The following is a 115,343-nucleotide window of genomic DNA, read 5'->3' as shown; positions in this document are numbered from 1 at the left end:
TAGACAGGAAGAAGACGTTGCCGTAGCCGCCGGTAGCGAGGATGACAGCGTCAGCCAGGAAGCTCTCAACTTCGCCAGTAACCATGTCACGAGCGACGATGCCAACTGCTCGCCCCTCGTCCATGATGATGTCCAGCATTTCGTGGCGGCTGTGTTCCGTCACCGTGCCCTTGGTTACCTGGCGCTCTAGCGCTTGGTAGGCACCAATCAGCAGCTGCTGGCCAGTTTGGCCGCGAGCGTAGAACGTGCGCTCGACCTGAACACCACCAAAGGAACGGTTGTCAAGGTATCCGCCGTACTCACGCGCGAACGGAACTCCCTGTGCCACACACTGGTCGATGATGTTTGGTGAGACCTCGGCCAGGCGGTACACATTGTTCTCGCGCGCCCTGTAGTCGCCGCCCTTGACGGTGTCGTAGAACAGTCTGTAGACCGAATCGTTATCGTTCTTGTAGTCCTTAGCGGCGTTGATTCCGCCCTGCGCCGCGATTGAGTGGGCGCGCCGTGCCGAGTCCTGGTAAAAGAACGCGTCGACGTTGTATCCCTGCTCGCCGAGTGACGCGGCGGCGGCACCACCAGCGAGGCCCGTACCAACAACGATTATGCGTAGCTTGCGCCTGTTCGCCGGGTTGACCAGCTTTACCTCGTTCTTACGGGTCTTCCACCGGTCCTTCAGCGGAACGTTCATCGGAGCCTTGTGGTCCTCGATGTCGTCGCCGATGCGGAAGAGGCCGTCCACAAGATCTGTATCTTTATTAGCCATTAGTAATCCCCTATCCGCCCTACTGGATTACACCGAGCAAAATGCAAAGCGGTGTAATCATGAACATCACGAAAATGACAGCGGCCAAAATGCCGGAGAGCCAGAGCATGAAGGTCCGTGTGTTCCCACGAACCCAGCCCAGGGTCTGGAAGGCCGACCAGAAACCGTGCCCTACGTGCGAGGCGACAACTCCAACAAAGATCAGGTACGCCAAGAAGACCCAAGGACTCTGGAAAGAGTTGACCATCTTGTCATAAGGGGTGTCGGCACCAGTGAATCCGGTCTGGATCGTCGCTGTGGTGAAGTGCAGGATGTGGAAGACGATGCCAAAGATCAGCACGACGCCGGTAACGCGCATGGTGCGCGCCGCGTAAGCGTCGACCGCGCTCTTCTTCACCGCGTACTGCGTCTTACGCGCTTTCTTGGACTTCACCCACACGTGCGCGGCCGCGAGGATGTGCACCAGGATAAGCACGATCATTACTAGGCGGAAGACGAGGAGGAATCCACCGTGGGGGAAGATCGGGACAAACGCGTCTTCGTGCAACCAGTGGGCGTAATCGTTGTACGCTTCGGGCCCCAAGAACATCTTGAGGTTCCCGTACGAGTGGAACAGTAGGAAGAAAACGAAGAACAGCCCTGAGACCGCCATGAGCTGTTTTACAAACACGCCCGTGGTCCATGCGCGCCGCTTCTTCGTTGCGACAGTGTTGTTGGCCATGAAGCAACAGTATCTGTGCACCCGCTGTACTTAGTGGGACCTTATTCCAACCTCCCATTCGAACCGAGATATCGGGCTCCTTCACCCATCGGTTCCCGCACAATCACGCCATCTTTAAAGTATCGCTGTGTCCGGCCTCACCAGTAATCGGACAGTGGCAAAAGAGCGCGTATCACGGCCAATGATCCGGGTTTAGGAAACATCATCGTTTTCGTAAATGGTTTCGCGGGAGAAACTGCCCTCATCGTTGACCGCGCGTCCTGCTGCCTTCCCGCGACAGATACGGTGGGGAATAAGCCCCGCGAGATGAAAGACCGGGGATTAGGTTCCCAGTCTTAGGCGCATAGTCACCGCGTCCTCCGTTGGGTGGCGATAGTACGAGGGAATCCTCGCCAACTCCTCAAACCCTTCACTCCCATACAGCTTGCGCGCGACTTCGTTCGAGGCGCGAACTTCTAGGAATAGCGCGTTCATTCCCCGGGTTCGTGCCATCGCGATTAGCGCGCGAAGCAACCAACGCCCGGTCCCTGCACCGCGCTTGTCTGGAAGCACCCCAATGGTCATTATGTCTCCCTCGAGGTCGCCCTTGATCCCGCCGTAGGCGATGAGGCTCTCCCCTTCAAACACTCCAAGGTAGGTGGCCCAAGGCGAGTCGATTTCATCGGCCAGTAGCTCTTTCGACCAAGCATCCGCGTCGAAAATCTGGCGCTCCAACCTCAGAAGAGAGTTAACGTCACCTCTTATAAGGGGTCTTATCTCTCGCTCGACTCGACTGATCCCCCTAGACAATCCGAATACCCTCGTACTCTGCGAACCGCGGATCAACGGTGGCAAAGGCCAGCTCTTCCACCTTTGCTTGCGCTACCAACATCCGGTCGAAAGGGTCTCTGTGGTGCCATGGAAGGTAACGGAGTTCTTCGGCGTGTTCATCGACGAAGCCGAGCGACTCCATGCCGCTTTGGCGAGCGTAATCCGCCATGCCTTCTGGGGCATCAAGTTTCCCAAGAGCCGCCTTGATTGAGATCTCAGCGATCGAAACACTTGAGTAGAAAACCCGAGTTCTAGGGTCAACAATCAAGTCTCGATGGGCTTCAGACAGTCGAGAGTCATCATTCAGCGCCCAAAGCAGGATGTGGGTGTCCAGCAGCAAGTTCATTCGCTATACCAGTCAAGATCGTCCTGCGCTGCGAACTCATCGAAGTCATCGGCGATCCAAATCCTGCCCTTTAGTAGACCCAGTGTCTTAATCCGATCTTCTCGATACGGAACCAGCTTGGCCACCGGTTTCCCGGACTTGGCGATTATTGTTTCGCTCCCCTTTGCGGCGAGATCGAGCAATTTAGACAGGTGTGTCTTCGCCTCATACACGTTCACCATCCTGGACTCCATACCCCCACGCTAAGCCGCTTGACCAACTTGGTCAAGCAATCCTCTCAAGCAAACCCGAGAGATTCACAAGTCGGGTCAAAACTGGGTTCCGGAAGCCCCTCACGCACCCCCGCCGGTCTGGGTCTGTGCATATCCACCGTCTTTAGGTGCAACGGAGAACTCTCGATCAGCGAGGTTCTCCACAGCTATATTTCGAGAGCCAGGCCGTAATAGAGGCTTCCTGGTTCACCCTTGTAATCCGCGAATGGTCCTCGGAGAACGAAGCCGCGTTTCTCATAGAGACGCCTTGCCGGCGCGAAGAAATCCTCAACCCCGGTTTCGAGGTTGAGCTGTTCCATTCCCTTCTCACGCGCCAACTCAATAACGCACTCAAGCAATGCCGACCCGGTTCCGTTACCTCGCACCCTCTGTGCGGCACGCATTGATTTGAGTTCACCTGTGCCATCGTGATGGTCCTTCAGCGCCGCCATCCCGATCAGCTCCCCCTCGTCCGAACGCGCTGTCAAGAAAGTGATATCAGGTGAGTCAAGATCCTCGGTTTCAAGAGCGAACGAGACCTCCGAGGCCTGAGCAGACTCCTGGACGTGGACCTCTATTAGCGCCCGCACGTCCGCGACCCGAGGGCTCTCAGCTTGAATCCGCAACTCATCTCCTCCTGTGTCAACCAAGGATAAAGAATAGCGATGCTTGCGCGGTCCATGTTCTTCGTGTCGCGGGCGCTCCGCTGACGAATACATATCGATACACTTCTAAGAGCGGCTTCAGCCTCCGCGACATATCGGCAGACAGATGGGGTCCCGATGGACAGTAACGCAATTGCTCAGCTGTACGAGGCAGTTAGCGCTACTCTCCCACCGTGGCTTCAAGCTGTGATCGTTGTCGTCCTTGCGATCTTCGGTATCCAGGTTGGACGAAACAATTCGAAGAAGAGCTCCGCCACGGGATCCAAATCCCGCAGGGAAGCTGCAACGGCCGGTCTTGTCAATGCCCCGGGCGGCGACGTAAGTCCCGGCCAGGCGGGGCGTGGAGCTACCCGGGAGATGACCGCCTCGGAGATCCGCAAACTCAACTACAGTTATGAACCGGAAAACGACCACCAGCCCGATCCTGGCGAGGTCGTTTGGACCTGGGTTCCCTACGTCGAGAATGACGGACGAGGGAAGGACCGCCCGGTGCTACTCATTGCACGAATCAACAACTCTTCGCTCGCGGCCTGCTATCTGTCCACGAAGAATCACGACGGATTCGTTCCGATGGGGACCGGCAAGTGGGACTCAAAGGGGCGCCCGAGCTATCTCAACCCTGAGCGCGTTCTCCAAGTAAGCAATGACGGCGTTCGGCGCGAAGGAGCGATAGTCTCTGAGGAACGTTTCAACGCAGCAGTCACTGCGGTCGAGGTCTATCACCACTAATTGGGCGATACCGTCACTGTGGGCATACCCAATGGCAACCGCTATCAGCTGGGAAGACCTACGCCACAAAACCTGGAAACGGTAATTCAAACCAAACCTAGACACGCCAAATGGCAGCTAATGCTTCTGGTTCACTGCACTCCGATCAGGGCACAACCCCTCCACGGTCGGGACAAGTCAGCACTGGCGCGGACGCAGTGGCATTAATCGGAGCGGCGTTAATTGGGAGGCATCAGTATGGTCGGTTGACCATGAATGTCCGGCCTGCGTAGATAGAGCGGGGTGAGGGGAAACTCGTCATCCGCCCTCGTATCAACTATCCGAGGAAACACTGCGGGATTAACGTCCAGTGGAACCAGGACAGTTTCCCCAAGCCTCGCTCCCTCTGCCGAGTTTTCCTCAAGCACTTCTCGCAAAGACTCCAGGGTTGCCCGCGGTCCGGCGATCGCCTTGACTCCTCTATCAATCGCATTCGTAAGCGCCTCAGTTGCCGGACCCACATTCGGTCCTTCAATAGACTGAACGTCGTCTGCGCCCTTGGCACCGTAAATCGCCCAGTAGATTTCGTGACGTTTTGCGTCCGTCACAACCAAGACGCGCAAGTTTTCGCTAGCTGGCAGCGCGACCTGATCGGACTCTGAAAGAGCGGGGGTCTCCGACGAGCCTATGCGCAAGGTCTGCTCTGAAACCTCGACTTCGTCGATCGCCTGACGTGCGAGTGCTTCAAGCGAACCAACGCCCAGGACTGGAACTCCTAAACCCCGGCCCAGAGTCGAGGCAAAAATGATGCCAGCCCGAAGCCCGGTGAACGGTCCGGGACCAACGCCGACACACACCCGATCAATTCCAGCGCCTGGTAGATCCTGCAGGTCGAGGGCTTCCAGGATCTCACCCAGAAGAAGTCCCAGCGACTCGGCGTGCCGTCTCGCATTGGGCTCCACGGCCTCCGCCAAGATCGTCTGTCCATCGACGAGCGAGATCACCGCCGGTCCCGACGTGTCAATACACAGAGTCCTCATCTCGGTTCTCCCTCTACTACAAATCTCACGGGCGTTTCCCTCGGACCACTAGTCAAGCAGGGCATCATCGTTCTTTCTCTGATGCTGCATTTTCGGTCAAATATGATGAGAGGGTTCACGCGATATCGACTTCCTTGAGCCGGGCCACCCAATTCTCACCGATTGGCTTGAGCCTAATGACGCGGGGCTCGTCTATGGCATCGAACGCCTCGTCGGAGCCGCCTTCAAAATCGAACTCGATCTCCAAACGTTCGTCCTGCAGGGCCTCTGCCCGACCTCTGCCCCACTCGACCACCGTTACCGAATCCTCGACTGTGGCGTCAAGGTCAATCGTCTCCAGATCAAGCTCGTCACTTACCCGATAGGCATCGGCGTGGATCAGCGCAGGGCCGTCCCCGCGCGATTCATGAACTCGCGCAATTATGTATGTCGGCGAAGTAACGTTGCCGACAACTCCCAGCCCGCGCGCCAAGCCCTGCACAAACGTGGTCTTTCCGGCCCCAAGGTCTCCGATAAGTAGCAGTACATCCCCGCCACAAAGCAACGATCCGACGCGCTCTCCAAGATCGCGAGTTTGCTCGGCGCTCGCCACCTCAAACTGTATATTTGTCACTCTGCAACTCCCGGGTGATACCTTCGATCAATGTGTTCAGGGAGGCGCGAGATTATTTCGTAATTGATGGTTTCGGCAAGATCGGCCCAGTTATCCGCGCTCGGCTCGCCCCTAACGGGGTCACCGAACAAGATTACAGAATCGCCAACTACGGCAGTCGGCTCCTCGCCCGCGCCCAGGTCAATGACCATCTGGTCCATACAAACCCGCCCAAGGATTCTGGTTGGAATCCGCTCATCTTGTGTCTCAATCAAGAAATCCGCCTGATTTGAGATCTGACGGGGAATCCCATCGGCATATCCGATAGGAAGTAATCCGATCCAGTGTCGATCGGGGGAGGTCCAGGTGGCTCCGTATGAAACCGTATGCCCGGGGTCGACCCGCTTCACCTGAATGATCGGCGTACGCAGAACGCCAACGGGTCGCAGTCCCAGTTCCTTGGACGAGGCAACTTCCACCGATGGGGAGTAACCGTAGAGTCCGATTCCGGGGCGCACCATGTCAAAATGAGCTCCGGGATGCCAAATAGTTCCAGATGTCGCAGCGAGGTGTCGAATTTCAGGTTCGAGACCAAGCAGAGCCAGAACCTCAAGTCCCTGCTGGTACACCTCTATTTGTCGCTGTGTGACCTCAGCTCCGGCTCCCTCCGGATCATCTGCACATGAGAGGTGCGACCAAAAACCAACTAGTTCAACCTCGTTCGCTCGAGTTGCATCGCGGACTGCCCTGGCCAGTTCGGGGAGGTCGTCAAGTGTCGCACCGCCGCGGCCCATTCCCACGTCGATCTTGAGATGGACGCGCGCCGCATCCTGGGAGACGCCACGGGAGCGGAGGGACCTGACCGCGCTGACTACCTGGCCTAGCTGGCGACGATCAGAGACCGAGACGTCAATGTCTGACTCAACCGCATCAACCCAGGCCGTTGTTGGCGTTTCAAGCCATGTCAGTATTCGCGCCTGTTCTGGCGGGATGTCTGAAGAGGTGAAATGCTTGCGCAACGCCAGTGCTTCGGGGAGCTTTGAGACACCAAACCAGTGCACACCCTCGTGCCACAGACGACTCGCGACTTCGTACCTACCGAAGCCGTATCCGTTGGCCTTTACCACTGCCAGTAGTTCGGCCTCTCCCGCATACTCCTTTAGCTTGTGAGCATTGGCTGCGAGCGCGTCCAGGTCTACGTCGAGTTCAGCGGGAAATAGATCAGTACCAGAGGGAATCACTCCCCTATTATCCCCTTACCCACAGAAAACCGTGGGTAACCCCATCACTGAGTCATGCAGTATCTACCTGAAGTACGCGGAACGTTGCAGACTGGCCACTCTCGAGTTCCGAGAATTACCATAAGGCGAAGACCCCTGGCCTGGTAACGCACCATGAGTGGCCTGGTAACGCACCGTGGGTGACACGCGGTAACGCAACATGGCCGTGAATCTTGCGGCATCTCCTCACACTGCTATGACACAGCCGGCAGTTACCACCATCTGCCGATGTTGTCCCAGACTCGGCCTCAGAGTATCTGCCACAGTGGTCACCCTCGCGACCAAATCATGCGATTCCCGAACGGCGAACCGACCACACTGGCAAATACTCGCCTGAGCTACCAACAGCATAAAAACCAGTGCGCCCCACCGGCAGACAAAAGTTCCGTGCTGGCACTTCCGGTATGAAAAACTAACCGGCAGCTTTGTCTCGGGCCGCTTTGAACGCGGCGACGCAGGAACGCACATCCTCTTCCGAGTGTGCCGCAGAAAGCTGAACCCGGATTCGCGCCTTCCCTTTGGGAACCACCGGGAAGCTGAAGGCTGTCACGTAGACGCCGTCTTCCAGCATGAAGCGGGCAACCTCGGTTGCTACGCGCGCTCCGTCCTCGCCTGGGAACATGACCGCGACAATGGGGTGACTCCCCGGAAGTAGTTCGAATCCGGCCTCGTCCATAAGGGAGCGGAAGAGGGACGCCATCGCACTTAGGTGATCTCGCTGTTCGTCGGCGCCCTTAGCGATCCGTATTGCCTCCCGGGTCCCACCCACGATTGAGGGGGCGAGAGTATTTGAAAACAGGTACGGCCTAGCTCGCTGACGCAGAATATCCACGACCTCCTGGTGCGAAGCGACGTAACCACCAGAAGCACCGCCGAGTGCTTTGCCGAAGGTGCCGGTGAGAATGTCAACGCGATCCTCGACCCCCATCACCGCCGGAGTGCCGCGCCCCTCGGGGCCAACGAACCCGGTGGCGTGAGAGTCGTCAACCATAACCATGGCCTCGAACTCATCGGCCAAATCGCATATCTCGGGAAGAGGGGCGTGAGAGCCATCCATCGAGAAAACACCGTCGGTGACAATGACTATCTGCTGCGCTCCTGCCTCGCGCGCCGCGGTCAACTGCTTACGAAGGTCTTCCATGTCCCGATTTGCGTAACGGTAGCGATTGGCTTTGCAGAGTCTGATCCCATCAATGAGCGAGGCGTGATTGAGTGCGTCCGAGACAATCGCGTCGTCCGACCCCAGCAACGCCTCAAAAATACCGCCGTTCGCATCGAAGCAGCTCGAAAAGAGGATGACGTCATCCATATGTAGGTAGTCGCCGAGTTCGCGTTCCAGTTCGCGGTGCTGTTCCTGAGTTCCGCAAATGAAGCGCACAGACGAAAGCCCATAGCCCCACTCGTCCAAGGCTTTGTGCGCTGCCTCGACCAAGCGCGGATCATCGGCGAGCCCCAGGTAGTTATTTGCACAGAAGTTGAGTGCCGCACCAGATGTGGTCTGGACGGTTGGGCCCTGGGGACCCAGTATCTCGCGTTCGTTCTTGTAGAGACCCGCCTCTTCAATAGAGCTCAGTTCTGTCTGTAGTTTCTCGCGGATTGTGTACACGTCACTCCCAGTTGATTATGACTTTGCCGGATTCGCCGGATGCGAGGACATCGAAGGCTTCCTGCCAGTTTTCGGGCTCGAACCTGTTCGTTACTACCAGGTGCAGGGCATCACGCAGTTCGGGTGAGGATTCCACCATGTAGGTTGCCAGGTACCAGGTGTCATACATTTCCCTGCCGTACACGCCCTTGATCGTAAGCATCGACGTAATGACCTTGTTCCAATCGATAGGAAATGGCCTTGCGGGTAGTCCCAAGAGAACCAGTGTCGCACCGTGGGTGCAGTGGTCGATAAGGTCTTGCATTGCCGAGGCTGAGCCAGACATCTCCAGGCCGACGTCGAAGCCCTCGACAATTCCCAATTCGTTCATTGTTGCTTGAAGTGCACCCATCCCGGGCCTAATGGCGGCATCAGCTCCGGCCTTGCGAGCCAGTTCAAGGCGATTTTCGCTCAGGTCCGTGATCACAACGTGACGCGCACCGGCATGCTTTGCGAGAGCTACACACATAACGCCAATTGGTCCGGCACCCGTGATAAGCACATCCTGGCCGGTTAGTTCTGCCTGCTGGCACACGTGGACTGCGTTCCCAAATGGATCAAAGAGCGCGCCCAGTTCAGCATCCACTAGGTCTGGTTGCACCCAGACATTCGAAGCAGGGACAACCACATAGTCAGCAAAGGCGCCATCACGGTTTACGCCTATGCCTTCAGCCCGAACGCACATATGCTTCCGCCCGGCGCGGCAGTTGCGACAGCGACCGCAGACCACATGACCCTCAACCGACACGTGCTGGCCGACCCTAAGATCACCCGGAGCGTCGCCGTGTGGCACTCCTTCCCCAAGCTGGACGATGGTTCCGGAGAACTCGTGTCCCAGAGTCTGGGGTGGGTTGAGGGAACCCGGCGCACCTCCGTCAAATCGGTAGAGATGTAGGTCCGTCCCGCACAGACCGGTCGCGGCCACGCGAATCTTTACTTCGCCGAAAGCCGGTTCGGGCTCGGGGATTTCAACCAGGTCGAGGCCGGGGGCGGCCGTAAGTTTTCGAAGCGCTCGCACACGACAAGGCTACCGTGGGAGAAGGCGCCGTCGTGAAGGCTGCCGTGGAGAAGGTCCCCTCGCGCGATACTCACGCGGAATATCCGCCCCTGCGGGCCGCCCCAAACCGAGACATTGCGGTTCCAGGGGAACAAACCGGCCACATCGGCCGACACTCGCACCAGAAGCGCCCGCAACTGCCTCGCCCAAACTGAATATCCGCCCCTGTGGCCCACCCCAAACCGAGACATCGCGGTTCCAGGGGAACAAACCGGCCACATCGGCCGACACTCGATCAAAGTGCACGGACCAGACAAAGCCCGTAGGCCACACCGGCAGATATCCACATCAATAGCTACCCACGACAGAAGGTACTCAGACTTGTCTGATACACCCAACCAACTGGGATACCCAAGCCAGAAAGCGCTCTTTGGTGGTTGATCACTCGTACGACTGCTTCACCTGCTCTGCGCACTCGCCAACACCATCTAGGACCTTAGACCCATCCCAACCTCTGATCGACTGGGAACTCCCGGCCTTCCGCGCGTAGAATTCTTCGAGTACACCGCCAATCGACGACTCGAAAGATCAGGTGCATGAGCGAACAAGAAAAGGCCCAAATCGGAGTTACCGGACTGGCAGTCATGGGTCGAAATCTGGCACGCAACATCGCCCGCCACGGCTACAAGACCGCAGTTCACAACCGCACCTACGCCCGTACCGAGTCGCTGATTGCGGATCACGGGGACGAGGGCGACTTTGTCCCCTCGAAAACTATGGCCGAGTTCGTTGATTCCCTTCAGGAACCGCGCACTATCATCTCGATGGTTCAGGCCGGACCCGCAACCGATGCAGTAATCGAAGAACTGGTTCCCTTGCTTGCACCCGGCGACATTATTGTCGATGCGGGCAACTCCCACTTCCCGGATACCATTCGCCGCGAGAAGGCATTGGCTGAGAAGGGAATTCACTTTGTTGGCACAGGCGTCTCGGGAGGGGAAGAGGGCGCCCTTCTCGGCCCCTCGATCATGCCTGGCGGAACCAAGCAGTCTTACCAAACGCTCGGACCGATACTCGAAGACATCTCGGCCAAGGTCGACGGCGTGCCGTGTTGCACCTACGTCGGCCCGAACGGCGCTGGCCACTTCGTCAAAATGGTTCACAACGGTATCGAGTATGCCGACATGCAACTGATCGCAGAGGCGTACGACTTACTCAGGCAGGGGTTGGGTGCCAAGGCACCCGAGATTGCCGAAATCTTCGCCGAGTGGAACAAGGGCGACCTTGAGTCCTTTCTCATCGAGATTACCGCGGAGGTACTCGGCCAAGTAGATACCGAAACCGGTAAGCCCCTCGTCGACATGATCCTTGATCAAGCCGAGCAAAAGGGCACCGGCCGGTGGACTGTTCAGAGCGCACTCGACCTCGGGGTTCCCATTACCGGAATCGGAGAAGCCACTTTCGCCCGCGCCCTCTCGGGTTCCATTCCTCAACGCGAAGCGGCTCGTGCCACGCTTCCCGCAGAGGGAGAGCCGTGGCACATCGAGAATCGAGAGGCGTTCATCGAGAACGTCCGCCTGGCGCTCTATGCTTCGAAGATCGTCGCCTATTCGCAAGGCTTTGACCAGATTGCTGCTGCCTCCGAACAGTACGACTGGAACATCGACCGCGGCGCGATGGCACGTATCTGGCGCGGAGGATGCATCATTCGCGCCCGATTCCTGAACCGGATCACTGAAGCGTACGACCGGAATCCCGAATTACCTCTGTTGCTCTCAGATGAGTACTTCGCGGGTGCAGTCGCCGCGGGCCTCAAAGCCTGGCGCTCCATCGTCTCCCAGGCAGCACTTCACGGCGTACCAACACCAGCCTTCTCGTCGTCCCTCGCCTACTACGATGGTGTCCGCGCCGAGCGCCTTCCCGCTAATCTGATCCAGGCACAACGCGACTTATTCGGTGCACATACCTACCGGCGGGTCGACCGTCCCGGTTCCTTCCACACGGAGTGGTCCAGTGATCGATCCGAAACCGCCCTATGAGCCCCGCTGAAGTCACCGCCACCAACAACCCGCTACGGGACAAACGGGATCGACGCCTCGCCCGCATCGCAGGGCCAGCCGGTCTTGTCATCTTCGGTGTCACAGGCGATTTAGCACGCAAGAAGGTACTTCCCGCCGTATACGACCTAACAAACCGCGGCCTGCTCTCTCCCGGCTTTGCTCTGGTCGGCTTTGGTCGTCGCGACTGGGACGACGCGCGCTTCGCAGAAGAGGTCCGCGCCTGCGTCGAACAGCACTCGCGAACTGACTTCAATGAGGCTACATGGAAGCAGCTGGTCGGAGGCATCCGTTTTGTCCAGGGGACCTTCGATGACGACGATGCCTTTGACCGCCTGCGTGAGGTAACGGAGGAACTCGACGCCTCCCGGGGAACGCGCGGCAATTTTGCCTTCTATCTTTCAGTTCCCCCGGCAGCATTCCCGCAAGTTTGTGAGCAACTGGCCCGCTCCGGTCTTTCGAAGTCCGAGGATGACTCGTGGCGGCGCGTCGTCATTGAGAAACCGTTTGGTCACGACCTTGAGTCTGCCAAGGAACTCAACGCCGTTGTCGAGGCCGTTTTCAAGCCGGACTCGGTATTCCGAATCGACCACTACCTCGGCAAAGAAACCGTTCAGAACATATTGGCGCTCCGTTTCTCGAATCAGCTTTTTGAGCCGCTCTGGAAGTCCAAGTACGTCGATCACGTCCAGATCACGATGGCCGAGGACATCGGCGTCGAGGGTCGCGCCGGCTACTACGACGGTATTGGCGCTGCGCGGGACGTCATCCAGAATCACCTGCTGCAGCTACTGGCGCTTACCGCAATGGAAGAGCCGGTCAGCTTTGACGCAGACGACCTCGCTGCTGAGAAGATGAAGATTCTCTCCGCCGCACGCGTCCCTGACGACCTTGACACCTACGCGGTCCGCGGCCAGTACGGCCCAGGATGGCTCGGAGGTGAAGAGGTTGTCGGTTACGTGGACGAGGGTGGGTTCGACTCCGGTTCCACCACCGACACCTATGCCGCGATCCGTGTTGATATCCAGACCAGACGATGGGCCGGGGTCCCCTTCTACCTAAGGACCGGAAAACGACTGGCCCGCCGCGTAACTGAGATCGCGGTGGTCTTCAGGGAGGCTCCCCCTCTCCCCTTCTCTACTACCGGCAGTCGTGAACCTGGGAGGAATGCCCTGGTAATCCGTATCCAGCCGGACGAGGGCGCCAGTCTCCAAGTCAACGCCAAGGTCCCTGGCAGTGCGATGGAAGTGCGTGAGGTGACCATGGACTTTGGATACGGACACGCTTTTACTGAGGCTTCGCCCGAGGCGTACGAACGACTAATCCTGGACGTGCTGCTGGGCGACCCGCCACTATTCCCTCGTCCGCGTGAAGTGGAACTCTCGTGGAAAATACTGGACCCGGTCACGGAACACTGGGCCGAAGGCGGAGCCCCCGAGGTGTATCGCTCCGGGACTTGGGGACCACCATCAGCCGACGCAATGCTGGAGGCTGACGGACGAGCCTGGAGGCGACCTTGATTATCGAACTGCCTGACACCACAGTTTCCCAGATCAACCGCCGCCTGGTTACGGTGCGCGAACAGGGTGGCGCAGTTGCACTTTCGAGGGTGCTTACTCTGGTGATCGATGCCGGTGACTGCGACATTGAGCCTGCTATTGAGGCTGCCAATGCGGCAAGCCACGAGCACCCGTGCCGTGTCATCGTCCTGTCCCATGAGCCCGATACCGACGGAAAGCTGAATGCAGAGCTACGTCTTGGTCGTGATGCGGGTGCTAGTGAGGTCATTGTGCTCCGCCACAGCGAGGAACTCTCGCAGCACCTGGATACCCTTGTGCTACCGCTGCTTCTCCCTGACGCTCCGGTGGTCATCTACTGGCCGCATGAAGCGCCGACTGATCCCTCTGAAGACCCCGTCGGCAAGCTGGGACAGCGCCGTATTACCGACAGTCGGTCAGACCCTCGGGGCATCGACCTACTTCTTACCCTTCGGGACGCCTATGTCCCGGGGGACACCGATCTGGCGTGGACTAGAACAACGCTGTGGCGTAGCCGAATAGCGGCAACACTGGACCAACCCCCGTTCGAACCCGTCCTTCGGGCAACCGTCGCGGGCGAGGAGGGTCATCCGTCGATCGATCTGCTCGCGGGTTGGCTCGCGCTGCGCCTCGAATGTCCGGTTGATATGGAACTGATAAAGGGTGTGCCGGGGCTGACAGAGGTTCGTTTGGAACGCGCGAGTGGAACGATAGTCCTTTCAAGGCCCGACGGAAACGTGGCATCCTTCAATCTGCCCGGGCAGCCCGCACAGCGCATCTCGCTACCAATGCGCTCGTTGGGGGACGCGCTGGCGGAGGACCTGCGCCGATTGGACTCAGACGAGGTCTATGGGGATGTCCTTCGGGAAGGACTCTCGCTTGTCGAGGGCAGATAGGCAGGCAGGGGCAACTCCGTGAGTACAAGAATCGTTATCCACCCGGACGCCGATACCGTCGCAGCGGCAGTAGCAGCGCAGCTGGCGAGCGAGGTGATCGACCGACAGTCGCGAATGGCCCCGGTCCATCTGGTTTTGACCGGCGGCACTGTTGGTATCAAGACATTGGAACAGCTCGCCACCAGCGCGACCGCGAGCGCAATTGACTGGAGCGGGGTCCACCTCTGGTGGGGGGACGAACGTTTCTTGCCTGAGGGCGATCCCGAACGGAACGAGACGCAGGCGCGCGAGGCGCTCATCAATGGACTCGGCGACGCGTTGCCCGCAGTGAACGTGCACTACGTCCCTCGCCCTGGTGAATCAGGAATCGAAACGCCCGAGGACGCCGCCAGAGAGTATGCCACTGAGTTAGCAAAGTTTGCGAACGAGGGTGAGGCAGTCCCCTCGTTCGACATACTTCTGTTGGGGGTCGGCCCAGACGGACATATCGCATCGCTGTTCCCGGGGAACTCTGCGCTTGGTGCCAGCGGGGCGGCCGTGGGGGTGCACGATGCCCCGAAGCCCCCACCCCAGCGGGTCTCGTTGACTTTCGACGCCATCAACAACGCGCGCAACGTTTGGCTAGTGGTGGCAGGAGCCGACAAGGCCGCAGCGGTGGCTTCCGCCTGGTCAGGGTCGCCTGTCGAGCAAACTCCGGCAGGACACGTACACGGGGCAGAAGAGACCCTCTGGGTAGTCGACGAGGCCGCTTCTCAGAAGCTGTGGTAGGGCCGACTCGTAGGGAACGCACTCTTCGCGTGTGCCGACACCGGGACACAACGTGAGCGCTCCATGCCGTCGAACGAGTCACGAGCAAGAGACTGCCGTGACAAGCGCACGGTTGGCTCTGCGGCTAGATCGGGACGTCTAGTGATTTAGCAAGGCCCAGCAGTAGTGCGCCGATCACTAGGCAGACAACGCCGAGTGTTATGACCTGCATTTCTCTCTTCGTCCTTGTTTCCCCGAGTAGCCAAATCCCTCCGAAAGTCGAGATGACAACTCCCATCTGCGACAGTGAAAACCCAATCGCCACGCCAACCGTTGCCTGGGAGAACTGCATGACCACGACACCCAGCGCCCACATGGCCCCTGGGATCATGGCCCGCAGGGTGTACTTACTGAAGCGATCGTCCTTGGCCCCACGGTCCCCTGCAACCAAAGGGAAGGTTACGAGTATTCCCATCACGACCCAGCCGAGGGATTGCGGGAGGAACGTGGTTACCGGATCGACGTCGAAGACCCGGATCGGAAGTGGCGCGGCAATATAGAAGGCGGTGCACAGCAGTGTCTGGATGATCCCCGCTCGGAGTTGGGTCGAAGTTGGTGCCGAACCACTGTCCGTGTCTACCGTTGCGGTTCGGTCGGCTGGAGCATACCCAAGCTCGCCGCTCTCACCCGGTTCGATCACCGGAACAGGAACTGGAGAAACCGTGTCTTGCTTCTCGGTCCAGGCAGTGAGCAAGACCCCGGCCGTAATGGCCACCACCCCCGTGATCCCAACTGGAAGCGCAGGAGTGCCGAGCCATTCTCCAAATCCAAGGACACCAACTAATGCAAAGCCAAGTAGCTGCAAACCGGTCGTTAACGGCATCACCCGCGAGACACCGATGTTGTGGTACGCCTTCATCTGGAACAGGATTCCTGTGGACATGATCAATCCCGAAACGAAAGCGACCATGTTGTCGGTCAGGCTCGGGTTGGTTCCAAAGAACACTGCGAAGAGGACTCCAACAATCAATCCGCCGAGAATCTGTCCCATTGTCTGCTGCCGACTGTTTCCCCCGAACTTCATCAGGAGTATTCCCATGAATCCCCAGAGAATCGATGGTGAGAGCGCGAGAAGAAGGGACAAGGGACCTCGATTTCGTTGTTCTCTTCAGTGGAAGAAGTATGTCAACCGACGAAGATTCAGGATACTGCCTCGAAAGTAGGCCGCGCCTATCCAATCCAGAATGGCTGACTAATTAGGAAACAGCGCGCGTCACAGTGAACCGTGAGCCCGCGAAAGCAGTACGCCGATTGTCACTGGGATTGCTTCGGCGATATCTGTCGCCAGGATTGGATGGCCCTGCGTCCCACTAGAACCAAGTTCCCCGTCCAATACTCCGGAGGCGAAGCCCGCAGCGAGGCCATGGATCCCGACGCCTACCGCCACCGCCTCACCCAAAGCCGAGGAGCGCAGGAGACTGGCGCTACCTTCGGACAGTTGCACTTTTGTCTCTGTCGATTGCTCCAAATCACCCGACCTTGCTGCCAGACATGTAGCGATTACTCCAGCCAAGACATCCCCTGCCCCGGCAACTGCACCCCAACCCGCGGGTGCCGTAAAGACATAAACAGGGCCTCTTGGGTCCGCAACGGCGGTCTTCGCTGCCTTGACAACGACGACTGCTCCCAGCGCTCTAGCAAGGAGCGCTGAGACGTGCGCCGGACTTTCTTCGACCTGTTCTCTGGACAGGACACGATCCGGTATCAGTTGCCTCATTAATGAAACGGCTTCACCGGGATGAGGAGTAGCGACCACCGGGGCACCACCCTCAGCCCACTCTCGAGCCCCCGTGAGCGCCCCGGCATCCACCACCAGAGGTGTCCGATTCTGCCCACAGTCCCTCGCGACCGTGTCCACAATCGAAGCCATCGAAGCATCCCAACCGCTACCGATAACAGCCGCATCGCAGCGACCTCCACCCATCACGGCCTCGGGAAGTCTGGCCAAAACTAGGTCCTCGCACCGAGTTGGTCCAAGGTAACGAACGTACCCGGATCCCGTCTTGGCCGCTCCGAGGCAACCGAGGACCGCGGCTCCCGGATACGTCGGCGAACCGGTGGCGACAAGGACCGCACCCCGCGTGTACTTATTGTCGGCCGAGGTGGGGGTTGTGAGACGTCGCGAAACCCAGTCAGTCGAGATTTGGACTGCCCTGTCAAAGCCAACCTCGGACCTGTGTCCATGGTCCTGGGCCTTCGCCAAGGCTCCGTATCGGGTCCCCTGTGACATTCACTCCCCCTTGATCTGCTCACTTAAGCCTAAGGCTTGATAGATAATCATGGAGTGTTCTCAGTTGAGCCTACAGCTACCGACGTGGGTCCGTTCACTCACTTTTCGCGTGAGCAGTGGTCCGCAGCAGCCCCCCAGACCCCTCTGCCGTTGACCCCGGAAGATGTCGAGAAGCTTGCTTCCTTGGGTGATCCGATCGATCTGGCCGAGGTAGACGCGATCTACCGTCCCTTGTCCGCGCTGCTGCAGCTGTACATGGACTCGACGCGCCGCAATGCGGCCGGCCGTCAAACCCTGCTAGGCGAGCCGTACCAGCGTCCGACTCCCTTCGTCATCGGCATTGCTGGATCCGTCGCGGTCGGCAAGTCGACGGTGGCGAGGTTGCTGCAGTTACTGTTATCGCGCTGGCCTCGTACTCCCCGGGTCGATCTGATCACCACCGATGGGTTCCTGCTGCCAAACGAGGAACTCAAGCGTCGCGGGATCCTTGGGCGTAAAGGTTTCCCTGAGTCGTATGACCGGAGAGCGCTGCTTGAGTTTGTTGCGCGCGTGAAGGCGGGCGAAAGCAACGTTGAGGCGCCCGTATACTCACACGTCATCTACGATATCGTCCCGGGAAAGCACCTCACGGTGAGCCACCCGGATATCCTCATAGTCGAGGGTCTAAACGTCTTGCTTCCCGCACGGACCGGTCCGGGAAGCTTAGGAGTGAGCCTGGCGGACTATTTCGACTTCAGGATCTATGTCGACGCCGACCCGAAAGACATCGAGCGCTGGTACGTTGATCGTTTCCTTCAGCTACGTCAGACTGCGTTTACGAATCCGGCCTCGTACTTCAAGAACTACGCATCGTTGACTGACGCCGAGGCGATCGAGACCGCGAAGGGAATTTGGAGAAGTATCAACCTTCCAAACCTCGTCGAGAACATCGCTCCAACTCGTCCCCGCGCAACCCTCGTCCTGAAGAAGGATTCAGATCACCTGATTGAGGACATCTTCCTCAGAAAGATCTAGTGTTCCGCGTCGTGGATTTGTTTCCTAGATCGCGCGGGGAGTCGGCACATCGCGAGGCAAACGAGCGAAGCTCGCCGGGGCGAAGTCAAGCGAAAGCGCCACCAATAGGCGCTGGTTCAGCGCGCGAGAACGGGAGCGACGTCCCGACACGTCCCACTAGTTCGCTTGATCCCAGAGGGCCTCAAGATCATGAACGGATAGCCCTTCAAGCGTCGTGACGATTTGATCGGCGGACGAGATATCCTGAAAAAACCGTTTGTCCTCTTTACCTAGGACAGTCGCTCCGGAGGCTTTACCAGCCCGGACACCATTATGAGAGTCCTCCACGATGACGCAGGCAGAGGGTGTCACACCGAGCAAATCAGCGGCCTTCAGAAAGATCTGTGGGGAGGGCTTGGATTCAGAGACGTCCCCACCACAGACGACCACATCAAAGAATTCCTCAAGCCCGCACTGGCTCAAAACGCGTTCTGCGTTTGCGCGCCCGCTGGAGGTCGCTAGGGCCAGCCCGTAACCTGCCCTCTTGATCGAGGCGATCAGCGAGGAAACTCCGGGGTTCATAATCTTCGAGTAGTCGGTAAGTCGGGAGTCCATGAACTCGTTATATTCTCTGCGTACAGCACCGGAGTCAACTCCGGGATTGCGAGCTTCAAACGTTCCCCAGAACTTCTCTCCTGTTGCGCCAATCAGAGTTCTGGTGACTTCTGGAGGCATGTCTAGCCTCTTTGATTTGAAGAACTCTTCGCCCAACGTTTCGTGAGCCGCCTCGGTATCGACCAATACGCCATCCATATCGAAGATGACCGCATCCATGCAGATAGTGCCTTTCTAGCGAGCCAAGCGCCAACTACGCGTCCACCGACAGATACTTCCTCACCGCGGTTGCTACCGTCTCGGCCATCCCGTCAGCCTGCTGTTGCGTTGGTGCTTCAACCATCACGCGAACGAGGGGTTCTGTACCCGAGGGCCTCATAAGCACCCTACCCTGATCTCCCAGCAAGTCTTCGACGTACTTCACGGCTTCCTGAACTCCCTCGTGGTCCAGTCCGCCACGGTCAACGCCCTTAACGTTAATCAGAGTCTGGGGAAGTCTGGGAATCTGAGTGGCCAAATCGGCAAGACTCCTACCCGACTCCTTAAGAGTGCGAGCCAAGAGCATGGACGTGAGGACACCATCGCCGGTGGTTGCATAATCGCTAGCAATGACGTGGCCCGATTGTTCCCCACCCAGAGAAAAGCCATCTTCGCGCATCGCCTCTAGCACGTACCGGTCTCCGACCGCGCTTTGGACAACCTCGATTCCGCTCTGGCGCATTGCATTAAGCAGGCCAAGATTGGACATCACAGTGACCACAAGAGTGTCCTTGGCCAGCCGCCCCTCGGCTTTCATCTGTAACGCTAGGACTCCCATAATCTTGTCACCATCAACCAGATCACCCCGATGGTCCACTGCAATGCAGCGGTCGGCATCCCCGTCGTAGGCGACCCCAAAGTTGGCACCAGACGCGACCGTCACGGCCTGAAGCTGACCCGGATGGGTGGAACCGCACTCGTCATTAATGTTCCGACCATCTGGGAAGGCGTTAATGACCACCACGTCAGCGCCGGCCGCGCGTAATGCCTCCGGGCCGAGCACGGAGGCCGCACCGTTCGCGCAGTCGACTGCAATGCGGAGGCCCTTGAGATTCACGCCGCAAGATGCCACAAGGTGCTCGACGTAAGATTTTTCAGCCATGTCATCGTCGTACCAGACCTCGCCGACTGCGTCTGCAATGGGGCGTTCCCACTCTTGTCCTAGGAGTTCGGCGATCTCGTCCTCGATCTGGTCATCGAGTTTGTAACCACCGTGCGCGAAGAATTTGATGCCGTTGTCGGGCATTGGATTGTGGGAGGCGGAGATCATGACTCCAAAGTCCACCTCATCCTCAGTGGCAGTAAGGTGCGCTACTGCAGGAGTCGGGACAACCCCGATGCGGACGGCGTCCACGCCGGAGGCGGCAAGACCTGCGGCGATGGCATGGTCGAGAAACTCTCCCGACACCCTTGTATCGCGGCCGATGACGCAACGAGGCTTACGATCAGGAACCTTTACCGCGGGGCCGATGCGGCGGGCCGCAGCTTCCCCAAGTTGCAGAGCTAAGTCTGCAGTAATGTCGCGATTAGCGAGCCCTCGAACGCCGTCAGTTCCGAACAGTCTTGCCATGGATGTGCCTCCAGGTGGGAAAAGTACTCTGCAATGTTACTCGTAAAAGAGCCAGGCCCGGCGGGACCAGCATTTGTATGAGGAGTCGCGCGTCATCGCCGCGAAACATGGGCCTCGCCGAGCAAGCCCGCACCGAAGTCGACCGCTCGCGCTAATGGAGCCAGGAGCCCCGCCACGCGCACAGTTACATCATGGATGGCTTTGGTTGCGTTGGACGTGTCTTGTCGGCAGAACGGGGCGATTTCGAGACCGTTTTCCCTGACCATCGCTGGCTAACCGTAACTAACGCAACCAAGGCTCCACATGACTAACGCTGGATCCGCGTGGGGTTAAGTGTCAGGTGTTGTTCATGTTGTTGGTTTCCCGCATGGCTCCCAAAAATCGTTAACGCAAGCTCCCCGGTTCGTTTGAACCGGGGAGCCTTTACGTTCTCATTCACGCGCGGATTATCGCAGGTGAATGGCTGAGTGCGTCGCCTAGCGCTTCGAGACTCGCCACTTGAGAGCACTCTCGCGCAACGCTACGCCTAGCGCTTCGAGTACTGCGGCGCCTTACGTGCCTTCTTCAGACCAGCCTTCTTACGCTCAACAGCGCGAGCGTCACGGGTCAAGAAGCCAGCCTTCTTCAGTGCCGGACGGTTGGCCTCACGATCAATCTCGTTGAGTGCGCGAGCCACACCAAGGCGCAATGCCCCGGCCTGTCCTGAAGGACCGCCGCCCTTGATCAGAGCGATAACATCAAAACGTCCCTCAAGGTCAAGCAGAGCGAACGGAGCGTTCACGGCCTGCTGGTGCAACTTGTTCGGGAAGTAGTTCTCGAGGGTACGACCATTAATCGTCCACTCGCCGGTGCCGGGAACCAGTCGGACGCGAGCAATAGCCTGCTTGCGACGACCCAGGCCCGCGCCCGGTGCGGTGATCGAGGCGCCAGCTCCAGGAGCAGCCGTCTCGGTTTCACTGGTGTACGAGCTAGGGACGACTTCCTCGTCCAGCTCCAAAACTTCGGTGGTCTCAGCCACGATTCTCCTAAATGACTTAGGTAGCCCGCGTTACTGGGCGACCTGCTTCAGCTCGTAGACTTCCGGCATTTGTGCCGCGTGCGGATGGTCAGGCCCTGCATATACATGCAGTTTCTTCGCCTGAGCTCGTCCCAGTGAGTTGTGGGGAAGCATTCCCGTAATCGCCTTAGAAACGGCGCGCTCAGGATTCTTCTCCATCAGCTCGCGGTACGGGGTGGCCCTCAGGCCGCCCGGGTAACCAGAGTGGCGGTAAGCCATCTTCTGATCGAGCTTGTTGCCGGTAAGTACGACTTTGTCAGCGTTGATGACGATGACGTTGTCGCCCATGTCCATGTGAGGAGCAAACGTCGCCTTGTGCTTGCCGCGCAAAAGGGCAGCAACCTGGGCCGACAGGCGTCCAAGAACGGCGTCGCTGGCATCAACGACATACCACTTCTTGTCTGCGTCGCCTGGCTTCGGTGAGTAGGTGCGCACTAGATAGCCTTCAATTCTTTTGTTCATGGAATCGCTCCGGGCAGCCTTGCGGGAGGCGCACTTTGCGATTCACGGTAAAAGTCGCTGTTGAGCGGATACCCCTGCGGGTCGCGCTGCTAACGAGTGGGATTGAGTCAACAGAGCTCACGCACAACTCCTTGAGTTTACCGACGAGGCGCCACCAAAACCAAAGTATGGTCACAAAGTGTGCGCGAGTCCTCAAGCGCTCGATCTTTGGTTCCGTCCGCACTCACCCACAAACAAAAACCCTCGCGAACCTCATCCCAAATCCACGCTCACTCATCCACAGCAGGTCTCTGAGATATCACGGACCCTTCGTGCCTGCTGCGAACGCTTCGCCCACTGCTCTTCCGGCGGATAGTCAATGCGAGCCAGGGTGAGTCCCCGAGCCGGCGCTATCGGCACTCCGTGACTCCGACTTGGGTGTTGTATGAGGGAGACCACCCACTCCGGGTCCCGCGTTCCTCGACCTACGTCAACTATGGCTCCGACGAGGGATCTCACCATCGAGTGGCAGAACGCGTCCGCTGAGACTTCGATCCGGATGGCTCCCCCCATCCTGCTCACGTCCAGTTGAGTAAGCGAACGGATGGTGGTCGCACCGTCTCGCGGCTTGCAGAAGGAAAGGAAGTCATGCGTACCCAACAATGTCTCCGCCGCGCCCTGCATCGCGGCGACATCCAGATCCGGATACGGACTCCACCAGGCGTCGGCGCGACCGATCGGGTCCCGCGCTTCGCGCCGATCAACGATCTTATAAACATAGTGTCGTGCCTCGGCAGAGAATCTTGCATCAAAATCGCCAGAGACCGCCATGATCCGGCGGATGACAAGATCGGACATCCCTTTGTCTTCATTGGAACCGGCCGCGATCAGCCGATTCAAGCGGTCGCACAGATGCTCGAGATCGTCCATAGCTGGCGCACCCGAAGGCAGGTCAGCGTGAGCCACCTGATGAGCGGCGTGCACTCCGGCGTCTGTGCGACCCGCGACGGTGAGACGGATAGGTTCGCGGAACACGGTCGCTAAGGCTTCCTCAACCTCCCCCTGAACTGTGCGAAGCCCGTCCTGGGTGGCCCAACCGTGGAATTCACTTCCCTCGTACGAAAGCTCAAAACGAATCCGCTGAGTATCACGTGTGGTCACCGAGACCATTATTTCATCCGTCTCGGTTTCGGGACTATGCGCGGCCCCGGTATCCACGTCCGCCCGGACGCAGTCACGGCCCGAATCGCCGCAGTCGACCTCAACGACGGGAGTTTGCTTTTGGGACGCGGTCGCGCCGCTCATTTCCGGGCCGCCAATTCCCAAGCGCGTACACCGCCCGTCATGCCCGCCTCGTTCCCTACGTACTCCACCCCGGCCGGTATTTTGGAACGCTGGTACTCGGTGATGCAACGGGCGTTACCGCCGCCGATGTACAGCCGGTCCCAACGGTAGACAGGTTCGAATCCCTCAATTACGCGACGAACACGCCGGGACCAGTGAGCGTCGCCAAGGCGAAGGCGTTCGTGCTCTCCGAGGTAGTCATCGTAGGTCAGTCCCCAGCGGACGAGCCCCTGAGAGAGTTCAGCGTGCGGGGAAAGAACTCCGTCGAGGAAGATCGCGTTTCCCAACCCGGTTCCCAGGGTGATGATCATTTCGAGGCCCAAGCCCTCGACTGAGGCTGCTCCCGCTACCTCCGCGTCGTTGAGGACGAGGACGGGCAAACCGAGCGCTCGTGAGGCAGCTTCGCTCATCCTGAACCCAGACCACGCCCGCTCAAGTTGGGGCACAATCTTCGAACGCGGGCCCTGCTTGGTGATGTAGTGAGGAGTTGCAATCACCTCGCCATTTCGGATCATGCCCGGCATGCCAACGGTGACCCGGTCGGCTTTGGGAAGTTGACCGGCGAGATCTACAAAGGTCGAAACCAACAGTTCGGGCGGCAGAGGATACGGCGTGGGAGTCCTATTCGGACCTTCGATGTTCGCTCCGTCAGGTCCCAAAACGGAGGCTTTGATGCCTCCTCCCCCACAGTCAATGCAGAGGGTAAGCGGCGCAGACGAGGACATGCCCCAAATCTACCGGACCCTCTCCGACAAGTCGTGCACCTCAAATGAGGGACACGGAACCAATCCGGACGCGTTGTGTACCCCAGGTAAGGGACGCATTAGGGATGGATGCACGTTCTCAGCGAGCCTTCACCACTTCTAGTGGGCGCAAGCCAGACTGCACCTATTGGGGAAGGTCGGCCACTGTCTAACGCCAGCCTCTCTGCCAGAGAATATGGATATATTCAGCATTTCAGAAGGGGTGATCATGGGAGCCATCAACCTAATCGCAAGGATCGACACATATGAGGACACGACCGACAAAGTCCACGATCTCTTGGTCGAGTACGGAAAGCACGTGCTAGCTATGGTCGGCTCGCAGCGGTTCGAGGTCTACCACGATAGGGACAACGCGCTCCAGATTGTCGTACTGGAGCGCTACCGCGATGACGAAGCATTCACAGAGCATCTCGCCGACCCGGAAAACGCGGTTTTGAATGGCAAGCTGGCGGATCTAACCGACGGCGGCTCGACGCTACAGTTCCTCACAGAGAAATGAAACACCCAGAGAGTTCAAGTAGCTCTCCGTAGAGTGTTTTGCGCTGCACATGGACAAGGTCCGTGCTGGTGTGCCGGGGGTACGGGCCAAAACTAGGGGTGTCGATGAGCAAGCCGTCACCGAGACCCCGAGTTTTGGCCTCACACGACGTGCATGCAGCGTCTTCGAATGAGACGCACAAACTCAACCCCGGGGAGAACCGCAAAGAAAGGGTGGGTCCCGATCCAGAACAAACTGGACTGAGACCCACCCTTTTCGGTGAAATCTGCGCTTGCCGTCAGGACGGCCGAGCGACTAGGAGGAAGTTACTTCGCCTCGTCCTCAGCTACTTCTTCCTCAACTGCGGAAGCATCGCCCTCTTCGACTACAGCCTCAGCGGCCTCTTCAGCCACCTCTTCTGACCCAGCCGCGGACTCAAGATCCTCGGTAACGGTCTCTTCAGCCTGAACCGGAGCTTCTTCGACCTTCTTGGCGCTCTTCTTAGCAGCCTTCTTGGCCGGAGCCTCAGCAGCCTTGACGGTCGCCTTCTTCATCACCGGCTCGGTGATGATCTCGATAACGGCCATAGGAGCATTGTCGCCCTTACGGTTCCCGATGCGGGTGACGCGAGTGTAGCCGCCGTTACGTTCCGAATCGATCTCGGGAACGATCTCATCGAACAACTGGTAGATGGCGTCCTTCGAACGGATCTTACGCGCCACAATACGACGATCGTGGATGGTTCCGCTCTTGGCCTTGGTGACCAGCTTTTCAAAGTAGGGCTGTAGCAGCTTTGCCTTCGCCTCGGTAGTGGTGATCGAGCCGTTCTCGATCAGCTGGGTAGCAAGGTTCGAGAGAATCTTGCGCTGGTGTGCTGCGCTGCCACCCAGACGGGGGCCCTTTTTCGGAGTGGGCATTTGTGCTCCTGTTTAGTGTTTTGAGTCTTAAAGTTTCTACCGGGCGATCTTTCGAAACGCTCAGAATTCCTGGTTGTCGCTGAAGATGGACTCGTCAACCGAGATACCGGTCGGCATCTGCGAATCCTTGAGAGCCATGCCCAGGCCAGCCAGGGCAACCTTGATCTCTTCAATCGACTTGGTGCCGAAGTTACGGATGTCGAGGAGGTCGGCCTCAGAGTGAGCCACCAGTTCGCCAACCGTTAGGATTCCCCGGCGACGCAGAGCGTTGTACGAGCGAGACTGAAGATTCAGGCTCTCGATCGGTAGCGCCAGGTCTGCTGCAAGGGTTTCATCGGTGGTAGTCGTGCCAATCTCGATGCCCTCGGCCTCGACGTTTAGGTCGCGGGCCAGACCGAACAGCTCAACCAGGGTCTTTCCAGCAGACGCAACTGCGTCGCGCGGAAGGATCGAAGGCTTGGTTTCGACATCCAGAATCAGACGGTCAAAGTCGGTACGCTGCTCAACACGAGTCGCTTCGACGCGGTAGGTCACCTTGAGGACCGGCGAATAGATCGAGTCGACCGGAATCGCATCGTAGTCATCGTCCGAGTGCTTGTTCTGGGCAGCGGAGACATAGCCACGGCCACGTTCAACAGTCAGTTCAAGCTCAAGCTTGCCGTGCTCGTTGAGAGTGGCAATCCGAAGTTCAGGATTGTGGATCTCGATGCCCGCCGGGGGAACGATGTCACCCGCAAGCACCTCGCCGGGGCCGGACTTGCGAACGTACATGTCAACGGGCTCGTCATTCTCAGATGAGAGAACCAGTTGCTTCACGTTCAAAATGATCTCAGAGACGTCTTCCTTGACACCCTCGATGGTTTCAAACTCGTGCGGTACACCTTCGATGCGAACCGAGGTGACAGCTGCACCGGGGATCGACGACAGCAGGGTACGACGAAGGGAGTTACCAAGGGTGTACCCGAAGCCCGGCTCAAGGGGCTCAAGGGTGAAACGGGAACGGTTGTCCGAAACGACTTCTTCAGTCAGGATGGGTCGCTGTGCAATCAGCACGTTCGGTTCCTTTCTTCTCGACGCCCGCCATATGACGCCGATTTTAGGACTCCGCCGAGGCGGAAGAGGGAGGATTCCTTGTTGTTACCAGCCCGGCGTAGATGGCCTCCACGCCGGGTCAGTGAAAAGTAATTAACCGCGGCGACGCTTCGGAGGGCGGCAGCCGTTATGCGCCTGAGGGGTGACATCCTGAATGGATCCAACCTCAAGTCCGGCAGCCTGGAGTGCACGAATCGCGGTCTCGCGACCGGAGCCCGGGCCCTTCACGTAGATGTCGACCTTCTTCATGCCCTGATCTTGGGCACGACGAGCAGCTGCTTCAGCAGCAAGCTGCGCCGCAAACGGGGTTGACTTACGTGAACCTTTGAAACCCACCTGGCCGGACGAAGATGACGCGATCACCGCACCGGTCGGGTCCGTGATGGAAACGATTGTGTTATTGAAGGTAGAACGAATGTAAGCGTTCCCCTGAGCGACGTTGCGCTTTTCCTTCCTACGCGGCTTCCGCGCAGAAGATTGAGACTTTACAGCCATCTTTTCTTTCTCTCCTACAAGATTCCTGGGATACCCGGGTTACCGAGTAACTACCTCTACTTGGCCTTCTTCTTACCGGCAACCGTGCGCTTCGGGCCCTTGCGGGTGCGAGCGTTGGTCTTGGTGCGCTGACCACGGACCGGCAATCCGGCGCGGTGGCGGCGCCCCTGGTAGCTACCGATTTCGATCTTGCGGCGAATGTCTGCCTGAACCTCACGGCGCAGGTCACCTTCAACCTTGTAGTTCGAGTCGATGTACTGACGAAGCTTAACCAGGTCCTCTTCTGAGGCATCCTTGACGCGAAGGTCAGGGCTAACACCTGTTGCTTCTAGCGTTTCTTTAGCGCGGGTCTTACCCACACCGAAAATGTAAGTTAGCGCAACTTCCATTCGCTTCTCGCGAGGGAGGTCTACGCCTGCAATACGTGCCATTACTGCTGCTCCATATTTAGTTCCGAAGGTCGTCGCCTATCTACCACTTATGTGGCCCTGGCCTTCGGACCAGGGGTCCGGGCAGTTGATGCCCGGTCGAGAGACGCTTACTTTTGCGTAGAGCTAGCCCTGACGCTGTTTGTGCCTAGGGTTCTCACAAATCACCATGACGTTGCCGTGGCGACGAATCACCTTGCACTTGTCACAGATCTTCTTGACGCTTGGCTTTACTTTCATTGCTGTTCCTGTTTCCACTAGGAGTGGGTCTTGACCACCGCCGGTTTCCCGAGGTAGCCAAGGCGATCACCTGTATCGGTAGACGATCCGTCCGCGAGACAGGTCGTAGGGGCTCAGCTCAACAACCACACGATCTTCGGGAAGAATGCGGATGTAGTGCTGGCGCATCTTGCCCGAGATGTGAGCCAAGACCAGGTGACCGTTCTCAAGTTCGACACGGAACATCGCGTTCGGGAGCGCTTCAACAACGCTTCCCTCGACCTCGATTACGCCGTCCTTTTTCGCCATAAAACTCTGCTAATCCTTCTTCTGGTGCGTGTTAGTGGACGTGAGTATGCCCGACAGATAACCCTAATACAGGCATAACCCGCTACGAAACACCGGAGGCCTAATGGTTAGCGAACTCACGCAAACACGCCGACCCGAATGCGTCACCTGTCCTACATCGCGTGAGTTGCGCTCTCCCGTGGTTTGCCAATCAGATAGGGGAACGACACGCCGCATTTCAAGACCGCGAGACGCCCCAATCTGATTGGAGATTCCCACGAGGGACGAGGGCGACTTCAGAGAGAGGCCCACTACAGAAATACGCTCCGCTACAGAAATACGCCCCACTTCAGAAAGAGGCACGCTACAAAGATAAGCCCACTACAGGAACGAGGCTATTGGCTCTATTCCGTATGGTGCTAGCCCCGCCGCTCCCGCGTCCGGCGCTGTCAGAACAGAGATTCCCTCATTTGTGATCGCGATTGTGTGCTCCCAGTGCGCCGATGCCAGCCCATTAACAGTGACTACCGTCCAGTCGTCAGCAAGAGTTGCAGAGGTCTGGTCCCCCTCCGTCAGCATCGGCTCGATACAAATCGTCGTACCTGACCCGATCTTTGGGCCCCTGTTGCGGGTCCGGTAGTTGTAGACGGTCGGGTCCTCATGCAGATGATTCCCGATTCCGTGCCCCGTGTAGCCCTCCAGTAGTTCAGGAGTCCACCCGTATTCCAATCCCTGTGCCTCGACATCGTCCTCAATCGCAGCCCCAATATCACCGATGCGCCTCGCCGTGGCAGCTCTAGCAATCCCAGCCCACATCGAATGCTCAGTTATGGAAGAGAGTTGACGTCGCTTCTCATTCTGTTCTTCGTTCGGGCCGTCAAGTACCACTGTGAAGGCTGCGTCCCCGTGCCATGGAAGACCGCCTCGTTCGATTACAGCACCGCAATCAAATGAGACAATGTCCCCGGGTTCCAGGACCCGGGACCCGGGAATACCGTGCACGATTTCCTCGTTCACCGAGATACATACTGAGCCCGAAAAGCCGTTGTAGTTAAGGAAGTTTGGCTTGGCGTCGTTGGCAAGGGTCACGGCGTAGACGAGCTGATCCAGTTCCTTGGTGGTCATCCCGGGCTTGACCACCTCGCGCAGAGCCGCGTGAACAGTGGCAACTACCTGTCCAGCCTCGCGCATGTACTCCAACTGCTGCGGACTTTTCCCTCCGGTATGACCAAATGCCACGACTGTTTCCTTCCGTAGAATCCCGCTCCAATCTACTCGGGCGTCAGGCATTACGAACGCGGATGTGACCAACGAGGCGCTCACCCACCTCCGCCAATCTCCAATCACATAGGGAGGCGACACGCCGTATTTCGGGGGCTCCGAGACGCCCTATCTGATTGGAAACCCCGGACGGAAGGAGGGGAAAAGGGTGCTGCTCCAAGACAGGCGCAGAGAGCGGGACGCAATGAAGCCATGCTGAGTCGGGCGCCGCTGGGGCGGGTCCGACTCCAGCTATCGTCCTAGGCGAGGCTCCTTGCCCTTAGCGCCTTCAGCATCTCCTCGGCCACCTCTTGCTTGTTGCCCGAGGCATCTACGACATCCAGCAGATCCTGATCTGCATAGTATGTGGCAAGCGGCTCTGTTCGCTCCGCGTAAATCTCAAGCCGGTGGCGGAAAACGTCCTCGCGGTCATCGCTGCGGTTCTGTTCAGCCGCACGGGTCATTAGGCGCTCGATCAGCTTATCTTCGTCCGCTACGAGTTCCAGGACCGCGTCGATCTCGATTCCCTCTTTGGCCAGGGTGTCTCGAAGCATGTAAGTCTGTTCGAGTGAACGAGGGTATCCGTCAAGGACAAACCCCTTCGCGACATCGGGGGCCGAGAGCCTGGCTTGCACCATCGGATTCGTTACCGAGTCGGGCACCAACTCCCCACGCTCGATGTAGCCTTCCGCTAGCTTCCCCAACTCCGTCTTATCCTCGATGTTTGCCCGGAAGATCTGTCCTGTTGAAATCGCAGGAACTCCCAGAAACTCAGCGAGCCACGCCGCCTGTGTTCCTTTCCCGACTCCGGGAGGGCCAAAGAGGATAATCGCTGTCACTTCAAGAATCCCTCATAATGATGTTGTTGCAACTGGGAGTTGATTTCCTTAACGGTCTGCAGACCGACGCCAACCATAATCAGGAGCGTAGTACCTCCGAATGGCATCTGGTTTGGTGCGAGCCGCATTGGGATCATTATCAGCGACGGAAGAGTTGCAATGACCACCAGATAGATACCACCAGCAAACGTCAGACGGTTTACCACGTAGCTCAGGTATTCCGCGGTGGGCCGTCCCGCTCGATAGCCGGGAATGAATCCACCGTAACGCTTCATGTTGTCAGCGACTTCGTCCGGATTGAACGTGATCGTCGTGTAGAAGTACGCGAACGCGAATATCAGCAAGGCGTTTGTGATCATGTACCACACGCCCTGAGGCCGGAAGTTGTAGTTGATCCACTGGACCCAACCGGAGGTCGGGTCGCCAAAATTTGCGATTAGCGGCGGCAATCCGAGTATCGAAGTCGAGAAGATCACGGGAATGACTCCGGCCATGTTGATCTTCAAAGGAATGTATGTGGTGGTGCCACCGTAAGTGCGACGTCCAACCATGCGCTTGGCGTACTGAACAGGAATACGCCTCTGCGCCTGCTCAACATACACAACAACGACGGTAACCGCGAGAATGATGAGGACAATCAGCAGAACGATTCCCCAACTGCGGGTGCGACCGATGTCAATGAGCGTCATTGGCATCGTCGAGACAATACCGGTGAAGATCAGTAGCGACATACCATTGCCAACGCCGCGTTCGGTGATCAGCTCGCCGAACCACATGATTACTGCCGTACCTGCGGTCATTACCAGGACCATAAACAGGTAGGTCAAGAAACTTGCGTTGGGGATGACGGCTGTGGTGCACCCTGGGAACATCTGTCCCGAAGCCGCCATAGAGATCATTGTCGTTGACTGTAAGACTGCCAGGAAAATAGTCAGGTACCGGGTGTACTGCGTCAGCTTTGACTGGCCCGACTGACCCTCCTTATGCAAATCTTCAAACCTGGGAACCGCGACTCGCAGCACCTGAATGATAATCGATGCGGTGATGTAGGGCATGATGCCGAGCGCGAAGATCGACAGTGATTTCAGCGCCCCACCGGAGAATAGGTTGAACATGTCCAGCAAAGAGGACTGCTCCTGCAGTGCCGAACACTCGCTGATCGCTTGCGCCGAGACCCCCGGCGTCGGGATGAACACCCCGAGCCTGTAGAGCGCCATCATCAATAGCGTAAACAGGATCTTCCCGCGAAGCTCCGGCGTGCGGAAGGCCTGGGCGAATGCGCGTAGCAAGCTTCCTCCTGGACTGTAGACCAGATATGACTCTGGCTATAAAGAATAGCTGTTGTAACGTGACCAAAGGGAGGGCGCCGAAGTGGTGCCCTCCCCTAGGCCTTAGCGATGGGCGGCATATTCCAGGTCTTCAGTACAGAAAATCCGAAACACACCGCTCAAGCTTATCGAACTGACAGGCTGCCGCCCGCGTTCTTGATCTTTTCCTCAGCGGTAGCCGACCACTTGTCAGCAACCACATCGAACTTTGCGGTAACGTCACCGCTACCAAGGACCTTGACCGGCTCGCCCTTACGGACTGCGTTCTTAGCAACCAGATCCTCAACGGTGACCGTTCCACCCTCCGGGAACAGTTCCTGTAGCTTGTCCAGATTAACGACCTGGTACTCAACCCTGAACGGGTTTTTGAAGCCACGTAGCTTCGGCAGGCGCATATGCAACGGCATCTGTCCACCCTCGAAGCCAATACGGACCGTGTTGCGTGCCTTGGTGCCCTTGGTGCCTCGCCCTGCAGTCTTGCCCTTAGAGCCCTCACCGCGACCCACGCGGGTCTTTGCGGTCTTGGCACCGGGAGCAGGAGCTAGGTGGTGAAGCCTTACGACCTCACCTTCGGCGGGGACGCTGACGTTCTTCTTGGTCTGTGCCATTGTCAGTCAACCTCTTCCACGTCAAGCAGGTGCTTAGCCGTGTGAACCTGCCCCAGAACAACCGGGGTGTCCTCACGGACCGTGCTCTGACCGATCTTGCGCAACCCGAGGGAGCGCACAGACTCGGCGATGTTCCTCTTCTGACCGTAAATAGACTTGGTCAGAGTGATCTTCAGCTTTGCCATTACTCGCTCACCCCTGCGGAGGCTTTCGCGGCTTCTTTCTTCTCAGCCTCAGCCTTGCGCTCTGCCTCACCAGCGGCACGCGCTGCGAGCATGGTAGTCGGTGCGACACGCTCCAGAGGGAGTCCGCGGCGTGCTGCCACTTCCTCGGGTTCCTCAAGCTGCTTCAGAGCGTCAACAGTTGCGTGAACAATGTTGATTGCGTTCGACGAACCGAGCGACTTTGTTAGCACATCGTGGATACCGGCGCACTCAAGTACGGCGCGGACCGGACCACCAGCGATAACACCGGTACCAGGTGAAGCCGGACGCAGCAGAACGATGCCTGCCGATGCGCGACCTTCAACCAGGTGCGGGATAGTACGACGGATCATCGGGACACGGAAGAAGTTCTTCTTCGCCTCTTCGACACCCTTCGCAATCGCTGCCGGAACTTCCTTGGCCTTACCGTAGCCAACGCCGACGGTGCCCTCACCGTCACCAACCACGACCAGAGCGGTGAAGCTGAACCTACGTCCACCCTTCACAACCTTGGACACACGGTTGATGGTAACGACGCGCTCCAGGTACTGGTTGCGATCGTCTTGACGACCGCGCCCCTGCTGGCGTCCCTCTCCGCGCTGACCACCACGTCCACGGCGGTCTCCACCTTGGCCCTGGCGCGCGGAGTCCTGATCGGTATTTCCTTGGCTTCTTTCAGCCATCAGATGCTCTCCCTTTCCTTACTCGCGCTCACAGCTTCAGGCCGCCCTCACGGGCGCCTTCCGCTACTGCCGCCACGCGGCCGTGATACTTGTTTCCACCGCGATCGAAAACGACCTCTTCGATGCCGGCTTCCTTCGCACGCTCCGCAATCAGAGCGCCAACCTTGCTGGCCTTCTCCGTCTTGTCACCGGACGAGGCGCGCAGCTCGGGCTCCATTGTGGAAGCCCAGACCAGCGTCTTGCCCTCGTCATCGTTCACAACTTGAGCGAACATGTGACGGTTGCTTCTGGTAACTACCAGACGGGGCCGCGTAGCGGTTCCAGCAATCTTCGCACGCACGCGCTGATGACGGCGCCTACGGGAAACGAACTTTCCTTTGCCCTTGACCGTGTAAGCCATTACTACTTACCAGCCTTTCCGACCTTGCGTCGCACAACTTCGCCTTCATAGCGAATGCCCTTGCCCTTGTAGGGTTCCGGCTTGCGCAGTTTGCGGATGTTTGCGGCGACCTCGCCAACCTTCTGCTTATCAATACCACTCACAACGACCTTGGTCTGTGAGGTGGCGGTGATGTCGATGCCTTCCGGCGGCTCGAAGGTGATGGTGTGAGAGTAACCGAGGGCAAACTCAACAGCCTTGCCCTTCTGGGTCGCACGATAACCAGTACCGACGATCTCAAGGTTCTTCGCGTAGCCGTTCGTTACACCCTCGACCATGTTGGCGATGAGCGTACGGGAAAGGCCGTGCAGCGATCGATTAGTCCGGTCATCATCCGGACGACTCACCAGGATTTCGCTACCCTCCAGCTTGGCGCTGATAGGTGTGGGAACCTCAAGCGAAAGTTCGCCCTTAGGACCCTTCACAGTTACGTCCTGTCCGTCGATCTTAGCTTCGACACCCGCAGGAAGAACGACGGGCTGCTTGCCAATACGTGACATTGCGCGTCCTCCTTCTACCAGACGTAGGCGAGGACTTCCCCACCTACACCTTTGTCGGAAGCCTGACGGTCAGTTAGAAGACCGGACGAGGTCGATAGAATCGCCACGCCCAATCCACCGCGGACCTGAGGCAGTTCAGTTGATTTCGCATACACACGTAGACCTGGCTTAGAAACTCGCTTCAGGCCGGTGATTGCACGCTCACGGCGGTTGCCGTACTTCAGATCAAGGGTCAGCGTCTTGCCGACGCGCGCATCTTCGATGCGGATGTCCTTGATATAGCCCTCGCTCTTCAGGATCTGCGCGATCCCGTCCTTGAGCTTTGAGTAGGGCATTGACACGGACTCGTGATGAGCCGTGTTTGCGTTGCGCAGACGCGTAAGCATGTCTGCGACCGGATCAGTCATTGTCATTTTGGGCCTTGGCCCTTCCTCGGCGTGGTTTCCCTCGGCAATCGCCGCCGGGGACCTGCGTCGTAAGTGTTACCAGCTGCTCTTAGTCACGCCGGGGAGTTCGCCACGCAGGGCCAACTCACGTAGGCAGATACGGCACAAGCCGAACTTGCGGTAGACCGAGTGGGGGCGACCGCAACGGTTGCACCTTGTGTAAGCACGGACCGCATACTTCGGCTTGCGTGCTGCCTTGATCTTCAGAGATGTCTTAGCCATTGTTAGTCCTCTTTGAAGGGGAAGCCGAGCTTACGAAGTAGTGCGCGACCCTGTTCATCGCTGTCAGCAGACGTGACAACGGTGATGTCCATGCCGCGAGCCCGGTCGACATTGTCGACGTTAATTTCGTTGAACATAACCTGTTCGGTCAGTCCAAAGGTGTAGTTGCCATGTCCGTCAAACTGCTTGGCTGACAAGCCGCGGAAGTCGCGGATACGTGGCAGTGCGGTCGACATTAGACGGTCGAGGAACTCCCACATCCGGTCTCCGCGAATCGTCACCGAAGCGCCGATTGGCTGACCCTCACGAAGCTTGAACTGGGCGATTGACTTCTTTGCTCGGTTCACGCGGGGCTTTTGACCGGTAATGGCCTCCAGATCCTTCAGTGCGCCGTCCAGAAGTTTTGAATCACGAGCCGCATCGCCGACACCCATGTTGACGACTACCTTTACAGGCTTAGGTGCCATCATGACGTTCGGCAGTTTGAACTCCTCGATCATCTCAGACCTGATCTGATCGTTGTACTTTTCCTTCAGACGGGGGCTCATGCGTCCAGCTCCTTACCGGGCTCGATGCCACGACGACTACCACCGCGGGCAACGCGAACACGAACGGTGCGCTTACGACCGTCACGCTCGACTACGTCCTCGCGGAAGCCAACGCGTACCGGCTTCTTCGTGTCAGGGTCCACCAGGGCGACCTTTTCGATCGCAATCGGTGCCTCGGCGGTGACAATGCCACCCTCCTGGCCCGATTGTCCCTGACGCACGTGGCGGGTCTTCAGATTTACGCCCTCAACAAGCACCTTGCGCTCTTCAGGGAAAACCTTAATGACGCGCCCCTGCTTGCCTTTGTCGCCGGGAGCCAAGGGCTCGTAGCCCTCTTCCAAACGACGCTGGTTGCGTGCTTCAAGCTTCTTGGGGTCTGAGGAACGACCGCGCACAACCTCTACGATGTCGCCCTTCTTAATCTTGGCGGCCATCAGATCACCTCCGGTGCCAGCGAGACGATGCGCATGAAGCGCTTGTCGCGCAGTTCGCGGCCAACTGGGCCGAAAATACGGGTGCCACGCGGGTCACCATCGTCATTCTTCAAAATGACAGCCGCATTCTCGTCGAATCGAATGTAGGAACCATCGGGCCTACGTGAAGGCTTCTTCGTGCGAACGATGACGGCTTTTACGACCTCACCCTTCTTCACGTTTCCGCCGGGGATGGCGTCCTTCACGGTGGCGACAATAACGTCGCCGATACCCGCGTAACGTCGTTTTGAGCCACCGAGAACACGGATGGTGAGGATTTCCTTCGCCCCCGTGTTGTCAGCGATCTTCAGTCGCGACTCCTGCTGGATCATGTCTTATGACTCCTGTCGTCGTGCCGGTTCTCTTTGGACCTGCGCCCTAGAGCCTGGCCGAACGGATTGTTTGTTTGGAAAGTGCTCGGTAGTTCCTACGGGACTACTTCGCCTTCTCCAGGATCTCTGCCACGCGCCAGTGCTTGGTACGCGAAAGAGGACGGGTTTCCATGATTAGGACGTAGTCACCTACGCCGCACTCATTGTTTTCGTCGTGGGCCTTGACCTTCTTGGTCTTGACCGTGACCTTGCCGTAAAGGGGGTGCTTTACTCGGTCCTCAAGGACAACAACAACTGTCTTGTCCATCTTGTCCGAGGTCACGTATCCACGGCGTACCTTGCGCTGGTTGCGTTCCGTCGCTGCGGCCACTTCAGTCATTCTCAGTCCTCAGTTCCGGGCGCGGTACGGAAGCCAAGCTCCCTCTCACGCGCAATCGTGTAGATACGGGCAATGTTGCGACGCACAGACTTCATCCGTCCGCTGTCCTCAAGGCTACCGACAGCCTGAGAAAAACGAAGGTTGAACAACTCGGCCTTTGCGCGCTCAAGTTCCTTGCGGAGCTGAGCGTCATCCATGGCATCGAGGTCAGCCGTCTTCAAAACGTTATCGGCCATTAGTTCTCAACACCCTCTCGCACTACGAAACGGGTCTTAATCGGGAGCTTGTGGCGTGCGCGGCGCATAGCCTCGCGGGCCAAATCTTCATCAACACCCGACAACTCGAAGATGATCCGGCCGGGCTTGACTGGAGCGACCCACCACTCTGGTGAACCCTTACCTTTACCCATACGGGTTTCGGCAGGCTTCTTGGTCAGGGGACGGTCCGGGAAAACGGTGATCCAAACTTTACCGCCACGCTTGATGTGACGGGTCATGGCGATACGAGCTGCCTCGATCTGACGGTTAGTCAGGTAGGTGGGCTCTAGTGCCTGGATGCCGTAGTCGCCGAACGCAAGTTCGGTGCCACCTTTAGCCATGCCGCCGCGCTTCGGGCGGTGCTGCTTACGGTACTTAACTCGGCGGGGAATGAGCATGGGCTCAGGCCTCCGTTCCGCTGGTCGCAGTTTCTGCGGGTGCTTCTGCCGGCGCCTCGACTACCACCGTTGCATCCTCTGCAACCGGTGCACTCTGTGCGGCTTCGGCATCACGACCGCGCTGGCCACCGCGCGAGTCACGGCGGGATCCGCCACGACGCTCGCCACGACGAGGAGCCCCGCCACGGCCAGACTGCTCGGCCTGCTGACGAGCAAACTCGCGCTCGGTCATGTCACCCTTGTAAATCCAAACCTTCACGCCAATGCGGCCGAAGGTAGTACGAGCTTCGTGGAAGCCGTAGTCAATGTTCGCTCGCAGTGTCTGTAGCGGAACTCGACCTTCACGGTAGAACTCGCTACGCGACATTTCTGCGCCGCCCAGACGACCTGAGCACTGAACGCGAATACCCTTCGCGCCGGCGCGCTGTGCCGACTGGATTGCCTTGCGCATTGCGCGGCGGAATGAAACGCGTGCTGCAAGCTGCTCGGCAACGCCCTGAGCAACAAGCTGAGCGTCAATCTCCGGGTTCTTAACCTCAAGGATGTTCAGCTGAACCTGCTTGCCCGTGAGCTTCTCAAGGTCCTGGCGAAGGCGATCAGCCTCAGCGCCACGGCGGCCAATAACGATGCCCGGACGTGCGGTGTGCAGGTCCACGCGAACACGGTCGCGGGTGCGCTCGATTTCGACGCGGGAAATGCCCGCGCGCTCAAGTCCCTCTTGAAGTACCTCGCGGATCTTCACGTCCTCGGCAACGTAGTCGCGGTAACGCTGGTTCTCAGTCGTCGAATCCGCAAACCAACGCGAGCGATGATCGGTGGTGATCCCCAGGCGGAAACCAGTGGGGTTGACCTTCTGGCCCATCTAGCGATCCCCCTCCTCTTCTTCATCGGTGCCAACAATCACGGTGATGTGGCTTGTGCGCTTCAGGATCTGTCCGGCGCGGCCCTGTGCCCGCGGACGGTAGCGCTTCATTGTCGGTCCCTCGTCGACGTACGTCTCAAGGACCACAAGCTCGGCATCCTGAAGTGATTCGCCCGCGTTATCGGCCAGCACGTGAGCATTCGCAACGGCGCTATTCAGTACCTTGCGGATGTCGTGCGCAACCTTTTGCGGTGCGAACTGCAATAGATCGTCTGCCTCTAGAACGCTCTTGTTACGGATCTCGTTGACGACCCGGCGAGCCTTCTGGGGCGTAACGCGTACGTAACGCGCCTGCGCCTTGGCTTCCATCAGTCTCTCCTATTCCCGGGCGCGCCTAGCGGCGACGTCCCTTACGGTCGTCCTTCACGTGACTGCGGAAAGTACGCGTGGGCGCGAACTCACCGAGCTTGTGACCAACCATCGACTCTGTCACAAAGACCGGCACATGGCGGCGGCCGTCATGAACAGCGAAGGTCAGGCCTAGGAAATCAGGCGTGATCATGGAGCGGCGTGACCAGGTCTTGATGACCTGCTTGTTGCCGGACGCAAGCTGCTCGTCGACCTTCTTCTGCAGGTGGGCGTCGACGAAGGGGCCCTTCTTCAAACTACGTGGCATAATCCAGGCTTCCTATCAGCGCTTCTTGCCAGTGCGGCGACGACGAACAATGTACTGATCGCTCGGCTTGTTCGGGCGACGAGTGCGCCCCTCGGGCTTGCCCCAGGGGCTGACTGGGTGACGACCGCCAGATGTGCGGCCCTCACCACCACCGTGTGGGTGATCCACAGGGTTCATGGCAACACCGCGAACCTTGGGGCGACGTCCCTTCCAGCGAGCGCGGCCAGCTTTGCCCAGGTCAATGTTGCCCTGTTCGGCATTGCCAACCTCGCCGATGGTGGCGCGGCAGTTGATGTCAACGTTGCGGATTTCGCCAGAGGGGAGGCGCAACTGAGCGAAGCGACCCTCCTTAGCGACCAGCTGGACCGAGGTACCAGCAGAGCGAGCCATCTTGGCTCCCTGTCCAGCGTTCAGTTCCACGTTGTGGATGACTGTGCCAAGAGGGATGTTGCGCATCGGGAGGTTGTTACCAACCTTGATGTCAGCCTTCGGCCCGTTCTCAATCTTGGTGCCCTGCTTGATACCAGCCGGTGCGAGGATGTAGCGCTTCTCGCCATCTGCGTAGTGCAGCAGAGCGATGTTCGCGGTACGGTTCGGGTCGTACTCAATGTGAGCAACGGTTGCGGGTACGCCGTCTTTGTCATTGCGCTTGAAGTCAATGACGCGGTAGGCACGCTTGTGTCCGCCACCGCGGCGACGCGAGGTAACACGACCGTACGAGTTACGACCACCGGTCTTGGTGATCGGGCGAACCAGCGACTTCTCAGGAGTCGAACGGGTGATCTCAGAAAAGTCCGAGACGCTCCCGTGACGACGACCTGGTGTCGTCGGCTTGTACTTACGAATAGCCATAGTGTCTTTTACCCCTCCGGCCTAAATCCCAGTTTCGCCGAAAACGTCGATTGCACCCTCACGCAGCGTGACGATTGCACGCTTGGTGTCGGGGCGCTTTCCAACGCCATCGCGGCGACGGTAGGTCTTACCAGGACGGTTCATCGTTGCAACCTTCGAAACCTTGACGCCGAAGATATCCTCAATGGCGTTCTTGATTTCGGTCTTGTTTGCACGAGGATCAACGATGAACGTGTACTTACCCTCGTCCTGCAGACGTGACGTCTTTTCGGTTACTACCGGACGCAGGATGATGTCGCGCGGATTCTTCGAGGCTTCCAGAGTGCTCATTCGGCATCCTCCTTAGCAGCTGCTTTCTTGGCAGGCGCCTTCTTAGCGGGCTTCTTCACTGCCGCCTCGACATCGTGAACGATATCCTCGGCAGCGGTCTCAGCCTTCTTGGCAACCTTCTTAGCGGCGCCCTCGATATCCTCGATGGCTTCTTCAACCTTCTTGGTCGCCTTCTTAGCCGGCGCTTTCTTAGCAGCGGCCTTGGCATCGCCAGCTTCGGCTTTAGCGGCCTTTTTGGCGGGAGCCTTCTTTGCAGGAGCCTCCTCAGCCTTCGCCGCGGACTTCTTGGCAGGAGCGTCGTCAGCCTTCTTCGACTTAGAGGTCTTGTCAGCCTTCTTCTCTTCGAGGGCCTTTACCTTTGAGGCAACCTTCTCTTCGCGAGCAGGGGCTTTGACCGAAGCGCGTTCGATGTAGCTGTTGATCGCATCCTCGGAGAAGATGACTTCAGCGGCATCGACGACGTCGTATGCATTGAGTTGATCAGCCCAGATGGTGTGAGCGGCCGGTGCATTTGAGTAGCTCTTGAGAACTGCGGTAGCTCCGTCCTCGTCCCGATCGATAACAATCAGAACCTTGCCACCACTCGTGACCGTGGCCAGTGTCTTCAGCGCGGCCTTGGTCGAAGGAACGTCCTCGGCAACAAGGTCCTCAAGAATGATGAGCGAACCATTGCGGGCGCGATCAGATAGAGCGGAACGCAGTGCGCCGGCGATCATCTTCTTGGGGGTCCGCTGGCTATAGTCACGCGGCTGCGGGCCGTGAACAACGCCGCCGCCCTTGTAGTGAGGAGCGCGGATTGAACCCTGGCGAGCGTTACCGGTGCCCTTCTGGCGATACGGCTTCTTGCCGCCGCCGGATACCATGCCGCGAGTCTTGGTCGCGTGAGTACCCTGGCGAGCTGCGGCCATCTGAGCCTCAACTACCTGGTGGATCAACGGAATGTTCAGATCAACGTCAAACAGGTTGCCGGGAAGTGTGACCTTGCGGCCAGTCGCCTTGCCCTCAAGGGTCAAGACCTCAACCTGGGAGTCCTTATACATAGCCTTGGTCGCCATCATGCCCCCTTCACAGCGGTGCGAACCATGACAACAGCCTTAGCCGGTCCAGGGATTGCGCCCTTGACCAACAGCAGGCCCTTGTCGGTATCCGCGCCGACGATCTCAAGGTTTTGAATGGTGCGCTTGTCGCCACCCATACGGCCCGCCATCCGCTGACCGCGGAAGATGCGACCCGGAGTAGCACAGGCACCGATAGAGCCCGGCTTACGGTGGATCTTGTGAGCGCCGTGCGAGGCCGGGCCACCCTTAAAGCCGTGACGCTTCATAACGCCTGCGAAGCCCTTGCCCTTGGTAGTGCCGGTCACGTCAACATTCTGACCAACCTCAAAGACCGAAGCCTCAAGTTCCTGGCCGGGTTGATAGTCGGCAGCGTCCGAAGTGCGGAACTCCGCGACGTGGCGCTTGGGGGCAACCCCCGCCTTCTCGAAGTGACCAAGCAGAGGCTTGGTCACGCGGCGAGGATCAATGTCCTCAAAGCCGATCTGGACGGCCGAGTAGCCATCGTTATCCTCGGTGCGCACCTGAGTAACGACGTTCGTGCCGACCTGGACGACCGTGATGGGGACAACGTGGCCGTCCTCGTCCCAAACTTGGGTCATGCCGAGCTTGCGGCCCAGCAGCGCCTTGCGTGGCGCGGTGTCAGTAGTCATTGCAGATGTCCTCAGAGCTTAATCTCGATGTTCACGTCAGCAGGAAGGTCAAGACGCATGAGCGAATCGACGGCCTTAGGCGTGGGATCAATGATGTCGATGAGCCGCTTGTGCGTGCGCATCTCGAACTGCTCGCGGCTGTCCTTGTACTTGTGGGGAGACCGAATAACAACGAAAACGTTCTTCTCGGTCGGCAGCGGCACGGGTCCAACCACGGTCGCGCCTGCGCGCTGAACAGTGTCGACAATCTTGCGCGCCGAGCTGTCGATGACCTCGTGGTCATACGACTTGAGCCGGATGCGGATCTTTTGTCCCGCCATGCCGTTTTACCTCTTCTCGTACCAGATTCGTCACCGGCCCCCGCATTCGGGCGTGTCCCAGTCGGGACACACATTCCTGCGGCTGCCAGATTGGCTCCGGCTTGGCCGTTGTCTTGTCAAAAGAACTTGGGCAGCAAGTGGGTCGCGATCCTTGAAGCAGGAGCGGCACGTTTTTCAAGCACCCAAATCGCCTCACCTTCGTGAGGCAGCTTGAATAGTCTGGCACGCGGTTTTGCATTCGTCCAAGTCCAGAGGGGTTCCTGCGACGAGTCTCACTAGAGGTCGCCCTTCAGAAGCCGAAAAATCCACATCTGACCACCAAGCCCTCCTCGACTTTACTCCGACCGGGATGCTTACCTCGCCCTCGCTGATCCCACACTGGGACATTGGCTCCCACCTTTGATGACCCCGCACTCGGATACTGACCCTCCTTCAGACTAAGCCGGGCCGGGCAGCCCGCCCTCACTCACCCCAGGCTCGGGACATCCGCATCACTCTTGTCAGCCCACGCTCCAACATTGGCCCTCTCTCTTACTAGGCCAAACCGGGCAGCCCGCCATCACATACGCCCAGGCTCGGGACATCCGCATCACTCTTGTGAGCCCTCGTGGACTCCAAACTTGGTCCTTCTTATGCCGCAGCTTAGATAACTTGGAGGAGGACTCTTCGTCCGCGTAGCCCAAGGGCGAATATCTGCCGGAGTGGCCGACTACCCCCTCCGGCGCGTCACAGTCCCCGGACCAGTAATGACCACAGTGGCAGATGTTCCAAGCCAAGTACTTAGGTTGCCTGCCCCCAAGAGAACGAGCATCCGCCAGAGTGGACCATTACCTAACTCGCCTCGATCCTCGTCGCGTATTCTTGGTCCAAGCTGATGGCCGCTATAGGAGGGCACCCATGGAGAACCTTAAGGGCAAAATCGGCGCACGCTGGATCTTCATGATCGTTGTGGCGCTAACCGTATTGGTTGCAAGTTACCTACTACTGGTGCGGACCTACCTTGGCCAGTACCTTGAGAACTCCGCTCTTCTCGGCGCCCAACAGGTCTCGACTGTTGAAGTCGACGACGCCCTCCATAACCTTCACTACATCTCAGTCGGCTCACTAGCTCTGCTAATGGTCGTCTACGCCATCATCGGCATCGTCCGCAAATCCTGGCAAGTCGCCTTCGCGGCCATGGGAGTCTTAGGGGCTTCGACCGTAACTACGGAACTACTAAAAAAGACCATCCTCACTCGACCCGATCTCGCTCCCATCTATGAGAACAATGCGCACAACTCTTTCCCTTCGGGTCACACCACCATCGCAATGGCGATCGTTGTCTCACTGCTACTCATCCTCAGCTTCCGCATACGAGGTTGGATCGTCATTCCCGCCACGCTGTGGGCAGTCGGTATCGGATTCGCGACAGTCACCGCGAGATGGCACCGCTTCTCTGACACTCTCGGCGCGGATGCCGTCGTCCTTGCCATCGGTGCCATCGCGGCCCTCTGGTTACTTTCGAGGAACGAAATGACGAGGGAACCAGGAGGTTCGCCTCGTATCCGCCCGATTATTCTTACTTTCCTTGGCATCTTTGGTGTCGGCACGCTTGCAGTGGGCGTTATTCTCGCAATCGGAACCCTCAACCGCTGGGGCGTTATCGAAGCGCTCTCCCAAGCCAACGCGGCGGGTCAGATTCCCAATCTGCAGTTCCACCTTGATCCGGTTTTCAACGAGAACATGTTCTACGCCGCCCAAACTCTTGCCTACGGCTTTTCTTCCCTTTCAGTCGTGTGGTTCTGGGCGACACTGCATCGGATCGGCACTGTTCGCGCGCCCAGATGAGTTAGTCCAAGACGCGAATGGGGCAATAAGTTACGTCCAACCCGGAGTGAACAACCGTGCTCAACCGACAACCTGAGTTCGAGAGATGCACAAAGAAACCGGTAGCTGGAATCGGGAAGACTTCCCAAACTCATCGTGTATAAACGCCGTGCGTACGAGGATGACTCGACTGGGACGCCGATGGTTCGGTGTGTCCAGACGCAAATGCCAGGCGTAGGAGGATGATTCACTGAGCCGACGGCCGCCGAACGGATGACCCTGACAAAACGCCGTGCGTACGAGGATGACTCGAATGGGACGCCGATGGTTCAGTGTGTCCAGACGCAAACGCCAGGCGTAGGAGGAATTACCAGTCACGCGCGATACTCGCAGCGTGACTAGGAACTATCACCTAAACCTTCAGTAGTCCCACACCCCACAACCAGCCCTAGCCGCTTGATAATCAATATAGGGGCACCCCATGCGGAGACACACTCTCGATGTGCCGGAACTCGGGGTCTCGATGAGTAAAGTCCCGCCGAGACCTCGAGTTTCGGCATGTCAATCCGTCTCACCCAGAAGACCGTCAGTCTTGGCCCAATTTGTGCTCGCACCTAAATGGGCGACAGTGTCCGGAAAAGAGCATGCGATGACTGATAAGACTGGAACAAGAACTCTTCAACTTCCCCGTCCCCTAGTGCCGGAGAATGTGTCGCTGGGTAAAGTCCTCGAAGCCCGGTGCGCGTCTACGCCCTCCTGTCTGCCTCAGCCAAGAACTTCGGGATGTCGAGGCCCATCAGGTAGCCTCCTACCTTCCCATCCCACTCGTCCACCCGAAGCACCCTGAAGCCAAGCCTCTTGTAGAAGCCGACCGCGCCCTCGTTATCAGCCGCTACTCCGATTGCCAGACCATCTACCCCACGATCCGCAAGTGCCCTGGCGAAGCTGGTAATGAGCTTTCGCCCCATTCCACCGCCCTGCGCGGACGGAAGCAGGTCGATGTGTAACTCTCCCGGGTAGTCATCCGTGAACTGGTGCACTCTAGACTCGGGCTGCGCTCCGCGGCGCCTCAGCTCTATATCCTTTTCCGTCCATGAGTCGTCGACCGGCAGCGCCAAGTCATACTCTTTGGCCCAATCGCCGGCTGCCCATTCAGCCATCTTGCCCACGTCCTCCGTCCCGATGACGTATCCGACAACCTCCCCGTCCTCGTCCTCTATGACAAACGCCAACTCCGGGGCATGCGCCAAGTACGGATACGCATACACGTACGGCAAAAGCTCATCCGTCGCGAACTGCCCTGTAGCATCTTTGCCGATGTCCCCGGTTAGGACACAGATTCGTCCCACGGCCGCGCGATCCTCGGGTCGATACTGCCGAATCTTCAGTGCCATCCTCGTCCTCCGCCGTTCTTGCTACGCAGACCAAAACTTCACAACTACTTTATCCGTGACCGCACCGGTCAACCTCTCTCAGCACCGCTTCCAATCATTCAGTACCGTGTGCTCTAACTCATTCCAATATTTCGACGGACCGATACCACTTCCGTACTCTCACTGCTTCTGCCGCGCGTTTCTGTACGAGGAGTCCTCTGTCTCGTCATCCCACAACTCCGCCTCAGTTCGCGGGTCCATTTGATAGTTCGCCAAATACTCCTGGAACGCCGGATCACCCGCGAACGAGGAAACACTCCGAACCCCTATGTCCTCCTCTGATTCCCCGTCTCCGCTTAAGGTCCCGGAGGATCCACTTAGTTGTCTACCCGCGTCAACAGCAACCTCCGTCGTTCCCTCTTCATCCTCCAGAGGACGACCAGACCACCAAACCGCCAGTCCCAAAAGTCCCACGGCCGCCAATACCCCCACCAGCCACCATGGGAAACCTCCCCCGCTAACGGGCGCGGCCAGGGCCTCTAGCTCCTCGTCCATGACCAGAACTCGTTCCGCCGTCACCAGCCGGTGCTGCGCCAGAATGTTTGCTCCGGGCGCCGTTATCAGCGTCACGTGGTCCTCACCCGCGACGGCCTCAACGGGAACCGTCTGGTCCACCTCCACCACTTCTGAACTGATAATCCGGTACGTCAGCGTCTCCCCCATGACCTGTAACGTCAATCTGTCACCAACCTGTACACGTCCCAGATCTGCAAACAGTCCCGCGTCATGACCCACAAGGACGGCGTTCGTCGTTTCACCACCCACCGGGAGTGAGCTAGAGGGAACATGCCCGACCCCATCACTCAGGCTTTCTTCCTCCACCCAGTGATGAACCGGCGTGTCGACTCCGATCCTTGGGATCGTCAACCGCGCCAACACTCCATCGCCCAGGTTCAGGGTCGCGTCATATATAGAGGAGTAGGAAGCCTGTCCTAAGTCATCCGAAAACGCATCCTCGCACTCAGATGGAGGTTCTGCCCACCGTGCCGAAACCTCATGACTAGAACCAGCATCCACCAACTGTTCGTCCAGATCATCGACACTCTCCTGCGGCACCGCGAAGCTCGGAAGCACATACGCCAGCGACTCCATCGCGTCATTGCAGACTCGCGCCTGGCTTAGCAGCGTCTCCAAGTCCGATTGCGGAGTTTGTTCAACGATGTCCGCATGCGCCGTTAGCACCTGTGCCCGTGAGTTTGCCGCAAACCAGTTTCCAACGCTTGGTGCGATCAGCAGTCCCGCAATCACGAGCGAGACCATCGCAGCCCCAAACGGCAACCTGTGCAACTGCCACCCGTTCTTTGACTCCCACAGTGGGCCGGTTGATCTCTCCGCCATTTTCTAGTGCCCGAATCCGTATCCACTGAAACCGCCAGCTGAATCGTGGTCAGGCTCGTGCAGGCTCTGTCCGTCAACGGGCTGCTCGCTGATCACGATACCCTCGGACTCGTACAGGTCGTTATCGAATGCTTCATTGACCGCCGCCACAATTCGGTCGCCGATAGTCTTGCCCGAGTAGCCACCTACAGTTGCGCCTGCCGCGAGCGCCACCCACGTACGAGGATCGTTCGGGAGACCAGCCGATTTGCCCACATACCGCGAGACTCCCTGCAACGCCACCTGACCGGCTGGAAGCATTGCAGAAGCGGTGAGAGCCTGCCGCATCATCTGCTGGACCCTGGGATCATCCATCGGAATTTCGCGCACTCTTGCATGAGCCGTTATGTACAGCGCTGCTGCCGACAGGAGTCCTACCGTCGAGACTCGGTTCAGCGCAGTCGCGGGGAGTTTCATTCCTCGCGGGGAGATCGAGCCGACGCCCTTGGCTAGGCCACTCCCTGAAGTCGCAACGATGAACGCACGATCAAGGCGCCGCAAGGCCTTCTTGCCCCCACCAACCTTGATTCCCATTGCCCCTAAGACGCGATCGACCCTGTTCTCGCTCTTCGCGAGCGCCTTTCCGGCGATTCCAATCAGGTCTGGCTCAATCTTGGCTAACTGATCCTCTTTGCGCTTTGCCATGTCCTGAGACTACAGGCGACGACCGACAAAATGGCGATGTACTTCTTTCTTGATGTCCAACGGTTTTCTGGTCACCCGCGCAGGTTATTCACCACATTCGTAGAAAAGGCGGCGGTACGTGTACCTGGTCAAATCGTCTAGTACCAACTGGGTCCAGTGCAATCAATCGCCGCATCTCCCCACATGAGTTCAGCATCGCGGAGCCGCATGCGACGGCCCAGAATCGAACCGGCCGCTCTGTATCAACGCAGGGCGCGGAAGAAGAAACACAGCACACGGAAACACAACACACGGAAACACAACACACGGAAACACAACACACGGAAACACAACACACGGAAACACAACACACGGAAACACAACACACGGAAGGGTCCCGATCTCATTGATCGGGACCCTTCTTCGGCGTCTCAGCTAGAGACGGGCATCATCTGGGCCTAGATGTCATCCCCTCTCCTCCGACGGCGCGAGACGCCGAATCCCAAACCACCCAGCAGTAGCAGACCCGCACCGACTACCAGCGTCATCGCTCCGTTGGTACCCGTGTCCGGAAGCTGGCCTGAGCGGCCCGGTAGCTTGCCTGAATGATTGGTACTGCACTGATTCTCCAGGCACTCTCCGCCTGGAGTTACAGGCTTCACCACGTTGACCAACGAAATGCTGGTCTTGATGTCATTCACCTTTACCTTGTATGAGACCTTCGCATCCTCACCGGGTTTCAGTGTCGGCAAGTCCCATATCAACTCGGTGCCCTCCAACTTCAGTGAGCCATCCAGCGGCGTCACCAGCGTCGCATTGTTCAGCACCTTCGATAGATCATCAACTGCTTTAGCGCCTTCAACCGTCGCGTTCGAGGTGTTAGTCGCGGTCAGCGTGTAGGTTACAGTCTGTCCAGCGATCACAACCGAACCGGACTTCGGGTCGGAACTCTTCTGCAGGTGCCATGCCGGAGTGTAGTGCTTGGTCTCCCGGCACTTCGCACTTTCGTCGCTACATGGGCTTGGTGGCACCGGCCCTTCGCCCACCACCACGTTCCCGATATCAACACCGTGTGCGTCCGAGCTAACTGTTGCGGCATAGTCGACCGACACAGTCTCGCCTGGCGCCAGGTCCGGAATGGACCATGTGAGAGTGGTGCCGTTCAGGACCAGGCCTTCTGCCAGCGGTTCAGTCAATGCCGCGTTGTTCAGCACCTGGGATAGATCATCTTCCGCTGTTGCACCTTCAAGAACCGCGTTTTCAGAGGTATTAGTTGCGGTCAGCGTGTAGGTAATTGTCTCCCCCGGCGCCACCGTCGATCCGCTAACGGGGTCTGAAGACTTCGTCAGATCCCACGCCGGAGTGAAGTGCCTCGTCTCACGACAACTCTCGTCAGTCGTCGGGCATGGATCCGGTGGAACTGGCCCCTCGCCCGTCGCCACGTTAGCGATGGTGACCCCGTATGCACCGTCATTGATTTTCACGGTGTAAGTCGCCGTTGCAGTCTCCCCCGGCGCCAACTCATCAATGGTCCAGATGAGTTGGGTTGCGATCACCGGGTTGTAGAAGACAACGCCGGCGCTTGCGGTCGGACCGCCAACCTTGGCTGCATTGTTCAACACGTTCGACAAATCGTCCGTCACGGTAAGGCCACGAAGAATCGCCGTGTTAGAAGTGTTCGTCGCCGTCAGCGTGTACGTCACACTGCTCCCTGGATTGACGGTGGAGCCATCCTCCGGGTTCGAGGATTTGACCAACGACCACGAGGGAGTGTGATGCGCGGTCTCGCGACAGTCGGCGTTGGATTCGGGACACGGGCTCGGAGGAATATCGCCCTTGCCAGTCACGACGTTCCCAATGGTCACACCAACAGCATCTTGGTTCACCACCACCTGGTAGCTCACCGTTGCGGTCTTTCCCGGATCAATCGTCCCAAAGTCCCACGTCAGCTTAGTCCCGTTCAACGTTAGCCCGGCCGCGAGCGGCTCGACTAACGTCGCACCGTTCAGCACTTCTGACAGGTCGTCCTCAGCCGTGGCACCCACTAAGCGCGCAACATCCGAGGTGTTCTTGGCCGTCAGCGTATAGGTGATTGTGTCCCCTGGATCGACAGTTGAACCCGAGGCTGGGTTCGAGGACTTCGTCAGATCCCACGCGGGGGTGTAGTGCTCGGTTTCGCCACAGACCCCGTTATCACCGCAATTCGAGGGTGGCGGAACTTCATCGCCGGCAGTAACGACATTGCCGATTGTCACGCCATAAGCGCCCTGGTTCACCGTGACCGTGTAGTTGACGGAAACGTTCGCGCCAGGTGCCAGGGTGGGAACATCCCACGTCAGACTTGTCCCCGCCAGGCTCAGACCCGCGGCAAGAGGCTGGGTCAATACAGCGTTGTTCAAAACGTTCGATAAATCGTCTTCTGCGGTGGCGCCGTTCAGCGTTGCTTTGGTCGAGGTGTTTGTCGCGGTCAACGTGTACGTAATCGTCTGGCCCGGGCTCACACTCGACTCGGTGATTGGGTCGGAGGATTTCGTTAGGGTCCACTCGGGGGCGGACGGAAGTTCGTTGTTGTAGAACTCAACCTCAATATCGTTGCCAACCCCGAGGCCGGTAACCGCGAAACTCGACGCATCGAAGACCACCCACGGCCCGGGGGTGCCCGAGACAACCCTGTAGCGACCGGTCTGGAACGGCAACGAGTCGTCTACGGTCTCACTTATGGTTGCATCGAATGTCGAAGACTCGGTCGGGAGAGTTACGGTCCAACTTGCAGGCTCACCGGCGACGCCTGTCTGCTGCGACGTAGCAGGGCTGATGGTCACGCCGGTCGCAGGATCGTCGAGAATCGCGTTCACAGGCCAGTTGGGTAGCGCGACACTACTCGCATCGTCCGGCCCGTTTCCCTGGAATTTCGTGACCGAGATTCGTGCCGTGCATGCAGTTAGGTCGGCTCCGAGACTGGTAAGGAGGTCGCCAAGGCCCTGAAAATTCGCCACATTGTAGAAGTTGAGCGGATCCGAAACTGCGCGCAGATTGGTCTGAGCTACGCCTGCGCCCAGGCCGATGCCGACACCAATGGAACGTGTTCCGCCCGCTTTGATACCGTTGGCGGCATAGATCGCTTCCTCAAGTGCGCGGACATTGGTGTCTGACATGTTGTCGCTGGTTGGACGGTTAGGGGCTCCGTCTGTCACCAGGAGCATTGCAGTGAAGGGGTCGGTGCTACCCGCCGACTTCACCGCATTGATTCCGGCGGCCCAGTTTGTGTATTGGGTTCCGACAGCGCTGCGTTGCACATTGGTGTCAACCCAGGCTTTGAGGGTGGTAGCGCCCGCCGCGTCGACTAGCAGACGAGGAGAGGGCGCAGTCCCGCTCGCTGGCGAGGTGGTACCAAAAGTGAACAGCTGTAGGCTGGCACCGGTGCCGATTAGTCCGTCGATTCCCTGTTTGATTCCATTCCGATACTGCGTCAGCTGAGCGTCGGTAATCGAGGTTGACACATCGATGAGACCGGCCACCTGCACCGCCACGCAGGTGTTTCGCGCAACGTTGTAGTGGGAGCTCAGTATGTTGCCGAGCGAACGATCCCGAGCGCTACTAGCGCCACCCGTAGCCGTGATGACCGCATCGGCGGGCATCGAGACCTCGTTCGTTGATTGAAGTACCGGGGTCATTCCCGCTGGATAGTTGATCTGTCGGGTCGCGCTCCCCGACGCTCCTGTCTGGCCCTGCACGTAGAGCTGCGGGTTAGGGAACAGGTTTCCCGGGGTTGAGGTTTGAACCACTCGGTACGCCTTGCCCAAGCCGGCGGTAGGAACCTCGATGCTGCACTCGCCCGCATCGGAATCGACTGAACAACTGTAGGACGTGGGTGTGTTGCCGTCGTAGAGCGTGAAGCCGATACCCGTTGTCCCGCTGGCGTCCCCTGTTGCTGCAACACGCGCGGTTACCTTCACCGTCGCCGTTCCCGGAGCGGCAAACGGTTCAACAGTCGGGGTCTGAAGCAGTCGAGCACCTAGCTGATCGCCTTCCGACAGACCGTCCTCGGACTGAGGGAGATCAAGATCGGTGCCGGCCTGCGCCTCGTTCGAATCATCGTCGGTCTGCTGGTCGGACTCATTGCCTGACTGCGCCGGATTGTCAACAAGCGCGCTACTTCCAGAAACCGAGTCCTCATCGATGCTGTTATTTTCTGTCGTAACTTTGAAGCTCTGAGCGACAGTTGCGGAATCGTCAATCCCCTCCTCGGCGCTGATGGCACCCTCGGATGAGGAGTCTAGGTCGGTGGCATATGCCAGTCCCGTCCCGGTAGCAACGAGTGTTACTGATGCAAGAGTGGCCCATACTGCACGCGTGAGGCGATGGCGTCTAGTTTCACCTCTGTTCAATTGCCTGGATGCTCTCATCTTTTATAGCTCCTATTGGTCGATGGGACGGTCTCGGTCGATGGACTAGGTCGGTGACAAGCCAGATGCCCGGAACGCCTTTGACCCACTTGAAACCAGAAGTTGAGCCATCCGTCTAACGTCGTGATGACCGAACACTAGACGTAGGACTTATGTCCTACGCTTGAGGTCCAAATATAGGGGTATAAAAGGGGGATAAGGAAGACCTCGACCAAGGAGCGAAAGGCGCAAACTCTTAGTAAACTTGCGAAAATCTCGCCAGCACTGTCCGACTGAAATCGCTTTTTCGCAGATGAGAAAGGGTTTGTAAACGGTGTCGAGCTTTTTATAGGACTAAAGACCCATTGAACTCTAGAATGTTAAGAAAAAGTCACAGTTTCATAACAAATCTAGTCGAGGTGAGCTCCGCGAGACACCGCTGTGCTTTTGCCAGACCAATGACTGATAGGTCTACAGCTTGACCTTCCAAGAGTCGCGCTGATCGGCGCGAGCACCAGACCAAGTCACTCTTAAGAGGCGGAGTCGACAGATCGCATGTCATCAGACCCATCGACCACATGAACACCCCGCGATCGCACCGGTCTACGCGAGTACCAGACCGCACCTGCGATCACCGTCAGGCCGGTAATGAGTCCAACCAGCCACCACGGAAACTCCGGTAGATTTGAAGGCTCTCCAACAGACTCCTGGGCTTCAACCGGTGTCGGGAAGACCCTCTCCCCAGTCACCAGCATTCGCTCCGTGTTAATCCCTAGGGGATCACAGGTGATCAGGGTGACCAGATCCTTGTTCGGATCAGCCACTAACCAGTCCGTCTCTTCCGGTGCCACAATTCTGACGGTCTGAACTTGGTAGACGAGTGCCTCGCCCAGAATCTCCAGGGTAAAAGTGTCCCCCACATTGACTTTGTCCAGATCCGTAAAAAGCTTTGATTCCACCAACCCTCTGTGGGCGGTAATTGCGGCGTGAGTCGCCAGACCGCCGATTGGCAGAGTTGTTTCGTCCATGTGCCCTGCGCCTTTGCGGAGCACCCTATCTGACGAAGTGTGGTAGATCGGCAAGTCCACCTTGATCTTGTCGATCTTGATTCGCCCCATAGTTCCGTCCCCTATGGGATCAAGTTGCGACACGTAGTCGGAGTTATCGTGACTGGCCAAGAACCTTCGGTTGTAGTCCTCTGCGTCCGCCAGTATCTGTAGGAGGCGCTCTTCGGGACCTACAACCACCGCCTCGCTCAACTCACTCAGCGCTTTAGCGTGTTCCCTGTCGTTCCACCACTGAGCAAATGGAGTATATAGAGCTATGCCCAGTGCCGCCACTGCCATGAGCGCGCCAAGAGCGAGGCGCCAGGAGATTCCTCCCCTGCTCGCCCCGCTCTTAGTCGTATCTGTTGCAGTCAGATTAGTTCCTAACTGCCTTGCGACGTCCGGAAACTACCAGCGCGATCGCACCGCCGCCGAGAAGCACGGCGGCAATCGCTAGAAACGCGCTGACCTGCGCACCGGTCATCGGCAAAGTTGTCGGTGGGACCTGTGCGTTCGGCACGTCCTCCGTGACAGCGTTGGCGATCGTACCGGGCGTAACCACTACGTCATACACGGCGTTCGCGTTGACGTAGCCTGCCGGTGGCACGATTTCCACAACGTAGTAGGTCTTGGACGTTGCAGTGTCCTTACCAATGTACAGACCGGGGATAGTCACGGTCCCGTCAGCGGCCGTTGTGAACTTGTCCTGAGCCGGATTGATCGGATCGCCCGCAGCGTCGCGCGAAACGCTCACTGCGTCAGCACAACCAGCAGGGAGACTACCACTGGCATCAGATACCAACGTCACGCAGGCGTCAGCTTTGGCCTGGGTGTCGAAGACCTGGAAGACCGCGCCCGAAAGCGGGTTCTTGTCAGTGTTGTCCGCGTGCTTGTTGATCTTTAGGCCACCCCATTTGGTCACGGAGGGCGTCGGGGTGCCCTTACCGTCCTCATAGGTGCCATCCGGATCTCGGGTCAGGACTTCTTAGTTCCCCTCGGATACCCGCTCCGCCAAACATACACGACTGCCAACACCACCCCGGCGGGGAGAATCACGGCCCACCATGGAAAGCCTGGGATGTCGGGAGAAGCTTGCGCTGCATCTATATCAATCTGCGGCGTGGGTGTAATCCGCTCCCCGGTCACCAAGTATCTATGCGTATTGATTCCCAGCGGGGTACAGGTAACAAGCGTTACCAGATCATCGCCTGCCCGTAGTCGAATTGCTTCGGTGTCATCTGGCTTTACGACACGGGTTTCGATCACGCGGTATGTGAGTACATCTCCGAACACCTCGACGGTGAAGGTGTCCCCAATCTCAACCTTGTTGAGATTGTTGAACAGTGTCGCTTTGGCAAGACCGGTGTGTGCCGTAAGAACAGAATGCGTATCCGTTCCTCCCACGGGAAGCGACGTTCCCTGTAGGTGTCCAACGCCTTTTTCTAGCGTCTCGTCTGAGGTGCCGTGGAAGATTGGAAGATCAATGTTGATCGACGGCACCTTCAAGCGCGCCATCGTTCCGGATTGAGTCAGTAATAGATGCCAGTAGTCGCGACCGTCTACCTCAATCGAATCGACTCGCTCCGCGTCTGTTGTCGGTTTGCTTGAGTCGGCGCCAATCAGAATGGAACCCGATCGGAGTTCCTCGTTATATTTGCTGGCTAACGACCGTTCGAACTCATTTCCGGGTAGTGGGTCGCTTGCCACCACCTGGGTATACGCCTCGATCAGTTTGGATTGGCTGTACTGCGACAACCAGGACGCGGTCGACGGGTACATCAAAACGCCTAATCCCGAAAGGCCGATCACCGCAATGAGCAACGCAAATGCGGACAGCCGCCACTTGGGTCGTGTGTCGCCGGTCTTGGCAGTAGGGTCCGTTTCGCTCCCGTGTTCGAGGGCCACACGCAAATCGTCGTGGTTGGACCGCGTCGGCCGCCCGTGACCCCTAAGAGCGTGTCTCGGTTGCGTTGCCAAAGCTGTTCCTTTCATACGCAAGCGGCGGAAAACAAACCCTCGAATCGGATCTCCCCGCGCTAAGCACTTGCAATATGCGAGTAGTAAAACAACGGGACGCAGGACGACTGCTCTCGCCACCAGGTCGCCCTCATGCGCAAGCGGCGGAGGAGTTGGCTCCCCCGCCGCTGCGAGTTGCATCGGCTATGAACTAGTAGTCCACATTCGATGCGGGTGTTCGTCTGTTACTGCTGTTCCTGACGGCGACGGGCCAGGAATAGACCACCAGCGATCAGCACGAGGGCGCTACCGCCAATGATCATTAGTCGCGTTCCGTTGGCACCTGTCTCGGGAAGATCCGGAACGTCCTTTTGGGCGTTAGTCACGGTGATCGCGACAGGAGTGGTGCTTCCCGGGGTAATTGTCGCTACCTGGGCGCCAGTGGTGCCGGTGTAACCAGCAGGAACCTTGGTCTCGTAAACGCAGTAGTCCTTGCTTGGGGACACAGGAACGTCGGTCTTCTTGTCCCAGTTACCGATCCACAGGCCGAGAGGAGAAGACGCGGGGTCACTCGCATCCCACTGAACAACGCCGTCAGCGTTTGAGGTGCCCGTGGCGACCGCTCCGGTCGCTGGCGCTTCAGTTGGGCAGGTTGCGGCGGACTTCTCGAATACCTTGAACTCTGCGTCCTTCAGAGGCTTCGCGGGTGTCGAGTTGTCCTGCTTGTTGACCACCAACTGGCCCCACAGTGTCACGGGGGTTTCATCACCCGGCGTGGGAACGTCATTGAAACTTGAACCGTAACCGTTGCCTGGGGTGCCAGGGGCGTTCTCAATCTGCCCATCGCCGATTGTCGCGTTAACCTCGGTGGTTAGTTCGACGGTGATGGTCTTGCCCTGGTTTGCCTTTAGAAGCGCCAGACCAGCCGGATCTACGAACGACCAGGTGAGGGTGCCGGTTGCATTCTCGGCAGGCTTGGTCACTACGCTGGCATCCGTCACCTCGGTGCCGTCCACGTACACCTTCGAAGACTTGAACGTTAGGCGGCTATCCAACTGGTCGTACACCGAACCCTGAGTAAAGGAATCGTCGTCGGCCAGAGTCGGGACCACCGCGTCGATGGTCCAAACAACTGTCGCTCCAACGGCGTACTTAGAAGGAGTATCACTGATCGTCTTCGTTGGGACCTCTGCAGCCTGGTTCTTCGGATAGACATGAACGTCATAGGTCCAAACGCGCTCCGCTGTCGGGCTGGTGCCCGCGTATGAGGGGAACGGAACCGTCACGAAGAATGGAGCGGTCTTCTTAACAATATTGTTTCCACCATTGTCGGCACCCTCGGTAACGTAGTAGAAGCCAAGATCGAGCGGAGTGAAGGTTACAACACCCGATGCGTTGGTCTCCTGGGTGCCCTTATCGGCGGCGACACAATAGTCGCCCTCAGTGGTGCCCGTTACCAGTGGGCTGGTTGCGGCCTGGATAGCATCCCAGTCACCCGCCACAGCCGGGTTCAAGGCAACGCATGTCCCACCAGAGTTGATAACGCCTACCTGCTGCAGCTTAAACTCAACCTTCTCTGCCGGTGGGTTGTCATCGGGATCAAGAGCATCATCAGCCAGTTGAGTTCCGTTGTTGGCTAGATCGGTGGGCAGACCGAGGTGCTTGTGGATTGTCAGCGATCCGGTCTCATCCGGATCAATATTTCCCGGGTCGGCTGCCATTGCCGTCGAAGCAAGTCCAACAACGCCGAGGAGACCCAAGGCTCCCGCCCCCGCACTGGCCAGCAGCTTGCGGCCAAGCGTTCTCTTCCTATTCATCTACTTTTCCTTTCGTCCTTGGGTCTTCTGACACAAGAAATCTGTTTACAAGTTTTTGTCGTAGTTCTTTAGAGGGAATGTCTTGCCTTGGCTGGGCGACGTTTTGAATACGCCGTTCCACCAAGCAATGCCAGACCCAGCGCCGTGAACCCACCAATCAAGAACTGGGTCGAGGACAGCCCGCCGGTACTCGGTAGGTCCGGAGGAGTCGGGGCCACGTTCGTGAATCGGTAGAAGTCGCGTCCACCGATGCTTCCGGCAGTGACTGTGTATTCCTCGTCCGCACCGGAGTCGACTGCGGCCCAGCACGCACTGTTAGCGATCGATTGGGCAGTCGGAGTGGCAGGGCATGTTCCGCTAACCTGATACTTCTCCAGTGCCTTCACCACGTACGGGACCGAGTTGTCAGTTGTTCCCCACTTGGCGGATCGCTCCGAGAGCGTGTACCGCTCCCCCGGCTTTACAGTCACAGTGTTGAAATCCCTGATCGCGTTGATACCTCGTGCGTCCTCAAGTACTGGCAGCGGGGTGGCAGATTCCGGAACCACCGACAGCAGGAAGTCTGCCTCGGTTGTTTCCGCGTGACCCTCTACGCGCTTGAGCAGAGAGATCTCTGCAGCCTGGTTTGTGATTGTGCATCGTACGGCGGCATCTTGCGCAACGGAGTCCTCGTCCGCACCGAAGATCTCCACGATGTCATCCGAACCGAGCGTTTCTGCCGGACCGAAGGAATCCGAACCTACCTTTCGACGTTCACAGGACCATGTGGTCGAAACATCGTAGGCATTGGCAAGCGCAACGTTGGGTCCGCCTGGATCGACGGTCTCGGTGAGCTTGTACTCACCTGATGCCACCTGCCTCGGGCTCCCGCACTTAGCACCGTCGAAACTGGACCCGCCGTTACCGGAGACGCCTTCAGCCGAAAGCAACCAGTCCGTTGAGGCAGCGTCCGGGAGCACGCCACCGGGCACACTCTGAACGGACTTGCACAACTCAAGGGTTGGGACATTGCCGTTTAGGAAGTTGCAGCTCACGGTATCGCCGGGCTTGACATCGGCAATGTCGAGACCACCGACAGCAGTACTGGAGTCAAACTCAACTGTTGAACTGGTTCCATCAGCCTTGGTATGCAAGCAGCTTCCGCTTACGAAGCTGAAGCCTGAGCCCATCACTTCTTTCACGTTAACGCTCGCTGAGGGAGCCGACGTGCCCGGGGCAAAATCGATCGACCAAGAGGCGTTACCATCAGCATCGGTCTGCTGAGTTGCAAGCGGTGTGCCGCCGGACGCCGGGGTGACCGTAATGTCGCTATCACCCGTCTTTGTTGCTACAGCACCTACAGTCCAGTCCGATTTCGGCACGTGGGGTCCAGAACCGCCGTCTTGCGGAAGTACATCCTTATGGATGGTTATCTCGGCAGGAGGGGTTCCTCTGTTGGTAAACGCGCAGACGAGGTGCGTTCCGTCGTGTACCGCATCGGGCTTTCCCGCTCCAGACAGAGGGAAGGAAAGGCTGGCACCACTACCGGAGACAAACGCAGGAACCGGTTCACCATTGGCTTCAGTCAGACGATTTCCGTTGTCATCTGCCTCGTAACACTCATAGCTCTTCTGGTACGAGTCCCAGTTGTTCGGCGTTCCGCTAAAGGACTCAGAAGCGTTGAAGGTACCGTCGAGCAACAGAACGAAGGGACCCATCTTCTGTGCTTGGACTCCCGTAGCTTGCCCCTGCGTCGTCACGTCATCAAATGGGAATGTCTGCCCACTTGTAACTCGGTCCGCGCTCAGTTTGAACTGGTCGGTAGGCGCGACGCGCGCTCCTTCAACGTTCTTGAGAACTGTGATGGTGGCAGGAGCACCGCAACTCGCCAGGTCCACAAGATTTCCACTTAGTGTTCGGCCAGTACCCCTCATCTCGATTGTCGTCGGATCCGCGAAGGAGTTGAAACTGCCGAGCTGGATGATGGCATTGCCCTTTGACGTAAAAGTCACACCGTTGATGGCGTCGTTTGAAGACACACTGAAGCCACCGGCATTAGCAGTACCGTAGATAGTTGGGACATCAGCGAGATTAGTTCGGCCTGGAAGATCCTGGAAAACGCTCGCTGGGACAACGCCCGAAAGCGCCTTGCCTCCGTAACTGCCACCCCAGTTTGATACGACAAACTGAATGTTCTTTTGGGTATCGAACGCGAAGTCTCCGTTGAGACCCTTGGAAAGATCGAATCCTGACCCCTGTGGAATCGGCACATCAACGTGTGCGACCTCGCCTGTTCGACTTCCGTTACCGGCCGAGTAACGGTACAGGTGGAACCGAACAGCCGAGCTTCCCGGCGAATCGGATTTTGAGAAGTAAGCGAAATAGAACTCTTCTGTACCGTTATAGATGGTCGCAGCGCCAGCAACCACGGTGTTCGTCGTCGGCGAGAGTAAGTCCATGGTGTAAATGGGGAAAGGCTGGGAGTCTATGCCCGGCTGAAACCGGTATACGGTAATGGCTCGCGTTGCCGCATTTTGCGTGGTGAAGTAGAAGATTCCGCCCTTAGTTATTCCCAGACCATTTGCTGTCTGGCCCGAGGGCACCTGGATCACTGAGCTAGCAAGGGTGCTCGTGGTCGAATTGATAGCTGTCTGCGCGGCGTTGTAGCTGGCAACGGAAATCGACACTGTGCGTTCATTCGACCCGGTGCGGTTCAGAGCGAAGTACTGGTCGTTCGCCACGGAGGCATCACAAAACGAGATACCAGTTGAGATAATCGGCTTCACCAACAGTGTGCCGTGACCGGCACCCGTGCCGGATGTAAAGTCCCACGGACCGTTACTTGGCCACCCGGTAGGGGTGTTGCCCGAACCGGGGATCTCGATGGCGCTCTGGTCGGTTGTCTGCCACTGGTAGGCGGTTCCCGAACCAACCGGAGAAATCCGGTATCGGTTACTGCTACTCACGTTAGTTATGGTCTTGGTGCCGGAAGTATTGACACCAATAAGCTGCTGAACTGCGAAGTATCCCGGACGAGGATCCTGATCCATCGAGCCGGCCGCACAGGGATCCACGGTGCAGTCGGTGACGTTGTAGGTTGTTCCCCAGTTCGACGGACTACTTCGTGGCCCTTGAACTGCCACCGTCATCCCACCGGCGGGGTTACCTGTTTCGTCCTTGACCTGCCAGACAAGATAGTTGCGTCCGGTCGGCATCGCGAGCGGCGCCACGGCTGCCTCCTGAGGCGCGATCAGTGATTGCTGGTTGCTCTGAACCTCGGAGTCATCCCCGTTTGTCACCTCCGTTGAGGTTCCACCTTCCTCGACGCCAGACTCGTTTGCCCCCGTACCTTCGGGCGACTGAGCATCCTCCACATCGGAGGAATCCGGAATGGTCGGTGTCATCTGTTCGGTAAGCGAACTGTTAGTCGGACTCGGATCGTCCGTGGCCGAACCTTTGTCAGCAACGGTGTCTTCGGACTCTGCGACGGCTAGCGCCACCGAGGTTCCCCCAATAGGAGCAGCAACTCCAATGAACACGCTCAGTGCGAGCGCAACCAGCACAGATATGCGCTTACGAGGCGACTGCATGTAACTCCCTCAAACTCGTCTGTTGCGAGCACCGGATTTTCAGTGCACAAGACAGCGTCAAGAGCGCCGTCTAAGTCTTTTCACAAGTCATTGCAAGCCAGCAAAACTGCTGCTTTCGGAGAGCGGGGCAGATTATATGGTCAATGCAACCTCGTCATTATTACCCATAACGATATTTATCCCCACTTCATACCCCCACATCTTTTACGCTACAAATGACATGGTTTCAGTGAATGTTTCAGTGCCATGCAGACGTTCGCCGCATTTTCGCAGACTAGGACCTGTTTCCCAGAAACAGAAAAATCTGAACAATGCGAGTAAAGGCCCAAAGTCTCATCGGTGGAGATCTGCGTCATATTTACCGACCGCTTGATTTTTGCAAGTCGTTTTGAGATAGCACTTGCTAATTGACGTAGCGTGGTGGAAAATTACGAATTTTGTCTCAGGTCGGTTTACCGAGTAGAGTTTCGCCCGCACTAGCCACCGCGGCAATCTCTGTCCGCCACACGTCGAGTAGTTATCCCTATCCGTTGTGCTCCGCGTCAAATTGCGACACTTGGCAAGTCCTCGATCTGTTCTATTCCAGGCTGAAGACGACACCGACAGAGGTTCACCCCTCAGCGTTCACACCGCCACACTAATGTCTCAGCTAGAGACACGGCCAATAGGTATCTGACCTCAAACACGGCAACCAATGGAAAGATTCCACCCCACCGAAGACAACACCGACAGAGGTTCACCCCTCAGCGTTCACGCCGCCACACTAATGTCTCAGCTAGAGACACGGCCAATAGGTATCTGACCTCAAGCATGGCAACCAACGTCAAGATTCCACCCCACCGAAGACAACACCGACAACGGTCCGAAATTCAGTTCCGAGGGAGTTAACCCGAGTTGGGGTCCCGTCAGAGTGACGCTGGACCTCGAGTTCGGCTCGTCCACAGTCCCCTCGTACGGGGACATTCCACAGATGTGGGCGAACGGTGTTGCACGCCTCTCGCACGTCCGCCAATCTAGGACGAACTTGAACCGAGGAGGGAAAATGGATGCAAGTAGAGTGCTTGAACACGTCGTGTTTTCCGCCGACATCCCTAACCTCCGTAAGCGGCGAAATCTAGTGAAGGTCCGCCGTGGGTGCTACATGGAAGCCGATTATGCCCTTTCGCTGACCAATTCTTGGGACAAGGGACAGGCCATCGCGATCGCGCGGGCAGCTTCATGTGCCCGGTCCTGGAAGGAATCCACCATTGTTGGTCCTGTTGCTGCGCTTCTTCACGGCCTGGATTCGGCCGATACGACCTGGAACATGGACCTCCGTCTATCTGGATCGGGGCGCGGGGGAACGGAGATGCTTCAGCCAGTGATGCTTTGCGATAAGATTCTCGCCCCGGCAACTCGCCTAACCCTTCATCCTGCGACTTCGATGTCCAGGATGGCGCAGGAACAGATATCCGGTATTAACACTCTGGATCTCAAAGACACCATTGTGTCGACGGTTCTGTTAGCTCCGAATGAGTCCAGTTTCGTGACCGCGTGCGAGGGACTACGTCGACTTTCCCGGTTCTCACGTCGGGCGTTAGATGCATCTAGAGCACGGGAAGCAACGGCTCGGATTGCTTTGCTAGAGCGACTGACAACCCAAACTGAGCCGCGTTCCCGCAACCGGAGAAGAGCAGCTTGGATCTTGGAACGCGCCGACGGAGGATGTGATTCGGTGGCGGAGGAGCTGCTGCTCTATCACCTTCATCTGAGCGGGGCAGGGAGTGTGCGTACTCAACACTTGGTGTCACACCCTATGGGGAAATACTATTTGGACGCTGCGGTGCCCGAACTAATGTTATGCATCGAGTTTGACGGGAGAATCAAGTACCAGGGGCATGATCGCGACATCGTGATGCTGGACCAGATCGAAAGGGAGGACTCACTGCGTAGCCTCGGATGGAGAGTGATCCGATTTAGGTGGCGTGATCTTCAGGAACCTGACCGACTAATTGAGAGGATTCAGCACGAGTTAGCCCGGGCTGCGCGGACAGTCTCACAGCCGGCAGAGCGTCTCTAGGTCCGACTTCCAAAAGCCGGGGTCTCCAGGAGCGAATCACCATCGAGACCCCGGATTACGGCGAAACGCAGAATCTCCGTTCACCATTGTGCCGCGAAGCCTTGCGAGATCAGATTGATCAGAGGCGAACCCGGGTTGATAGTACTCAGTCAGGCGGGGTGACCGACGACGGCGCAACCCTTACCTCGACGGACGCCAGGGTGATAGCTCGACCTGTCGCTTGAGTTTCACGGGAATGTGCCTACTTCCACTGACGCCAGGGTGATAGTACTCAGTCAGGCGGGGTGACCGACGACGGCGCAACCCTTACCTCGACGGACGCCGGGGTGATAGCTCGACCTGTCGCTTGAGTTTCACGGGAATGTGCCTACTTCCACTGACGCCGGGGGAATAGTACTCAGTCAGGCGGGGTGACCGACTGGGACCAGTAAATATGGCTTGCCGCTCCCTTGGATGCCAAGGCTGTCTGCTACTTCCGACGCAGAGAATCCTCCCACCGGAACCGCTCCTAGTCCAAGCGCGACCGCCGTCAGCAAGGTGTTCTGGACAGAGAAACCAACCTCGTTGGCAGCAAAAGCCTCGCCTCGATCACCGAACCGTTCGCCGTACTTCTCCGAGGCAGCAAAGACTAAGGTAGCCGGGGCGTCAGCCACTACTTCTTGACCCGAGGTGGCCTTTTGCAGCTGAAAACGCAGGTCACCTGAACTCATGAGATTGAGGCCGTTGGTCTGTGGGTTCCAAGAATAAATCCCCGAATCAATGCGCCTCACTTCTCCAACCACTACGAAAAGTTGGAGTCCGTAAAAGGCAACCGCCGATGGGACCGTTCGCCTCCCATCATCCCGTACGCCGTAGCCGGCCCATAGAAGCGTCGCCAAGTCCTCCTGGCTAAGTGGTTCATCACTGAACTTTCGGATCGAATGTCGGGTTTCAAGGACTTTACCCAGCGACACATTCTCCGGCACTAGGGGATGGGGAAGTTGAAGAGTTCTTGTTCCAGTCTTGTCAGTCATCACACGCTCCTTTCCAGACACTGTCGCCCCATTTAGGCGCGAGCACAAATTGGGCCAAAACTGACGGTCGTCTGGGTGAGACGGATTGACATGCCAAAACTCGGGGCGTCAACGGGACTATAGTCATCGAGACCCCGAGTTCCGGCACATCGAGACTGTGTATCCGCATGGGCAAGTGCGAACCTCATTCTCCCTCGTATTAGGTCGATATCTCCTCTGGGTTGAATGCCAGAATCAGGGGTGTCAACGGGACTTTACTCATCGAGACCCCGAGTTTCGGCCAATGGCGACTGGTCTCGGCGAAAGCCGGCCTGTAGGGCAGAAGGGAGATATATGGCTGGATCTGGGACTAGCGCGGGACCGAAACCAATGCAGGCCTGAAACTAATGAGGGCGCGAAACTAGTGTGGGTCTGAAACTAATGTGGGACCGAAACCAACGGGGACCTGGAACTAGCGTGGGCCCGAGAGCAATGCGGACGCGAAACTAACGAGGACCCGAAACTAGTGTGGGTCTGAAACTAATGTGGGACCGAAACCAACGGGGACCTGGAACTAGCGTGGGCCCGAAACTAAGGCGGGACCGAAACCAACGGGGATCTGGAACTAGCGTGAGTCCTAAACCACCACGGGCCTGAAACCAACGCGGGCCTAGGACTAATGCAGGCCTGAAACCAACGCGGGCCTAGGACTAATGCAGGCCCGAAACCAACGCGGACGCGAGACCAACGTGGGTCTAAAACCAATGCCCGACCCCCAGAGCGATGCAGGAATGCAAAAGTCCGGTCCCTCCCCCTTGCAGGGAGTGGAACCGGACTTTTGAATAGCCTATTGGCCCTGGAACTACTAGCCGAGGATCTCGGTAACCTTACCCGAACCAACGGTGCGGCCACCCTCACGGATAGCGAAACCGAGGCCAACCTCCATTGCGATCGGCTGAATCAGCTCGACCTCAATCTCGGTGGTGTCGCCAGGCATAACCATGTCGCGGCCCTCGGGCAGCGTGATGATGCCGGTAACGTCCGTGGTACGGAAGTAGAACTGAGGACGGTAGTTAGAGAAGAACGGCTTCTCACGGCCACCCTCGTCCTTCTTCAGGATGTAGACCTGAGCCTTGAACTTGGTGTGAGGCTTGATCGAACCGGGAACGGCAACGACCTGGCCACGCTCAACGTCGGTACGCTTGGTGCCGCGAAGAAGCAGACCACAGTTCTCGCCTGCCCACGCCTCGTCCATCTGCTTGTGGAACATCTCGATACCGGTGACCGTGGTCTTCTGTGGCTCGCGCAGGCCGAGGATCTCAACTTCGGAGTTGATCGGCAGCTTGCCACGCTCGACACGGCCGGTAACAACGGTGCCACGACCGGTGATGGTGAAAACGTCCTCGATAGGCATGAGGAACGGCTTATCCATCTCGCGCTCAGGGGTGGGGACGTACTCATCGACCGCGTCCATGAGCTCCTCAACCTTGGCTGCCCACTCCGGATCGCCCTCAAGGGCCTTCAGAGCGGAAACCTGGATGACCGGAGCGTTGTCGCCGTCGAAGCCCTGGCTGGACAGTAGGTCGCGGACCTCTTCCTCAACCAGCTCAAGCATTTCCTCATCATCAACCATGTCGGACTTGTTCAGTGCGACAAGGATGGTGGGGACGCCAACCTGGCGGGCAAGAAGAACGTGCTCGCGGGTCTGTGCCATGGGGCCGTCAGTTGCGGCAACCACCAGGATCGCGCCGTCCATCTGGGCGGCACCGGTGATCATGTTCTTGACGTAGTCAGCGTGACCGGGGGCGTCAACGTGTGCGTAGTGACGCTTGTCGGTCTGGTACTCAACGTGGGAAACGTTGATGGTGATTCCGCGCTCGCGCTCTTCAGGTGCGTTGTCAACAGCATCAAACGGGCTGAACTCGTTCAGGTCCGGGTACTTGTCTGCCAGCACCTTGGTGATTGCTGCGGTCAGGGTCGTCTTACCGTGGTCAACGTGACCAATGGTGCCGACATTCACGTGAGGCTTTGTGCGCTCAAACTTGGCCTTCGCCACTATTGTCCTCCTGGACTCGGGTAGTTGTTTCGCCTGTGTAACTCTACATCGGGGCTAAGCAGCTACGGGGTTTTCCTTTGATTTTGTGAGGAGATCCGCCCGCGAAACTGCGTGCGGGCGGACCCACCCCGGGGTTACTCGCCCCGAGACTTTCCAACGATTTCGTCAGCGACATTGCGAGGTACTTCAGCGTAGCTATCGAACTGCATGCTGTAGACCGCGCGGCCCTGCGTCTTAGAACGCAGATCGCCAACGTAACCGAACATTTCTGACAGTGGAACGTGCGCGCGAACGACGCGAACGCCGTGCTGCTCATCCATTGACTGGATTGCGCCGCGGCGGCTGTTCAGGTCGCCGATGACTTCTCCCAGATACTCTTCGGGGGTACGAACCTCGACATCCATGACCGGCTCAAGCAGAACCGGGCTGGCCTTCCGTAGGGCTTCACGCATCGCCATTGTTCCGGCAATCTTGAACGCCATTTCAGAAGAGTCAACGTCGTGGTAGGCGCCGTCGAGCAGTGTTGCCTTGACGCCCACAACCGGGTATCCAGCGAGGACGCCGGTATCCAGAGCGGACTTCATGCCTGCGTCGACCGAAGGAATGTATTCACGAGGAATACGGCCGCCGGTCACCTTGTCGACAAACTCGTAGTCGACCTCGGCGTTCGCTTCCATCGGCTCGATCGCAATAATGACACGACCGAACTGACCGGAACCACCAGTCTGCTTCTTGTGGGTGTATTCGAGCTTCTCAACCGGCTTACGGATGGTCTCGCGGTACGCGACCATTGGCTTGCCGACGTTTGCCTCGACCTTGTACTCACGACGCATCCGGTCAACGATGATGTCCAGGTGAAGCTCACCCATACCACCGATAACGGTCTGACCGGTTTCGGGATCTAGCTCGACGGAGAAGGTCGGATCCTCTTCCGCCAGCTTCTGGATAGCCAGCGACATCTTCTCTTGGTCAGCCTTCGACTTGGGCTCAACCGCAACGTGGATAACCGGCTTCGGGAAGGTCATCGACTCAATCACAACGGGCTTGTCGATTGCAGACAGTGAATCACCGGTCGTGGTGTCCTTAAGGCCAACCACTGCGTAGATGTGTCCGGCGTGCGCAACCTCGACCGGGTTCTCCTTGTTGGAGTGCATCTGGAAGATGCGCCCAATGCGCTCCTTCTTGCCCTTGGTCGCGTTGAGTACCTGACCACCGGACTCAACCTTGCCGGAGTAGACCCGGATGAAGATCAGCTTGCCGTAGAACGGGTGTGCCGCGATCTTGAAAGCCAGGGCGGAGAAAGGTTCGTTCTCGTCCGGCTTGCGGATCTCAGTGTTGCCATCCTCTTCGTGGCCGGGGCGGAAACCCTCAACATCGCCAATGTCCAAAGGCGAAGGTAGGAAATCAACTACACCGTCCAGAACGGGCTGAACACCCTGGTTACGTAGCGCGGTACCGCAGTAAACCGGGAAAGCTGTGCCAGAAACGGTCAGAGCGCGAACACCCTCTTTAATCTGGTCGTTGGTCAGCTCAAGGTTCTCAAGGTAGGCGTCCATGAGTTCCTCGGTGCCTTCGGCCGCGGCCTCCATGAGCTTCTCACGGTATTCCTCAGCCTTATCAACGAGGTCAGCGGGAATATCTTCCTCGACCACAAGTGCGCCGAGGGTCTTATTGCCATTCTCGTCAACCTCGGGGAAACGCAGAGCCTTCATCCGAATCAGGTCAACGACGCCGGAGAAGTCACTCTCTGCACCGATAGGCAGTTCCATGACGATCGGGGTCGCGGACAAACGGTCAATGATGGTCTTAACCGAGTAGTAGAAGTCGGCACCCAGCTTGTCCATCTTATTGATGAAGCAGATGCGCGGAACGTTGTACTTGTCGGCCTGACGCCAAACGGTCTCAGACTGCGGCTCGACACCTTCCTTACCGTCAAACACTGCGACAGCACCGTCGAGGACGCGCAGCGAGCGCTCTACCTCAGCCGTGAAGTCAACGTGTCCGGGGGTGTCGATAACGTTGATCTGGTAGCCCTTCCAGAACGTGGTTACAGCAGCGGAGGTGATGGTGATACCACGCTCCTTTTCCTGCTCCATCCAGTCCGTGGTCGAGGCACCGTCGTGGGTTTCACCAATCTTGTAGTTGATGCCCGTGTAGAACAGGATGCGTTCTGTGACGGTCGTCTTTCCGGCATCGATGTGCGCCATGATGCCGATGTTGCGGACCTTACTAAGGTCTGTAAGCACTTCTTGTGCCACGTGGATTCCTTACTATTACCAGCGGTAGTGTGCGAACGCGCGGTTCGACTCGGCCATCTTGTGGACGTCCTCGCGACGCTTCACAGCGGCACCAAGACCGTTGGAGGCATCGAGGATTTCGTTCGCCAAACGCTCGGTCATGGTCTTCTCACGACGCTTGCGCGAGTAGTCAACCAACCAGCGGAGCGAAAGAGCGGTTGCGCGCGAGGGACGAACCTCAACCGGAACCTGGTAAGTCGAACCACCGACACGGCGGGAACGGACCTCAACGTTCGGGCGAATGTTGTCAAGTGCTCGCTTCATGACGGTGACAGGCGGTTGATCCGTCTTCTCACCAACGATTTCGAGGGCGCCGTAAACGATCGATTCCGCGGTTGACTTCTTACCGTCGAGCAGAACACGGTTAACGAGCTGAGAAACCAACTTCGAACCGTAAACCGGATCATCGACCAGGGGACGCTTGGGGACTGGACCCTTACGAGGCATTACTTCTTCTCCTTCTTCGCGCCGTAGCGGGAGCGAGCCTGCTGGCGGTCACGGACGCCCTGGGTATCCAGCGCCCCACGGATGATGCGGTAGCGAACGCCGGGGAGGTCCTTAACACGGCCACCACGGACCAGGACCATTGAGTGTTCCTGAAGGTTGTGACCCTCACCCGGGATGTAGGCCGAGACCTCGATGCCACTGGACAGGCGCACACGGGCGACCTTACGCAGAGCAGAGTTCGGCTTCTTCGGGGTGGTCGTGTAAACGCGCGTGCAGACACCACGACGCTGGGGGGAGCCCTTCAGCGCTGGCGTCTTGCCCTTCTTGGGCTTCGGCGTGCGGCCCTTGCGGACCAACTGATTGATAGTTGGCACTACATCTCCTTCTAGATGCCCCGGTGTTTTTACGCATCAGAGCAGCTTCTGCGGTTGCAGACTTAGGTGACTTGTTTGGCCTCCTGCGGACACACTGATCCGTCAGGGGCCGGCGTGCCATGACTGAACAGCGCCCCGTGGTCGGCTTTTCGGCCGGGTCCAGGTAAGCGGAGAACATCTCGTACGAGGCGGACCTAGCGGCCCGTTTCCCACGAACTAACTCTCGTCTTACCCAACCACGCAGTGAAGCAGGAGGATGACACCCGGAGCTCCAAACGGAAGGGAGCCCGCGCGCCTCACCAACCTTGCGGCTGGCTCGGCTGGAAGCCCGACAGGTCGGGTTACCACGTGAAAGTCTACGTTTGACGCGGGAAACGAAGCAACGCCTGAACTGTGGGATCGCGCACGGAGAACGGACCTACCCTACTTCTTGGTCCACCGTTCATCTAGTACTTTGCTGTGCGGCTGCTTGCGGCGCACGCCAACCAACCGGATAGGAACAACCATTTGCCGTAATTCGGGCAAGGCGAGCTTACCGTCACTGGGCGCCAGTCAAATCACAGCGAGTCAATCAAGTCGCGAATCAACTTCGAGACGGTCGTCTTTCGTTCGGCCGCAATGAGATCAAGCCTCAGCTTTCGCTCGACATCGATCCTGATGGAAAGCGGTTTTAACTCCCTGCCCGCGGCGATGGGTCTACCCGGAGTCGGCGGACCCAAATGACGACCGGAGTAGCCGTCTTCGGACTCATCAACCACCGCCCATCGTTCAATGTCTTCGTCCGTGAAAACAGTGCCGTCCACTGCGGTGAGAGAATTCGGGTTCTTTAGCTTCGAAAGTTTTGCCTACCTACAGGGGTTGACCACGCGGTCTTTTATCCATCCTGCAAGTTCATATACCGTTCGATACACATCGCGAGTGAACGGCCCAGGATTTCCCGATGAAACCGGGAGAATGTTCCCCGTTGTGCAACTCTTGAAGACGTGTTCTGCCCGTGCCAAGTGCGATCGCTCGGTAACGACCACGATGTCATCCCAACCCATTTCGGCACTGAGTTCATCAACCCCCAACGCCTCGCCCACCGTCGTGTTCGGTTCTGGCGTTATGCAGATCGCGAAGTAATCGGGATACTGCGCCCCGCATTCCTCAACCCATGGGCCGGAAGGTGGGCCGTGGAGCTTCAGTTCTTCGGGAGACACGACGGGCAGTTCGCCCTCGCGGATCATCCGATCCATCCGGACGGAATGGCTTATTACGAGGTTGTCCGAGACGCCCTCTTCCGCCAGATTTCGCCCTTCATCCAGTCGTCCTCGACTGTAAGCAAGAACCACGATAGCGTCCGCATGTTCTGGCCGATCAACATTAGGATTCCAGACCGCGAACGTCATCAAGACGGTCCCTGCGGTCACGACCGTAACCAGCATCGCAACGAGTACGAGGAGCCATCTCCTGGGCCGTGAACGTACTTGCCCGGCCTGACTTTCCGTCTCGGCACTCAATAATTCTCAGATCCAGGCTGCGCAGTTAGCTTGAAGGGGTTGTTGCGCATTCTTCTCCGATACACGGACCACCAGTGCCGTCACCCGGTTCTGGCGTTGGCTCCGGGTCTGGGGTTGGTTCGGGATCGGGGTTTGGGGTCGGGTCAGGGCCGGGATTCGGAGTGGGCGTTGGGGTAGGAGTCGGGGTAGGTGTTGGGGTAGGGGATGTCGTAGTCACGCAGGACCAACCGTCCCAGTACTGTCCCGCACCACAAGAAGTGCTCGGGTCAACCCATTCCCATTCCCCTGCCGGCGGCACATAGTCGTCCCAGTACTGTTCTTCCGCCATTACGGCATCCGCGTCTTCGCCGGCGGCAAGCAGTTCAGCTTTCTTGGCTTCGTCAAGTGCCTTCAGTTGTGCCTTGAAAGGCCCAAAAATGTCATGGATTTCAGTGGTCGCAACCGTCATCTCGGCTTCGATCACGTCTCGCCCATCCAGATCTTCCATGTCCTGGTCCGCGGCGCGCAACAATACCTGTTGCCCCTTTTCAAAAGCTCCCCAGAGTGGCGTCTTCTGCTCATCAGTCAACTCCAGTTGCCCTAGCCGCTGCAATACAACCCAGGCTTCAGACAATTCAACCTGAAGGGCATCCTGCGCCTCATTCCAAGACTCCAGCGAATTGTCCTCAGTCTTATCTATCTGATCCAGAGCCTCCTCGTCCATCTCTTTCAGGATCGATGTCTGCTCATTGAGATCATCCATGAGCGAATGATACTTTTCGGAGGTGTTCCGAAGGTTTCTGGGAACCTTGACCTTCTCTTTGCTTTGGACCTTCAAACCGGCAATGTTGTCAAGGTCGCGACCCAAAGGACTGCTCTGTGGAAGCTCGCCATCAGCCGCAACCTCGTCCCTAACCACAAAGTCCGCGAGCGAAGAAACCGCGACGAGCGCGTCCCTTGTGGTGTCAATCTGGTCCCCGTACGCGTCCGTAAACTCCTTAGATACGCCCACGTCGCGCGCGTCACCTATGGTGTAAAGCGAGTTGGTGATCTGTGCTTCGGCCTTCGATATTTGGGAGGCCGACTTGATAACGAAGTTCTTCCAGCTATCTTTGGCACGCACGTTCGAGTACATCCAAAACACTGCGCCCGCGATTAGCGAAACCGCGACAAGGGCACCAATTATCGCGACAATACGTTGACGCCAAGCCACTATCCCCACCACCTATCGCGCACGCCGACTAGGCCGTGCATCGGCATTGTCAAGCACTACGTGTTGCTCAACAGAGTTCTTCAACTCTTCTGCAAGAATCGCGTCTGCCTCATCCATCTTGCCGTGGGCGACGCGCCAAGCCCAGACACGATATCTAACCGCAACCTCCGGCGCTGGCCCATCAGCAATTATCTTGCCGTGATGCATCCAGACTGCTCGGGTGCACATGTTTTCGATTGTCTTCGCAGCGTGAGAAACCATAAAAACAGTGCCAGAGTCACGCAGGATTTCATCAACGATCTGCTCGGATCGGGTCGCGAAGGCAGCATCACCCGTACCAAGCGCCTCGTCAATCAACAGAATATCGGGGCTAGCCGCTACGTTGATCGCGAATCTCAGGCGAGATCCCATGCCCGATGAGTACGTACTCATCGGGCGTTCGACGGCGTCACCGATTCCCGCCAGTTCGGTAATCCTGGGGGTCACCGCTTCGGTCTGCTCAGGAGTGAGCCCAAGCGCAAGACACCCCAACTCGATGTTCCGCAACCCAGACAGTGCGGGCACCAGTGCCGCGCTCACCCCCAGCAGAGTGGGCTGACTTCGCGCAAGAATCTGGCCCGACGTCACCGCTTCAGAACCGGCGATGAGCCGGAGCAGAGTCGATTTTCCTGCACCATTCGAGCCGAGGATGCCGACCGCTTCACCTGCCTGAACAACCAAGCTCACATCATCTACTGCATTGACCTTGGTCCTGTAAGAATGCAACCCCACCTTGTGCAAAGCTCGCGCCATGGTCGTTGCTCGTTTGGCAGCGGCCGGTCCTGACGCTTCTGATCTATAGACCTTTGTTACCCGATCAACAACAACGGAGGGACCGCCAAGTGCATGTGGTCTTCTTTTCTTCGCTGACGTGTTCTCTTCACTATCCACATTTTGCGGATCCGCCAGAATCTCATCGCTAGAGGTCACCATAAGTCTCCTCTCTCGACCAGAAGACCAGGGCGCCGACCAGCCAAACGGCAACTGCCCACGTAGCCAGGTAAATCCAGGTGGATAGTGGAGGCACCGTCTGATAAATCAGCACGTCTCGACTCATCGAAAGGAACACGTACCCCGGGTTCGCCTGCATCAGGAATGAAACCCAGAAGTAGTCCTCGAAACGAGACAGCGTGAAAAACACTCCCGACAAGTAGAACCAAAACCTGTTTATCAACGGCCAAATAAACTTCAAATCTGGCAATCGAGCCGTGAGGCTTGCTGTGAGCATGGCTAAGCCATTCGCAAAAACTACGACAATACTGACTATTGGGATAATCAGAAACCAGCGCCAGTTTGGGCTGGCAGGAGTTAGAACCGCAACGAAAATCATCGTGGCTATTGCAACGGGGATGAAATCCAGGAACGACCTAATGCTCCATGACACCAGAACAGATGCCCGAGGGAATGAAAAAGCACGAATCAGGTTCTTTGAGCCGTTTAGGGCGTTACCTCCCCCGGTCAGCGCACTATTGATCAGCGGGAAAAAGTTTACACCGATCACCAAATAGCCAAGAAAATTATCGATCCCGCGAGAGGTTTGAAGCAGCAGACCAAAAACGATCCAGTAGACGGCGGCATTCAGGAATGGGCTAACGATTAACCAGATCTTCCCGAGCAACATGCCCCGCGTGTTCTGGTACGCCTTGGCCTTCGCATCCGCCCAAATGAACGCCCGCCGTTTCCAGACTTGTCGCCAATAAGTGAAGAAACCGGGACGCCGACCCACGGGTTCCAGACCCCACGAAGGAACCTCAACGATCCCTTCCCGACTCCCCTTTATGTAAGTCGCGCCAACCCATTCATCCAGCGGTAATTCTGCTTGGGTTCGAGTGTCCGCTCTTGGCTCGCTAGCGGACACAGGCGGTCTGCTAGAAGATGACATGGTCCAATGCCCTCCCATACGCGACTACCTGACCCGTCGAAAGCACATTGGCATCGGCGATATCCCAGGTGTGCTCGGCCCTTGCACCACGCACCTGCATGAACTCGAATCGGCTTGAGCTAAAGATAGTTCCGCCCCCGTCAATGATTGCCTTGAGGAATCCAGTATCTTCCCCTCGTCCGACATCTGGGAATGGATGGGCTAACACTGCCTGCCGTTTCGCGACGATCGTTGGGCCGCTGACAAACGGTCGGTACTTATGTTCCCCTTCAGGAAAGCGCAGAACAGTCGCGCCGATGCGTTCCAAGTAGACATGATGCGCGGCCTTGCCAACGACATCCGCGTTCGAGTAGTCGAGCGCCGCCAGTTGCTCCGATAGGTAGTGTGGTCCGTAAAAGTCGTCGTCATCAATCTTGGCGACCACCTCGCCAGATGCTGCGCGGGCCAAGATATTGTAGAGTTCGCCTAGTTTCAGGTCCGAGTTTGCCTCAATCCACCTAACCGGTCCGAATTGTTCCTCTAGCTCTGTTTTTCGCTCAACGGACAGCTCAAATCCATGACACAGAACCAAGACCTCAAGATTGATGTCTGCCTGTACAGCCATTTGCCCAAGTACATGTTCCAACTGGTTAGGACGGTTGGTGGCTATCATCGCGCTCACAGTCGGGGCTCGGTAAGCCTTATCTTCCATTCCGATCTGAGTCAGCACATGATCGACTCGGTTGGTATAGGTATGACGTTTCCAAATCTCGCGCTGTGACAGGTGCGTCAGGTGGTCCCGCAACTGTTGAGATCTTAGTAGCCCCCGCGCCCAATCGTAAGCCTCATCTCGGTCGACAGCCTCTGGAATAGTGCCGTCTGGAAACGCGCTGCTGATCGCGGGAGTTGGGCAGGTAAGAACAGGTGTTCCACAGGCTGAAATCTCAAAAACTCGTCTGCCGCACATTGACTCACTGGTAGGAACCGAGTTTGCGTTCAGGAATATCCGATAGTACCGATAGGCCGTGAGCATCTGTGGGTAGCTCAACTCTCCTCGAACATACTTTTGATACAGATCGGGGAACTCATAGTTTGGATCAAGTCCCGCAAATCGGGAGTATATGTCGAGTTGTTCCTTCTGTTTGGTCACCGCACGCTCGGAGCCACTGAGCAAGAGGTCCATTTGCTCCTTGCGTTCGGGATACTTGTGCTTAAAGTAGGTGCCTGCGAACGCGACTCCACGGAGATTCTCAGGATCCCATCCCGGCGGACGAATCGGATTATGGATGGACTGCTGCGCCGCAAAAGGAAGCACCCCAATCCGGTCATGTCCCAGTTCACGTTGGTAATCAGTAACCGTCGCTTCCTCGGTTGTGAAGACCCAATCAAATAGTCGGGCCGTGTCCAAGAAATCCGCAAAGTGAACCGGGTCCTCTTTGTTCCAGAAAACGGAGGGGATTCCTGCAGTTCGGCAAGTATCAACCAAATCGGGTAACTCCGCGGCTTGTCCCTTTGCATCCGCAAGCCGATAGCGCCAGGTCCCATCAAAGCCATGCCATGCCGACTCCACGAATAGCAGGTCGATTCCCGTATCTAGATGACCTCTCCAGTTATCTGGAGTCAGATCGACTTGCTCCCATTCATATTGAAGCGCCATACGAGAAAAATCGTCGGCAATTACGCCTACGCGAATTCCGTGACGTGGATGCGATACGTTTGGAATCGCCCATTCCGGCCACTCCGTCTCGCTAACCCCGTGTGTGATCCGATACTGTCCTCTAAAGACACCGGTCACTCTAGAGGCACCGGTCGAAGCGTGGCGTCTACCCATGAACTTCTGCAGCTCGGAAAGGCCACCCTTTCGCAGGTGCCAGAAACCTTTGCGGAAGTCTTCGAGACTCCATCCGGACATTCAGTGGCACCTTCCCCTTGAATTGGGCCTAAACCTAAGTGATTCTATGCTTTACCCTGAATGCGCCGCAGGGACTGTGAGCAACCACCTGCCGCATTAATGCAACTCAGCGGAACGACGTGCGTAGGAGACAAGTACTTGGACCTGATGATCTATGGCAGTTGCGTCTCACGTGACATGGTCGAGGCGGTTAAGCCCAAGGGCATCAAACTCCTTAACTATGCGGCGCGCCAATCATGGTGCTCAGTTGGTAACAACGCTGATCAACCTCACTTAGCGGCACAAGAACTCCCATCCGCTTTCGAGACTCGCAACTACCAGGGGGATCTCCGTGGCGATGCTTTGCATCGCATCATAAGCACTGCAAGACGTCACCCAACGATGACGCTACTGATGGACCTCACCGACGAACGCGGAGGCTTTTTTCGCTGTACTGACGGAGGTGTGATCACCAACACGTACGACAGTCCGGCTGCGGATATCATTAGGTCCGCTCCCGGCAGCTGGCAACCGATCCCGTTCGGCTCGCTCGAGCACTTCTTATCTTTCGCAGACGCCGCTCAAGTCCTCAAAGATGGCCTAACAAAGGCTGACTTGTTCGGCCGCACGCTGTTGATTCAGAATCTTTGGGCTGAACGGACAGCCAAGGGGGAACCCACGGGAGTCAGTTTTGGATTGTCCGCATCCGAAGCGAATATCCAGTACGCGGAGTATTTTGAACTGCTCCGCGAAATGGGTTGGCAAGTAGTTTCTCCTGCGTCAAATACACCCGTTGCGGACCCTCAGCATAGGTGGGGTGAGGCCCCGTTCCACTACACGGATGAGTACTACCACACGCTTTGGCAAACACTCGAACCACGCTTACCTAACGTCCGTTAACATTGGGCTAACCGGCGTCACTCTTGCCTACATTGACGCCCAATAAGGCGCATGCGAATACTGATCATTGCTCAGCAGTGGGAACCCGAGGAGGGAACGCCCCAACGGCGTTGGGCACCACTCGTCGAAGGACTCATTGCTCGAGACCACATAGTCGACGTGGTTGCTCCGCCCCCGCATTACCCTGGCGGGACGTTGACCTCCAACGACCCGAAAGTGCAATCCGGTGCCGTTGCTGTTGGCCGCCACGGAGAGACTGTCTGGCGGTGCAACTTCTCGCCTCACGATCAGCGACTTCGCACCCGGATTGTCGACCAGGGGCATGTCATGCTCTCATCGATCCGCACGGGATTACGGTTGGTGAAGAGGTACCATCCTGATGTGGTTATCGCGACCGCTCCTCCACTGCCGGCTGCCTACGCAGCGGCCTGTGTGGGAAAGCTGGGAAAAACACCATACATAGTTGATCTGCGCGATGTCTGGCCCGACCTACTCAAGTACACAAAGGAATGGACCGTCGATCAGAAGCAGAAATCTCGATCGAGCGTAATCTATTCGTCGATGTTCTCAGTAGCGACCAGCTTCTTTACCCGCTTGACCAACAAAACTCTAGACGGCGCGGCCGGTATCGTCACGACTACCCCCTCGTTCGCCGAGCGTTTGAGAGATCGTGGATACAAGAACGTGGTCAATGTCAGAAACCTCGGCTCGGTTCTACCGCAGGCGGTGCCACCTCGAGTCTCTCATAATCCGGGCAGTCTCAAGGTCTTGTATCTGGGAACGACTGGCCGAGCCCAGGGACTATCAAATGTCATCAGTGCAGTACGGTTAGCGCAGGCCCAGGGAACCGACATCCAGATGCGAATCATTGGTTCAGGAGCATCCCTTGCGGGGCTTAAGGACAAGGCAGAAGGAACTGGTATCGAGTTCCTCGGGCGAATCCCACGGGCTGACGTGATGGAGCACTATGAGTGGACTGATACCAGTCTGGTCCACCTCCGAGACTGGGCTCCCCTGAAGTTCTGTGTCCCCTCAAAGTTCTATGAGGCGCTCAGTTCGGGTCGTCACGTTACCGTCGTGGCGAACGGAGAAGTGGAGCGAATAATCAACGAGACTGGAGCAGGCATGGCGGTTCCCGCCATGGATCCTCATGCTCTCGCTGACGCGTGGACCTTTTTGGCGAACAATCTGGGCCTGCTAGAAGTTGGGGATCGGGGAACCCGTTGGCTGGCGGAACGCGAGACCCCGGACGAGAACGCGAACAAGTTTGTCGACTTCGTTGAGCATGTGGCCAATGAGAGCGAATGATCTACTAAATCTTCTTCGGAGAGCGCCACTCACAGCGGATGTGATCCTCCGAATGCTTACTGAAGACCCTTTGCTCTTCATCGTCCAATCCTTCCGAAAGCTGCCGCCCAGATATCGCAAACAGGCCGCCAGACTTATTCCCGATCTTCAGTCCTCCCCGGGTCTGCGGGCCTTCAAAGCTCTCCTTCTAGATCATCGCCAACAAGCACTCGCGATTCTTGACGCCTCCATCTCTACCAAGCATGTCGGCCGCCTTGAATCAGAGCTTTTGTTGCAGCTCGGAGAACAACTCCCATCCATGGCAGATCAGCGGACTGAAGCACGCAGACTGTGGACGAATGGAGACGTTTCTGCCATCGATCCATCGAAGCTGAGTGGGCGGCTGTCCGAGCGTTTCCTGGGTGAGCAGACGATTCTAAGACCTGGTATGGGCATCCAGCTCAGGCCTTCATGTATCCAACCGCAAGTGGACGAGGAGGAATTATCGAACCGCACCGCCCGAGTCCTATATATCCTCACCAACTCCCTTCCCTGGACCCGTTCCGGATACACGTACCGCACACAGAGCATCCTCAAAGCCGTGCAAGACAACGGGGTTGAGGTTCTGGGCGTGACCCGACTGGGGTACCCGACGACCATCGGGGCGCTAACCGCGAGCGAACACGACACTGTTGATGGAATCCGCTATGAACGCCTACTACCGAGCCGGTGGCCCTCAAACCCCGCAAAGCGTCTGGCTATCCAAGCCGACGAAATAACTAAGATCGCCCAGACATTTCGCCCCGACGTGATTCATACGACCACGAACTACCAGAATGGACTGGTAGCTGACGCTGTCTCGCGAGCTACAGGCGTTCCCTGGGTCTACGAGATGCGCGGCAATATGGAACAGACCTGGGTCGCCCGGCAACCCGAAGCGTTCCAAGCTGAACGGAGCCGTTCCGAGTACTACACACTGATGCGCACCCGCGAAACCGAGATGGCTCAGCGGGCTAATGCCGTCATTGCGTTATCAAGCGTTCAGAAGGACGAGCTGATCAGCCGAGGTATCCGCGCCGACAAGATCACGGTCATTCCCAACTCCGTCGATGCAAGCGTTCTGGAAACTCAGGTTGATAGGCAAGCGGCCCGGAGCCGACTGGGCCTGAACACAGATCAAGAGAACCCTTTCTGGGTCGGAACAGTGACCTCGGTCGTGGATTACGAGGGTTTGCCCACGCTTCTTAACGCCGTCCGAATTCTGCGCAACCGCGGCCATGACGTTCGATGCGCCATCGTCGGTGACGGAGTTGCGCTTCCAGACCTCAAGCTGCGCGCAGCGGAGTTGGGCCTAGAACGGGAGAACGCGGTCGTGTTCGCCGGACGTGTACCCAAGCCAGAATCCTCCATCTGGTACCAGTCGCTCGATGTCTTTGTGATCCCGAGGATCGATACCATAGTCACTCGCAACGTTGCGCCACTCAAAGGTCTGGAAGCGATGGCTTTGGGAGTACCTGTTGTCACGTCGGATCTTCCCGTCCTCTGCGATAACATCACGGGAACAAACCAACCGAAGTTTGAGGCTGGCAACGCGGACGCGCTCGCCGAGCAAATCCACACTCTGATGACAAACAAAGACAGCTACGAGGCCGCGAGCACCAACGCGAAGCGAGAAGCAGAAGCCCGCACGTGGCAAACGAGCGCGAAGTCGCTACGCGCACTCTATTCAGGAATGACGAAGCCCAGCCCGCCGACGCGGTTCAGCTAGCCTTGCCAACTGGCACTATTAAAGCGTCAGCCAACCGATCAATCCTCGAGTTTGTTGAGTTAATCCGATGACCCAGCGACGTGACTTCAACACGAAGACTAGAAATATCTCCCCTGAGCTCATCACGCAAATCAGCGAAATTCTCACGAGTCTCGGTGCGCAAATCAGAAACCGCACCCTTGAACTCCACACGCAGACCGTCGATTCGTTCGTTCACGGTCCCGAACTCGCTCTTCATTTCAGTACGCAGGTTCCGCACCATCGCCCAGCTACTGCCAATGACTGTGATCATCACCGTTATCAGTCCGACCATAATGGTCACTGTCTCATACGACATCTGGATCATCCTCCCATTATTATCCAGCGGCCCAGGGATCACCAGCAATCTATGCGCCTCGCAATTCAACTGCGAACAAGCATGGACAGACATCGATGTTTCGTCTATCGACCTCTATTGAGTGTGTGGACAACTCGCACCAACTCCCGTCCACAAACGGAAGATCACCAAGAACCAAAAGTGAAACGGCAACATCAAATTGCAAGAAATGGTGATAAGAGTGCGAGCACACGAGATCCTCATAGAGCGGATCTGAGCCGTCCTCCGATATTCTGGACGTGTCTGTCCTCATGGTTGGAGTCGTCGAATTGTCTGAGAGAGCATCCCACTTGTCCCGAGGTTGGCGGCGCTTCGAAGGCGATTCCAGCGCTCCGAGCTCAGCGTCATCATCCCGGCCTTCAGCGCTGAAACAACAATTGAACGTGCAGTTCGTAGCGCGCTGAATCAGGAAGTCCCAACAATAGAAGTCATTGTCGTTGACGATGTGTCTGAGGACGAAACCCGCGCCGCCGTTTCAAACCTCGCCTCCCGTGACAGTCGCATAAAGCTGCTCTCCACCGACACCAACAGCGGCCCCGGCAAAGCCCGTAACATTGGGATCAATGCAGCACGAGGCAAATATCTGACCTTTATCGACGCTGACGATCGAGCACTTCCCCATACCTACCATCGGACGCTAGACACCCTAAAGACAACGGGCTCCCAGTTCATCAGCGGCGGCTACATTCGGGAGGGGACGGAGGAACCATACGACCAAGCATCACCCAGAGAGTTCAACAGCGAGAACGTAGATCAACAACCCTCGCAGTATTCCCCCAAATCCTTGAAGAACCGGTCATTTGGAACAAGATTTACGCCGCGAAGTTCTGGCGGGAGTCTGTCGGCTTTTTCCCGAAGACCGAAATTACGAGGACCAGCAACCGGCAATTCGCGCCGCCGTGGCTGCCAGCACTTTCGACGTAGTCGACTACGATGTCTACTCCTGGCGACTGCCTAAAGGGCCACGAAACAGATCTCAATCTAAGCAGACCATTCAGGATCTTGCGGACCGCGAGCGCGTCATAATTGCACTCCTTGAACTCGCAAAAAGGATGCCGCCAACCGCACAAGACCATCTTAGGAAGATAATTCTAGGCCGCGATCTTTGTATGTACCTCAAACAAGTTCTCTACACCACTGACGAGTACTGGAACGTCCTGCACGCGCTCACCAAGGAGTTGTACGACACCGCCGACCGGGCCGTCTTCCGAGACATTCCTTTCTCGGAGCGTCTGCTCTGTTACTTGGGTGCCAATGGTACGCGCGATGACGTCGAGACTCTTATCGCGGCGTCTGTAGAGTACGGACAGACTCCGCAATGAAGGAGAACCAAGAGCGTGTGGACCGCCCACCTTCCCAATGTCGACGAGTTTTCTATCGAACTTCCCGATTCCGTCCTTGAACGAAGAGGCAACGACTGGTTCATAGCCGCAAAACTCTGGTCCGCGCACTTCACTGACACCAACGCACTGGAAATCTCCGGTTATGCCTATATTCCGGACGTTCCATCATCCGAGTGGACCAGTTGAGAGATCCGTCTAGTTCACAAGGACGGCGAGCCACTCTGGTCCGCGCCGTTACGGCATACGAATAGTGAATGGGGCGACTTCGAGGCAAATGATTCGCAAACCTCATACTCTCAAAGCGGCTTTACGGCGACCATCCCACTCCCACTTGCCAAAGATGACGATCTAGAACTCGAAGTCACCATCACTGTAGACCGTGACCTGTGGAAGACACGGCTCGGTCATCCGACCAGCGAACCGACAAGACAGGCCGTCACGATTGAACATAGAAAGTCCGCCACCATCACTCGTCATAATGACAACCTTCAACTCCGCATCACAACGACGACGGATGAAACTCGGACAAACTCAGATACACGCAAGCTGTCGAGAATCCCGACAACGCTTGAGTCCGCGTCCATTGACGAGAACCTGGTTCTATTAGAGGGACGATTTCCTATAGGTTCATCGCAAGCACTCAGCGGCGTTGCACTCATCGGTTCTGGTGCCTAGACCCCTCTCCCGTTCAGGCCCCGTGATGACGGCGGATGGACAGCCAGTTTTGATCTCTCAGATCCGGCAGTCCCGTCTGCCGGGATCTTCCTCAAGTGCCAGCTATCCGACCGATACAGGACCAGAGACCACGACGGAACGATGGCGCGTTGGCGCGTTGGCGCGTTGGCGCGTTGGCGCGTTGGCGCAACATAATGCCACCGCTGACTTACACATCCGGACCACCGACCGTTTTGCGAGGTAAGGCACGCACCGCTACGGTCGCCCGCCTCCAGGGAAATTGCACCGGATTCACGCCTGGACCCCCTCTCTCGCTCAAAGAGCGATCGCGGTTTGGCCGACAACAAATAGTTGAAGCGGTCCAGGTTTTGTTCCGTTGTTTATGCTAGGGCTTTTGCTCTGGCGTGGGTGTTGTAATAGTTTGTTTCGTGTTCAGTTGGGCTCTGGTAGCCCAGGGCTTCGTGGAGCCGGTCATGGTTCCACCAGTGAACCCATTTCAGGGTCTCGAATTCGACCTCGGTCACGGATGGCCAAGCGGGCCTGGCATGGATGAGTTCGGCTTTGTAAAGACCATTGACCGTCTCGGCGAGGGCGTTATCATATGAGTCGCCGCCCGATCCCACCGAGGGGGGGTGATCCCGGCTTCTTCTAGGCGCTGCGAGTAGCGAATTGACACGTATTGACCAGGTTCAATCGGTTGATGCAACACCGGCTTGTTGGAGTAATAGTAGGTGCTCGTTGAAGGCCTCGGCTGGGGTTTTCCATCCGAGTGTTTTCCTTGGCCGGGTGTTGAGTGCGTGGGCGACGGCTTCAAGTTCCGTGGCCGACCATCGGGACAGGTCCGTGCCTTTGGGGAAATACTGTCGCAGCAGGCCGTTGGTGTTCTCGTTTGTGCCTCGCTGCCAGGGTGATTGTGGGTCGGCGAAGAACACGGGTATCCCGGTCTCAACTTTGAACTGGGCGTGTGCCGACATCTCCTTACCGCGATCCCAGGTCAACGAGCGTGCTAGTTCTGAAGGTAAAGTCGCCATCGCGTTCGCTAATGCGTTTTTCATGGTGTTTGCCCCGTAGCCAGCCAGGGCGGGCCCATTCTTGACGGCGCCCATGTGCCGCCAACCATCTTCGCGTGGCAGGTGGACTAGCATGGTGAACCTGGTTGTCCGCTCGACGACAGTACCGATCGCTGAGCGTTCCAACCCGATCAGTAGATCACCTTCCCAGTGTCCTGGAACGGCTCGGTCCTCTGCTTCTGCGGGTCTCTCACTGATCAGCGTCTCAGGAGTCACATGGGCCCAAGTTTTGCGTCTGGATCGCTCCCGCGGGGCGCGCAACGCGCGTCCGGTGCGTAAACACCACACCAGCTCGCGTTTGAGCGCGCCACGGCCCTGAATGTAAAGGGACTGGTAGATCGCTTCGTGGCTTATCCGCATGGACTCATCATCGGGGAAATCGACCTTGAGTCGGTTACTGATTTGCTCGGGACTCCAAGCATTCGACCATGCCCGGTGCTTACGGTGAGGTTTGTTGTTGCCGGTGAAACGTGGAGGTTCCGGGCCGCTGACCACCATGCCTGAAGGTGTTTTGATCTGGCCCGATAGGCGTTCTTCTACATAGGCGCGTAACCGCGGGTTAGCGACCAGTTTCGCGGTTTTAGGGCGTTTGGCTGCTAGATCAGCTTTCCACTGCGCAACAGATGCGCGGTACTCCAGTTTCCTACCCCGAGTGGCAGCGTTACGGCGCAGCTCTCGAGCTTGTCAAATAGTTTGTGTTTGGGGGTTAGTAAATGTGGGGGTTGACGCGGTCGGGGTAGGCGACTGCGAGTTGGGCTAGGGCTTGTTTCCAGTTGGTGGTTACATGTCCTTGGATTAGTCTTCCTGATGCTTTTCGGTCTTTACCTCTCTTTCCTTTATCTCGTTGTCTTTCGGCCGCTCTTTTGTCTTCGATGTTGCAGATCCCAAGCCATAGCAGTTTCACTGCCGCTTCATCGTTTGGGAACTGGCCGCGGTTCTTACTGATTTTGCGTAGCTGGTAGTTCAGTGACTCGATCGCGTTGGTCGTGTAAATGACGCGGCGTAGCTCTGGGGGGAACTCCAGGAACGGGGTGAACCGGTCCCACGCTGACTGCCAAGTACTCACCGTCGCGGGGTTCTTTGCCCCCAGATCGCTCTTCGCGAAAGCGCTGAGTGCTTCGGCCGCGGCGTCGGCATCAACGGCCGTGTAAATGGGTCTAAGCGCTGCGGAGACCTTTTTACGGTCTTGGTAGTTCACGAACCGCATCGAGGCGCGAATCAGGTGCACCACGCAGGTCTGGACTATGGTTTCAGGCCAGGTAGCTTCCACGGCTTCGGGCAGGCCGGTGAGCCCATCACAACAAACAATGAGGACATCGGCTACGCCGCGGTTACGCAGATTAGAGCACACCGAGGCCCAGAAACTAGCGCCTTCGTTGTTTTGAACCCAGATCCCCAGGACGTGTTTGACACCGTCCATGTCAACGCCAATGGCGATATGAGCGGCTTTAGAACGCACATGAGATCCATCCCTGACTTTCACGCGGATCGCGTCTAGATACATGACGGGGTAGAACTCATCCAGGGGCCGTTTTTGCCATTCCAGGACGGCCTCTAACACGGCGTCAGTGATGTTCGAGATCGTCTCGTGGGATAAGTCAGTGCCAATGGTCTGGCTCAGGTGCCACTGGATTTCCCTTATCGTCATTCCCCCCGCATAAAGGCTGATGATCATGTCATCTAGGCCTCCCAGACGCCGCGATCCTTTCGGGACCAGGCGCGGGGTGAAAGAACCATCCCGGTCCCTTGGTATCGAGACCTCAATCGGGCCTACCTCGGTGGCAACTGACTTAGGGTATGAGCCATTCCTTGAGTTCGCAGCCCCTACGGCTTCCTTAGATTCCCGATCGCCCGCAGCGTAACCCAAATGCGAGGTCATCTCCGCTTCTAAACCGCGTTCCAAAGCAGTCTTGATCAGTGCGGGAATGAGACCGCCATCGCCTGTTAGTTCCACTTCACCGCTATCAATGCGGGCAAACAAATCAGCCAGAGCCCCAGAATCCTCAAGCTCTTTCGCTAAACGATTTGTTGCCTCACTGTTCTTATCAATCAAATCGATCTCGTCCAAATCAATCGTTCGTGTATCCAACGCCAGCACAGCCTTTCAGATCAAGCCATACACAAACAATCTGACAGGCTCCAGCTCTCTGGAGATCGTCCCCGGGTCACGACCAACGGTGCGGGCTATCTGACGCACCCCCTGTCCTTGAGCCCGCAACAAAGCGATTTCCTCGCGTTCGACAAAAGACAAATAGCGCCCTGTCGGGGTGAACTTCACGTCAAATGGTGGCATACCCCCAGCATTGTGGAACCACCGCTGACCCACCGCAGACGCCACGCCAACCTGCCCTGCGGCCTCGGCAGGAAGCATCCCCTTGGCGATCTGCAACCAGAACGCGGCCTCGACATGCCGCTGGAACTTCGGATGACCAGGGGAACGTAGCTTCGGGCGGACCGCCCGATCCGCAGCCTGCTGACGACGAACCATAAAACACCTCCAAATCGAGGTGTTGCGACGACCAATTGAATCCACCCTGGCTGCCTCGGTCGCTGTGATGGACTAGGCCTTGAAGGGCTTGGTCTTTCGCGGCGATCAACGCGTGTTCCAACGCCTCTAAGGGGAGGTCTTCGGTTCGCATTGTTGACCTGGTGGACCAGCCCACGATCTTGCGGGAAAACACGTCAGCGACGAATGCTGTGTAACAAAACCCCGAAGTTGTTCTCACATACGTAATGTCTGCCACCCAGAGCTGGTTTGGGCCAGATGCGGTGAAGTTACGATCCACCAAGTCCAAACGCTCATCAACCGTCTTCGCAGGGCAGGTGGTGATGGGTTTACGGCCCCGCCGAACCCCGTGGAGTCCGGCTTTACGCATGAGTCGGGCCGTTTGTTCCCGGCCGATCATCCATCCCTCACGCGTCATGGCTTTCCACATTTTACGTTTACCGTAGACCCCGTAGTTGCGGGCGTGAATCTCCCACAACACTGGAATCAGTTCACGATCACGTACCCCGCGGTCACTGACGGGACGGGTCTTAGCGGCCCGGTACCCTCTGGCAGTGATGAACCCACCCAATGTTGCTCTAAGAACGCGGCAGATAACCTCGACCCCGAACTGATCCCGATACGCGTCAACGTAAGCGATCATTTCGTCGTAGGGCGGCCTGGTTCCGCTGCGAAGAAAGCCGAGGTGCGCTCAACCCGTTAGCGCGCCGCAACTCGCTGTTCTCACGCCGAAGTTTGCGGATTTCAGCGGATTCCTCAGTGGAAACCCCCGGGCGCTTACCGGCGTCAACTTGATCTTGGTTGACCCACCGACGTAGCGTCTCGTTAGCAACCCCAAGACGCGGGGCGACTTCCTTTATCACTGCTAAAGGTGACACTGCCTTGTCATCGTTGAGCCGGTCTAAAACCATGCGCACCGCACGATCCCGAAACGACTGTGGATACTTCTGCGGCATAATCCCATCCTCTCAAAAAGGACGGAACCAAACCCGGACCAGTTCACTACGTACACTAGACCCTATCAATCCCCATAGATAGATTCCGACGTACTCTAAATAAGCATTGCGTACGATGAAAACGGGCTTGTCGATTTGTTTCAGCCAGACTTATCAGCGACATGATCACCTATAAGCCATAGCAAAGTAGAGAAGTCGACGGCTTCTTTGCCCTCAGGCCAAAATACTCAAATCGCGCGCTGTGCGAGGACCTCCGCGTAACGACCGACAAGAGCACTTCTTAGCTGATCCACTTGCACTTCCGTGAGTAGCCCACGACGAACCGCTACAAGAAAGTCCTGGAAGTATTGATCGAATATCTTACCCCTGTCGATTCGGGCAGCACCTCTTCCCACAGTTGCATTTGCTCCGTGGATTCTATAGTCCACCGAGACCGCCCCCCCTTTATAAAGCCCCCCAGCATCAAACATCGAAGCACCATTGTGGAGTCAATCGTCTGGGCGTCATCCATAAGAGGCCCGAAGAAGTCCATGACGGAGCGCCTATAGGCGCGGGCCGGGCCACCCGTCAACAGGTTCCCCTTAGCCTTCCAATCAGACAGTATCCAGCGCTCCGGAGATCTCAAGAAAGGTGATCCCACGGGGCGACTCTCAGCATCAACCTTCTGGAAACCGAGACCAACGCCCATCCCATCAGGAGCGTCTTCAAATGCAGCCACCATCCGCTTAACGTAGTCGGGATCAGCGATGTCATCACCGTCCATTCCGACGACGATACTGCCGGAGGTCATATTCATCACTTGGTTGAAGTTCGCGCACATCCCTAGATTGGATCCATTTCTATGCACAGATACTGAGTGCGGTCCCGAATATGCCCTAACCTCGTCAGATGCGCGGCAAAATGTCCTGTCCCTAGAGTGGTCGTCGGAGATGACCACTTCCAGTGGCGAATACGTCTGCTTCAGCGCGGAACGTACGGCTTCACCTATGTAATTCTCCTGGTTGTAACAGACCAGAAACAGGCTGACCTTCTCTTTGCTCACCAGTTCCCCTATCCAGAGTCATCATCCAAATCCCGAACCCCAGCACCCCTGAACAGTTCCCTATGACCAGTAGGCACCGACACGCTCACGTACAAGAACATCCGAACTATTTCTGCACTGCAAAATCAACGAATTCAAAGCCGATATTCGCCTACTGTAGCGCATCCTGACGCAAAGGGACGTGGGGCCGACGATATTGATGACAAGTGGCAGAACTGCCGGACTTGCACAATACCAAGTCAAACATAGGCGATGACTTGGTAAATGAAAGCACACGGGAAGCAACATCATCTTCCATGATTCAGTACATCAGTCGATCTGTCGCAAGCCTTACTACCTTGAGCGGGTAGCGCACCTAATCCAGAACGATGCGTGAGTCTTGAAACGAAGGTGGGTGCTTCGATCAAACTTGGCGGCACATCACCCGATGCCAGAGATCCACACGGTTGCATCTGGAACAGCGATCATATCGCATGGATCGCCTCCGTCAAGGCGCCCCTCATTCGCCATAAGGATCGAAAGCGAGCCATCCAGATTGGAGTAAAAATAATCTCCGTGAGTCGGACGCTCCCCTTCTAGTTTGCACCCAATAGGTTGGTAACAATGGAGACCGCGTATAGGGAAAACTATTCACGCTACTCCCAAAACGTGTCAACTGACCGTGACGCTGGCCGGACCGGCAGTGCATCCCGGAGTGCATCGAGGTCAGTTTTCAGCTCAGGCAACGTTGCTCTCTTTGCCACCTCTTGGAATGACACGGTAGATAACTCTGACTCGCGCACAGTCACTGATGCCACTGCGGCCCGATCAAGACAAGTGAAGAAATCCTCAAACTTGAAGTCCACCCCCGTCAACGGGAGATCATCGACCCTCAGCCACACCCATGGGACTTCGTACGCTTGCGCTAGCACAATTCCGTGGAGAGACGACGAGACGACGGCTGTCGCTCCGGAGATTTGAGACGCACAGGTGAAAACATCGTTCCGAACATCCACAACGTTACCGTTAGCGCTCGGATTGCTCTCGACTCGTTGCCGGTGTATGTAATGCGGCACGACGACTGAGCGACCGGAGGAATGTTGCGCTCGCGGCATGATGTCTGGCAACAGAAGACCTGGATCCCCGATAATTTCGGGCACGTGCCAGCCAATCTTACTAGTAACCTCTTCCATAGTAAGCACACCACGAACAGCGTGGATCTTGACCTCCGCACCGAGCTTTCGTTTCGCTAAAGCCTCCTCCTGGGTCAAAGGTCGAATCAAACCACTGCCCCATACATCAACATTTGGACTCTTGAACCATCCAAGAATAGATCCTACAGACCACAGGACCCTGTCGGGGGATAAACCTACTCTGTTCTGCAATACGGGCTGTCTCCCGGTCATACCATATATCAAGTGCGGACCAATCCAGTCCCCAAAATTTAGGAGACCAGAAGACCAATACATTGGGACAGTGGTGTCGGGTGAGTAGTTCCCTGATTCTTCTTGGTGACGAAATCTTCTAGTTAACTCGATGGCTCTACACGTCTCAAGCATCAGATCGCCTTCGGTCACCGACAGAGCAGTATACGCGATCTCTCTACCCTCGGAACTGACGACCATTAGTCGTGTGCAAAAGCCCAGAACATCGTGAATCCAACGAACAGCAACCGGATTAAAACCGACCACGCCCACCGCAAATTGGGATTCCAACGGCTCAACCCGGATGCCGACAGTTGATCCAAGAATCGGCAGCGACACGTCAAGTACCTCGTTCCGTAAGCTGATTCGAGTTAGTAATCCGCTCATATGAGCCGATACCGCGAGTTCACTTGCTAGCTGTCGAAGAGAGCCTTCTACCGTCATGATTTCAGAGACTACTACACTGGCCGACGTAAAATATGTTATCTATACAAACGCTCTAAACCGACAAGAGTCGTCAACTCACCAAACGATCTCTTATGGAGGAAACTGCATCAATCCTGACACCCGAACTGATGAGTATGACAAGTAAATGCCATCAAACTTAGCTCAGTTGGCGGAACTCACGAATCCACGACAGTTAACGTTACTCCGCCGGCAGCGCTCTCTATTGCATAGACTCGATCATCAGCTTCAGAAATACCAGACAGTATTTCGACGGACCCCGAATCGAGGATGTTGTGTCCTCGCTCGTCCGTTACCTGGACTGAGTATGTGTCGTCAACAAGTTCACCCAGGTCAATGGGTTCGCTATCAGGACCGGTGAAAGCCGAATACTCTTGATCCGAAAGTGCGAACAATCCTGGGACGGTGTTTAGGACGCGCCGGAGAAGCGGCCGAAGCATTATTTCGAGTTGTTGACCGTGTTCTGCGCCGTTGAGAAGTACTCTGTGCGATCTCGACTTCCAACCGCACCCCGGAGCCGTCTGTCTTATATCGAATCCGTGAATTACCAGCGCACCCTTACTCAACGACAGCCTGACCATGCTTACGCATTCAATGTCGTAAGTTCCTGCTTGATCTACGAGCCAGCCTGCATATGGGGGGTTGTGACCGCCTCCCAAAGTGGCATTGAGGTACTCGCGCACGCTGCCTCCTCCCGACAGGGAGGAAAGCGCTCCCGCAAAAGAGAGATACAGAATCCGGTATCCTCCGGGAACATCAGATAGCACCTGTGAACTAGAATAGTAGGCAACTGGGACCGCGTTGTTTTGCATCGTCGACGTCGCGGGAATAAGAAACGTTGTGTCGGGACGAAGTTCTTGTCGGTTTGCCACCTCAAGGACCATACGCGCCTCAATGTTCCCTGAACTAAGCTCTCCAGGAAACGAGGTAGGAGCGTCTGGAGCAGCGACAAAAATGACAGAGCTCCCCGGGTTCTTCTTGTGAATCTCAGCGGCTTCGCTCCAATAATCGGGAAATGCGATGATCAGCGTCTGGTTTGATGCACACCCTAAACGCCTCAAGAGTTGTGAAACATCTGCAGCCGACGGGGAGTCAGCTATGTCTTCGATGCCCACAATCCAGCCCATGGTTGAGTCGAACAAATCTTTTCTCTCACCTCGAGGCATACCGACGAGCACCAGAGCAGACGAGAGAGCAAACCTCGGAACCCTGGTTTGGATCCCCAAGGAGCTAAACCACTCTTGATTCGAGTGAACAGCACCAGACAAAGAACAGCCAAAGAACTGCGGATCAAACGGCACTTCAACTTCCATAGTAAATTCGCTCCTGTATGCCATCTATTAGCCCTCTGTCCCCAACTCGTCGCAACAGCGCCGCGAGATTAAAGTGCCCGTTTACTAGTTCGCTGCTAGGTAGCTCTGATATATGCCGCGGCGTCCATGAGTTGTGGAGCATTACGATGCCACCGCTGTTTGCGCATATCTCGTTGAGGGCTGATTCATCCACAGATTCCTTGAACCAAAATTCAATGTACTTCTCACGTCGCTCAGCGCCACGATTCTTCGCGAATCGAGTCTCCGGTGTCGCGAGATAGTCATTCACGTCATAGCATCGAGAATACTGAGCCAATTCTATGTTCTTGACCAGAGGATCGAGAATCTCGTTGCCCACGTAGGCCCAGCCAGTGTCGTTCTCATAACACGGGACCCGCTCGAAAAGTTGCTCCACCCACTTCGTCACGATGGTGCCACCCGGTGGCGAAGAAAGAACTGCTATGTGGGGCGCATTTGTCGAGCTGTATCCGAAATAGGAAAAACAGTCCTCCGTGGGCTGAACATCAATAAAGTGTGTCGATGATTTGTTCACCAATACTGTGTCGCTGTCCAGGAACACGCCCCCGTATCGGAAAAGGTATGCGGCGGAGACAATATCAGACTGTTTTGCGAAGCCGTAGCGGCGAAAGCTATGCATGTCGATTACGTCGCCGAGATAACGAGTAACGTTTGATTGGTTCAGAAAAAGTATGTCGTCGAGGTTCACATACTTTGTCCATGAACTGATGCACCACGCAATGTAAGCAGGAGGCTTGGCGCCCTCCCAATAGCAACAGAAGCGCTTCATCATGCCCCCTCCTATATCCGGGATGATCTGAATCTCACCCACGCACTGTACATAGTAGGCCGTTTGGACTCCACCCCGATTTTCAAGCCAAGATCGTCTTACACTTCCACGACATTTCAGAGAAAACCAACTATGAAGCCCCGAAGCTGATCACGGAATTTGGGTTCAAAGCAATCTGCCACGTATCAGCCAAGTTTTCAGAAACAAAGCAGATGAGTGCCGCCAAGCCAGTGACCCTCACACCCTGTGTAGTCCCACTTAGCCTGGTTCCCAAGCTCATGTCGAGGACTCAATCACCACGCCCATTCCAGATTCGAGCCATGCCCCGCACCTCTATATCTATGTCGTATTGCTCGATTCCAAGATCCAATGTGCCACGCGCTCCGACGCCCGGCCATCGTCCGCCGGTGAGAAGCGCTCGATCCAATTATCGATCCGAGAGGACTGGATCGGCGCCCCTATGACGTCCCAGTACTGGAGCACGTCGATAAGTTCCTCATTTGATCGAACTACTGGACCAGGCACCCAATCCTCGTACTCCAAGTACATGCCTCTATTCGTACCCGAATATTCATCTATGTCCGGAGAGAAGAAAATCATTGGCTTGCGCAGAATTGCGAAGTCGAACATTGTTGACGAGTAGTCCGTCACGAGCGCATCGGCCGCCAGGTACAGTTCTGACACCTCCGGGTAGGAAGTCACATCAATCACACCCGACGGTAGCTCAGGCCTTCCGGAGCTAGCAACGTGGTGAGACCTAAACAAGATGCGTCCGTTCTCGGGCAAATTGCTCAGGACAAGCTCAAAATCGAAGAAATCCGCGTTCTTTACTTGGCCATCTTTGTCTCGAAGGTTATCGCGCCAAGTCGGCATATAGAGAATTACGAAGTCGTCACTCGATAGCCCCAACGCACTTCGTGTCTCGTCTCTCTTCGCCCCTTGCCTTTGGTCCACGAGGAGATCGTTACGCGGATAGCCTAGAACGCGTACATCACCCTCATAGCCAAATGCCTGCTGGAAACGATTAGCCGAGTAAGGGTTCTGCGCGAGTAGACCGTCCCACTGTGGGATCTCTCTTTGCATTAGGTCCCAATAATCGAGCATCCGTGACTCGGGCCTCATATCTCGCAGTAAGCGCTTAAGCGGAGTGCCGTGCCACAACTGAACATAACGCTGTCCGGGACGTTTTGAAAAGAACCAAGGTAAGTTGTTGTTGGTAACGATATATTTCGAGGTCGTCAATGCCCGATACCACTCCTCAGAGTAGGGCACCAAACGTTCGACGTAGTTCGGAAGTGCAGGAACTGAGCTACTCGCACTGACCAAAAGCCTCAAGTCCGGGCGAAGGAAATGAATTTGCTCAGCGACTGGCGCAACATTGTCGCCAAAGCTCTTACCATTAAAACATTCGAAGAAAACCTGATTTTCGGCGATCGGTAGCGGCTGAGTAAACAACTGCTGTAGCTGATGCTGATTGTATCGACCCCTCTCATCTAGGACTAGCCGAGACGAGAAGGTCACCGAAGTCATACCTGTATCGGTCTTCATAATCGAAATTCGACTACATGGCGCAAACACTTCAATCTCGGGCCGTTCGCTTACGTCGAGACCGAACTCGATGTAATATGCGTCCTTCATGTAACGTTGCCAGCTGGCCATCCAACGCAGAGTGTAGCGACCAGCAGGCACGGTGCCCGAACTCACCAGAGGGAACGACGCTTCCCAAAACTCCGCGTTAGGTCCGCTACGCCTGACCATGACTGGTTGGATCACATCACCGTTACCTGATACCAACAGGATCTTTGGCGTAAGACCCTCGATTCGCGGGGCGAAACCGCTAAACTTCAGCATGTCACCATCGTCAACCAACGCGGCACTAGTTACAACACACCGCCATCGTGTCTGACCGAAGCTTGCATATCCGAATCCCGAAGCTTTCAGTCCCATCAATCCGTTTCCAGTGGAATAACCCGAGTGGTGGAGGTCGTTTCCGGAGAGAGCGAGTCGCGTTACCCTGCCAGTCGTGTCCTCCGAGAAGATTCCCCAGATAACTTCCTGTCTAAGTGCCAATGATGATGGCAGTTCCACGCCTATAACGTGGAACGTATCGGTATCGCCCTCTCGTCGTACCAACGGACCCTCAGGAAGTAATGCCGCCGCAGGCGCATTCTCTGGGACAAGTGCCAAATTAACGATGGGATCTCTATAAGAACTCGCCTTCACAGTCAAGACATCATTGGCGGCCTTCAAGACTCTCACAGATGCATACGTCTGTTCCGGATGCAACATCAACTTCCCATTCCTGAACAAGACAAGCCATCTACGACCAGAGTCAGTCAACTCCCCGAAGCCGGGCACCCCAGAACGCGCGGTGTACCTAACCGATTGTCGAAGCCTAGATCCGAATGCAGCACATTCGACCTCAAGGACGAACTCAACGGGATCCAAAGCTTCAAGGAGCCGTGCATCCAAGTTCAGCGTGATTGTCTGTTCCCCGTGATCAACCAAGGCATCGGAAGACAGTACACTTGACCACGAGTTCCTCTGAACAGTCCATTCAGGAACAGTCACCCTATCGTCAGTACTCGTGAGCGACACTGAAACGTCAAGACCAGAGAGATCGTGCACGCCATGCAGGCCGATATCTATACTCAGTCGCACGCTACCATCAACACAGTACTCCGACTCCACAACGACGGGTTCGTACTTAAAATCCTGCTCCCGGAACGTCACAGTTTCTTCTTCAGGGATGAACGAAAGTAGCTCAAGCACCGGAGAGTCGATAAAGTGGCCGTGATCCGTGGACAAAATCTCGTACCCATAGTCACCGTATCGATCTCGGTGGAGCAGTATTGACTCCAAGTCTTCACGCGGGCTATCGCTCACACGGGACACTTCGAGCACGAGCCTAAAGAAAAACGGCAGCTCTGCTATGGTTTGCGTTGACATGTCATCGGCTACCATCGCGTAGACTCGGGTTAGTTCTTGCAGGAAGTCTTCATTGGCTTTCGGGAGAGCTATAAGGAAGTAGTACAAGTCGTCCTGCACAAGCTTGCTAAGCCAATACTGGAACACGTCCGGCCCGGCCTGCATGTAAACCGAAGCGATCTGATCGATAAAGAAAGTCCGATCAAACAGGTCTTCCACCACGTGCTTGCGTTGGGTGAGGGAACTAGCCGGACGAATGCGCCACGTGTAAACGATTTCGTCCATAAGGTCAAAAGCACTCGCCTCCGCAAACGCAAGCGCCGTTGGAAGCTGGTCTTCATAGTTTCTACCTTCAGGAATTGGTCCTACTTTTTCGTTCCAGAAGTCTCGTTTAAAAACTTTCGACCAGAGAAAGGGATTTTTCATGGCACCGGGAACGTCTACCAGTGACACGGAATCCCGCCGCTCCGGGTTTGATTCCGAGACGCTCCTAGGCTGAAAGTACTTGTCACCGTCCAATCTGCGATATGCCCCCGAAACAAAATCTGACCCGGTTTCCTCGAGGCGCTCAATCATGGAGGCATAGGCTCCTTGAGGGACGATGTCATCTGCGTCGCAGAATCCCAAGTACTTTCCTTTGGCAACCGCAATACCAAGGTTTCGGGCAACCCCATTCCCAAAGTGATCTGAGCAAATTACTTTGATCCGAGCATCGCGAGTTTGCAGATCAATAACACGCTCACGCGTCCCATCCCTAGACCCATCATCGATGATTATTAGTTCGAGCTCAACTCCTTCCTGACTGAGCACCGAATCCACCGCTTCATCTATGTACTCTCGTACGTCGAATGTCGGCATTACTACTGTAAGAGACGGCGTGGCGCGAGCGCTCGACTGAGTTTCACTCACGTGAGGTTCAGTCACGGCCACCTCAGACCGACTGGTCGATTGTTTGGACCTGTATTGAGGGAGACCAAGAGCCATTCTGAGCCGAGGCGAGTCGACAATTCTTCCAAGCCCAACGCATCGCATTGCCTTCGCAACTTTCGTCTTCGCGCTCATCAGTTTTTCTGATCTTTCTTCTCATAAAACTCTTGGTTTTGAGTGAACGCTTGGTTCTCTCATCGCTGATAACCGGGACTCATAATCACCTCACGGTGATTGCAACGTCCTTTGCCTGATCGATAATCGCCGCCACCGCCAGCACATCCTCGTCCGACAGCTTGTATGAAACCTTGTCCGACCCCTTGACCCGTGATGCTAGTTCAACCAGCTCGTAGCGTTGTCCATGCCCCTCATAAGGAACATAAAAGCGTCGGTTTCGATATTCGTTCTCAAAACGAGTCTCAAACCGGTCGGTTGTCCACCAGGGAGCAGGCACGTACATGTGGCCGTCGGTCGCGGACACTCGAAGATCGTCCTCTGCCGTCACGCCGATGCCAACACTCACGGAAGCGAGTGCGTCCCTATAGGTGAGGTCGATGCGGGCGAACTGCTCAACCTCCGCCCCTTCCGGCTTCAGGATATGGCACTCAACATCTACGTAGCTCGTACCCAGCAGCTTTATCACTGCCAGAAGCGGGTACGTCGCAAGTTCGTTGATGGCTCCACCATACGGAGATCTCTGTGCGCGTCCGCCGCGCATTAGCCGGGTCGAAACAGCCTGGACAGAACGGATCTTCCCGATTGATCCACTCCTAGCATAAGCCACCATACGGAGGAACCCCGGGCTATATGCGGTTCGGACAGCCTCCACAAGCGAGACCCCGTTTTTTTCCGCAAGGCCCAAAAGCATTTTGGTCTCTTTAGCAGTGAGAGCTAGCGGCGGCTCCGCCAGAACGTGTCGGCCTGATTCCAAAGCTTGACGAATGAGTGAGGCTCGCTCGACAAGGGGCGTGGAAACGTACACGGCGCCGACGTTTTCTAACAAGCTCTCGTAGCTCGTCGAGACGTGCTCTAGCTCCTTGGTTAAGGCTAGTCTTTCGGCCCTCTTTAGCTTTGGTGACCAGACCGACTCAACGGAGACACCAGATACGTATCGAGCTTCTTCAATGAGGGTCTTGGCATTTCGCCCCGCACCGGCCAGCCCGATCTGGAGGATACCTGAGGAGTCATTTCTGAGTTGCGTACTAGAGATGCCGCGAGTTCGCTCCAGATAGACAACGTCGCAGTAGTCACGAAGGTACTCGAACTTCCCCAGCCAGTCGGAGCCAATCGCAAAGACGTCAACACCCCACTTCTCAATATCATGAATCTTTTGACCGTCATACTCCTCAACAATGATCTGGTCGACAAGTCCTGTGCGTTGCACGTTGGCTATACGTTCCGGTAACTCCTGGGAAACGTTCAGTTTGCCACGTGAACGATCATACTCATCACTGGTAACCCCAACGATGAGTCGATTCCCTAGTTCGCGAGCTCGCTCAAGAAGACGACGGTGCCCCTCGTGAAACAGATCGTATGTGCCGTAAGTAATAACGGTGCGTGTCATCGGTACGAGTAGCCTCCGTCGATTCGAACTACCTCTCCATTGAGGTAGGTATTATCGATTAGTGTCAGGTAAATCTGGGCAATTTCTTCGGGCTCCGCGAAACGACCCAGAGCAATCTTGGAGTTGATGCTATCGCGAATCTCAGTTGGTTTGGACTTCTGCCACTCGGTATCCACGAAACCCGGGGCAACAGCATTGACGCGGATCAAGCGCGGACTTAGGAACTTGACGAGATTCTTTACTAGCGCGTGCGTTGCGGCCTTTGTAACTCCGTAGGAGAGTGACATCGAATGGGGGTCCATCCCTAGCATCGAGCCGGTAAAAACCACTGCACCTCCACGATTGATTCTCGGCAGGAGACGCTGCAGCAAGAACGTGGGGTATGTCAGATTCGCCCTTAGTACTCGTTCCCAGTCATCAAGTTTGAGGTCCTCGAAGCTTCCCCGAGATGTGAGGCCAGCATTAAGAACTACCGCGTCGAGGCTGGCGTTCTCATCGTTGAAGTGATTTACGATCTTGTCGATGGAAGCAATGTCAGCTACATCCGCACAGATTGCTTTGACGGAGGCGAGCGGGAACTCGACCCCGAGGCTTCTTTTCACTTGAGCGGCACGTTCCGAGTCAGCACCATAGGTCAAGACCACGTTGAAGTCCGCTGCCAGAAGTACCCTGGCAACAGCAAGACCAAGCCCTTTGGTGCCTCCTGTAATCAGCGCAAGCCTTCGATCATTCATTAGCCTGCGACTCCCTACCTACCGATTCTGACAACTCCCAGAACCCTGCAGTATCAATCACTATCTGAGAACCTTTGCTGTCGTTCGTAGCACCAACGAATGCGTCATGGGCAACCAACAAGACCACGACATCCCCTTGGTCCATAGCTTGATCAGGTTGCACGAGCGAAGCGTTCCTACTTCCTCGCAGTGCATCCGGCAACCGCGCAATATTGGGCTCGCAAATCAGAAACTCTGTATCGGGGTTGTTCCCTATTAGTCGTTCTGCTATCTCCAAAGCAGGTGACTGGCGAAGGTCATCGATATTCGGCTTGAACGCCAGGCCGAGTAGCGCCACCTTCGCATCGGGACCTGCATCTTTCATTGCCTTCTCTACCGAATCAATTACCCAGTCAGGTTTTGAGTCATTCACTTCGCGGGCCGTGCGAATCAGATTTGAGTTCTCAGGGTCCGAAGAGACGATAAACCACGGATCCACCGCAATGCAGTGTCCGCCGACTCCCGGTCCGGGCTGAAGAATATTGACGCGAGGATGCTTGTTGGCGAGTTCGATCAGTTCCCACACATTTATGTCGAGGTCATCAGCAATCAGGGAAAGTTCATTGGCGAAAGCAATGTTCACGTCGCGAAAAGCATTCTCAGCGAGCTTTGACATTTCGGCCGTGCGGGCATCGGTAATGCTTAACTCGCCCTCGCAAAATGTAGAGTACACCTGGCGCGCAAATTCTGCTGCTTCTGGAGTAGTACCACCAATGATGCGATCATTAGCAGTCATCTCGACCATTATGCGTCCAGGGAGAACTCGCTCTGGTGCGTGCGCGAAATAAACAACGGGACGATCCTCCGAGCCGTCCATAGAAAGATCTGTCCGAGCGTCCAGAATTCGTTGAGCCATGCGTTCGGTGGTTCCGGGAGGAGACGTGGATTCAAGAACAACCAGTTCACCACCCCTAAGCACTCCCGCAATCTCGTCTGCCGCAGCTTCTATATAAGACAGATCCGCCTCGTGATCGTCTTTGAATGGCGTGGGAACAGAAACGATAAAGATATCGGATGGCGGAGTTGCTGTCTGGGCAACGAGATGGCCAGACGAGGTAACAGTCCGCAGGACCTCTTCTAGCCCTTCCTCAACGAATGGAAGCTCTCCAGTATTCACCATCTCAACGGTTCGATCGGAAACGTCTACTCCTGTGACTAGCCAGCCATTGTTTGCAAACACAACCGCAGTAGGTAGACCAATGTAGCCGAGGCCGACAACCGTTATGCGACCACCGTCGGCGACTTGGACGCCGTTCTCGATACTCGACATTTCACTGGCCTCCTAGCACCAGAGAAATGACATCTGCGACTCTCCTACTAGCAAAACCATCACCGTAGGGATTAGTGGCCCTGGACATGGCAGCGTATTCGGTTGGATTGGTCAGCAGCGCTGTAAGAGCAGCGTGAATTGTCTCTTCATTGGTGCCGACCAAGCGCAATGTCCCCGCTTCTACTCCCTCAGGGCGTTCCGTCGTCTTTCTAGCAACAAGTACCGGCTTGCCAAGCGAGGGAGCCTCCTCTTGAATACCTCCACTGTCGCTGAGAACAAGATGGCTACGAGCCATAATGTTGTGGAACTCCACAGGGTCCATAGGCTGCGTCAGCTCGATTCTGTCGTTGCCCGCCAACTCCTGACCCGCGATCTCACGCACTGCCGGATTCATGTGGATCGGATAGAGCGCCTTAACATCCGGGTTGTCCTCCACCACACGTCGAAGGGCGCGGAAAACGTTACGCATTGGTTGACCGATGTTCTCGCGTCGATGAGCAGTTACCAGAATCAGTCGCGAGTCCGCAACCCAGTCAAGCCACTCGCTTTGAAAGTCGTTAGACACGGTAGTGCGCAAGGCGTCAATACCGGTGTTGCCGGTAACAAAGATGCGATCGAGAGGCTTCCCTTCCTCGGCAAGGTTCGCCTTGGAGGTTTCAGTCGGCGCGAAATAGAGGTCGGCGAGAAGATCAATCGCTTGACGGTTGAACTCCTCAGGAAAAGGGGAAGCCATGTCGCCCGTGCGTAGCCCCGCCTCAACATGACCGACTGGGATACGGAAATAGAACGCGGCAAGGCCAGCAGCAAAAGCTGTTGTGGTGTCTCCGTGAACAAACACGGCGTCGGGATGTTCGCGGATGAAGATGTCGGGAAGAACCTCGAGAATCCTTCCGGTTACATCACCGAGTGTCTGATCACTCTTCATGATCGCCAAGTCATAGTCAGGCTTGATGTCGAAGACTCGCAGGACCTGTTCCAGCATCTCCCGGTGCTGCCCGGTAACACACACGACGGTTTCGAACTCCTCTGGCCTACTCTGGAGCTCTTTGACCAAAGGACACACCTTTATCGCCTCTGGTCTGGTACCGAACACCACCAGTACCTTTGTCTTCTTCATCTGGATTGCGCCTTGCTTGTCGATGCTGCATTCGTTGTCAGGGCCTCTTGTACGAGGCCACATATATGGGACTCAGCGAGACAGAAATAGTCTGAGTGTTCCCGTGGTTCGTCGGCTCAGTTAGCCGTTATCTACCAGCTCCCCCACCGTGTCGTCGTGGAAAGCCTGTCGCACTTGTTCCATCCCAGCCTCATCCAGAACGATGATTGACTGCTTACCATCCGGGGACCAGCCGACGCCCTCTGTGGGAAGGGCAAGGAAGTAAATATCGCCGCTACGGATGCTTCGCAGTTCGGGACCGAGGCCGATGATGTAGCCGCCGGTTAATCCCTCGTCCACCGCCAAAAACGGAGCTATCTCTGAGACAACGTTGCTTATGGTGCCGGGGCTGGTTAGCGTGTCCCGGCTGAGGATCTGGGAGATCAGGCCCTTCATGTACGCCTGCTGATTACGAACGCGCTGGTAGTCGCCATCGGGGAAGGGTTTGCGGGCGCGAACGTACGCTAGTGCCTCGTCCCCCATTAGCGTGATTTTGCCTTCGTTGAAGTGGTAGGTGTTGATCTCTTTATTGGGGCCCACTCCGAAAGTGTCGAAGGCAATCTGGTTATTGACGGTGACTCCTCCGAGCGCATTAGTGAGCCCTCTGAAACCGTCGAAGTCAATCACGGCGACGTGATCGATACGGGTGTCAAGGAGTTGCTCAACAGTTGCAACGGTCAAAGGGATGCCCCCAAATGCGAAAGCCGCATTTATCTTGTTCATGCCGTATCCGGGAATGTCGACCCATGAGTCGCGCATGATCGAGGTTATGTAAATGGCGGAGCGATCTGCCGGAATACGAACCACCATCATCGTGTCGGAGCGGCCATCCTGAGATTCCTCTAGACCGTCGGCGTTTATCTCTCCCCTGGTGTCGGAACCGAGTAAGAGGATCGTCTGCGCCTCGTCCTCACGTTGCGCGGGCCTCGACTGTTCATCTGGGAAAACCTCGGCGATCGTCTCGGACTCGTGATTGAAGGTGGAGGAGACGTTCCACAGGAAACCTGCAAGTATCCCAACAGGGATGAGGATAAGCGCCAGCAGCCCGAGAATCGCCCACAGCGCGGTTTTACCGACACTGCGCTTCTTCTTGGGTTCTCGGGGTTGTTGCGGAAACTGTGTTGCGGGGGAACCCTGTTTTCCAGCGTGCAAATCGGAGCGTTTTGGCAGTCCGGATTCCGAAGTCAATGCGCGCCCCCTGCGGATTTAGTTTGCCCGTCAAACTATGGCCGAAAAGTGTTCCAGCCAGGCTTCTGGATCGCAACTAGCTGACCTAATGAATCTACTACAGGACCGCGTAATAATGGCGTTTTGTGGCTGAGAGGACAGCGTCAGGCCACCCGGCATTGACCCTTTACACGGGGGTTAAAAGGAGGGGATAAAATCGTCAATGAAGTGCGCTTATGCACTCCGATCTGGCGTTAACCGCCTGATCTTGGCTCTGACGTAGATCACATTGGTTTTGGAGGATTCGACTCTGATTCATCCCCGCGTTACCAGTCCTTCCAGCTTCTAGGACGTCTGTCCCGGGAATCTGCCTTATGGACACCTAAACGTAATGGCTGAGCACACAGCGAAGCCGGCCACCCTCTTCGGTGACCGGCCCGCCATTTCGATTGGTTTCGACTAGATCGTGACGCCGAACTTCGATAGCTGCTTCTGAACCGGTTCGGTCTCCAGAGCGAGAATTCCCGCCACGACAGCCAGGCCGAGGAAAAAGACGGCCTTGAAGAACTTCTTCATTCTGGCCTCCTTTCGTTCTAGGTATGACCCGACCTACCACCAGTAGGAAACAGGCCCCTTACCGTTACAAGCCTAGTGCAACCGAAGGGGTAAACGCACGGGTTCGTGCCAAGGTCGGTAACGGCGCACGACTTGAGCCGTCGGATATAGTCGTCTCAGATCACCAACTTGGTGACCTCGGACCGATTAACGCGGTCCGCACTTTTGCTATCGGAAAGAAAGAAGTGCAGAAATGGATTTCGACGAGCTGAAGGATAAGGCCAAGAATCTCGGTGACAAGATCGTTGACGCAGCAAAGGACGGTGCCGACAAGGCGGAGGACTTTGCTAAGGACACCGGCAAGAAGATCGGTGGAACTTTTGATGAGGGTGTCGACAAGGTCAAGAAAGCCCTAGATGGCGACAAGGACGGCAAGCTGGACGCGAACGACGCGAAAATCGCGGCGAACAAGGCGAAGAGCGCCCTAGATGCCGACAAGGACGGCGATATTGATGCCGACGACGCGAAGATAGCAGCGAACAAGCTGAAGGAACAGGGCAAGACCGCTGCAGACAAGGCCAAGGACGCGCTCAAGTAATGGGTTTCTTTGCATTCATACTTCTGGGTCTGATCGCCGGTGCCATAGCAAAGGCAATCCTGCCTGACAGAGTGAAAGCTGGCTGGTTCACGACCCTGATTGTCGGAGTCGTTGGAGCTTTGGTTGGCGGCTGGCTGGGAAGCATCATCTTCCACACCTCACTGAACAGCTTCTTTTCACTGTCCACCTGGGTTCTGGCAGTCGGGGGATCCGTGATTGTCCTGGCAATCTACGGAGCACTGGCCGGCAGGAACTAACCGCGGCTGGCGGAGTTCGAATAGAACCCGCGCCGTATCAACGCAAAAGCCTCCCGTCAGACGAACTGAGTAAATCTGCTCGTCTGACGGGAGACTTTTGCTTGCACCGACTCGCCCCTAAGCTCTCCTAGGGTTCCACTCACCCCTGGCCACCGCCGGAACAAAATCGTCGAGGTCCAACGGCCACGTCAGGCGTCTTCCGTCTTCCGCAGACTTGTATGCGGCCATCAATAACTCGATTACTTCCAGTCCTGCCTCAAGACCCTCCAGCGGCTGCTCTCCCTTAAGGAAAGCAGAGGTGAGATATGAGTTCTCACCCGTGTATCCATAGGACATCGACTCATCAGAGAGGAGTGGCATCAGGCCCTGCTCGGCATTCTGTTTCTCAATCATGTCCTCGCCCTCAGACTGTTCAAGGCTTCGCGACATAAACAGCTTGGACTCGGTTGAAAGGGTGTCAGACTCCATCGAATATTCGGGCCCAAGCAACTCAAATGAGAGACGAAGGCCAGCCCCAACATAGCTCCATGAGGTGGTGGCCTCAACGATGACCGGTTCTCCATCACCGTTCACAAACTCGAAGACAGCGTGTGCATAGTCTTCGGAAGGTGTCTCCGTGTAGTCGACTACTCCCTCGTACGCATCCTGCAACTGCTTTGCATACGCTGGACGGCCCCACTTGAGGGAAGCGATAGTTGCAGTGACAGCGACCGGCTTCAGCCACTGTGAGTGACGGGTTCCCGGTGGGGACAGAAGGAAGCGGCCCGCCTCAACCGAGTGGCACATCATGTCATTAAGGACACCCCCGCCCTCGGTCGCACCGTTCCAGAACCAGGTGTTATGCGGCCCCGAATGTTCCTCCGCCGCACGGGCGAGATATGGTGTGCCCGCGGCGCTAGCCCCACGAGCCCAGACGATGTCACGGGAACGAACCAAACCTGGAGAATAGACCTGGTTTTCGAGATATCCGTGGAGCAAGCCGACACTCTCAACCATTTCTAGAACCTCGCGCGCCTCCGCAATGGTTCGCCCCAGTGGTTTTTCAATGGCAATACCCTTAAGCTCGGCACGGCCCGCCTTCAGCTCATCCGTGATCGCCTTGATGACCTCCAGACGTGTGAAGTTCGGCGTAAGTACCCAGATCGCGTCGACCCGTGGGTCGCGAACTAACTCCACCACATCGTCGTATGCGGATACCTCACTACCCACACCTGTGTCCTCGGCCTTCCTAGCCAACGCCTCTGCATTTTTCTTGGTGCGGGAACAGACGGCAACAATGTCTCCGTCTCGCACCCCGCCAAATGAATCAACGTGGAAGTTCCCTATGAACCCCGCGCCTAGGATACCGACGCCGAGCGTCTCCCGAGCTGCCATTGCCTTTGTCCTCTCTAACGATGACCTATTTGCCTGTAAATCTTTTTAGCTTCGCAGTTTCTTTTGTCTGCCGTAGAAGGCGAGCAGGACAATAAGAACAACGCCATTGATGATGATCCGTCCTGACTCGGGCATATTGATCGTGGTCAGGAACGAACTGAGTACAGTTAGCAAAACCGCGCCGATGGCCGAACCGATATAGCCGCCGACGCCACCAGCCACCAGCGTCCCACCGATAACTACGGCTGCCACCGAAGTGAGCGTGAGGTTGTCGGCCAAATTGAGAAACACCGTCTCCGTGTATCCGAGCATCATCATTCCGCCAATGACCGCAAATACACCCGACAACACATAAGAAAGCAGAACAGTACGCGCCACCGGAATGCCCGAAAGACGCGCAGCCTTTCGATTAGCTCCTACCGCAAAGATATGCCAGCCGGTAGTCGTACGGCGCAGGAAAAGCGTCACCAGGACTATTGCAATTGCCCAGATAAAGAGCACGCCTGGAACATTGAACAGCCACCGTCCGTTCACTAGATCGGTGAGCGCCGGGGCGCTACGCCCACCGGCCACGCCTCCGGTATACGCAAGGATCATACCTGTCACGACGCCCATCATTCCTAGAGTCATGACGAACGGCGGAATCTTCAGCAACAGAATTCCTAAACCGTTGGCCAATCCAATCAGGGCTCCGACCAGAATCGGGATGAGGACGCCCAGAAGAAGATTCTCATTCGATCCGTCCATCACCTTGGCAGCGATAATTGCACCAAACGTCGCAGTTTTGCCCACGGACAGGTCGATGCCATCACCGCCGGACAGGATCACGATAGTCTGACCGATCGCGAGGAAGCCTAGGAACGAGGCAACACGCAACATCGAGACTATCTGGTTATAAGACCCGAATCCGGGCGAAAACAGTTGCCCCAGTGCGATCAGCAAAATGGTCACTATTAGGGCAATAAGGACCGGGTTCTTAAGCCACTGGAAGCGACTTTGGGCCGACAAAGTCTCGACAGGAGTGTCAATCGCAGTACTCATGCCTTCGTCCTCCTAGTCGTGAGAACTGATAGCGCCAACGCAACGATGATGATGATTCCCGAAGCGAGAGCGCGGTAGGTGGTCGGCACATTCAGGAAGAAGAGGATGTTTGAAGACACCGAAAGGATGATGGCGCCAACAACCGCCCCAAGAGGTGAGCCTCGTCCACCGCTGAGCGCAATACCACCCAAGACACCTGCAGCAATCGAGTTAAGTGCCATCTCTGCACCAACGAAAGGGTCCCCTGAGCCGGTGTTGGCCAACACCGCCAACGCAGCAAGAGAAGCAAACATGGAAGAGAACATGAACGTTCTAATCGTCACTGAAGTGACGGGGACCAGCGAAGCATACGCGGATTCGCGGTTGCTACCAACAGCATAGAGTTGCTTCCCGAACCTTGTTCGCGACAGAAGCCACCAGAGCAATATGCCAAGCAATACAAGAAGGATCGGAACCGGCACCGCGGCAACGGCCATGCGGTAACCAGAGACCAAGGCAGGTGGAACCGCTCCGCCCGGAGTTGGCAACACAACCAGTGCGAGACCACTGAAGACCGAGGAGGTAGCAAAGGTTGTTATAAGCGGTTGGAGGCGCACCACTGCGACAATGAAACCGTTGAGGAGCCCGCAGAGCGCTCCTGTCGTGAGCGCGGCGATAAGTCCAAGGAATATTCGGGAATCCTGTCCATCCATAACCTTGAGAGCTACTACCGAAATAAAAGCGATCTGGGCTCCAAGCGACAGATCGAGACCGCCGCCAATAATCACGATCGCCTGAGCGATTGCTGCGAACACGAGCGGGGTGAACGTTGCGAAGTTACTGGTCAAAGAGTACTGAGTGAAAAAAGTGGGCTGTAGATATGCATTGATCGCAACAGCGACTATCAGCAACCCCAGAGTAACCGCAGTGTTGAGACTAAAAGTAAGACGTTTCTGCCAACTGCCATCAGAGAGAGACTTGGGCATCGATTCATTCATTCCAGCTCTCCTCCGATACGAGATCCGGTTCTTGATCTCCGATCAGTAGTGCAGAAGCAACCAGATTGTCCTGGGTTATCTCAGAGCCCTCAAGAACTCGAACCACCCTGCCTTCGTACAACACGAACACCCGGTCACACAGTGCAACGAGTTCCTGGTCATCACTCGAGTTAATGACGACGGTGATTCCGTCGATAGTCAGCCCCCGAATAATGTCGTAGATCTCCGCTTTCGCCCCGACATCCACGCCTTTGGTCGGATCATCAAGCAGAACAATCCGTGGCCTGTTCATCAACCACTTACCGAGGACAATCTTCTGTTGGTTGCCGCCGGAAAGAGTTGATACGGCGTCCGTCAGGGACCCGATTTTGATGTTAAGTCGCTCAACCTCGCCTTGAGCGCGTCTATTGGCCTTCCCCATATTCACAAACCAGCCTGCGGCCGTAGACTTCTTCAGGCTGACAATATCCAGGTTCTCCAGGATGGGGCGGACCATGAACAAGCCCTGACTGTTTCGATCGCCCGGAACCAGAGCGAACCCTGCCGAGATACTTCCGCGCGGCGAGCGATAGTTCTGGGCTTGGTCCCCGACTAGAACTTCGCCGCTCGTCTTGGGCTTGTCACCAAAAAGAACGTGGAGAAGCTCTGATTGTCCCTGTCCCTGTAGTCCTCCGAGTCCAATGACCTCCCCCTTGCGAGCATCGATGCTCACGCCATTTAGAACGCTTGAGGAAAGGTCAATTGTCTTGAGTCTGATCTCATCATAGCTAGCCTTTGCATGGTCCCTTTCTCTGGCGACCGTCTCGTCCTCAGCTAACTCACCGACCATGAGCCTTACCAATTGAGGCTCGCTCGTCTCCGCCATATCGACCGCTGCAACGGTGCGTCCGTTCCTAAGGACTGTAGCTCGCCCACAGATTTCACGGACTTCATCCAAGCGGTGAGAAACGAACACTACCGCGACGTCCTGGCTCGCAAGATTCTGAACCATCTCGAAGACTAGATCCACCTGGTCCCGGCGCAACGAAGCCGTAGCTTCGTCAAGCACTAGAATCCGAGGCTTACGGGCGACTGCTTTCGCTATTTCCACCAGTTGCTGAGAGCCCGAAGATAGTTCGCTGATCTCAGTATTGAGTGATATGCCCCGATCCATACCAGGCATGAAGTGTTCTAAGGCAGCTTTTGCATACTCCCGAGAGCGCTTTCGGTCGATGAACCCTTTCCTGGTGATCTCAGTGCCAAGCAGTAGGTTGTCCATGATACTGAGGTCCGGCACCAAAGAAAGCTGTTGATAGACCGAAGCGACTCCATGACGGTGAGCATCTAGGGGCCGACTTATCTGCACCCGCACTCCATCAATGGTTATCTGAGACCGATCAGGGTTTACTGTGCCGCTAAGAACCTTGTTGAGGGTCGATTTGCCGGATCCGTTCGGACCGAGCAGTCCGTGAACTTCGCCTGCTTCAACACTCAAATTGGCTCCCTGGAGCGCACGCACGCCACCAAAACGCTTATGCACATTTTCCATTTGTAGGAAAGGCATCTGGTCGCCTTCTTCCTCTTTCACCTGACGGAGGGGCCGCGGTGGACGCGCATTCAGCGACGTCCACCGCCCTGCAGAACCTGGCCCCTATCGGATATTGGGAGTACCTTCTTTTTACCGATTACTTGAAGTACGCCGCCACTTCGTCAGCGGTCATGATCGAGTCAACAACGTATCCATCTTCGACATCCGAAATCGGCTCCCAAATCTCAACGAAGTTCTCATTGGTTACCAGCGGGGCGAGGGGGAGGACAATGTTGTGACCGTCCGTAACCTTCGAGGAGTCGAGGGTCTTACCCTGAAGTTCATTCACAGCGAAATGCAGTGCAGTAGCTCCGGTCCCCGGAGGATTTACTACGCCGGCGGTCTCGAAACCTGTTGATAGCAAATCGTTCCACATGCGCATGAATCCGCCACGAGCCTCACCCATGGTCACGACCGAATCGGTCTTGCCCGCAGCCTCAAGCGCTTTCAGGGTTCCCTGTGCCATTCCGTCGTAGGTCCAGATGCCCTGAATGTCCGGGTACGTAGCAAGCAGGTCAGTAGCAACGGTTTGTCCGGTGGTCTGGTCCCAACCACCATCACCGCGGGTCAGTACTTCGATTCCGTACTCCTCAAACACCGGCTCAGCACCGGCCCAGCGAGCCTCGGTTGCTGGGTTTCCTGCAGAGCCTTCAACAGTTACAATCTTGGCGCCCTTGCCTACCTTCTCAGCAAACCATTTTGCCGACGCTTCGCCCAGATCTTGTTGGGAGATGCCTATATTAAGCACCGACTCGGTCTCGACAGCCTGATCGATGGCATAGACCTTGATTCCCTGAGCTTCAGCTTCCTTGAAAACAGCATCAAGAGCGGTCGCAGAGTTGGGATCGATAATGATCACGTCCACACCACGATTGATCAGGTTACGAACTTGTTGAATCTGGCCATTCACGTCCGCATCAGCGTTCTCCATGACCACTTCATCGATTAGGCCCTGCCCCTTGTATTCGTCAGCAACTTCTTGAATGGCATCGATCATCTGAGTGCGATACTCAGAGCCAACGAAGGCATTGCTAACACCAATGGTGAAGGGACCGGCATTCGCATCGGTAGTGTCTTCCTCCGTCGATGCGCCTCCGCTCTCAGCTGGCTCCTCGCTGGGTGTTGGCGCTGGCGATGAGCAAGCCGCCAGAGAGAGGCCCGCGACCGCTAATAGGCCTACGAGCTTAGTTGATAACTTCATTTCACGTCCCCCTTTGGACTCTGATCTGCGTCCGATTTTGGACCATGAGCGCATCTGCGGTGATTTTCTGCTTATTTGCACCCCGCAAATAACGGTCATGTTTATGCTACATCCCTTGGGGGAGACGGCGGTAACAGGAGGGTAACATTTCAATAAAGAACAATAACTATGAATCCTATGCAACGTAGGTGGCTCATGGAGGTGCTGCTAGAGTTCCCACGCTGCAAGCGAACGCAGATAAGGCCGCCCCCTAGCCAAGGAACATATGCACACTAGAGACGTCCAGGCAACAACGGTAGCTTCCTCTTACGACGTATCGGCTCGCAACAGAGTCCGAGTACTTGAGTCTCTGATCAAGGAAGGCCCTTCTTCACGTGTTGCCATTGCGAGGGCTACAGGGATGAATCCCGCTACGGTCAATCGACTCACCGCAGCATTGATGCGCAGGGGCTTGGTCGATCAGGCAGGAAACGACGAAACAACCGGCGGACGACCGTCAATGTTGGTCAAGTTCCAGCCTCGAGCAAGGACGATCCTGGCGATTGACCTATGGGAGAACGCAATCGAGATTGCTTTACTTGACCTCACGGGCCGAATCATTAACCGATCTTCACTCGACTGGCAGCACACCTCAGCGCGACAGAAACTTGAGTTGGTAAAGGAGGTAATCGCTGAGTGGGATGCCTGTGAGGAGCACACACTAGTCGCCGTCGGAGTGTCGGTCCCCGGACCAGTCAGCTCTCAGGGGCAGGTTCTGTTGGCTCCCGCACTTGAGTGGTACGACTTGGATGTCCTGCAAGAGCTTCAGTACGCGACAGACGTACCGATAACTCTTGAGAACGACGTGAACCTAATCGCGTACGCCGAATACCGGCATCTGCTCTCTCCAGACCACAAGACACTGGTGGCCATGGCCGTCTTTCAAGGTGTCGGCGCCGGAATCGTCGAGGATGGAAGGCTCTGGCGAGGCAATCAGGGCGCTGCGGGACAATTCGGACGGATGCTCCGTGACCCTTCGGGCCTGCACCACAAGCGATACGGCTTTGGACACCTAGAAACAGAGTTGGGTTCTGGAGGAATCTTGCAGCGGGCAATAGACGCCCGGGTGGTGTCGCCGGAGGTTGAGAGCGCAGATGTAGTTTTCGCAGCCGCCCAGGACGGGGACTTGGAAGCACTTGAGATGGTGGAATCTGTAGCAGATGAATACGCATTCCACTTGGTAAATGTCTGCGCAATGATTGCACCAGATATTGTTGTCTTTGGCGGGCTATTTGAACGTTGGTCGGGTCTACTTATCCCAATGATCAGACAAAGGCTTGAAGGAAACGTTATCAATATGCCCGAACTCCGTACTGCGGAGCTCGGAGACGAAGGAAAACTCATCGGCGCCGGGATGTATGCGTTCGAGAATGCGGGAGGGCTAACGGCGCTCGTCGCGAACTAGCCCGCACATCTCAAGGACCAAAAAGTCACCTTCGAACGATTTGTGGGAAGGTTCCGATATGCCGCGAGTGCGGACCATTCGCACAACTGGGTCACGCCACGAGATCTTTCGCGACGGTTCCCCCAGTTGTGCGAATACTTGGTCCTACTACTTACTGCTGGCTTGAGAAGCCCAGTCCGAAGTCGATGTTCTCCAGGGAGTTCACGAAGTCCTCCAGACCGGTATTGTCCTCGGGGAGGGCAAAGTCCAGCGGACTGTAGTTCATCTCTGCCATCGCCTCGGCGGTCGGCTCAACGGTCACGTTGTTGTACCTGGCAAGGCCGGTTCCGGCAGGAATCAACTTACCCAGGATGACGTTCTCCTTCAGGCCCAGCAACGGATCGGTCTTGGCGTTCATCGCGGCCTCGGTCAAGACCTTTGTGGTCTCTTGGAAGGATGCAGCCGACAGCCATGAGTCCGTTGCCAATGATGCCTTGGTGATACCCATGAGCATCTGACGGCCCTTCGCGAACTGGCCACCCTCAGCGGCCACGCGACGGTTCTCTTCCTTGAAGGCAACCGAGTCAACCAACTCGCCTGGCATGAACCTCGTGTCACCCGGCTCAAGGACGGTAATGCGACGCATCATCTGACGGACGATAACCTCGATGTGCTTCGCGTGGATATCAACACCCTGAGAACGGTAGATCTCCTGAACCTCGTCCACCAACTGACGCTGGGCGCGAGCCGCACCGCGAAGACGCAGCACCTCCTTCGGATCAAGGCGACCCTCGGTAAGTTGCTGACCGGCCTTCACCACATCACCCGTATCGACCAGAAGTTTCTGGCGACGAGTGATCTCGATGTGCAGGTCTTCCTTGTCATCATCACGCTTGATGATGATGGTGCGGTGGTTCGGGTTCTCGTCATCAATCTCAACGACGCCCGCCGCTTCAGCCATGACCGCAACGCCCTTCGGCGTACGTGCCTCGAACAGCTCCTGAACACGAGGTAGACCCTGCGTGATGTCCGAGCCGCCCGACGCGGCACCACCGGTGTGGAAGGTACGCATCGTTAGCTGCGTTCCCGGCTCACCAATGGACTGAGCAGCAATAATGCCAACGGCCTCACCGATGTCAACGCGCTTTCCGGTGGCAAGCGAACGACCGTAGCAGGCGGCACAGGTGCCGACAGCAGCCTCACAAGCCAGAACCGAACGAACACGGATCTTCTCGATACCTGCGTCAACCATTATTTGGGCAGACTCAGTGGTCACGTCTTCACCCGCGGCGAGGACAACGTTACCGTCCTCGTCCTTCGCGTCGGTTGCAAGGGTACGGGCCAAGGCGGTCGTGTCCAAAACGTCAGACTTGACCAACTTGCCGTCCTCATCGCGGGACGCGATAGCGATCTCGATACCCATACGGGTGCCGCAGTCTTCGGAACGAACGATAACGTCCTGCGAAACGTCAACCAGACGACGGGTCAGGTAACCCGACTCCGCGGTACGAAGCGCGGTGTCAGCCGTACCCTTACGGGCGCCGTGGGTGGCGATGAAGTACTCGAGAACTGTCAGGCCCTCGCGGTAGTTCGCCTTGATCGGGCGCTCGATCAGCTTCTGCTTCGGGTCAGACACCAGGCCTCGCATACCCGTGATCTGCTGGATCTGAGACCAGTTACCACGAGCACCCGAGTTGACCATGCGATAAACGGTGTTCGCAGGGGTGAAGTTCTCGCGAGCGTCCTTAGCGACCTCGGCGGTGCAGTCCTGCCAAACGTCAACCAGTTCGCGGTAGCGATCATCAGCGTCAATCAGACCGCGGTCGAATTCCTTCTGGATCTCCGCTGCCTTGGTCTCGTACCTCGCCAGAATCTCTTCCTTATGAGGTGCTGGCTGAATATCCGTGAACGCAATAGTTACACCCGACCAGGTTGCCCAGTAGAAGCCCGCGGCCTTCAGGGCATCCAGAGAGTCAGCAACCAGAACGTTCGGATAGTGCTCAGCCAGATCATTGACGATCTTCGACAGGAGCTTCTTTTCGACAACCTCGTTCACATACGGGTAGTCGAGTGGAAGCGCCTCATTGAACAGCGCACGACCCAAAGAGGTGGTCAGTTCGATTGCCTCGCCCTCAGACCAGTCCTCTGGAGCCTCCCAACCGAGCGGCGGAACAATGTCGGTAAAGCGCAGCTTGATCGGCTGCTGCAGACCGATAATGCCCGCATCGAACGCCATGATTGCCTCGGCAATCGACGAGTAGGCCGGAACCGAGTCGTGGCTTTCAAGGTCGTCAACTGTCAGGTAGAACAGACCGTAAACCATGTCCTGCGAAGGCATAGCAACCGGGCGTCCATCAGACGGCTTCAGAATGTTGTTTGTGGAGAGCATGAGGATGCGGGCCTCGGCCTGCGCTTCAGCGCCAAGCGGCAAGTGAACTGCCATCTGGTCGCCGTCGAAGTCAGCGTTGAAAGCACCACAGGCAAGCGGGTGAAGCTGAATGGCCTTACCCTCAATCAGCTGCGGCTCAAACGCCTGAATACCAAGACGGTGCAACGTGGGCGCACGGTTCAGCAGAACCGGGTGCTCACGGATGACCTCGTCAAGGACGTCCCAAACCTCGGGGCGCTGACGCTCAACCTTGCGCTTTGCTGCCTTCACGTTCTGCGCGTAGTTCTTGTCAACCAAGCGCTTCATAACGAACGGCTTGAACAGCTCAAGAGCCATCTGCTTTGGCAGACCGCACTGGGACAACTTCAGCTGCGGGCCAACAACAATGACCGAACGGCCAGAGTAGTCAACGCGCTTACCCAGAAGGTTCTGACGGAAACGACCCTGCTTGCCCTTCAGCATGTCGCTGATGGACTTCAGAGGACGGTTCGAGGCACCGGCAACAGGACGGCCACGACGACCGTTGTCAAACAGTGCGTCAACAGCTTCCTGAAGCATGCGCTTCTCGTTGTTGATCATGACCTCGGCAGCGCCCAGGTCAAGCATGCGCTTTAGACGGTTGTTGCGGTTGATAACGCGGCGGTACAGGTCGTTCAGGTCAGAGGTCGCGAAACGACCGCCGTCCAGTTGAACCATCGGGCGGATATCCGGTGGAATAACCGGGATCTTGGTTAGAACCATCGACTCGGGCTTGTTGCCGGTCGATAGGAACGCGTTGACGACCTTAAGCCGCTTCAGGGCACGTGCCTTGCGCTGCGACGAGCCGTTGATGATCGTCTCCTTGAGGATTTCTACTTCACCCTCAAGGTCGAAGTCCTGCAGGCGCTTTTGGATTGCCTCGGCGCCCATTGAACCCTTGAAGTAGGTGCCGTAGCGGGCGTCCATCTCTTCATACAGACGCTTGTCACCCTCAAGGTCACCGACCTTCAGATCACGGAAACGCTCCCAAACGTCCTCAAGACGCTTGATTTGCGCGTCGTACATGCGACGAACCTGGGCCTGTTCGCGTTCGAAGCCACGACGCTCACGGGTGCGGACATCGGACTTGGCGCCCTCTTCCTCAAGGTGAGCAAGGCGGGCCTCGGAAGCCTGCATGATCTCGTTGATCTCGTTATCACGCTTCGACTCCAGACGAGCCTTCTGAACGTTCATCTCGTCGCGGAGCATGTCCATGTCCTCACGACGACCCTCTTCATCCACCTCGGTAATCATGTAGGCGGCGAAGTAGATGACCTTTTCAAGGTCCTTGGGGGCCAGGTTCAACAGGTATCCAAGACGCGACGGAACGCCCTTGAAGTACCAGATGTGGGTAACCGGCGCGGCGAGCGAAATGTGGCCCATACGCTCACGACGAACCTTACTCCGGGTCACCTCAACGCCACAGCGCTCACAGGTGATGCCCTTGTAACGGACGCGCTTGTACTTACCGCACGCACACTCCCAGTCACGGGTAGGCCCAAAGATCTGCTCACAGAACAGACCGTCGCGCTCCGGCTTCAGGGTGCGGTAGTTAATGGTCTCAGGCTTCCTGACCTCGCCGTGGGACCAGCGATCAATGTCCTCGGTCGTAGCCAAGGAGATTTTCAAACTGTCAAATGTTTTAGTGTCGAGCACTAGCTCTCCTATTTCAGGTCCGGCGGGGTTAGACGAGGTCGATCGAAGCGGCGCCGCTCAGTGGACGAGCATCAAGGGTGATCCCCAGCTCTTCGCCTGCGCGCATATCTTCTTCGGACTCTTCAAGCTCAAGGGTGTTGCCTTCGGCGTCCAGGGCTTCAACAGCCAAGCACAGCGAACGCATTTCCTGGATGAGGACTCGGAAGGACTCGGGAATACCCGGCTCCGGAATATCCTCGCCCTTGACGATGGCCTCGTATACCTTCACGCGGCCGGTGGTGTCATCGGACTTGATCGTCAGTAGCTCTTGCAGGGCGTAGGCAGCGCCGTAAGCCTCAAGAGCCCAAACTTCCATCTCACCGAAACGCTGGCCACCGAACTGCGCCTTACCACCCAGAGGTTGCTGGGTAATCATCGAGTACGGGCCGGTGGAGCGGGCGTGGATCTTGTCGTCAACCAAGTGGTGCAGCTTCAGCATGTACTTGTAGCCGACCGAGATGGGGTGCGGGAATGGCTCACCAGAGCGGCCGTCGAACAACTGGGCCTTACCCAGGTCGTTGACCATGCGCTTGCCGTCGCGGTTTGGACGGGTCACGTTCATCAGTCCGAGGAGCTCATCTGCTTCAAGACCATCGAATACCGGGGTTGCGATCTTAGAGTTCGGCTCCACCGAGATAGCATCGGCGTGCAGCCTTTCGGTCCACTCCTCGCCCTTCTCGCGTGCTTCCTCAGCGTCCCAACCCTGCTTGGCAATCCACCCCAAGTGGGTTTCGAGAACCTGTCCGACGTTCATACGACCGGGAACACCCATCGGGTTGAGGATGATGTCAACCGGGGTTCCGTCGGCAAGGAACGGCATGTCCTCAGCAGGCAGAATCTTAGAGACGACACCCTTATTACCGTGGCGACCAGCCATCTTGTCACCAATGGTGATCTTGCGGCGCTGGGCGACGTAGACGCGAACCGACTGGCGAACGCCAGGGCCAAGTTCTCCGTCTTCCTCGGTCATCTCGCGAACATCGATAACGATGCCCTCCTGACCGTGGGGAACGCGCATCGAAGTGTCACGCAACTCGCGGGCCTTCTCACCGAAGATCGCGCGGAGCAGACGCTCCTCCGAAGTCAGTTCCGTCTCGCCCTTCGGGGTGACCTTTCCGACGAGGATATCTCCGGCCGTCACCTCAGCACCGATACGGACGATGCCGCGCTCGTCGAGGTCCGCCAGGGCCTCTTCCGAGATATTCGGGATGTCGCGGGTGATCTCTTCAACGCCAAGCTTAGTTTCACGAGCGTCAACCTCGTACTCCTCGATGTGGATCGAGGTGAGAACATCTTCCTCCACGACGCGGCGCGACAAGATGATCGCGTCCTCGTAGTTGAGGCCCTCCCAGGACATGTAAGCAACCAGGAGGTTCTTACCAAGAGCAAGCTCTCCCCCGTCGGTCGAGGGGCCATCGGCAATAACGTCGCCAGGCTTGACTACGTCACCCTCGTTCACCAGGACGCGCTGGTTGATGCAGTTACCCGGGTTTGAACGCTTGAACTTATCGAGCGTGTAGACCTTGCGAGTCCCGTCGTCGTTGGCCACGGTGACCATGTCTGCCGAGACCTCGGTAACAACACCGGGCTTCTCAACGATCGCCATATCGCCAGAGTCAGCGGCCGCGCGTCGCTCCATGCCAGTACCAACCAGCGGGGCCTCCGTGGTGAGTAGCGGAACGGATTGACGCTGCATGTTTGCACCCATGAGGGCGCGGTTCGCGTCGTCGTGCTCCAGGAATGGGATGAGGGAGGTTGCGACCGAAACCATCTGACCGGCCGAAACGTCCATGAAGGTAACCTTGTCGGCGTCAATCAGGGTCGGATCCTCGCCCGCAACGCGGCAGAGAACCTGCTCCTCGATGAACTTGCCCTTGGAGTCGACCGGGGCCGATGCCTGGGCGATGAACTGGCCGATCTCGTCGTCCGCGGTGAGGTAGTGAACCTCGTCCGTGACCTTACCCTTCTTCACCACGCGGTACGGCGTCTCGATAAAACCGAACTCGTTGATGCGGGCGAACGTTGCCAGGTTGCCGATAAGGCCAATGTTCGGACCTTCAGGGGTCTCGATCGGGCACATGC

At 56.8% G+C, this 115,343-nt stretch carries 108 protein-coding genes and 4 pseudogenes (2 of these 112 cut by a window edge); 18 read left to right on the top strand and 94 right to left on the bottom strand.

Translation table 11 applies throughout. The annotated features are described in order from the left end of the window. The 6 genes from U6G28_06130 to U6G28_06105 all read right to left on the bottom strand — a co-directional run. Positions 1–763, bottom strand: the start of a protein-coding gene (locus U6G28_06130; GenBank protein WRS29113.1) for a fumarate reductase/succinate dehydrogenase flavoprotein subunit. It extends 1,223 nt beyond the left edge of the window; only the first 763 of its 1,986 coding nucleotides appear in the window; it begins with the start codon at positions 761–763; the stop codon falls past the left edge of the window. Between the two features lie 19 nt (positions 764–782). Continuing rightward, positions 783–1,484, bottom strand: a complete 702-nt coding sequence (locus U6G28_06125) for a succinate dehydrogenase cytochrome b subunit (protein WRS29112.1) — start codon at positions 1,482–1,484, stop codon at positions 783–785. Between the two features lie 321 nt (positions 1,485–1,805). Continuing rightward, on the bottom strand, positions 1,806–2,273 hold the full coding sequence (gene rimI, locus U6G28_06120; GenBank protein ID WRS29111.1) for a ribosomal protein S18-alanine N-acetyltransferase: 468 nt from the start codon (positions 2,271–2,273) through the stop codon (positions 1,806–1,808). Continuing rightward, the gene (locus U6G28_06115) at positions 2,266–2,640 is read right to left on the bottom strand and encodes a type II toxin-antitoxin system VapC family toxin (protein ID WRS29110.1); all 375 of its coding nucleotides are present in this window, start codon (positions 2,638–2,640) and stop codon (positions 2,266–2,268) included. Before U6G28_06115 ends, rimI begins: the two co-directional genes overlap by 8 nt. Next, a complete protein-coding gene (locus U6G28_06110; protein ID WRS29109.1) occupies positions 2,637–2,873 on the bottom strand; it encodes a type II toxin-antitoxin system prevent-host-death family antitoxin in 237 nt (78 codons plus the stop codon). The genes U6G28_06115 and U6G28_06110 overlap by 4 nt, the downstream gene beginning before the upstream one ends. A gap of 185 nt (positions 2,874–3,058) precedes the next feature. Next, positions 3,059–3,541, bottom strand: coding sequence for a GNAT family N-acetyltransferase (locus U6G28_06105; GenBank protein WRS29108.1), 483 nt, complete (start codon positions 3,539–3,541; stop codon positions 3,059–3,061). 132 nt (positions 3,542–3,673) lie between these two features. On the opposite strand from U6G28_06105, the gene U6G28_06100 reads away from it, so the two are divergent. Beyond that, the gene (locus U6G28_06100) at positions 3,674–4,285 is read left to right on the top strand and encodes a type II toxin-antitoxin system PemK/MazF family toxin (GenBank protein WRS29107.1); all 612 of its coding nucleotides are present in this window, start codon (positions 3,674–3,676) and stop codon (positions 4,283–4,285) included. A gap of 218 nt (positions 4,286–4,503) precedes the next feature. Here the strand turns inward: U6G28_06100 and tsaB are convergent, their stop codons facing one another. The 5 genes from tsaB to tdh all read right to left on the bottom strand — a co-directional run bounded on the left by tsaB (position 4,504) and on the right by tdh (position 9,839). After that, on the bottom strand, positions 4,504–5,304 hold the full coding sequence (tsaB, locus tag U6G28_06095) for a tRNA (adenosine(37)-N6)-threonylcarbamoyltransferase complex dimerization subunit type 1 TsaB (GenBank protein ID WRS29106.1): 801 nt from the start codon (positions 5,302–5,304) through the stop codon (positions 4,504–4,506). Positions 5,305–5,419: 115 nt separating this feature from the next. Then, entirely contained in the window at positions 5,420–5,917 is a 498-nt protein-coding gene (gene tsaE, locus U6G28_06090) for a tRNA (adenosine(37)-N6)-threonylcarbamoyltransferase complex ATPase subunit type 1 TsaE (protein WRS29105.1), read from the bottom strand. Beyond that, entirely contained in the window at positions 5,914–7,137 is a 1,224-nt protein-coding gene (alr, locus tag U6G28_06085; GenBank protein ID WRS29104.1) for an alanine racemase, read from the bottom strand. The genes tsaE and alr overlap by 4 nt, the downstream gene beginning before the upstream one ends. 451 nt (positions 7,138–7,588) lie before the next feature. Further along, positions 7,589–8,782, bottom strand: coding sequence for a glycine C-acetyltransferase (locus tag U6G28_06080; protein ID WRS29103.1), 1,194 nt, complete (start codon positions 8,780–8,782; stop codon positions 7,589–7,591). 1 nt (position 8,783) lies between these two features. Then, complete coding sequence (tdh, locus tag U6G28_06075) at positions 8,784–9,839, bottom strand: L-threonine 3-dehydrogenase (GenBank protein WRS29102.1); 1,056 nt, start codon at positions 9,837–9,839, stop codon at positions 8,784–8,786. 575 nt (positions 9,840–10,414) lie between these two features. Between tdh and gndA the strand changes: the two genes are divergently transcribed. Genes gndA through pgl form a run of 4 tightly spaced genes read left to right on the top strand, consistent with a single transcriptional unit; the run spans position 10,415 to position 15,077 of the window. Further along, the gene (gndA, locus tag U6G28_06070; GenBank protein WRS29101.1) at positions 10,415–11,857 is read left to right on the top strand and encodes an NADP-dependent phosphogluconate dehydrogenase; all 1,443 of its coding nucleotides are present in this window, start codon (positions 10,415–10,417) and stop codon (positions 11,855–11,857) included. Then, positions 11,854–13,395: a glucose-6-phosphate dehydrogenase gene (gene zwf / locus U6G28_06065; protein WRS29100.1), complete on the top strand. Its 1,542-nt coding sequence runs from the start codon at positions 11,854–11,856 to the stop codon at positions 13,393–13,395. The genes gndA and zwf overlap by 4 nt, the downstream gene beginning before the upstream one ends. After that, positions 13,392–14,309, top strand: coding sequence for a glucose-6-phosphate dehydrogenase assembly protein OpcA (locus U6G28_06060; GenBank protein WRS29099.1), 918 nt, complete (start codon positions 13,392–13,394; stop codon positions 14,307–14,309). The genes zwf and U6G28_06060 overlap by 4 nt, the downstream gene beginning before the upstream one ends. An 18-nt stretch (positions 14,310–14,327) precedes the next feature. Further along, positions 14,328–15,077 carry a 6-phosphogluconolactonase gene (pgl, locus tag U6G28_06055; GenBank protein WRS29098.1) on the top strand — a complete coding sequence of 250 codons (750 nt, stop codon included), beginning with the start codon at positions 14,328–14,330 and terminating at the stop codon, positions 15,075–15,077. Positions 15,078–15,201: 124 nt separating this feature from the next. Here the strand turns inward: pgl and U6G28_06050 are convergent, their stop codons facing one another. Further along, the gene (locus tag U6G28_06050; protein WRS29097.1) at positions 15,202–16,200 is read right to left on the bottom strand and encodes a GRP family sugar transporter; all 999 of its coding nucleotides are present in this window, start codon (positions 16,198–16,200) and stop codon (positions 15,202–15,204) included. A 129-nt stretch (positions 16,201–16,329) separates the two neighbouring features. After that, positions 16,330–17,346, bottom strand: a complete 1,017-nt coding sequence (locus tag U6G28_06045) for an ADP/ATP-dependent (S)-NAD(P)H-hydrate dehydratase (protein ID WRS29096.1) — start codon at positions 17,344–17,346, stop codon at positions 16,330–16,332. 84 nt (positions 17,347–17,430) lie between these two features. On the opposite strand from U6G28_06045, the gene coaA reads away from it, so the two are divergent. Continuing rightward, positions 17,431–18,360: a type I pantothenate kinase gene (gene coaA / locus U6G28_06040; GenBank protein WRS31208.1), complete on the top strand. Its 930-nt coding sequence runs from the start codon at positions 17,431–17,433 to the stop codon at positions 18,358–18,360. A gap of 156 nt (positions 18,361–18,516) precedes the next feature. On the opposite strand, the gene U6G28_06035 is transcribed toward coaA, so the two are convergent. The 6 genes from U6G28_06035 to U6G28_06010 all read right to left on the bottom strand — a co-directional run bounded on the left by U6G28_06035 (position 18,517) and on the right by U6G28_06010 (position 24,130). Continuing rightward, positions 18,517–19,173 (bottom strand): HAD family phosphatase, encoded by a 657-nt coding sequence (locus tag U6G28_06035; GenBank protein WRS29095.1) that lies wholly within the window; start codon positions 19,171–19,173, stop codon positions 18,517–18,519. Between the two features lie 34 nt (positions 19,174–19,207). Further along, complete coding sequence (gene glmM / locus U6G28_06030) at positions 19,208–20,563, bottom strand: phosphoglucosamine mutase (GenBank protein ID WRS29094.1); 1,356 nt, start codon at positions 20,561–20,563, stop codon at positions 19,208–19,210. 526 nt (positions 20,564–21,089) lie between these two features. Then, positions 21,090–21,581 (bottom strand): 30S ribosomal protein S9, encoded by a 492-nt coding sequence (gene rpsI / locus U6G28_06025; GenBank protein ID WRS29093.1) that lies wholly within the window; start codon positions 21,579–21,581, stop codon positions 21,090–21,092. A 30-nt stretch (positions 21,582–21,611) separates the two neighbouring features. Then, positions 21,612–22,055, bottom strand: a complete 444-nt coding sequence (gene rplM, locus U6G28_06020) for a 50S ribosomal protein L13 (GenBank protein WRS31207.1) — start codon at positions 22,053–22,055, stop codon at positions 21,612–21,614. 300 nt (positions 22,056–22,355) lie between these two features. Further along, on the bottom strand, positions 22,356–23,366 hold the full coding sequence (truA, locus tag U6G28_06015) for a tRNA pseudouridine(38-40) synthase TruA (protein ID WRS29092.1): 1,011 nt from the start codon (positions 23,364–23,366) through the stop codon (positions 22,356–22,358). Then, positions 23,363–24,130 carry an ROK family protein gene (locus U6G28_06010; GenBank protein ID WRS29091.1) on the bottom strand — a complete coding sequence of 256 codons (768 nt, stop codon included), beginning with the start codon at positions 24,128–24,130 and terminating at the stop codon, positions 23,363–23,365. Before U6G28_06010 ends, truA begins: the two co-directional genes overlap by 4 nt. 247 nt (positions 24,131–24,377) lie before the next feature. On the opposite strand from U6G28_06010, the gene U6G28_06005 reads away from it, so the two are divergent. Then, complete coding sequence (locus tag U6G28_06005) at positions 24,378–24,668, top strand: antibiotic biosynthesis monooxygenase family protein (GenBank protein WRS29090.1); 291 nt, start codon at positions 24,378–24,380, stop codon at positions 24,666–24,668. Positions 24,669–24,973: 305 nt separating this feature from the next. On the opposite strand, the gene rplQ is transcribed toward U6G28_06005, so the two are convergent. The 30 genes and pseudogenes from rplQ to rpsJ form a co-directional block, all read right to left on the bottom strand. Further along, the gene (gene rplQ / locus U6G28_06000; GenBank protein WRS29089.1) at positions 24,974–25,564 is read right to left on the bottom strand and encodes a 50S ribosomal protein L17; all 591 of its coding nucleotides are present in this window, start codon (positions 25,562–25,564) and stop codon (positions 24,974–24,976) included. Positions 25,565–25,624: 60 nt separating this feature from the next. Then, positions 25,625–26,617 carry a DNA-directed RNA polymerase subunit alpha gene (locus tag U6G28_05995; protein ID WRS29088.1) on the bottom strand — a complete coding sequence of 331 codons (993 nt, stop codon included), beginning with the start codon at positions 26,615–26,617 and terminating at the stop codon, positions 25,625–25,627. A 132-nt stretch (positions 26,618–26,749) separates the two neighbouring features. Next, the gene (gene rpsK, locus U6G28_05990) at positions 26,750–27,151 is read right to left on the bottom strand and encodes a 30S ribosomal protein S11 (protein WRS29087.1); all 402 of its coding nucleotides are present in this window, start codon (positions 27,149–27,151) and stop codon (positions 26,750–26,752) included. A gap of 56 nt (positions 27,152–27,207) precedes the next feature. Further along, positions 27,208–27,582 carry a 30S ribosomal protein S13 gene (rpsM, locus tag U6G28_05985; protein ID WRS29086.1) on the bottom strand — a complete coding sequence of 125 codons (375 nt, stop codon included), beginning with the start codon at positions 27,580–27,582 and terminating at the stop codon, positions 27,208–27,210. 123 nt (positions 27,583–27,705) lie between these two features. Beyond that, positions 27,706–27,819, bottom strand: coding sequence for a 50S ribosomal protein L36 (gene rpmJ, locus U6G28_05980; protein ID WRS29085.1), 114 nt, complete (start codon positions 27,817–27,819; stop codon positions 27,706–27,708). 66 nt (positions 27,820–27,885) lie between these two features. After that, positions 27,886–28,107: a translation initiation factor IF-1 gene (gene infA, locus U6G28_05975; GenBank protein WRS29084.1), complete on the bottom strand. Its 222-nt coding sequence runs from the start codon at positions 28,105–28,107 to the stop codon at positions 27,886–27,888. A gap of 360 nt (positions 28,108–28,467) precedes the next feature. Next, a complete protein-coding gene (map, locus tag U6G28_05970) occupies positions 28,468–29,409 on the bottom strand; it encodes a type I methionyl aminopeptidase (GenBank protein WRS29083.1) in 942 nt (313 codons plus the stop codon). Positions 29,410–29,606: 197 nt separating this feature from the next. Further along, on the bottom strand, positions 29,607–30,185 hold the full coding sequence (locus tag U6G28_05965) for an adenylate kinase (protein WRS29082.1): 579 nt from the start codon (positions 30,183–30,185) through the stop codon (positions 29,607–29,609). Further along, positions 30,182–31,474 (bottom strand): preprotein translocase subunit SecY, encoded by a 1,293-nt coding sequence (gene secY / locus U6G28_05960; protein WRS29081.1) that lies wholly within the window; start codon positions 31,472–31,474, stop codon positions 30,182–30,184. The genes U6G28_05965 and secY overlap by 4 nt, the downstream gene beginning before the upstream one ends. A gap of 164 nt (positions 31,475–31,638) precedes the next feature. Then, positions 31,639–32,121 carry a 50S ribosomal protein L15 gene (gene rplO, locus U6G28_05955; protein ID WRS29080.1) on the bottom strand — a complete coding sequence of 161 codons (483 nt, stop codon included), beginning with the start codon at positions 32,119–32,121 and terminating at the stop codon, positions 31,639–31,641. A 2-nt stretch (positions 32,122–32,123) separates the two neighbouring features. Continuing rightward, a complete protein-coding gene (rpmD, locus tag U6G28_05950) occupies positions 32,124–32,306 on the bottom strand; it encodes a 50S ribosomal protein L30 (protein WRS29079.1) in 183 nt (60 codons plus the stop codon). Next, positions 32,306–33,007: a 30S ribosomal protein S5 gene (gene rpsE, locus U6G28_05945; protein WRS29078.1), complete on the bottom strand. Its 702-nt coding sequence runs from the start codon at positions 33,005–33,007 to the stop codon at positions 32,306–32,308. Before rpsE ends, rpmD begins: the two co-directional genes overlap by 1 nt. A 28-nt stretch (positions 33,008–33,035) precedes the next feature. Continuing rightward, a complete protein-coding gene (gene rplR / locus U6G28_05940; protein WRS29077.1) occupies positions 33,036–33,407 on the bottom strand; it encodes a 50S ribosomal protein L18 in 372 nt (123 codons plus the stop codon). Positions 33,408–33,409: 2 nt separating this feature from the next. Continuing rightward, complete coding sequence (gene rplF / locus U6G28_05935) at positions 33,410–33,946, bottom strand: 50S ribosomal protein L6 (protein ID WRS29076.1); 537 nt, start codon at positions 33,944–33,946, stop codon at positions 33,410–33,412. Positions 33,947–33,960: 14 nt separating this feature from the next. Continuing rightward, on the bottom strand, positions 33,961–34,359 hold the full coding sequence (gene rpsH / locus U6G28_05930) for a 30S ribosomal protein S8 (protein WRS29075.1): 399 nt from the start codon (positions 34,357–34,359) through the stop codon (positions 33,961–33,963). A 69-nt stretch (positions 34,360–34,428) separates the two neighbouring features. Next, a complete protein-coding gene (locus U6G28_05925; protein WRS29074.1) occupies positions 34,429–34,614 on the bottom strand; it encodes a type Z 30S ribosomal protein S14 in 186 nt (61 codons plus the stop codon). A 2-nt stretch (positions 34,615–34,616) separates the two neighbouring features. After that, the gene (gene rplE / locus U6G28_05920) at positions 34,617–35,162 is read right to left on the bottom strand and encodes a 50S ribosomal protein L5 (protein WRS29073.1); all 546 of its coding nucleotides are present in this window, start codon (positions 35,160–35,162) and stop codon (positions 34,617–34,619) included. After that, positions 35,159–35,596 (bottom strand): 50S ribosomal protein L24, encoded by a 438-nt coding sequence (rplX, locus tag U6G28_05915; GenBank protein ID WRS29072.1) that lies wholly within the window; start codon positions 35,594–35,596, stop codon positions 35,159–35,161. The genes rplE and rplX overlap by 4 nt, the downstream gene beginning before the upstream one ends. Next, positions 35,596–35,967 carry a 50S ribosomal protein L14 gene (gene rplN, locus U6G28_05910; protein ID WRS29071.1) on the bottom strand — a complete coding sequence of 124 codons (372 nt, stop codon included), beginning with the start codon at positions 35,965–35,967 and terminating at the stop codon, positions 35,596–35,598. Before rplN ends, rplX begins: the two co-directional genes overlap by 1 nt. A gap of 103 nt (positions 35,968–36,070) precedes the next feature. After that, positions 36,071–36,337 carry a 30S ribosomal protein S17 gene (gene rpsQ / locus U6G28_05905; GenBank protein WRS31206.1) on the bottom strand — a complete coding sequence of 89 codons (267 nt, stop codon included), beginning with the start codon at positions 36,335–36,337 and terminating at the stop codon, positions 36,071–36,073. 11 nt (positions 36,338–36,348) lie between these two features. Further along, on the bottom strand, positions 36,349–36,582 hold the full coding sequence (gene rpmC, locus U6G28_05900; protein WRS29070.1) for a 50S ribosomal protein L29: 234 nt from the start codon (positions 36,580–36,582) through the stop codon (positions 36,349–36,351). Then, entirely contained in the window at positions 36,582–37,001 is a 420-nt protein-coding gene (gene rplP, locus U6G28_05895) for a 50S ribosomal protein L16 (GenBank protein ID WRS29069.1), read from the bottom strand. The genes rpmC and rplP overlap by 1 nt, the downstream gene beginning before the upstream one ends. Positions 37,002–37,005: 4 nt before the next feature. Beyond that, positions 37,006–37,863 (bottom strand): 30S ribosomal protein S3, encoded by an 858-nt coding sequence (rpsC, locus tag U6G28_05890; protein ID WRS29068.1) that lies wholly within the window; start codon positions 37,861–37,863, stop codon positions 37,006–37,008. Beyond that, positions 37,864–38,232, bottom strand: a complete 369-nt coding sequence (gene rplV, locus U6G28_05885; protein WRS29067.1) for a 50S ribosomal protein L22 — start codon at positions 38,230–38,232, stop codon at positions 37,864–37,866. Positions 38,233–38,257: 25 nt separating this feature from the next. Then, entirely contained in the window at positions 38,258–38,539 is a 282-nt protein-coding gene (rpsS, locus tag U6G28_05880; GenBank protein ID WRS29066.1) for a 30S ribosomal protein S19, read from the bottom strand. Positions 38,540–38,554: 15 nt separating this feature from the next. Next, positions 38,555–39,391, bottom strand: coding sequence for a 50S ribosomal protein L2 (rplB, locus tag U6G28_05875; protein WRS29065.1), 837 nt, complete (start codon positions 39,389–39,391; stop codon positions 38,555–38,557). 21 nt (positions 39,392–39,412) lie between these two features. Then, the gene (gene rplW, locus U6G28_05870; protein ID WRS29064.1) at positions 39,413–39,721 is read right to left on the bottom strand and encodes a 50S ribosomal protein L23; all 309 of its coding nucleotides are present in this window, start codon (positions 39,719–39,721) and stop codon (positions 39,413–39,415) included. A gap of 407 nt (positions 39,722–40,128) precedes the next feature. Beyond that, positions 40,129–40,761, bottom strand: a pseudogene (gene rplD, locus U6G28_05865) (50S ribosomal protein L4). A 14-nt stretch (positions 40,762–40,775) separates the two neighbouring features. Beyond that, positions 40,776–41,429 carry a 50S ribosomal protein L3 gene (gene rplC, locus U6G28_05860; GenBank protein ID WRS29063.1) on the bottom strand — a complete coding sequence of 218 codons (654 nt, stop codon included), beginning with the start codon at positions 41,427–41,429 and terminating at the stop codon, positions 40,776–40,778. Between the two features lie 11 nt (positions 41,430–41,440). After that, complete coding sequence (rpsJ, locus tag U6G28_05855; protein ID WRS29062.1) at positions 41,441–41,749, bottom strand: 30S ribosomal protein S10; 309 nt, start codon at positions 41,747–41,749, stop codon at positions 41,441–41,443. An 897-nt stretch (positions 41,750–42,646) separates the two neighbouring features. Here rpsJ and U6G28_05850 point away from each other — a divergent pair. Continuing rightward, the gene (locus tag U6G28_05850) at positions 42,647–43,576 is read left to right on the top strand and encodes a phosphatase PAP2 family protein (protein ID WRS29061.1); all 930 of its coding nucleotides are present in this window, start codon (positions 42,647–42,649) and stop codon (positions 43,574–43,576) included. A 725-nt stretch (positions 43,577–44,301) separates the two neighbouring features. Here U6G28_05850 and U6G28_05845 read toward each other — a convergent pair. The 9 genes from U6G28_05845 to U6G28_05805 form a co-directional block, all read right to left on the bottom strand. Further along, the gene (locus tag U6G28_05845; protein ID WRS29060.1) at positions 44,302–44,949 is read right to left on the bottom strand and encodes a GNAT family N-acetyltransferase; all 648 of its coding nucleotides are present in this window, start codon (positions 44,947–44,949) and stop codon (positions 44,302–44,304) included. Positions 44,950–45,108: 159 nt separating this feature from the next. Beyond that, the gene (locus tag U6G28_05840; GenBank protein WRS29059.1) at positions 45,109–46,326 is read right to left on the bottom strand and encodes a sortase; all 1,218 of its coding nucleotides are present in this window, start codon (positions 46,324–46,326) and stop codon (positions 45,109–45,111) included. 3 nt (positions 46,327–46,329) lie between these two features. Then, positions 46,330–47,010: a hypothetical protein gene (locus tag U6G28_05835; GenBank protein WRS29058.1), complete on the bottom strand. Its 681-nt coding sequence runs from the start codon at positions 47,008–47,010 to the stop codon at positions 46,330–46,332. Positions 47,011–47,447: 437 nt separating this feature from the next. Next, the gene (locus U6G28_05830; GenBank protein ID WRS29057.1) at positions 47,448–51,395 is read right to left on the bottom strand and encodes an LPXTG cell wall anchor domain-containing protein; all 3,948 of its coding nucleotides are present in this window, start codon (positions 51,393–51,395) and stop codon (positions 47,448–47,450) included. 509 nt (positions 51,396–51,904) lie between these two features. Next, the gene (locus tag U6G28_05825; protein ID WRS29056.1) at positions 51,905–52,720 is read right to left on the bottom strand and encodes a class C sortase; all 816 of its coding nucleotides are present in this window, start codon (positions 52,718–52,720) and stop codon (positions 51,905–51,907) included. A gap of 76 nt (positions 52,721–52,796) precedes the next feature. Continuing rightward, positions 52,797–53,399 (bottom strand): SpaH/EbpB family LPXTG-anchored major pilin, encoded by a 603-nt coding sequence (locus U6G28_05820; GenBank protein WRS31205.1) that lies wholly within the window; start codon positions 53,397–53,399, stop codon positions 52,797–52,799. Continuing rightward, a complete protein-coding gene (locus U6G28_05815) occupies positions 53,396–54,325 on the bottom strand; it encodes a class C sortase (protein WRS29055.1) in 930 nt (309 codons plus the stop codon). The genes U6G28_05820 and U6G28_05815 overlap by 4 nt, the downstream gene beginning before the upstream one ends. A gap of 296 nt (positions 54,326–54,621) precedes the next feature. After that, the gene (locus tag U6G28_05810) at positions 54,622–56,193 is read right to left on the bottom strand and encodes a SpaH/EbpB family LPXTG-anchored major pilin (protein WRS29054.1); all 1,572 of its coding nucleotides are present in this window, start codon (positions 56,191–56,193) and stop codon (positions 54,622–54,624) included. A 68-nt stretch (positions 56,194–56,261) separates the two neighbouring features. Next, entirely contained in the window at positions 56,262–59,762 is a 3,501-nt protein-coding gene (locus U6G28_05805; protein ID WRS29053.1) for a hypothetical protein, read from the bottom strand. A gap of 1,042 nt (positions 59,763–60,804) precedes the next feature. Here U6G28_05805 and U6G28_05800 point away from each other — a divergent pair. After that, positions 60,805–61,821, top strand: coding sequence for a DUF559 domain-containing protein (locus tag U6G28_05800; protein WRS29052.1), 1,017 nt, complete (start codon positions 60,805–60,807; stop codon positions 61,819–61,821). 401 nt (positions 61,822–62,222) lie between these two features. Here U6G28_05800 and U6G28_05795 read toward each other — a convergent pair whose 3' ends face one another. From U6G28_05795 to U6G28_05745, 11 genes are all read right to left on the bottom strand, one after another. After that, positions 62,223–62,834: a SagB/ThcOx family dehydrogenase gene (locus U6G28_05795; GenBank protein ID WRS29051.1), complete on the bottom strand. Its 612-nt coding sequence runs from the start codon at positions 62,832–62,834 to the stop codon at positions 62,223–62,225. 844 nt (positions 62,835–63,678) lie between these two features. Then, positions 63,679–64,869, bottom strand: coding sequence for an elongation factor Tu (tuf, locus tag U6G28_05790; GenBank protein ID WRS29050.1), 1,191 nt, complete (start codon positions 64,867–64,869; stop codon positions 63,679–63,681). A 134-nt stretch (positions 64,870–65,003) separates the two neighbouring features. Beyond that, positions 65,004–67,127, bottom strand: a complete 2,124-nt coding sequence (gene fusA, locus U6G28_05785) for an elongation factor G (GenBank protein WRS29049.1) — start codon at positions 67,125–67,127, stop codon at positions 65,004–65,006. Between the two features lie 15 nt (positions 67,128–67,142). Further along, positions 67,143–67,613: a 30S ribosomal protein S7 gene (gene rpsG, locus U6G28_05780; GenBank protein ID WRS29048.1), complete on the bottom strand. Its 471-nt coding sequence runs from the start codon at positions 67,611–67,613 to the stop codon at positions 67,143–67,145. Beyond that, complete coding sequence (gene rpsL / locus U6G28_05775; protein ID WRS29047.1) at positions 67,613–67,987, bottom strand: 30S ribosomal protein S12; 375 nt, start codon at positions 67,985–67,987, stop codon at positions 67,613–67,615. The genes rpsG and rpsL overlap by 1 nt, the downstream gene beginning before the upstream one ends. A 557-nt stretch (positions 67,988–68,544) precedes the next feature. Then, complete coding sequence (locus U6G28_05770; GenBank protein ID WRS29046.1) at positions 68,545–68,790, bottom strand: CopG family transcriptional regulator; 246 nt, start codon at positions 68,788–68,790, stop codon at positions 68,545–68,547. A 42-nt stretch (positions 68,791–68,832) separates the two neighbouring features. Beyond that, the gene (locus tag U6G28_05765) at positions 68,833–69,486 is read right to left on the bottom strand and encodes an ElyC/SanA/YdcF family protein (GenBank protein WRS29045.1); all 654 of its coding nucleotides are present in this window, start codon (positions 69,484–69,486) and stop codon (positions 68,833–68,835) included. 25 nt (positions 69,487–69,511) lie between these two features. Further along, positions 69,512–70,678 carry a hypothetical protein gene (locus tag U6G28_05760; GenBank protein ID WRS29044.1) on the bottom strand — a complete coding sequence of 389 codons (1,167 nt, stop codon included), beginning with the start codon at positions 70,676–70,678 and terminating at the stop codon, positions 69,512–69,514. A gap of 12 nt (positions 70,679–70,690) precedes the next feature. Next, on the bottom strand, positions 70,691–71,650 hold the full coding sequence (locus U6G28_05755) for an ABC transporter ATP-binding protein (protein ID WRS29043.1): 960 nt from the start codon (positions 71,648–71,650) through the stop codon (positions 70,691–70,693). After that, entirely contained in the window at positions 71,637–72,575 is a 939-nt protein-coding gene (locus tag U6G28_05750; protein WRS29042.1) for an ABC transporter permease, read from the bottom strand. The genes U6G28_05755 and U6G28_05750 overlap by 14 nt, the downstream gene beginning before the upstream one ends. Positions 72,576–72,585: 10 nt before the next feature. After that, positions 72,586–74,490: a glycosyltransferase gene (locus U6G28_05745; GenBank protein WRS29041.1), complete on the bottom strand. Its 1,905-nt coding sequence runs from the start codon at positions 74,488–74,490 to the stop codon at positions 72,586–72,588. Positions 74,491–74,637: 147 nt separating this feature from the next. On the opposite strand from U6G28_05745, the gene U6G28_05740 reads away from it, so the two are divergent. The 3 genes from U6G28_05740 to U6G28_05730 are packed head-to-tail and all read left to right on the top strand — an operon-like array spanning position 74,638 to position 78,424. Next, entirely contained in the window at positions 74,638–75,369 is a 732-nt protein-coding gene (locus tag U6G28_05740; protein WRS31204.1) for a DUF6270 domain-containing protein, read from the top strand. A 51-nt stretch (positions 75,370–75,420) separates the two neighbouring features. Further along, positions 75,421–76,677: a glycosyltransferase family 4 protein gene (locus U6G28_05735; protein WRS29040.1), complete on the top strand. Its 1,257-nt coding sequence runs from the start codon at positions 75,421–75,423 to the stop codon at positions 76,675–76,677. Beyond that, positions 76,664–78,424: a glycosyltransferase family 4 protein gene (locus U6G28_05730; protein ID WRS29039.1), complete on the top strand. Its 1,761-nt coding sequence runs from the start codon at positions 76,664–76,666 to the stop codon at positions 78,422–78,424. Before U6G28_05735 ends, U6G28_05730 begins: the two co-directional genes overlap by 14 nt. Here the strand turns inward: U6G28_05730 and U6G28_05725 are convergent. Both U6G28_05725 and U6G28_05720 read right to left on the bottom strand, forming a co-directional pair. Next, entirely contained in the window at positions 78,417–78,761 is a 345-nt protein-coding gene (locus tag U6G28_05725) for a hypothetical protein (GenBank protein ID WRS29038.1), read from the bottom strand. The two genes, U6G28_05730 and U6G28_05725, sit on opposite strands and share 8 nt — an antisense overlap. A gap of 514 nt (positions 78,762–79,275) precedes the next feature. Further along, entirely contained in the window at positions 79,276–79,422 is a 147-nt protein-coding gene (locus U6G28_05720; protein ID WRS29037.1) for a hypothetical protein, read from the bottom strand. Positions 79,423–79,600: 178 nt separating this feature from the next. Here U6G28_05720 and U6G28_05715 point away from each other — a divergent pair, with 178 nt between their 5' ends. Both U6G28_05715 and U6G28_05710 read left to right on the top strand, forming a co-directional pair. After that, positions 79,601–80,122: a hypothetical protein gene (locus U6G28_05715; protein ID WRS29036.1), complete on the top strand. Its 522-nt coding sequence runs from the start codon at positions 79,601–79,603 to the stop codon at positions 80,120–80,122. A 15-nt stretch (positions 80,123–80,137) separates the two neighbouring features. Then, entirely contained in the window at positions 80,138–80,329 is a 192-nt protein-coding gene (locus tag U6G28_05710) for a hypothetical protein (GenBank protein ID WRS29035.1), read from the top strand. 162 nt (positions 80,330–80,491) lie between these two features. Here the strand turns inward: U6G28_05710 and U6G28_05705 are convergent, their stop codons facing one another. From U6G28_05705 to U6G28_05630, 16 genes and pseudogenes are all read right to left on the bottom strand, one after another. Continuing rightward, positions 80,492–80,620: a hypothetical protein gene (locus U6G28_05705; protein WRS29034.1), complete on the bottom strand. Its 129-nt coding sequence runs from the start codon at positions 80,618–80,620 to the stop codon at positions 80,492–80,494. 578 nt (positions 80,621–81,198) lie between these two features. Continuing rightward, positions 81,199–81,500 (bottom strand): annotated as a pseudogene (locus tag U6G28_05700) (integrase core domain-containing protein). 7 nt (positions 81,501–81,507) lie between these two features. Next, positions 81,508–82,569 (bottom strand): annotated as a pseudogene (locus U6G28_05695) (IS30 family transposase). A 25-nt stretch (positions 82,570–82,594) separates the two neighbouring features. Then, positions 82,595–83,947 (bottom strand): IS256 family transposase, encoded by a 1,353-nt coding sequence (locus tag U6G28_05690; protein WRS31203.1) that lies wholly within the window; start codon positions 83,945–83,947, stop codon positions 82,595–82,597. Positions 83,948–84,028: 81 nt separating this feature from the next. Continuing rightward, positions 84,029–84,376, bottom strand: a pseudogene (locus tag U6G28_05685) (helix-turn-helix domain-containing protein). A gap of 644 nt (positions 84,377–85,020) precedes the next feature. Then, positions 85,021–85,350 carry a transposase gene (locus U6G28_05680; GenBank protein WRS29033.1) on the bottom strand — a complete coding sequence of 110 codons (330 nt, stop codon included), beginning with the start codon at positions 85,348–85,350 and terminating at the stop codon, positions 85,021–85,023. Positions 85,351–85,675: 325 nt separating this feature from the next. After that, positions 85,676–86,392, bottom strand: a complete 717-nt coding sequence (locus U6G28_05675; protein WRS29032.1) for a glycosyltransferase family 2 protein — start codon at positions 86,390–86,392, stop codon at positions 85,676–85,678. Between the two features lie 635 nt (positions 86,393–87,027). Beyond that, positions 87,028–88,239, bottom strand: coding sequence for a polysaccharide pyruvyl transferase family protein (locus U6G28_05670; GenBank protein ID WRS29031.1), 1,212 nt, complete (start codon positions 88,237–88,239; stop codon positions 87,028–87,030). Between the two features lie 179 nt (positions 88,240–88,418). Beyond that, on the bottom strand, positions 88,419–89,573 hold the full coding sequence (locus U6G28_05665) for a hypothetical protein (GenBank protein ID WRS29030.1): 1,155 nt from the start codon (positions 89,571–89,573) through the stop codon (positions 88,419–88,421). Beyond that, complete coding sequence (locus U6G28_05660) at positions 89,563–90,423, bottom strand: capsular polysaccharide synthesis protein (protein WRS31167.1); 861 nt, start codon at positions 90,421–90,423, stop codon at positions 89,563–89,565. The genes U6G28_05665 and U6G28_05660 overlap by 11 nt, the downstream gene beginning before the upstream one ends. Positions 90,424–90,720: 297 nt before the next feature. Continuing rightward, the gene (locus U6G28_05655) at positions 90,721–94,218 is read right to left on the bottom strand and encodes a CDP-glycerol glycerophosphotransferase family protein (protein WRS31166.1); all 3,498 of its coding nucleotides are present in this window, start codon (positions 94,216–94,218) and stop codon (positions 90,721–90,723) included. Positions 94,219–94,456: 238 nt separating this feature from the next. Then, positions 94,457–95,800: a Gfo/Idh/MocA family oxidoreductase gene (locus U6G28_05650; GenBank protein ID WRS31165.1), complete on the bottom strand. Its 1,344-nt coding sequence runs from the start codon at positions 95,798–95,800 to the stop codon at positions 94,457–94,459. Continuing rightward, on the bottom strand, positions 95,797–96,534 hold the full coding sequence (locus tag U6G28_05645) for an SDR family oxidoreductase (GenBank protein ID WRS31164.1): 738 nt from the start codon (positions 96,532–96,534) through the stop codon (positions 95,797–95,799). Before U6G28_05645 ends, U6G28_05650 begins: the two co-directional genes overlap by 4 nt. Beyond that, a complete protein-coding gene (wecC, locus tag U6G28_05640; protein ID WRS31163.1) occupies positions 96,527–97,843 on the bottom strand; it encodes a UDP-N-acetyl-D-mannosamine dehydrogenase in 1,317 nt (438 codons plus the stop codon). The genes U6G28_05645 and wecC overlap by 8 nt, the downstream gene beginning before the upstream one ends. 1 nt (position 97,844) lies before the next feature. Further along, entirely contained in the window at positions 97,845–98,960 is a 1,116-nt protein-coding gene (wecB, locus tag U6G28_05635; GenBank protein WRS31162.1) for a UDP-N-acetylglucosamine 2-epimerase (non-hydrolyzing), read from the bottom strand. Positions 98,961–99,080: 120 nt separating this feature from the next. Then, positions 99,081–100,187 carry an LCP family protein gene (locus tag U6G28_05630; GenBank protein ID WRS31161.1) on the bottom strand — a complete coding sequence of 369 codons (1,107 nt, stop codon included), beginning with the start codon at positions 100,185–100,187 and terminating at the stop codon, positions 99,081–99,083. A gap of 578 nt (positions 100,188–100,765) precedes the next feature. On the opposite strand from U6G28_05630, the gene U6G28_05625 reads away from it, so the two are divergent. The 3 genes from U6G28_05625 to U6G28_05615 are packed head-to-tail and all read left to right on the top strand — an operon-like array spanning position 100,766 to position 101,576. Continuing rightward, positions 100,766–100,993, top strand: coding sequence for a hypothetical protein (locus U6G28_05625; GenBank protein WRS31160.1), 228 nt, complete (start codon positions 100,766–100,768; stop codon positions 100,991–100,993). Next, positions 100,975–101,319, top strand: coding sequence for a hypothetical protein (locus U6G28_05620; GenBank protein ID WRS31159.1), 345 nt, complete (start codon positions 100,975–100,977; stop codon positions 101,317–101,319). The genes U6G28_05625 and U6G28_05620 overlap by 19 nt, the downstream gene beginning before the upstream one ends. Continuing rightward, complete coding sequence (locus U6G28_05615) at positions 101,319–101,576, top strand: GlsB/YeaQ/YmgE family stress response membrane protein (GenBank protein WRS31158.1); 258 nt, start codon at positions 101,319–101,321, stop codon at positions 101,574–101,576. The genes U6G28_05620 and U6G28_05615 overlap by 1 nt, the downstream gene beginning before the upstream one ends. A gap of 117 nt (positions 101,577–101,693) precedes the next feature. On the opposite strand, the gene U6G28_05610 is transcribed toward U6G28_05615, so the two are convergent. The 5 genes from U6G28_05610 to U6G28_05590 all read right to left on the bottom strand — a co-directional run bounded on the left by U6G28_05610 (position 101,694) and on the right by U6G28_05590 (position 107,736). After that, positions 101,694–102,950 (bottom strand): Gfo/Idh/MocA family oxidoreductase, encoded by a 1,257-nt coding sequence (locus U6G28_05610; protein ID WRS31157.1) that lies wholly within the window; start codon positions 102,948–102,950, stop codon positions 101,694–101,696. A gap of 45 nt (positions 102,951–102,995) precedes the next feature. Continuing rightward, positions 102,996–103,991: an ABC transporter permease gene (locus U6G28_05605; GenBank protein ID WRS31156.1), complete on the bottom strand. Its 996-nt coding sequence runs from the start codon at positions 103,989–103,991 to the stop codon at positions 102,996–102,998. Then, a complete protein-coding gene (locus U6G28_05600) occupies positions 103,988–104,968 on the bottom strand; it encodes an ABC transporter permease (protein ID WRS31155.1) in 981 nt (326 codons plus the stop codon). Before U6G28_05600 ends, U6G28_05605 begins: the two co-directional genes overlap by 4 nt. Continuing rightward, a complete protein-coding gene (locus tag U6G28_05595) occupies positions 104,961–106,511 on the bottom strand; it encodes a sugar ABC transporter ATP-binding protein (GenBank protein ID WRS31154.1) in 1,551 nt (516 codons plus the stop codon). Before U6G28_05595 ends, U6G28_05600 begins: the two co-directional genes overlap by 8 nt. 121 nt (positions 106,512–106,632) lie before the next feature. Beyond that, positions 106,633–107,736, bottom strand: a complete 1,104-nt coding sequence (locus U6G28_05590; protein WRS31153.1) for a substrate-binding domain-containing protein — start codon at positions 107,734–107,736, stop codon at positions 106,633–106,635. A 265-nt stretch (positions 107,737–108,001) separates the two neighbouring features. Here U6G28_05590 and U6G28_05585 point away from each other — a divergent pair, with 265 nt between their 5' ends. Next, positions 108,002–109,180, top strand: a complete 1,179-nt coding sequence (locus U6G28_05585; GenBank protein WRS31152.1) for an ROK family transcriptional regulator — start codon at positions 108,002–108,004, stop codon at positions 109,178–109,180. 151 nt (positions 109,181–109,331) lie between these two features. On the opposite strand, the gene U6G28_05580 is transcribed toward U6G28_05585, so the two are convergent. Continuing rightward, positions 109,332–113,222: a DNA-directed RNA polymerase subunit beta' gene (locus tag U6G28_05580; GenBank protein WRS31151.1), complete on the bottom strand. Its 3,891-nt coding sequence runs from the start codon at positions 113,220–113,222 to the stop codon at positions 109,332–109,334. A 28-nt stretch (positions 113,223–113,250) separates the two neighbouring features. Continuing rightward, positions 113,251–115,343: the 3' portion of a DNA-directed RNA polymerase subunit beta gene (rpoB, locus tag U6G28_05575; GenBank protein WRS31150.1), read on the bottom strand. The gene runs 1,399 nt beyond the window's last position; only the last 2,093 of its 3,492 coding nucleotides appear in the window; its start codon lies beyond the right edge, outside the window; the stop codon is at positions 113,251–113,253.

The sequence above is a fragment of the Actinomycetaceae bacterium MB13-C1-2 genome, assembly GCA_035621235.1.
Classification (GTDB): domain Bacteria; phylum Actinomycetota; class Actinomycetes; order Actinomycetales; family Actinomycetaceae; genus Scrofimicrobium.
This window is presented reverse-complemented; position numbering and strand designations above follow the sequence as displayed.

Excerpts from the sequence above, each read along its gene's own strand:
- rpmD (WRS29079.1), bottom strand. The coding sequence starts at position 32,306 with ATGGCAAAGCTGAAGATCACTCTGACCAAGTCTATTTACGGTCAGAAG.
- U6G28_05585 (WRS31152.1), top strand. The coding sequence starts at position 108,002 with ATGCACACTAGAGACGTCCAGGCAACAACGGTAGCTTCCTCTTACGAC.
- rplB (WRS29065.1), bottom strand. The coding sequence starts at position 39,391 with ATGGCTATTCGTAAGTACAAGCCGACGACACCAGGTCGTCGTCACGGG.
- rpsJ (WRS29062.1), bottom strand. The coding sequence starts at position 41,749 with ATGGCGGGACAAAAGATCCGCATCCGGCTCAAGTCGTATGACCACGAG.
- rpmJ (WRS29085.1), bottom strand. The coding sequence starts at position 27,819 with ATGAAAGTAAAGCCAAGCGTCAAGAAGATCTGTGACAAGTGCAAGGTG.
- rplO (WRS29080.1), bottom strand. The coding sequence starts at position 32,121 with ATGGCACAGACCAAGAAGAACGTCAGCGTCCCCGCCGAAGGTGAGGTC.
- U6G28_06125 (WRS29112.1), bottom strand. The coding sequence starts at position 1,484 with ATGGCCAACAACACTGTCGCAACGAAGAAGCGGCGCGCATGGACCACG.
- U6G28_06100 (WRS29107.1), top strand. The coding sequence starts at position 3,674 with ATGGACAGTAACGCAATTGCTCAGCTGTACGAGGCAGTTAGCGCTACT.
- U6G28_05625 (WRS31160.1), top strand. The coding sequence starts at position 100,766 with ATGACCCGACCTACCACCAGTAGGAAACAGGCCCCTTACCGTTACAAG.
- gndA (WRS29101.1), top strand. The coding sequence starts at position 10,415 with ATGAGCGAACAAGAAAAGGCCCAAATCGGAGTTACCGGACTGGCAGTC.
- U6G28_05725 (WRS29038.1), bottom strand. The coding sequence starts at position 78,761 with ATGTCGTATGAGACAGTGACCATTATGGTCGGACTGATAACGGTGATG.
- wecB (WRS31162.1), bottom strand. The coding sequence starts at position 98,960 with ATGAAGAAGACAAAGGTACTGGTGGTGTTCGGTACCAGACCAGAGGCG.
- rplW (WRS29064.1), bottom strand. The coding sequence starts at position 39,721 with ATGAGCACTCTGGAAGCCTCGAAGAATCCGCGCGACATCATCCTGCGT.
- U6G28_05720 (WRS29037.1), bottom strand. The coding sequence starts at position 79,422 with ATGGGGAAGTGCTCGATCGTCAGCGTCGATAAAGGTCAGATATTTGCC.
- rplF (WRS29076.1), bottom strand. The coding sequence starts at position 33,946 with ATGTCACGTATTGGCAAGCAGCCCGTCGTTCTTCCTGCGGGTGTCGAA.
- U6G28_05600 (WRS31155.1), bottom strand. The coding sequence starts at position 104,968 with ATGAATGAATCGATGCCCAAGTCTCTCTCTGATGGCAGTTGGCAGAAA.
- rpmC (WRS29070.1), bottom strand. The coding sequence starts at position 36,582 with ATGGCCGATAACGTTTTGAAGACGGCTGACCTCGATGCCATGGATGAC.
- U6G28_05795 (WRS29051.1), bottom strand. The coding sequence starts at position 62,834 with ATGACTGACAAGACTGGAACAAGAACTCTTCAACTTCCCCATCCCCTA.
- U6G28_05645 (WRS31164.1), bottom strand. The coding sequence starts at position 96,534 with ATGAATGATCGAAGGCTTGCGCTGATTACAGGAGGCACCAAAGGGCTT.
- rplV (WRS29067.1), bottom strand. The coding sequence starts at position 38,232 with ATGGAAGCCAAGGCGCAGGCGCGTTACGTACGCGTTACGCCCCAGAAG.
- rpsE (WRS29078.1), bottom strand. The coding sequence starts at position 33,007 with ATGGCTGAAAGAAGCCAAGGAAATACCGATCAGGACTCCGCGCGCCAG.
- U6G28_05800 (WRS29052.1), top strand. The coding sequence starts at position 60,805 with ATGGATGCAAGTAGAGTGCTTGAACACGTCGTGTTTTCCGCCGACATC.
- U6G28_05755 (WRS29043.1), bottom strand. The coding sequence starts at position 71,650 with ATGGTGACCTCTAGCGATGAGATTCTGGCGGATCCGCAAAATGTGGAT.
- U6G28_05850 (WRS29061.1), top strand. The coding sequence starts at position 42,647 with ATGGAGAACCTTAAGGGCAAAATCGGCGCACGCTGGATCTTCATGATC.
- U6G28_05615 (WRS31158.1), top strand. The coding sequence starts at position 101,319 with ATGGGTTTCTTTGCATTCATACTTCTGGGTCTGATCGCCGGTGCCATA.
- rplQ (WRS29089.1), bottom strand. The coding sequence starts at position 25,564 with ATGCCCACTCCGAAAAAGGGCCCCCGTCTGGGTGGCAGCGCAGCACAC.
- rpsH (WRS29075.1), bottom strand. The coding sequence starts at position 34,359 with ATGACAATGACTGATCCGGTCGCAGACATGCTTACGCGTCTGCGCAAC.
- U6G28_06005 (WRS29090.1), top strand. The coding sequence starts at position 24,378 with ATGGGAGCCATCAACCTAATCGCAAGGATCGACACATATGAGGACACG.
- U6G28_05845 (WRS29060.1), bottom strand. The coding sequence starts at position 44,949 with ATGGCACTGAAGATTCGGCAGTATCGACCCGAGGATCGCGCGGCCGTG.
- U6G28_05680 (WRS29033.1), bottom strand. The coding sequence starts at position 85,350 with ATGCCGCAGAAGTATCCACAGTCGTTTCGGGATCGTGCGGTGCGCATG.
- U6G28_05595 (WRS31154.1), bottom strand. The coding sequence starts at position 106,511 with ATGCCTTTCCTACAAATGGAAAATGTGCATAAGCGTTTTGGTGGCGTG.
- U6G28_06115 (WRS29110.1), bottom strand. The coding sequence starts at position 2,640 with ATGAACTTGCTGCTGGACACCCACATCCTGCTTTGGGCGCTGAATGAT.
- U6G28_05665 (WRS29030.1), bottom strand. The coding sequence starts at position 89,573 with ATGGAAGTTGAAGTGCCGTTTGATCCGCAGTTCTTTGGCTGTTCTTTG.
- U6G28_05805 (WRS29053.1), bottom strand. The coding sequence starts at position 59,762 with ATGCAGTCGCCTCGTAAGCGCATATCTGTGCTGGTTGCGCTCGCACTG.
- U6G28_05590 (WRS31153.1), bottom strand. The coding sequence starts at position 107,736 with ATGAAGTTATCAACTAAGCTCGTAGGCCTATTAGCGGTCGCGGGCCTC.
- rplP (WRS29069.1), bottom strand. The coding sequence starts at position 37,001 with ATGCTCATTCCCCGCCGAGTTAAGTACCGTAAGCAGCACCGCCCGAAG.
- U6G28_05925 (WRS29074.1), bottom strand. The coding sequence starts at position 34,614 with ATGGCTAAGACATCTCTGAAGATCAAGGCAGCACGCAAGCCGAAGTAT.
- U6G28_05740 (WRS31204.1), top strand. The coding sequence starts at position 74,638 with ATGATCTATGGCAGTTGCGTCTCACGTGACATGGTCGAGGCGGTTAAG.
- U6G28_05670 (WRS29031.1), bottom strand. The coding sequence starts at position 88,239 with ATGACGGTAGAAGGCTCTCTTCGACAGCTAGCAAGTGAACTCGCGGTA.
- U6G28_05650 (WRS31165.1), bottom strand. The coding sequence starts at position 95,800 with ATGACACGCACCGTTATTACTTACGGCACATACGATCTGTTTCACGAG.
- U6G28_05705 (WRS29034.1), bottom strand. The coding sequence starts at position 80,620 with ATGACGAGTGATGGTGGCGGACTTTCTATGTTCAATCGTGACGGCCTG.
- U6G28_06010 (WRS29091.1), bottom strand. The coding sequence starts at position 24,130 with ATGTCCTCGTCTGCGCCGCTTACCCTCTGCATTGACTGTGGGGGAGGA.
- rplC (WRS29063.1), bottom strand. The coding sequence starts at position 41,429 with ATGACTACTGACACCGCGCCACGCAAGGCGCTGCTGGGCCGCAAGCTC.
- U6G28_06110 (WRS29109.1), bottom strand. The coding sequence starts at position 2,873 with ATGGAGTCCAGGATGGTGAACGTGTATGAGGCGAAGACACACCTGTCT.
- rpsM (WRS29086.1), bottom strand. The coding sequence starts at position 27,582 with ATGGCACGTATTGCAGGCGTAGACCTCCCTCGCGAGAAGCGAATGGAA.
- U6G28_05735 (WRS29040.1), top strand. The coding sequence starts at position 75,421 with ATGCGAATACTGATCATTGCTCAGCAGTGGGAACCCGAGGAGGGAACG.
- U6G28_05825 (WRS29056.1), bottom strand. The coding sequence starts at position 52,720 with ATGGCAGTGGCGGCACTGGGCATAGCTCTATATACTCCATTTGCTCAG.
- U6G28_05840 (WRS29059.1), bottom strand. The coding sequence starts at position 46,326 with ATGGCGGAGAGATCAACCGGCCCACTGTGGGAGTCAAAGAACGGGTGG.
- tsaB (WRS29106.1), bottom strand. The coding sequence starts at position 5,304 with ATGAGGACTCTGTGTATTGACACGTCGGGACCGGCGGTGATCTCGCTC.
- rplE (WRS29073.1), bottom strand. The coding sequence starts at position 35,162 with ATGAGCCCCCGTCTGAAGGAAAAGTACAACGATCAGATCAGGTCTGAG.
- U6G28_05835 (WRS29058.1), bottom strand. The coding sequence starts at position 47,010 with ATGGCAAAGCGCAAAGAGGATCAGTTAGCCAAGATTGAGCCAGACCTG.
- U6G28_05810 (WRS29054.1), bottom strand. The coding sequence starts at position 56,193 with ATGAATAGGAAGAGAACGCTTGGCCGCAAGCTGCTGGCCAGTGCGGGG.
- rpsS (WRS29066.1), bottom strand. The coding sequence starts at position 38,539 with ATGCCACGTAGTTTGAAGAAGGGCCCCTTCGTCGACGCCCACCTGCAG.
- rplN (WRS29071.1), bottom strand. The coding sequence starts at position 35,967 with ATGATCCAGCAGGAGTCGCGACTGAAGATCGCTGACAACACGGGGGCG.
- U6G28_05610 (WRS31157.1), bottom strand. The coding sequence starts at position 102,950 with ATGGCAGCTCGGGAGACGCTCGGCGTCGGTATCCTAGGCGCGGGGTTC.
- rpsG (WRS29048.1), bottom strand. The coding sequence starts at position 67,613 with ATGCCTCGTAAGGGTCCAGTCCCCAAGCGTCCCCTGGTCGATGATCCG.
- U6G28_05605 (WRS31156.1), bottom strand. The coding sequence starts at position 103,991 with ATGAGTACTGCGATTGACACTCCTGTCGAGACTTTGTCGGCCCAAAGT.
- rpsC (WRS29068.1), bottom strand. The coding sequence starts at position 37,863 with ATGGGCCAGAAGGTCAACCCCACTGGTTTCCGCCTGGGGATCACCACC.
- rplX (WRS29072.1), bottom strand. The coding sequence starts at position 35,596 with ATGGCCGCCAAGATTAAGAAGGGCGACATCGTAGAGGTTGTGCGCGGT.
- U6G28_05730 (WRS29039.1), top strand. The coding sequence starts at position 76,664 with ATGAGAGCGAATGATCTACTAAATCTTCTTCGGAGAGCGCCACTCACA.
- wecC (WRS31163.1), bottom strand. The coding sequence starts at position 97,843 with ATGTCGAGTATCGAGAACGGCGTCCAAGTCGCCGACGGTGGTCGCATA.
- zwf (WRS29100.1), top strand. The coding sequence starts at position 11,854 with ATGAGCCCCGCTGAAGTCACCGCCACCAACAACCCGCTACGGGACAAA.
- infA (WRS29084.1), bottom strand. The coding sequence starts at position 28,107 with ATGGCGAAAAAGGACGGCGTAATCGAGGTCGAGGGAAGCGTTGTTGAA.
- rplR (WRS29077.1), bottom strand. The coding sequence starts at position 33,407 with ATGGCTTACACGGTCAAGGGCAAAGGAAAGTTCGTTTCCCGTAGGCGC.
- U6G28_06035 (WRS29095.1), bottom strand. The coding sequence starts at position 19,173 with ATGGATGCGGTCATCTTCGATATGGATGGCGTATTGGTCGATACCGAG.
- truA (WRS29092.1), bottom strand. The coding sequence starts at position 23,366 with ATGAGCGGCGCGACCGCGTCCCAAAAGCAAACTCCCGTCGTTGAGGTC.
- glmM (WRS29094.1), bottom strand. The coding sequence starts at position 20,563 with ATGGCAAGACTGTTCGGAACTGACGGCGTTCGAGGGCTCGCTAATCGC.
- U6G28_06045 (WRS29096.1), bottom strand. The coding sequence starts at position 17,346 with ATGTCACAGGGGACCCGATACGGAGCCTTGGCGAAGGCCCAGGACCAT.
- U6G28_05620 (WRS31159.1), top strand. The coding sequence starts at position 100,975 with ATGGATTTCGACGAGCTGAAGGATAAGGCCAAGAATCTCGGTGACAAG.
- U6G28_05830 (WRS29057.1), bottom strand. The coding sequence starts at position 51,395 with ATGAGAGCATCCAGGCAATTGAACAGAGGTGAAACTAGACGCCATCGC.
- rpsK (WRS29087.1), bottom strand. The coding sequence starts at position 27,151 with ATGGCTGTAAAGTCTCAATCTTCTGCGCGGAAGCCGCGTAGGAAGGAA.
- U6G28_05745 (WRS29041.1), bottom strand. The coding sequence starts at position 74,490 with ATGTCCGGATGGAGTCTCGAAGACTTCCGCAAAGGTTTCTGGCACCTG.